Origin of the sequence: Achromobacter denitrificans NBRC 15125, assembly GCF_001571365.1 — a bacterium.
Classification (GTDB): domain Bacteria; phylum Pseudomonadota; class Gammaproteobacteria; order Burkholderiales; family Burkholderiaceae_B; genus Achromobacter; species Achromobacter denitrificans.
The window spans coordinates 1-89,188 of the sequence record NZ_BCTQ01000028.1 but is presented as its reverse complement, the minus strand read 5'-3'; the positions used below and the strand labels follow the sequence as shown (position 1 = coordinate 89,188).

At 69.0% G+C, this 89,188-nt stretch carries 89 protein-coding genes and 1 pseudogene; 54 read left to right on the top strand and 36 right to left on the bottom strand.

Features of this window, described 5'->3' with window-relative positions; genetic code table 11:
- Window positions 1-275: 275 nt before the first annotated feature.
- A complete protein-coding gene (gene clpS / locus ADE01S_RS21750) occupies window positions 276-590 on the bottom strand; it encodes an ATP-dependent Clp protease adapter ClpS (protein WP_006383989.1) in 315 nt (104 codons plus the stop codon).
- A gap of 226 nt (window positions 591-816) precedes the next feature.
- Here clpS and ADE01S_RS21745 point away from each other — a divergent pair, with 226 nt between their 5' ends.
- On the top strand, window positions 817-1,062 hold the full coding sequence (locus tag ADE01S_RS21745; RefSeq protein ID WP_006220277.1) for a cold-shock protein: 246 nt from the start codon (window positions 817-819) through the stop codon (window positions 1,060-1,062).
- An 89-nt stretch (window positions 1,063-1,151) separates the two neighbouring features.
- Window positions 1,152-1,664: a DUF192 domain-containing protein gene (locus ADE01S_RS21740; RefSeq protein WP_082775870.1), complete on the top strand. Its 513-nt coding sequence runs from the start codon at window positions 1,152-1,154 to the stop codon at window positions 1,662-1,664.
- Between the two features lie 111 nt (window positions 1,665-1,775).
- On the opposite strand, the gene pcaF is transcribed toward ADE01S_RS21740, so the two are convergent.
- From pcaF to xseA, 5 genes are all read right to left on the bottom strand, one after another.
- Entirely contained in the window at window positions 1,776-2,981 is a 1,206-nt protein-coding gene (gene pcaF / locus ADE01S_RS21735) for a 3-oxoadipyl-CoA thiolase (protein ID WP_062683831.1), read from the bottom strand.
- Window positions 2,982-3,140: 159 nt separating this feature from the next.
- A complete protein-coding gene (locus ADE01S_RS21730) occupies window positions 3,141-4,535 on the bottom strand; it encodes a chloride channel protein (RefSeq protein ID WP_082775869.1) in 1,395 nt (464 codons plus the stop codon).
- 72 nt (window positions 4,536-4,607) lie between these two features.
- A complete protein-coding gene (locus ADE01S_RS21725; RefSeq protein ID WP_062683830.1) occupies window positions 4,608-6,272 on the bottom strand; it encodes a methyl-accepting chemotaxis protein in 1,665 nt (554 codons plus the stop codon).
- Between the two features lie 258 nt (window positions 6,273-6,530).
- Window positions 6,531-7,109: a superoxide dismutase [Fe] gene (gene sodB, locus ADE01S_RS21720; RefSeq protein ID WP_062683829.1), complete on the bottom strand. Its 579-nt coding sequence runs from the start codon at window positions 7,107-7,109 to the stop codon at window positions 6,531-6,533.
- 127 nt (window positions 7,110-7,236) lie between these two features.
- Window positions 7,237-8,604 carry an exodeoxyribonuclease VII large subunit gene (xseA, locus tag ADE01S_RS21715; protein WP_062683828.1) on the bottom strand — a complete coding sequence of 456 codons (1,368 nt, stop codon included), beginning with the start codon at window positions 8,602-8,604 and terminating at the stop codon, window positions 7,237-7,239.
- A 352-nt stretch (window positions 8,605-8,956) separates the two neighbouring features.
- Here xseA and ADE01S_RS21710 point away from each other — a divergent pair, with 352 nt between their 5' ends.
- From ADE01S_RS21710 to lpxK, 3 genes are read left to right on the top strand one after another with little or no spacing between them, the layout of a single operon-like run.
- Window positions 8,957-9,580, top strand: coding sequence for a MotA/TolQ/ExbB proton channel family protein (locus ADE01S_RS21710; RefSeq protein WP_062683827.1), 624 nt, complete (start codon window positions 8,957-8,959; stop codon window positions 9,578-9,580).
- Window positions 9,577-9,990 carry an ExbD/TolR family protein gene (locus tag ADE01S_RS21705; protein ID WP_062683826.1) on the top strand — a complete coding sequence of 138 codons (414 nt, stop codon included), beginning with the start codon at window positions 9,577-9,579 and terminating at the stop codon, window positions 9,988-9,990. The genes ADE01S_RS21710 and ADE01S_RS21705 overlap by 4 nt, the downstream gene beginning before the upstream one ends.
- Window positions 9,987-11,030, top strand: a complete 1,044-nt coding sequence (gene lpxK / locus ADE01S_RS21700) for a tetraacyldisaccharide 4'-kinase (protein WP_062683825.1) — start codon at window positions 9,987-9,989, stop codon at window positions 11,028-11,030. Before ADE01S_RS21705 ends, lpxK begins: the two co-directional genes overlap by 4 nt.
- On the opposite strand, the gene ADE01S_RS21695 is transcribed toward lpxK, so the two are convergent.
- The gene (locus ADE01S_RS21695; protein ID WP_062683824.1) at window positions 11,027-13,246 is read right to left on the bottom strand and encodes an IgaA/UmoB family intracellular growth attenuator; all 2,220 of its coding nucleotides are present in this window, start codon (window positions 13,244-13,246) and stop codon (window positions 11,027-11,029) included. The genes lpxK and ADE01S_RS21695 overlap by 4 nt on opposite strands.
- Window positions 13,247-13,418: 172 nt before the next feature.
- On the opposite strand from ADE01S_RS21695, the gene ADE01S_RS21690 reads away from it, so the two are divergent.
- The 7 genes from ADE01S_RS21690 (at window position 13,419) to rpsT (ending at window position 19,617) form a co-directional block, all read left to right on the top strand.
- Window positions 13,419-13,604 (top strand): Trm112 family protein, encoded by a 186-nt coding sequence (locus ADE01S_RS21690; protein WP_062683823.1) that lies wholly within the window; start codon window positions 13,419-13,421, stop codon window positions 13,602-13,604.
- Window positions 13,601-14,365: a 3-deoxy-manno-octulosonate cytidylyltransferase gene (kdsB, locus tag ADE01S_RS21685; protein ID WP_062683822.1), complete on the top strand. Its 765-nt coding sequence runs from the start codon at window positions 13,601-13,603 to the stop codon at window positions 14,363-14,365. The genes ADE01S_RS21690 and kdsB overlap by 4 nt, the downstream gene beginning before the upstream one ends.
- A 91-nt stretch (window positions 14,366-14,456) precedes the next feature.
- Window positions 14,457-15,113 carry an adenylate kinase gene (gene adk, locus ADE01S_RS21680; RefSeq protein WP_062683821.1) on the top strand — a complete coding sequence of 219 codons (657 nt, stop codon included), beginning with the start codon at window positions 14,457-14,459 and terminating at the stop codon, window positions 15,111-15,113.
- 133 nt (window positions 15,114-15,246) lie between these two features.
- On the top strand, window positions 15,247-16,005 hold the full coding sequence (locus tag ADE01S_RS21675) for a 3-hydroxyacyl-CoA dehydrogenase (RefSeq protein WP_062683820.1): 759 nt from the start codon (window positions 15,247-15,249) through the stop codon (window positions 16,003-16,005).
- A 351-nt stretch (window positions 16,006-16,356) separates the two neighbouring features.
- Entirely contained in the window at window positions 16,357-17,916 is a 1,560-nt protein-coding gene (gene murJ, locus ADE01S_RS21670) for a murein biosynthesis integral membrane protein MurJ (RefSeq protein ID WP_062683819.1), read from the top strand.
- 191 nt (window positions 17,917-18,107) lie between these two features.
- A complete protein-coding gene (locus ADE01S_RS21665; RefSeq protein ID WP_062683818.1) occupies window positions 18,108-19,076 on the top strand; it encodes a FecR domain-containing protein in 969 nt (322 codons plus the stop codon).
- 277 nt (window positions 19,077-19,353) lie between these two features.
- Window positions 19,354-19,617, top strand: a complete 264-nt coding sequence (gene rpsT / locus ADE01S_RS21660) for a 30S ribosomal protein S20 (RefSeq protein ID WP_006396042.1) — start codon at window positions 19,354-19,356, stop codon at window positions 19,615-19,617.
- A 192-nt stretch (window positions 19,618-19,809) separates the two neighbouring features.
- Here the strand turns inward: rpsT and ADE01S_RS21655 are convergent, their stop codons facing one another.
- Window positions 19,810-20,724, bottom strand: coding sequence for a LysR family transcriptional regulator (locus ADE01S_RS21655; RefSeq protein WP_062683817.1), 915 nt, complete (start codon window positions 20,722-20,724; stop codon window positions 19,810-19,812).
- Between the two features lie 115 nt (window positions 20,725-20,839).
- Between ADE01S_RS21655 and lysA the strand changes: the two genes are divergently transcribed.
- On the top strand, window positions 20,840-22,072 hold the full coding sequence (lysA, locus tag ADE01S_RS21650) for a diaminopimelate decarboxylase (RefSeq protein WP_062683816.1): 1,233 nt from the start codon (window positions 20,840-20,842) through the stop codon (window positions 22,070-22,072).
- Between the two features lie 77 nt (window positions 22,073-22,149).
- Here the strand turns inward: lysA and garL are convergent, their stop codons facing one another.
- From garL to ADE01S_RS21620, 6 genes are all read right to left on the bottom strand, one after another.
- Complete coding sequence (gene garL, locus ADE01S_RS21645; protein WP_062683815.1) at window positions 22,150-22,917, bottom strand: 2-dehydro-3-deoxyglucarate aldolase; 768 nt, start codon at window positions 22,915-22,917, stop codon at window positions 22,150-22,152.
- 94 nt (window positions 22,918-23,011) lie between these two features.
- Entirely contained in the window at window positions 23,012-24,010 is a 999-nt protein-coding gene (locus tag ADE01S_RS21640) for a Bug family tripartite tricarboxylate transporter substrate binding protein (RefSeq protein WP_062683814.1), read from the bottom strand.
- Window positions 24,011-24,113: 103 nt separating this feature from the next.
- Window positions 24,114-25,859: an L-arabinonate dehydratase gene (araD, locus tag ADE01S_RS21635; protein WP_062683813.1), complete on the bottom strand. Its 1,746-nt coding sequence runs from the start codon at window positions 25,857-25,859 to the stop codon at window positions 24,114-24,116.
- Between the two features lie 54 nt (window positions 25,860-25,913).
- Window positions 25,914-27,026 (bottom strand): Ldh family oxidoreductase, encoded by a 1,113-nt coding sequence (locus tag ADE01S_RS21630; protein WP_062683812.1) that lies wholly within the window; start codon window positions 27,024-27,026, stop codon window positions 25,914-25,916.
- 34 nt (window positions 27,027-27,060) lie between these two features.
- The gene (locus ADE01S_RS21625; RefSeq protein ID WP_087881386.1) at window positions 27,061-27,834 is read right to left on the bottom strand and encodes a FadR/GntR family transcriptional regulator; all 774 of its coding nucleotides are present in this window, start codon (window positions 27,832-27,834) and stop codon (window positions 27,061-27,063) included.
- 106 nt (window positions 27,835-27,940) lie between these two features.
- Window positions 27,941-28,870 carry a dihydrodipicolinate synthase family protein gene (locus tag ADE01S_RS21620; RefSeq protein ID WP_062683811.1) on the bottom strand — a complete coding sequence of 310 codons (930 nt, stop codon included), beginning with the start codon at window positions 28,868-28,870 and terminating at the stop codon, window positions 27,941-27,943.
- A 219-nt stretch (window positions 28,871-29,089) separates the two neighbouring features.
- Between ADE01S_RS21620 and ADE01S_RS21615 the strand changes: the two genes are divergently transcribed.
- The 3 genes from ADE01S_RS21615 to ADE01S_RS21605 all read left to right on the top strand — a co-directional run bounded on the left by ADE01S_RS21615 (window position 29,090) and on the right by ADE01S_RS21605 (window position 32,222).
- A complete protein-coding gene (locus ADE01S_RS21615) occupies window positions 29,090-30,097 on the top strand; it encodes a Bug family tripartite tricarboxylate transporter substrate binding protein (RefSeq protein ID WP_062683837.1) in 1,008 nt (335 codons plus the stop codon).
- A 76-nt stretch (window positions 30,098-30,173) separates the two neighbouring features.
- Entirely contained in the window at window positions 30,174-31,157 is a 984-nt protein-coding gene (locus ADE01S_RS21610) for a Bug family tripartite tricarboxylate transporter substrate binding protein (RefSeq protein ID WP_062683810.1), read from the top strand.
- Between the two features lie 102 nt (window positions 31,158-31,259).
- Entirely contained in the window at window positions 31,260-32,222 is a 963-nt protein-coding gene (locus tag ADE01S_RS21605) for a 2-hydroxyacid dehydrogenase (RefSeq protein ID WP_062683809.1), read from the top strand.
- A 132-nt stretch (window positions 32,223-32,354) separates the two neighbouring features.
- On the opposite strand, the gene ADE01S_RS21600 is transcribed toward ADE01S_RS21605, so the two are convergent.
- From ADE01S_RS21600 to radA, 3 genes are all read right to left on the bottom strand, one after another.
- Window positions 32,355-32,588, bottom strand: a complete 234-nt coding sequence (locus ADE01S_RS21600) for a hypothetical protein (protein ID WP_062683808.1) — start codon at window positions 32,586-32,588, stop codon at window positions 32,355-32,357.
- A gap of 170 nt (window positions 32,589-32,758) precedes the next feature.
- Window positions 32,759-33,538 carry a sulfite exporter TauE/SafE family protein gene (locus ADE01S_RS21595; protein ID WP_062683807.1) on the bottom strand — a complete coding sequence of 260 codons (780 nt, stop codon included), beginning with the start codon at window positions 33,536-33,538 and terminating at the stop codon, window positions 32,759-32,761.
- 88 nt (window positions 33,539-33,626) lie between these two features.
- Window positions 33,627-34,988, bottom strand: a complete 1,362-nt coding sequence (radA, locus tag ADE01S_RS21590) for a DNA repair protein RadA (RefSeq protein ID WP_062683806.1) — start codon at window positions 34,986-34,988, stop codon at window positions 33,627-33,629.
- Window positions 34,989-35,416: 428 nt separating this feature from the next.
- Between radA and ADE01S_RS21585 the strand changes: the two genes are divergently transcribed.
- Both ADE01S_RS21585 and hpaR read left to right on the top strand, forming a co-directional pair.
- Window positions 35,417-36,052, top strand: coding sequence for a hypothetical protein (locus ADE01S_RS21585; protein ID WP_062683805.1), 636 nt, complete (start codon window positions 35,417-35,419; stop codon window positions 36,050-36,052).
- Between the two features lie 106 nt (window positions 36,053-36,158).
- Window positions 36,159-36,623: a homoprotocatechuate degradation operon regulator HpaR gene (gene hpaR / locus ADE01S_RS21580; protein WP_062683804.1), complete on the top strand. Its 465-nt coding sequence runs from the start codon at window positions 36,159-36,161 to the stop codon at window positions 36,621-36,623.
- On the opposite strand, the gene hpaD is transcribed toward hpaR, so the two are convergent.
- Window positions 36,624-37,475, bottom strand: coding sequence for a 3,4-dihydroxyphenylacetate 2,3-dioxygenase (gene hpaD / locus ADE01S_RS21575; protein ID WP_062683803.1), 852 nt, complete (start codon window positions 37,473-37,475; stop codon window positions 36,624-36,626).
- Between the two features lie 36 nt (window positions 37,476-37,511).
- Window positions 37,512-38,978 (bottom strand): 5-carboxymethyl-2-hydroxymuconate semialdehyde dehydrogenase, encoded by a 1,467-nt coding sequence (gene hpaE, locus ADE01S_RS21570; protein WP_062683802.1) that lies wholly within the window; start codon window positions 38,976-38,978, stop codon window positions 37,512-37,514.
- Between the two features lie 179 nt (window positions 38,979-39,157).
- Between hpaE and ADE01S_RS21565 the strand changes: the two genes are divergently transcribed.
- The 4 genes from ADE01S_RS21565 to hpaI are packed head-to-tail and all read left to right on the top strand — an operon-like array spanning window position 39,158 to window position 42,608.
- Window positions 39,158-40,201, top strand: coding sequence for a fumarylacetoacetate hydrolase family protein (locus ADE01S_RS21565; protein WP_075873296.1), 1,044 nt, complete (start codon window positions 39,158-39,160; stop codon window positions 40,199-40,201).
- A gap of 16 nt (window positions 40,202-40,217) precedes the next feature.
- Window positions 40,218-40,967: a fumarylacetoacetate hydrolase family protein gene (locus ADE01S_RS21560; RefSeq protein WP_062683801.1), complete on the top strand. Its 750-nt coding sequence runs from the start codon at window positions 40,218-40,220 to the stop codon at window positions 40,965-40,967.
- Window positions 40,968-40,989: 22 nt separating this feature from the next.
- A complete protein-coding gene (gene hpaH, locus ADE01S_RS21555) occupies window positions 40,990-41,793 on the top strand; it encodes a 2-oxo-hept-4-ene-1,7-dioate hydratase (protein ID WP_062683800.1) in 804 nt (267 codons plus the stop codon).
- Between the two features lie 14 nt (window positions 41,794-41,807).
- Window positions 41,808-42,608 carry a 4-hydroxy-2-oxoheptanedioate aldolase gene (gene hpaI / locus ADE01S_RS21550; protein WP_062683799.1) on the top strand — a complete coding sequence of 267 codons (801 nt, stop codon included), beginning with the start codon at window positions 41,808-41,810 and terminating at the stop codon, window positions 42,606-42,608.
- Window positions 42,609-42,649: 41 nt separating this feature from the next.
- On the opposite strand, the gene ADE01S_RS21545 is transcribed toward hpaI, so the two are convergent.
- On the bottom strand, window positions 42,650-43,030 hold the full coding sequence (locus ADE01S_RS21545) for a tautomerase family protein (RefSeq protein ID WP_062683798.1): 381 nt from the start codon (window positions 43,028-43,030) through the stop codon (window positions 42,650-42,652).
- 80 nt (window positions 43,031-43,110) lie between these two features.
- On the opposite strand from ADE01S_RS21545, the gene ADE01S_RS21540 reads away from it, so the two are divergent.
- Window positions 43,111-43,968 (top strand): LysR family transcriptional regulator, encoded by an 858-nt coding sequence (locus ADE01S_RS21540; protein ID WP_062683797.1) that lies wholly within the window; start codon window positions 43,111-43,113, stop codon window positions 43,966-43,968.
- 9 nt (window positions 43,969-43,977) lie between these two features.
- Here the strand turns inward: ADE01S_RS21540 and ADE01S_RS21535 are convergent, their stop codons facing one another.
- On the bottom strand, window positions 43,978-44,697 hold the full coding sequence (locus tag ADE01S_RS21535; RefSeq protein ID WP_062683796.1) for an SDR family oxidoreductase: 720 nt from the start codon (window positions 44,695-44,697) through the stop codon (window positions 43,978-43,980).
- 131 nt (window positions 44,698-44,828) lie between these two features.
- Window positions 44,829-45,956 (bottom strand): alanine racemase, encoded by a 1,128-nt coding sequence (gene alr / locus ADE01S_RS21530; protein WP_062683795.1) that lies wholly within the window; start codon window positions 45,954-45,956, stop codon window positions 44,829-44,831.
- 138 nt (window positions 45,957-46,094) lie between these two features.
- On the opposite strand from alr, the gene hpnC reads away from it, so the two are divergent.
- The 3 genes from hpnC to hpnE are packed head-to-tail and all read left to right on the top strand — an operon-like array spanning window position 46,095 to window position 49,109.
- Window positions 46,095-46,925 carry a squalene synthase HpnC gene (gene hpnC, locus ADE01S_RS21525; protein ID WP_062683794.1) on the top strand — a complete coding sequence of 277 codons (831 nt, stop codon included), beginning with the start codon at window positions 46,095-46,097 and terminating at the stop codon, window positions 46,923-46,925.
- A 1-nt stretch (window position 46,926) separates the two neighbouring features.
- Window positions 46,927-47,790, top strand: coding sequence for a presqualene diphosphate synthase HpnD (hpnD, locus tag ADE01S_RS21520; protein ID WP_062683793.1), 864 nt, complete (start codon window positions 46,927-46,929; stop codon window positions 47,788-47,790).
- Complete coding sequence (gene hpnE / locus ADE01S_RS21515) at window positions 47,787-49,109, top strand: hydroxysqualene dehydroxylase HpnE (RefSeq protein ID WP_062683792.1); 1,323 nt, start codon at window positions 47,787-47,789, stop codon at window positions 49,107-49,109. The genes hpnD and hpnE overlap by 4 nt, the downstream gene beginning before the upstream one ends.
- 10 nt (window positions 49,110-49,119) lie before the next feature.
- Here the strand turns inward: hpnE and ADE01S_RS21510 are convergent, their stop codons facing one another.
- Window positions 49,120-49,512, bottom strand: coding sequence for a fluoride efflux transporter CrcB (locus ADE01S_RS21510; protein WP_062683791.1), 393 nt, complete (start codon window positions 49,510-49,512; stop codon window positions 49,120-49,122).
- Window positions 49,513-49,518: 6 nt separating this feature from the next.
- Window positions 49,519-50,073: an HdeD family acid-resistance protein gene (locus tag ADE01S_RS21505; protein ID WP_062683790.1), complete on the bottom strand. Its 555-nt coding sequence runs from the start codon at window positions 50,071-50,073 to the stop codon at window positions 49,519-49,521.
- Window positions 50,074-50,262: 189 nt separating this feature from the next.
- On the opposite strand from ADE01S_RS21505, the gene ADE01S_RS21500 reads away from it, so the two are divergent.
- From ADE01S_RS21500 to ADE01S_RS21480, 5 genes are read left to right on the top strand one after another with little or no spacing between them, the layout of a single operon-like run.
- Entirely contained in the window at window positions 50,263-50,889 is a 627-nt protein-coding gene (locus ADE01S_RS21500; RefSeq protein ID WP_062683789.1) for a PepSY-associated TM helix domain-containing protein, read from the top strand.
- 27 nt (window positions 50,890-50,916) lie between these two features.
- Window positions 50,917-51,432, top strand: coding sequence for a DUF2271 domain-containing protein (locus ADE01S_RS21495; protein ID WP_062683788.1), 516 nt, complete (start codon window positions 50,917-50,919; stop codon window positions 51,430-51,432).
- A 17-nt stretch (window positions 51,433-51,449) separates the two neighbouring features.
- On the top strand, window positions 51,450-52,250 hold the full coding sequence (locus ADE01S_RS21490) for a DUF4198 domain-containing protein (protein WP_062683787.1): 801 nt from the start codon (window positions 51,450-51,452) through the stop codon (window positions 52,248-52,250).
- A 15-nt stretch (window positions 52,251-52,265) separates the two neighbouring features.
- Complete coding sequence (locus tag ADE01S_RS21485; protein WP_062683786.1) at window positions 52,266-53,282, top strand: FAD:protein FMN transferase; 1,017 nt, start codon at window positions 52,266-52,268, stop codon at window positions 53,280-53,282.
- A 4-nt stretch (window positions 53,283-53,286) separates the two neighbouring features.
- Window positions 53,287-54,666 (top strand): sulfite reductase subunit alpha, encoded by a 1,380-nt coding sequence (locus tag ADE01S_RS21480; RefSeq protein WP_062683785.1) that lies wholly within the window; start codon window positions 53,287-53,289, stop codon window positions 54,664-54,666.
- A 22-nt stretch (window positions 54,667-54,688) separates the two neighbouring features.
- Here ADE01S_RS21480 and ADE01S_RS21475 read toward each other — a convergent pair whose 3' ends face one another.
- Both ADE01S_RS21475 and ADE01S_RS21470 read right to left on the bottom strand, forming a co-directional pair.
- Window positions 54,689-55,645, bottom strand: a complete 957-nt coding sequence (locus tag ADE01S_RS21475) for a tripartite tricarboxylate transporter substrate binding protein BugE (protein ID WP_062683784.1) — start codon at window positions 55,643-55,645, stop codon at window positions 54,689-54,691.
- A gap of 36 nt (window positions 55,646-55,681) precedes the next feature.
- Window positions 55,682-57,151: an N-acyl-D-amino-acid deacylase family protein gene (locus ADE01S_RS21470; RefSeq protein ID WP_062683783.1), complete on the bottom strand. Its 1,470-nt coding sequence runs from the start codon at window positions 57,149-57,151 to the stop codon at window positions 55,682-55,684.
- A gap of 130 nt (window positions 57,152-57,281) precedes the next feature.
- On the opposite strand from ADE01S_RS21470, the gene ADE01S_RS21465 reads away from it, so the two are divergent.
- Window positions 57,282-58,244 (top strand): LysR family transcriptional regulator, encoded by a 963-nt coding sequence (locus ADE01S_RS21465; RefSeq protein WP_062683782.1) that lies wholly within the window; start codon window positions 57,282-57,284, stop codon window positions 58,242-58,244.
- Window positions 58,245-58,482: 238 nt separating this feature from the next.
- On the opposite strand, the gene ADE01S_RS21460 is transcribed toward ADE01S_RS21465, so the two are convergent.
- Genes ADE01S_RS21460 through ADE01S_RS21450 form a run of 3 tightly spaced genes read right to left on the bottom strand, consistent with a single transcriptional unit; the run spans window position 58,483 to window position 61,055 of the window.
- On the bottom strand, window positions 58,483-58,941 hold the full coding sequence (locus ADE01S_RS21460; RefSeq protein ID WP_062683781.1) for an SRPBCC family protein: 459 nt from the start codon (window positions 58,939-58,941) through the stop codon (window positions 58,483-58,485).
- Window positions 58,942-59,001: 60 nt separating this feature from the next.
- A complete protein-coding gene (locus ADE01S_RS21455; RefSeq protein WP_062683780.1) occupies window positions 59,002-59,832 on the bottom strand; it encodes a phosphoenolpyruvate hydrolase family protein in 831 nt (276 codons plus the stop codon).
- An 11-nt stretch (window positions 59,833-59,843) separates the two neighbouring features.
- Complete coding sequence (locus tag ADE01S_RS21450; RefSeq protein WP_062683779.1) at window positions 59,844-61,055, bottom strand: Tm-1-like ATP-binding domain-containing protein; 1,212 nt, start codon at window positions 61,053-61,055, stop codon at window positions 59,844-59,846.
- A gap of 219 nt (window positions 61,056-61,274) precedes the next feature.
- Between ADE01S_RS21450 and ADE01S_RS21445 the strand changes: the two genes are divergently transcribed.
- Window positions 61,275-61,856, top strand: coding sequence for a TetR/AcrR family transcriptional regulator (locus tag ADE01S_RS21445; RefSeq protein WP_232481969.1), 582 nt, complete (start codon window positions 61,275-61,277; stop codon window positions 61,854-61,856).
- 30 nt (window positions 61,857-61,886) lie between these two features.
- Here ADE01S_RS21445 and ADE01S_RS31345 read toward each other — a convergent pair whose 3' ends face one another.
- Window positions 61,887-62,705, bottom strand: coding sequence for an IclR family transcriptional regulator domain-containing protein (locus ADE01S_RS31345; RefSeq protein ID WP_075873482.1), 819 nt, complete (start codon window positions 62,703-62,705; stop codon window positions 61,887-61,889).
- 141 nt (window positions 62,706-62,846) lie between these two features.
- Here ADE01S_RS31345 and ADE01S_RS21435 point away from each other — a divergent pair, with 141 nt between their 5' ends.
- The 7 genes from ADE01S_RS21435 (at window position 62,847) to ADE01S_RS21405 (ending at window position 69,773) form a co-directional block, all read left to right on the top strand.
- A complete protein-coding gene (locus ADE01S_RS21435; protein ID WP_062683778.1) occupies window positions 62,847-64,424 on the top strand; it encodes an alkaline phosphatase family protein in 1,578 nt (525 codons plus the stop codon).
- A 45-nt stretch (window positions 64,425-64,469) separates the two neighbouring features.
- A complete protein-coding gene (locus ADE01S_RS21430) occupies window positions 64,470-65,438 on the top strand; it encodes a tripartite tricarboxylate transporter substrate binding protein (protein WP_062683777.1) in 969 nt (322 codons plus the stop codon).
- A 67-nt stretch (window positions 65,439-65,505) separates the two neighbouring features.
- Window positions 65,506-66,000 (top strand): cupin domain-containing protein, encoded by a 495-nt coding sequence (locus tag ADE01S_RS21425; RefSeq protein ID WP_062683776.1) that lies wholly within the window; start codon window positions 65,506-65,508, stop codon window positions 65,998-66,000.
- 41 nt (window positions 66,001-66,041) lie between these two features.
- Complete coding sequence (locus tag ADE01S_RS21420; RefSeq protein ID WP_062683775.1) at window positions 66,042-67,061, top strand: hypothetical protein; 1,020 nt, start codon at window positions 66,042-66,044, stop codon at window positions 67,059-67,061.
- 35 nt (window positions 67,062-67,096) lie between these two features.
- Entirely contained in the window at window positions 67,097-68,557 is a 1,461-nt protein-coding gene (locus tag ADE01S_RS21415) for an aldehyde dehydrogenase family protein (protein WP_062683774.1), read from the top strand.
- Window positions 68,558-68,566: 9 nt separating this feature from the next.
- Window positions 68,567-69,439 (top strand): intradiol ring-cleavage dioxygenase, encoded by an 873-nt coding sequence (locus ADE01S_RS21410; RefSeq protein WP_062683773.1) that lies wholly within the window; start codon window positions 68,567-68,569, stop codon window positions 69,437-69,439.
- Window positions 69,414-69,773 (top strand): Rieske (2Fe-2S) protein, encoded by a 360-nt coding sequence (locus ADE01S_RS21405; protein ID WP_062683772.1) that lies wholly within the window; start codon window positions 69,414-69,416, stop codon window positions 69,771-69,773. Before ADE01S_RS21410 ends, ADE01S_RS21405 begins: the two co-directional genes overlap by 26 nt.
- 46 nt (window positions 69,774-69,819) lie before the next feature.
- Here the strand turns inward: ADE01S_RS21405 and ADE01S_RS21400 are convergent, their stop codons facing one another.
- Window positions 69,820-70,545, bottom strand: a complete 726-nt coding sequence (locus ADE01S_RS21400; protein ID WP_082775868.1) for a GntR family transcriptional regulator — start codon at window positions 70,543-70,545, stop codon at window positions 69,820-69,822.
- Window positions 70,546-70,719: 174 nt separating this feature from the next.
- On the opposite strand from ADE01S_RS21400, the gene ADE01S_RS21395 reads away from it, so the two are divergent.
- Genes ADE01S_RS21395 through ADE01S_RS21370 form a run of 6 tightly spaced genes read left to right on the top strand, consistent with a single transcriptional unit; the run spans window position 70,720 to window position 77,576 of the window.
- Window positions 70,720-71,511 (top strand): class II aldolase/adducin family protein, encoded by a 792-nt coding sequence (locus ADE01S_RS21395; RefSeq protein ID WP_062683770.1) that lies wholly within the window; start codon window positions 70,720-70,722, stop codon window positions 71,509-71,511.
- A 37-nt stretch (window positions 71,512-71,548) separates the two neighbouring features.
- The gene (locus ADE01S_RS21390; RefSeq protein ID WP_062683769.1) at window positions 71,549-73,114 is read left to right on the top strand and encodes an ABC transporter substrate-binding protein; all 1,566 of its coding nucleotides are present in this window, start codon (window positions 71,549-71,551) and stop codon (window positions 73,112-73,114) included.
- 28 nt (window positions 73,115-73,142) lie between these two features.
- Window positions 73,143-74,117, top strand: coding sequence for an ABC transporter permease (locus ADE01S_RS21385; protein WP_062683768.1), 975 nt, complete (start codon window positions 73,143-73,145; stop codon window positions 74,115-74,117).
- Window positions 74,114-74,959 carry an ABC transporter permease gene (locus ADE01S_RS21380; protein WP_062683767.1) on the top strand — a complete coding sequence of 282 codons (846 nt, stop codon included), beginning with the start codon at window positions 74,114-74,116 and terminating at the stop codon, window positions 74,957-74,959. The genes ADE01S_RS21385 and ADE01S_RS21380 overlap by 4 nt, the downstream gene beginning before the upstream one ends.
- Entirely contained in the window at window positions 74,956-76,602 is a 1,647-nt protein-coding gene (locus ADE01S_RS21375) for an ABC transporter ATP-binding protein (protein WP_062683766.1), read from the top strand. Before ADE01S_RS21380 ends, ADE01S_RS21375 begins: the two co-directional genes overlap by 4 nt.
- On the top strand, window positions 76,599-77,576 hold the full coding sequence (locus ADE01S_RS21370; protein WP_062683765.1) for a 2-hydroxyacid dehydrogenase: 978 nt from the start codon (window positions 76,599-76,601) through the stop codon (window positions 77,574-77,576). The genes ADE01S_RS21375 and ADE01S_RS21370 overlap by 4 nt, the downstream gene beginning before the upstream one ends.
- 100 nt (window positions 77,577-77,676) lie before the next feature.
- Here the strand turns inward: ADE01S_RS21370 and clpB are convergent, their stop codons facing one another.
- The gene (gene clpB / locus ADE01S_RS21365; protein WP_062683834.1) at window positions 77,677-80,283 is read right to left on the bottom strand and encodes an ATP-dependent chaperone ClpB; all 2,607 of its coding nucleotides are present in this window, start codon (window positions 80,281-80,283) and stop codon (window positions 77,677-77,679) included.
- 138 nt (window positions 80,284-80,421) lie between these two features.
- On the opposite strand from clpB, the gene ADE01S_RS21360 reads away from it, so the two are divergent.
- The 8 genes from ADE01S_RS21360 to ADE01S_RS21325 all read left to right on the top strand — a co-directional run bounded on the left by ADE01S_RS21360 (window position 80,422) and on the right by ADE01S_RS21325 (window position 86,447).
- On the top strand, window positions 80,422-80,880 hold the full coding sequence (locus ADE01S_RS21360) for a gamma-glutamylcyclotransferase family protein (protein ID WP_062683764.1): 459 nt from the start codon (window positions 80,422-80,424) through the stop codon (window positions 80,878-80,880).
- 99 nt (window positions 80,881-80,979) lie between these two features.
- A complete protein-coding gene (locus tag ADE01S_RS21355) occupies window positions 80,980-81,708 on the top strand; it encodes a helix-turn-helix domain-containing protein (protein ID WP_062683763.1) in 729 nt (242 codons plus the stop codon).
- Window positions 81,709-81,746: 38 nt separating this feature from the next.
- The gene (locus ADE01S_RS21350; protein ID WP_062683762.1) at window positions 81,747-82,922 is read left to right on the top strand and encodes a hypothetical protein; all 1,176 of its coding nucleotides are present in this window, start codon (window positions 81,747-81,749) and stop codon (window positions 82,920-82,922) included.
- A 205-nt stretch (window positions 82,923-83,127) separates the two neighbouring features.
- The gene (locus ADE01S_RS21345) at window positions 83,128-84,432 is read left to right on the top strand and encodes an MFS transporter (RefSeq protein WP_062683761.1); all 1,305 of its coding nucleotides are present in this window, start codon (window positions 83,128-83,130) and stop codon (window positions 84,430-84,432) included.
- A 62-nt stretch (window positions 84,433-84,494) separates the two neighbouring features.
- Window positions 84,495-84,947, top strand: a complete 453-nt coding sequence (locus ADE01S_RS21340; RefSeq protein WP_062683760.1) for an ArsR/SmtB family transcription factor — start codon at window positions 84,495-84,497, stop codon at window positions 84,945-84,947.
- Window positions 84,833-85,297 carry an SRPBCC family protein gene (locus ADE01S_RS21335; RefSeq protein WP_075873481.1) on the top strand — a complete coding sequence of 155 codons (465 nt, stop codon included), beginning with the start codon at window positions 84,833-84,835 and terminating at the stop codon, window positions 85,295-85,297. Before ADE01S_RS21340 ends, ADE01S_RS21335 begins: the two co-directional genes overlap by 115 nt.
- 51 nt (window positions 85,298-85,348) lie before the next feature.
- The gene (locus ADE01S_RS21330) at window positions 85,349-86,047 is read left to right on the top strand and encodes a DUF899 domain-containing protein (protein ID WP_062683758.1); all 699 of its coding nucleotides are present in this window, start codon (window positions 85,349-85,351) and stop codon (window positions 86,045-86,047) included.
- Window positions 86,001-86,447: a hypothetical protein gene (locus ADE01S_RS21325; RefSeq protein WP_244983324.1), complete on the top strand. Its 447-nt coding sequence runs from the start codon at window positions 86,001-86,003 to the stop codon at window positions 86,445-86,447. The genes ADE01S_RS21330 and ADE01S_RS21325 overlap by 47 nt, the downstream gene beginning before the upstream one ends.
- A gap of 30 nt (window positions 86,448-86,477) precedes the next feature.
- Here ADE01S_RS21325 and ADE01S_RS21320 read toward each other — a convergent pair whose 3' ends face one another.
- From ADE01S_RS21320 to ADE01S_RS31840, 4 genes and pseudogenes are all read right to left on the bottom strand, one after another.
- Window positions 86,478-86,819 carry a 2Fe-2S iron-sulfur cluster-binding protein gene (locus ADE01S_RS21320; protein ID WP_062683757.1) on the bottom strand — a complete coding sequence of 114 codons (342 nt, stop codon included), beginning with the start codon at window positions 86,817-86,819 and terminating at the stop codon, window positions 86,478-86,480.
- 20 nt (window positions 86,820-86,839) lie between these two features.
- Window positions 86,840-87,427, bottom strand: a complete 588-nt coding sequence (locus tag ADE01S_RS21315; protein ID WP_062683756.1) for an NUDIX domain-containing protein — start codon at window positions 87,425-87,427, stop codon at window positions 86,840-86,842.
- An 83-nt stretch (window positions 87,428-87,510) separates the two neighbouring features.
- Entirely contained in the window at window positions 87,511-88,764 is a 1,254-nt protein-coding gene (locus tag ADE01S_RS21310; RefSeq protein WP_062683755.1) for an Hsp70 family protein, read from the bottom strand.
- Between the two features lie 72 nt (window positions 88,765-88,836).
- A pseudogene (locus ADE01S_RS31840) lies at window positions 88,837-89,188 on the bottom strand (MFS transporter); the annotation flags it as partial.

Sequence of the window (89,188 nt, the reverse complement as noted above, 5' to 3'; positions counted from 1 at the left end):
GGCGGGCGGGGCCGCGGGCGCCGCCTGGCGCTCCTTGCCCATCCACCAGCCCAGGCCGATGGCGCCCGCCAATACGACGACGCCGGCCGTCGCCAGCCAGGTCTTGCTGATCTTTCCACTCACGGCACTTCTCCCGCTTACTCTCAATATTGCGCGGCCCCTTTACGGCGGAGCTGCCGGCCCTCCCGCGCGCTTCTCGGATACGCGGGCACTGTGCCCAGATTAACTGGACAGCACAACGCCGCCATGACAGGCGGCGTATTCGATTCCTGGATTCAGACCGGTTCCATTACGCATTGCAGAGGATGCTGCCGCGCCCGCGCATACTGCGCCACCTGCGCGATGCGGGTCGCGGCCAGGTCGCGGGGATAGACCCCGCATACGCCGCGCCCTTCATGATGCACTTGCAGCATGATCCGGGTCGCTTCTTCGTGATTCTTATTGAAGAACTTCTGCAAGACTTTCACGACGAACTCCATCGGGGTGTAGTCGTCATTGAGCAACAAAACCTGGTACATCGGAGGCGGCGCGGCGCGAGCCGGTGCCTTCTCGACGGCCAAATCATGCTGGGTATCCAAGGTAGAACTCATAGGGCCGCTATTCTATTTAAACTGGGGACGGCTAGCATGTAACTTACGGAAAATTACACGTAGAAATGCGTAGTTTCCATACTTGACGCCGCAAAGAAAAGCGGCGCATTATCCACGCATTCTGGGGTTTTCAACTCATCGAAAATCTGCCAGGAAGCCGGAGGGGGGACAGGGGTCTAGGCCGCGATGCCCTTCTGTCAACATACGATTCAATGAGGCAGTCCGCATGTCTGATACGACCGCAACCGCCGTCCAAGGGGACAATCCCAAATCGACGGGCACCGTCAAATGGTTCAACGATGCAAAGGGGTTTGGCTTCATTACGCCCGACGACGGCGGTGAAGATCTGTTCGCCCATTTTTCGTCCATCCAAATGAATGGTTTTAAAACCCTGAAAGAAGGCCAGAAAGTGGCCTTCGAGATTATTCAGGGGCCCAAAGGCAAACAGGCGCTGAATATCACTGCTGCCTGAGTTACCCTTAAAGCGCAACAGCAAGGTTGCGCCATTATCAGGCGGGGCTTTCGGGCCCCGCCTTGTTATTTTCTTCCGCTGTCAGGGCCATGTCCAAGAACGCCGCTTTGTTTTTCATCAGTCGCACATTGTTTAAATCATCGTTCTTCAAGGCAGTCCGGCCAAAGGCGGCTACTCTGTTCCTGGCTGCCGCCGCGGCGCTGGCCCTGCCCGCCGCCGCCCAGCAAACCGGCCCGCAGCCGCCCCTGCCCACCGTCCAGCTTTCCGCCGGCATCCATATTATCCGCGCGGAAGTCGCCGATTCGGACGACAGCCGCCGCAACGGCCTCATGTTCCGCCGCGAGCTGCCGGGCAACGACGGCATGCTGTTCGTCTTCGAGCAGCCGGACGTGCAGTGCTTCTGGATGCGCAACACCCTTCTGCCGCTCTCGATTGCCTTTATCGCCGACGACGGCACGATCGTCAACATCGAGAACATGGCGCCCCAGACCGAAGACCCCCACTGCGCCAAGAAGCCGGTGCGCTACGCCCTGGAGATGGCCCAGGGCTGGTTCGAGCAGCACGGCATCAAGGCCGGCAAGAAGCTGGACGGCCTGCCCTGAAGCGCCGCCGGGCGCCGGGCGCCGACATCCCGGCAATGAAAAGGGAGCCCCGGGGGCTCCCTTTTTCGTTCCCGCGCCGGGCAAACCGGCGGCGGGAGCGGCGAACGGCGCTTACACGCGTTCGATGATCATCGCGATGCCCTGGCCCACGCCGATGCACATGGTGCACAGCGCGTAGCGGCCGCCGGTGCGGTGCAGCTGGTTGATCGCGGTGGTGGCCAGGCGGGCGCCGCTGGCGCCCAGCGGATGGCCCAGGGCGATCGCGCCGCCGTTGGGGTTCACGCGCGGATCGTTGTCGGCGATGCCCAGCTGGCGCAGCACGGCCAGGCCCTGGGCGGCGAAGGCTTCGTTCAGTTCGATCACGTCGATCTGGTCCAGCGTCAGGCCGGTCTGGGCCAGCACCTTCAGCGTGGCGGGCGCCGGACCGATGCCCATGATGCGCGGGGCCACGCCGGCTGTGGCCATGCCGACCACGCGGGCGCGCGGGGTCAGGCCGTGGCGGGCGGCGGCCTTTTCGTCGGCCAAGAGCAGCGCGGCCGCGCCGTCGTTCACGCCCGAGGCGTTGCCGGCGGTGACGGTGCCGCCTTCGCGGACCACGCCCTTCAACTTGGCCAGCGATTCCAGGCTGGTTTCACGCGGATGCTCGTCCTTGGAGACGACGACGGGATCGCCCTTCTTCTGGGCGATCGACACCGGCACGATCTCGGCGTCGAAGAAGCCTTCCTTCTGGGCGCGCGCGGTCTTCTGCTGGCTGGCCAGCGCGAACAGATCCTGGTCTTCGCGGCTGATCTTGAAGTCGTCGGCGACGTTCTCGGCCGTTTCCGGCATCGAATCCACGCCGTACTGCGCCTTCATCAGCTTGTTGATGAAGCGCCAGCCGATCGTGGTGTCGTAGATGGCGGCGCTGCGCGAGAACGCGCTGTCGGCCTTGCCCATGACGAACGGGGCGCGGCTCATGCTCTCCACGCCGCCGGCCAGCATCAGGCCGGCTTCGCCGGCGCGGATGGCGCGGGCGGCGGTGCCGATGGCGTCCAGGCCCGAGCCGCACAGGCGGTTGACCGTGGCGCCGGGAACTTCGATCGGCAGCCCGGCCAGCAGCGTGGCCATGCGGGCCACGTTGCGGTTGTCTTCGCCGGCCTGGTTGGCGCAACCCATGATCGCGTCGTCCAGCTCCTCCCAGCGCACGCCGGGGTTGCGCGCCACCAGCGCCTTGATGGCTACGGCCGCGAGGTCGTCGGGGCGAACGGGAGCCAGCGCGCCGCCGTAACGGCCGAAGGGGGTGCGAATCGCATCACAGATATAAGCATGCACGGTCATGGGAAGCTCGAAGTAAGTGAAGGAAAACCGGGATCGGACGATCTTAACGCAGGGCCCACGCACCAACCTGGCCCACCGGCGGGATGTCCGCAGCACGGACAGTGTCCAATGGATGTTCACCCGAATGGCGCGGCGCGGACGCACCGCCCCGGGGCGCGCTCACGACGCCGGCGGACGCGATGCGCGCCCGGCCTCCACGATGGCCTGCCGGCGGAAACGGCCGGCGGCCAGGTGATAGAAGGGCTGCGGGCAGAACTGGCGCGACACTACCGAGGCCAGCAGGGACGCGACCAGCAGCCAGAACAGCATGGGCTGGCTGCCCGTCATTTCCATCACCACCACGCTGGCCGTGAGAGGCGCCTGGGTGGCGGCGGCCAGGAAGGCGGCCATCGAGATCAGCACCAGCACGCGGTGGTCCACGCCCTCCCCGGCCAGTTGCCAGATGTGGTGGCCGATGCCCGCGCCGGTGGTCAGGGCCGGCGTGAAAATGCCGCCCGGGATGCCCGCCCAGTAGGAAACGACCGTGGCGCCGAGCTTGGCCAGCCCGAAACTCGCGGGCGCCGTGTCCTGGCCGGACAGCAGGTCGGCCGCGACGCCATAGCCGGTTCCGTAGACGGTGCCGGCCGTGGCCAGCCCGAGCACGGCCAGGAGCAGGCCCATGATGAAGGCCGTCCAGATCGGATGCGCGCGGATCCAGCCGCGCCAGGCGTGGGGCGCGCTGCCCGCCGCGCCCTTGCCGAGCAGGCGCGCGAAGATGCCGCCCAGCGCGCCGTTGAGCGCCGCGCAGATGATCACCCAGGTCACCATGCCGTGGGCCAGCGGCGCGCCGCCGAAAACGCCGAAATACGGGTTGTTTCCCACCACCGCGACGACCAGGAAGCCCGAGGCCAGCACGCCGATCAGCACCAGCCGCTGCCAGCGCAGCACGGTGCCGCGGCCGAGTTCCTCGATGGCGAAGATGACGCCGGCCAACGGCGCGTTGAAGGCGGCGGCCAGGCCGCCCGCGGCACCGGCGGCGATCAACTCGTTGGCGTGAAAGCCGCGCAATTGCACGCCGCGCCGCTTCCAGAAATCGCCCCAGGCCAGCATGAGGGCCGCGCCGACCTGCACCGAGGGCCCTTCGCGGCCGATCGAGGCGCCGGCGAGCATGCCGAAGAACGCCAGGGGAATCTTCCAAAGGGTCTGCCCCAGCGACACCAGGCTGTTCTGGCTGGGGCCGGGCGGCAGCGACAGCGCGCCGATGACTTGGGGAATGCCGCTGCCCGAGGCGTTGGGCGCGTAGCGCAGCGTCAGCCAGCGCAGGAGAGCCAGGGCCGGGGGCAGCACCAGCAAGGCCAGCCAGCCGCTGTGGGAGACCCAGGCGCGGTTCCATTCCAGCGCCTTGTCGGCCAGATAGGCGAAGCCCAGCGACATCAGGGCCACCAGCCCCGCGCCGCCCAGCAGCAGCCCCATCTGCACGCTCTTGCGCGACAGGCGGTTGATCTGGCGCACCTTGCGGTGCGCCCACCGGCGCGGGCCGGCCAGGAGCCGGCGTATGGGATCGGGCAGGTTCATGGGCAAGAGCCGGCGCGGTTGAAAGTGGCTAACCTTACCACTCCCGCCTGACCGGCAGCCCAAAGCGCGCGGTCAGAACGTCGACCAGTCGTCGTCGGAAGCCTGCGCCAGCGCGGGACGCGCCGCGGGCACGGCCTGCCCCAATCGGACCTGAGCCTCGCGGGCCGACCCCCTGCCCGCCTCCACCTTGAAGCGGCGCACTTCCTGGGCCAGCCGGGCAGCCTGTTCCTGCATGCTGGCAGCCGCTGCGGCCGCCTCTTCCACCAGCGCGGCGTTCTGCTGGGTCACGGTGTCCATCTGCGCCACGGCCTGGTTGACCTGGCCGATGCCGGCGGACTGCTCTTCCGAGGCGCTGGCGATTTCGCGCACCAGCGTCGCGACCTGGCGCACGCCGTCGACCACCTCGCGCATGGTGCGGCCGGCCTCGTCGACCTGGCGCGTGCCGCCTTCGACGCGCGCCGCGGACTCATCGATCAAGGCCTTGATTTCCTTGGCCGCCACGGCCGAACGCTGCGCCAGCGTGCGCACTTCGCCCGCCACCACGGCGAAGCCGCGCCCCTGCTCGCCCGCGCGGGCCGCCTCGACGGCGGCGTTGAGCGCGAGGATGTTGGTCTGGAAGGCGATGCCGTCGATCACGCCGGTGATGTCGGCGATTCGGCGCGAGCTGTCGGAGATGGCGCTCATGGTCTGGACCACGCCGTCGACCACTTCGCCGCCCCGGATCGCCACGCTGGACGCCAGGTTGACCAGGCGGTCGGCCTCGCCGGCGTTGTTGGCGTTCTGCTGCACGGTGCTGGTGAGCTCTTCCATCGACGCGGCGGTTTCTTCCAGCGAGGACGCCTGTTCCTCGGTGCGCTGCGACAGGTCGGCGTTGCCCTGGGCGATCTGCGACGAGGCGGAGGCGATGCTCTCGCAACCGTCGCGCACGTCCTTGACGATGCGCGCCAGGCTTTCGTTCATGGCCTTGAGCGCGCTCATCAGCTCGCCGGTCTCGTCGCGCGTGGCGACCTGGATCTCGGTGGTGAGGTCGCCGGCCGCCACCTGGCGCGCCGCCTTCACGGCCTGGTCCAGCGGACGCACGATGCCGCGCGTGACCAGCCAGCCCAGCAGCAGGCCGATGGCCACGCCCATGATGGCCAGGCCGATCATGACGGCGCGGACCGTGCCGTAGAGATCCGTGCCTTCCCGCACGGTTTGCGACGCCACGCTTTCCTTGCCCTGCGCCAACGAGGTCATCAGGTCGTCCAGCTTCTGCGACGCCGCGATCACGCGCGCCTCGATCTCCGCCACGCGAGGATCGGCCTGGGTCAGCGGCTGCGACTGGGCCGCGGCGAAGAACGCCGCCGATTCGCGCTTCCAGACCTGCTCGGTTTCCGCGAACTGCGCCAGCAGGCGCTTGCCTTCGTCGGCATGGAAGTTGGCGGCGGCCTTCTCGCGCAGCGCGTCCATGTTCTTGATGGCGTCATCGAACTGCTTGCGTAGCGCCTGGCGCTCCTGCTCGGTGGTCGCCGCCAGGTATCCGTTGCGGGCCCGGCCCGCGTAGATCAGGTTGATATTGGCTTCCTTGATATCCGAGATGCCGCGCAGCTCGGTGTCGTAAAGCCGGTCGTTCATTGCGTTGATGCGCGCCAGGCCCCAGACCCCGAAGGCCCCGATCGCGCCGCCTATTACCGCCACCAGCAAAAACGCGCCCGACAGGCGCGCGCCGATGCGCATTCCCGATAAAAACCGCAACATGCTTCCCTTCCCTGTATTTACCCCGGTTTATGGCGGGCGTGCCGCGGTCGTGGGCCCCGTGGTTCAGTCGCAGACCGGGGGGAACGATAGCGGTTGGGTTTTCTAGGGATAACCCTAAAGAAAAGCCTGTTTACTCGTCATTTCGCGGCAATGAACTCGACAATCGACAGGCAGATCGGCCAATAAAAAACCCCTCGCCACGGCGAGGGGTTTTTCGGGGCGCGGCGCGAGGCCGGCCCGTCAGCCTGGCCTGGCGGCTCAGGCGAAGTTCTTGGCCGCGAATTCCCAGTTCACCAGGGCCCAGAAGTTTTCCAGGTACTTGGGACGGGCGTTGCGGTAGTCGATGTAGTAGGCGTGTTCCCAGACATCACAGGTGAGCAGCGGCTTGTCGGCCGTGGTCAGCGGGGTGGCGGCGTTGCTGGTGTTGACGATGTCGACCGAACCGTCGGCCTTCTTGACCAGCCAGGTCCAGCCCGAACCGAAGTTGCCGGCGGCGGACTTGTTGAACGCTTCCTTGAAAGCGTCGAAGCTGCCCCACTTGGCGTTGATGGCGTCGGCCAGCTTGCCGGTGGGCGCGCCGCCGGCCTTGGGAGCCAGGCTGTTCCAGTAGAACGTGTGGTTCCAGACTTGGGCCGCGTTGTTGAAAATGCCGCCCGAGGACTTCTTCACGATGTCTTCCAGCGACAGCGATTCGAATTCCGTGCCCGGGATCAGGTTGTTCAGGTTCGTGATGTAGGTCTGATGATGCTTGCCGTAGTGGAACTCCAACGTTTCCTTGGAGATGTGCGGCGCCAGCGCGTCCAGTTCGTAAGGCAGGGGGGGAAGAGTATGTGCCATGTGAAAGTTCCTTCTGTTGAGTGCACGATCAAGCCGGTCAATTGTATCGGCAACTCATGAGGATACCGCGTTAACCCCGCGCCGGCGCGGGGTTAACGGACGCCGGCGCGCCGCGCGCGGCGCAAACTCAGGAAGCGTCGCGGGTATCGCGGGTCTGCCGCACTTCGACGCGGGCGCCGCCTTGCGCGAAGCTGAGGTCCAGCCCCTGCCCCGCCGCCAGCGCCGCCGCGTCGCGCACGATGCGGCCCTGGTCGTCGCGGGCGATGGCGTAGCCGCGCGCCAGCGTGTTGCCCGGATCCAGCGCGCGCAGCTGCGCCGTCGCGGCCGCCAGCCGGTCGCGGCGCTGCGCCAGCAGCCGCGCCTGCGCCTGGCCCAGCTGGCGCAGGGCGCCGTTGAGGCGGTCGGCGGCGCGGCCGGTGTCGGGCACGCGGTGCGCCAGCCGCTGGGCCAGCAGATTGACCCGGCCCTGGCGCCGGCCCTGCGGCCCCGCAAAGGCCGAAGCCAGGCGGAATCGCAGGCTGTTGAGCCGTTCGCGCTGGTGTTCCAGGCGCTGGGCCGGGGACACGAGCTGCGCGGCCGCGCGGTCCAGCCGCTGGGCCGCGCGCTCCAGGCGGCGCTGCTGCCCGCGCGCCATCGCCCGGGCCGCATGCATGACGCTGCCCAGCAAATCGGAGCGCGGCACGCAGGCCAGTTCGGCCGCCGCCGTCGGCGTGGGCGCGCGCACGTCGGCCACGAAATCCGCGATCGTGAAGTCGGTTTCATGCCCCACGCCGCAAATCACGGGAATCTCGCTGGCCGCCACCAGGCGGGCGAGGCCCTCGTCGTTGAAGCTCCAGAGATCCTCGATGCTGCCGCCGCCGCGCACCAGCAGCAAGGTGTCGACTTCGGCGCGCTCGTTCGCCAGCCGCAGCTGCGCGGCCAGCCGGCCGGCCGCGTCCGCGCCCTGGACGGGCGCCGGATAGATGATCACGGGCACTTGCGGGGCGCGCCGGGCCAGGGCCGACAGCACGTCGCGCAGCGCCGCGGCATGCAGGGAGGTGATCACGCCGATCGCCCGGGGCAGCCTCGCGGGCTCGCGTTTGCGCGCCGGATCGAACAGGCCCTCGGAGGCCAGTTGCTCCTTCAGCCGCAGGAACGCTTCGTACAGGTTGCCGACCCCGGCGCGGCGCATCGCGTCGGCCTGCAGCTGGTAGTCGCCGCGGGGCTCGTACAGGGAGACCCGGGCCCGGATCTCGACCTGGTCGCCCGCCCGGGGGACGAACCCCACCGCGCTGGCGCGGCTGCGGAACATGACGGCGCGCACCGCGGCCCGGCTGTCCTTGAGCGTGAAGTACCAATGCCCGGAAGCCGCGGCCGTGAAGTTGGAAATCTCTCCGCGCACCCATAGCGCCGGGATGCTGCGCTCCAACAACTGCCCCACGGCTTGGTTCAGCTGGGCAACCGTCAGGATATCCCGCGCAAATGCGTTGTTTGTGACTGAGAATTCAATTGTCATGAGGCTTTCCGATGCATACCTGTCCACAGGGCACGCGTAGCGGGCCGCCATCATACCTCGTCCCCGCTTGTTTGCCCCAATCGGCCCGATAGCCAGCAAATTCAAAGCAAGTCATTGATTTATATGTGATTTTTACTTAAAACAAGCTGCTCGCATTTGAAGCAAACAAGTGCAAGCCCTGTGCCCATAAGCGTTCCGGCGAAGTTTTACACAGAATTATCCACAAGATCTGTGGATAGATTCGGGGTCGTTCCGACTTGCCACGCCCGGGCCGCCCCGTTACAGTTTCGGCTTGATCAGTTGCCGACACGCGCCGTTCCGCGCGCCTGGCGCTCCCCGGGAGTTGAACGCTTTGCTTTCCATCTTGCGCGAGGCCGGCTGGCCCATCTGGCCCCTGCTGGCGACATCCGTCCTGGGCTTGGCGCTGATCTTCGAGCGCTTCCTCTCCCTGCGCCGCGGGCTGGTGATGCCGCGCGGCCTGAACGAACAGGTTGCGGAAATGCTGCGCAACCGCCAGGACACCCCTGAATCCATCAACCGGCTCGAACGCAATTCGCCGCTGGGCCGCGTGCTGGCCGAGGTGATGCGTCATCGCCACCTGCCGCGCGAGGAGCTGCGCAACGTGGTCGAGGACGCCGGACGCGCCGTCGCCCACGACCTCAGCCGCTACATTTCCGCCATCGGCACCATCGCCGTGATCGCCCCCCTGATGGGCCTGTTCGGCACCGTGGTCGGCATGATCGAGATCTTCGGCTCCTACACCCCCGGCGGCGGCGACCCGGCCCAGCTGGCGCGCGGCATCTCGATCGCGCTGTACAACACCGGCTTCGGCATCCTCATCGCCATCCCCGCCATGATCGCGCACCGCTACCTGCGCGGCCGCGTGGACGGGTATCTCAGCGCCATGGAGCAGTCCGCGTCGCGCCTGGTCCGCGCCGTGTCGCACCAGGCAGCCCCCCGCGAGGGCCGTTCATGAATTTTCGCGGATCCCGGGGCGAACGCGATGAGCTGGATATCAACCTGATCCCGCTCATCGACGTCCTGCTGGTCATCCTGATCTTCCTGGCCGCGACCACCTCGTTCGCGCGCTTCACCCAGCTGAAGGTGACGCTGCCCCAGGCCTCGATGGAACAGGACACGCCGCCGGCCCTGGAAGTGGCCGTCAGCCAGGACGGGCGCTACGCGCTCAACGGCACGCTCATCGACGTCTCCACGCCGCCCGAAATCGCCGACGCCCTGCGCCAGGCCGCGGCCGGCAAGACGGAGCCGCTGGTCGTCATCAATGCCGACGCCCAGGCTACCCACCAGTCCGTGATCAACGTCATGGAAGCCGCCCGCCTGGCCGGCATCGGCCGCGTCAACTTCGCCGCGCAGACCGCCCGGTGAGCGCAAAACCCGGCTCGACCCTGCTGGCTCGCCAATGGCAGCGCGGCGGCTGGCTCTCCACCCTGTTGCGCCCGCTGTCCGGGCTGACCGCCTGGGCGGTGGCGCGCAAGCGCAAAGCCTACCTGGACGGCGCCCGCCCCGCCTACCGCGCCCCCGTTCCTGTCGTGGTGATCGGCAACGTCTACGTCGGCGGGACCGGCAAGACGCCCATGGTCATCGCCACCGTCGAAGGCCTGCGGGCCCGGGGCTACACCCCCGGGGTGGTCAGCCGCGGCTACGGGGTCAAGGTCGGTCCGCGGGCCCGCGTCGGCACCGGGGCGCTGGAAGCCGCCCGCTATGGCGATGAACCGGCGCTGATCGCGCGCGCCACCGGCGCCCCGGTATCGGTGCATCCCAAGCGCGCCCTGGCCGCCCAGGCGCTGCTGCAAGCCCATCCCGACGTGGACGTGATCGTGTCGGACGACGGGCTGCAGCACCTGGCGCTGGCCCGCGACGTCGAAATCGTGGTGCAGGACGAACGCGGCGTGGGCAACGGCCGCCTGCTGCCGGCCGGCCCCCTGCGCGAGCCCGCCGCCCGCCTGCTTGAGGTGGACGCGGTGGTAACGAACGTCGGCACGCCCGGCGGGCAGGCGCAGCCCGCCTGCGCGGGCGGCCGTCCGCGCCAGGTGCGCATGTGGCTGGAACCGGGCCAGGCGCGCCAGATCGAAGGCGGCGCCACGCGTCCGCTGGCGGATTTCGCGGCCCAGCCCCGCGTCGCGGCCGCGGCCGGCATCGGCAACCCCGAACGCTTCTTCGCCACCCTGCGCGCCGCCGGCATCGCGCCGCACCCCGCCCTGGCGCTGCCGGACCATCACGACTACGCCGAATCGCCGTTCAAGGCCCTGGCGGCCGACGCCATCCTCGTCACCTCCAAGGACGCGATCAAATGCGCCGCCCTGGGCGACGCGCGCCTGTGGGAAGTGCCGGTGCGGGCAGGCTTCTCCGATCCGGAGCTGTTCGACTGGCTGGCGCAGGCCCTGCGCCAGCGCGCCAAGCCCTAGAAGAACCCCGGCCGGGCCGCGTGGCGGCGCTCGGCGTACTCGCGCAGCCCGCGCTCGCGGGCCGAGGCTTGCCGGTTGCGGACGACGGCCAGCGGCAAATGCGCCAGCACCAGCCAGGTCGCCAGCAGCAGCCAGGCCATGCGCGCCAGCGACGGCCAGGGGTCGTCCAGGCTGCGCGCCGCGTCCACCACGATTTCCGGCGCCCCCGAGGCATCGCTACCCGCGCCCGCCGCCAGCCCGTCGATCTTGAATGGCATCGCGCCCTCGGACGACAGCGTCCTCACCTGCTGGTTCCAGGCCATCAGGAGCCCCTCCTGCCGGGTATCGCGCAGGCCCGGCAGCGTCGCGTGCGGCCCCGGCAGCACGCGCAGCACGACCCCGCCCCGCTGCGTCCGCATGGCGTCGCGGGAGGCGCGGTCCAGGGCCGACTCGATCAGCGCGTGCATCGCCACGCGCGCCAGGCGGCGCATCCGCTCGACGTAGCGCGAGAACATGGCGCCGTCGTCGCCGCGCCCCTTGCCCTCGAACGCGCCCTCTTCCACCAGCCGGTACAGTTCGAGCCAGCTGCCGGCGCCTTCCTTCGCCAGCAGGATGTTGGCGGCGAACTCGCGCTTCAGTTCGTCGCAGGCGGCGATCGACTCGCCGGTGGCCAGGTCGCAGGCCTGCTCGATGCCGCGCACCGTGCCGCTCAGGCCCGTCACGCTCACGGCCGAGAGGTTGCGCGCGTTGTAGCCGGCCATGGGGTTGTCGCGCATCCGGCCGTAGACCTGGCTGGCCACCAGGACGTCCAGCATCGGATTGGGCCGGGTGCGGATGAAATCGCCGGAATACAACTGCATGACCGCGGCGTTCACTTCCAGGCGGCCGGCCTGGGGCGCCGCGCCGTCCCAGCGCAACCAGCCGCAATCGAATCCCACCTTGCCGGAATCGGCGTCCTCGCGCAGTTCGCAGCGGGCGTTGCCGCGCATCGAGACCGGCACGCCGAAGCCCGGCGGGTCCTGGGCCAGCTCGGCGGCCGAGGCATAGACGCGCGGCGGCTCGCCGCGCAGCCAGGCGCCGGCCAGCGCAGCATCGCGCTCCAGGCCGTCGGCCGACGCGTACAGCGCCGCGCCGGCCAGGATCCCCGTCAGCGCCAGCGTCACGTGGCGGCCCCAGAACACGCGCGGGAACAGGCGCTGTTCCTCGTCCAGCGCATGGCTGCCGCCCACGCGCACCACGGAGTAGTCGTCCACGCGCACGTCCAGGTCGACGCGGCCGTCCTCGGGCAGTTGCAGCGTGGCGCGCCAATGTTCGGGCAGCTTGACCGGCAGCTTGTCGCCCAGGAACAGCTGGGTGGACACGGCCTGCGCGTTGTCCGGATTGGTCAGCACGATGGCATGGAGTTCACCCCTGGCGCGGTTCACCTTCCCGGGCGCGCCCGGGGCGCGCCTGCGCCACGTCAGCCACAGCGCCAGGACCGCCAGCGCCGCGGCCGCGCCAGCCCAGGCCGGGCCGCCGCCGGCCGCGGTCACGGCGAAGCCGACAAAGGCCAGCGCCCACAGCATCGAGATCCAGAACGCGATGCCCGGCAGGCGGCGCTCGGCGATCTCGGCGGGCGTCTCGTCGCGCTGGCCCAGGATTTCGACGCGCATGGCCTCGGCCAGGCCGGGGTCGTCCTCGTCCGAATTCACGCTGGCGGACGCATCCGCCACCGGGTCGATCACGTTCTGCATGTCCCCCATCTTGCCGACGGACCATTGCCGGTCCTGGCGATTGCGGCGCTGGCCGCGCTCGCGGCCGCCGGCCAGGTCGAACTCGCCGTTCAGGCCGACCACGATGGCGTACTTGCCGGTCAGCGCGACTTCGGCCGCGTTGTCCGCGCGCAGGTAGTCCCGCGCGTCGTAGGGAAACACCACGTCCACCCCTCCCAGGGTGTCGTGCACGGTCGATCCGCCCCGGCTGGACGAAATGCCGTGGCGCACGAAGGCGCCGCGCAGCGGATAGATGGCGTCGCTCTCCAGGCGGGCCGCCTTCTTCGGACCCGCCGGATGGACCAGGAAGGGCTGCAGCATCTCGCGTTCCGCGGCCGTCATGGACCGCAGCGGCCGCCCGTCGCGCTTCAGTTCGCGCAGCGCGCCCTTGTTGCCGCTGCGCCGGACCGCGTAGGCGATGCCGCTCGCCACCGTCCAGACGAGGATGATGATCATCAGGCCGAGCCTGATCGTGTTGGAATCCATCGCGTTCCCTGTCCTGTGCTGAAACCGCGGCGGATGATAGCGACGATCCGACCCTGGATTTCGCGGGACTCTATTCAAAATATGACATTAATTAACAAATCAAGGAAAACCGCCCGCCGAGGCGGCCCGGCCCGCGGTCCGGCAGGGGGCAAACTGCTTTAGAATTCCGGTCATGGAATCCCGCCTTCTCGACATCCTCGTCTGCCCGCTCTGCAAGGGCCGCCTCGAACACGACCGGCAGCAGGCCGAACTGATCTGCCGCGCCGACCGCCTGGCCTTCCCCGTGCGCGACGGCATCCCCGTCATGCTGGAATCGGAAGCCCGCGCGCTCGACGACGCCCCCCCCGCCGCCGCATGAGCTTCATCGCCCTGATTCCGGCGCGCACCGCCTCGACCCGGCTGCCCGACAAGCCGCTTGCCGACATCGCCGGCAAGCCGATGGTGGTCCGCACGGCCGAGCGCGCCGCGCAATCGGGCGCCTCGCGCGTCTACATCGCCACCGACGACGCGCGCGTCCAGCAGGCGGCCCAGGCCCACGGCCTGCAGGCCCTGATGACCCGCGGCGACCACCCCACCGGCACCGACCGCCTGGCCGAAGCCGTGGCCCAGCTCGGCCTGCCCGCCGACGCCATCGTGGTGAACGTGCAGGGCGACGAGCCCCTGATCGAGCCCGAGCTCATCGACGCCGTGGCCGCCAAGCTCCAGGCCAGCCCGGAGGCGGACATCGCCACCTGCGCCTGTCCGCTGGCCGACGCCGAGGCGCTGTTCAATCCCAATGTGGTGAAGCTGGTGTGCGCCGCGGACGACCGCGCCCTGTACTTCTCGCGCGCCCCCATCCCCTGGGCCCGCGACGCGCTGGCCGGCGGCGAACGCGTGCTGGCCGAGGGCCTGCCCGCCTGGCACCATATCGGCCTGTATGCCTACCGCGTGTCCTTCCTGCGCCGCTTTCCCTCGCTGCCGCAGGGCGCGCTGGAGCGTTTCGAATCGCTGGAGCAGTTGCGCGCCATGGAACACGGGCACGTCATCGTCGTCCATCGGGCCTCCCACCCTCCCGCGGCGGGCGTAGATACCCCGGCGGATCTCGAACGCGTCCGACTGATCTACGCCAAGCAGACATAAGGGTTATTTCCTATGGCGCGGCCCCGCATCGGCTGCTGCATTGCGGCATAATTCCCCGGATCACAAAAAATAAACCCTTTCAGGAGCACTCATGCGTCTCATCTTGCTCGGACCCCCCGGCGCCGGCAAAGGCACCCAGGCCGCGTTTCTCACCCAGCACTTCGGCATTCCCCAGATCTCCACCGGCGACATGCTTCGCGCGGCGGTGAAGGCGGGCACGCCGCTGGGTATTGAAGCCAAGAAGGTCATGGACGCCGGCGGCCTGGTCTCCGACGAGATCATCATCGGCCTCGTGCAGGACCGCCTGAAGCAGTCCGACTGCGCCAACGGCTACCTGTTCGACGGTTTCCCCCGCACCATCCCGCAAGCCGACGCGCTCAAGAGCGCCGGCGTCAAGCTGGACTACGTGGTCGAAATCGAAGTCCCCGAAGAAGACATCATCGAACGCATGAGCGGGCGCCGCGTGCACCAGCCCAGCGGCCGCAGCTACCACGTGCGCTTCAATCCGCCCAAGGTGGAAGGCCGCGACGACGTCACCGGCGAAGAGCTGATCCAGCGCGACGACGACCGCGAGGAAACCGTCCGCAACCGCCTGTCCGTGTACCGCGAGCAGACCCGTCCCCTGGTCGACTACTACTCGACCTGGGCGCAACAGGACCCCGCCGGCGCGCCGAAATACCGCAAGATTTCGGGCGTGGGCGCGGTCGACGAAATCAAGTCGCGCCTGTTCGGAGCCGTGCAAGGCTGACCGGCGCTTCGATGGCTTGAAGGCCTTCGGCGCCGGCCGGACGCAACGCGTCCCGGTCCCGGCCCGAAGGCCTTGTCATATCCGGCGCCCGCCGCGCCGCTTTCATCCCTTGAATTGATCTGGTGGTAGAGACATGGAAATCGCGAACAAGGTATTCATCGTTACGGGTGGCGCTTCCGGGCTGGGCGCGGGCACCGTGCGCATGCTGGTGCAGAACGGCGCCAAGGTCGTCATCGCCGACGTCCAGGACGAGCCGGGCGAAGCCCTGGCCAAGGAACTGGGCCAGCGCTACGTCCATTGCGACGTGACGCAGGAAGCCGACGGCAAGAACGCCGTCGCCGCGGCCAAGGAGCTGGGCACCCTCTTCGGCCTGGTGAACTGCGCCGGCGTGGCGCCCGCCGCCAAGATCGTGGGCAAGAACGGCGCGCATCCGCTGGACCTGTTCCAGAAGGTCGTGTCGATCAACCTGATCGGCAGCTTCAACATGATGCGCCTGGCCGCCGAGGCCATGAGCGCCAACACGCCCGAGCCCACCGGCGAGCGCGGCGTCATGATCAACACGGCTTCCGTCGCCGCCTTCGACGGCCAGATCGGCCAGGCGGCCTACGCCGCGTCCAAGGCTGGCGTGGCCGGCATGACCCTGCCGATCGCGCGCGACCTGGCCAAGACCGGCATCCGCTGCATGACCATCGCCCCGGGCATCTTCGGCACGCCCATGATCTTCGGCATGCCGCAGGAAGTGCAGGACTCCCTGGCCGCCAGCATCCCCTTCCCCGCCCGCCTGGGCCGCCCGGAAGACTATGCCAAGCTGGTCCACAGCATCGTCACCAACGATATGCTGAACGGAGAAACGATCCGCCTGGACGGCGCCATCCGCATGCCGCCGAAGTGAGGCCCCCACGCCGCGCACACTGCGTGTGCTTGCTGCCCCCCGAGGGGGCTGCGCCGCCTTGGGGCGGCCCGGCGGCGGCGCGGCTATTTTTGCGAGGAGCCGTGAAAAAGGTGCCCCCACGCCGCGCACACTGCGTGTGCTTGCTGCCCCCCGAGGGGGCTGCGCCGCCTTGGGGCGGCCCGGCGGCGGCGCGGCTATTTTTGCGAGGAGCCGCGGGATCGTCTCCTTCTCGACGCGATCTCTGGCGCGGCCCCTGGCGGGCATCGGACATTCTTGCGGGCGCGATGCCTTTCGGGCGAATATCCTGTCTTGCGGGGCCAGTCGGCCCCTTTTTCTTTACATAGCCTTCCCATGAGTCTGTTCCGTTCGGCGGCCACGGTCAGCAGTTTTACGCTGCTGTCCCGCATTTCCGGCCTGGTCCGCGACATCCTGGTGGCCCGCGCCTTCGGCGCCGGCCCTATCACCGACGCGTTCTGGGTTGCCTTCCGCATCCCCAACCTGCTGCGCCGGCTGTTCGCCGAGGGCGCGTTCGCCCAGGCGTTCGTGCCGATCCTGGGCGCGGCGCGCAATAATCGGTCGCCCGAAGAAGTGCGCACGCTGCTGGACCGCGTGGCCTTGCTGCTGACCGCGGCGCTGATGCTGATCACGCTGATCGGCATCGTGGCGGCGCCCTGGGTGGTGTCCGCGATGGCCAGCGGCCTGCGCGGCGCCGACCGCGACACCGAATTCGGCGCGGCCGTCTGGATGACGCGGATTATGTTCCCCTACATCTTCTGCATGTCCCTGGTGGCCTTCGCCTCCGGCGTGCTCAATACCTGGCGCAAGTTCGCCGTGCCGGCTTTCACGCCCGTGCTGCTCAACCTCGCGATGATCGCCGCCTGCCTCTGGCTGGCGCCGCGCATGGACGTGCCCATCTACGCGCTGGCCATCGGGGTGATGGTGGGCGGCGTGGCGCAACTGGCGGTGCAATGGGCCGCCCTGGCCCGGCTGGGACTGACGCCGAGGCTGTCGCTGCGGTTCCGCGAAGCCCGGGCCGACCCGACGGTACAGCGCATCCTCAGGCAGATGGCCCCCGCCACGCTGGGCGTCTCCGTGGCCCAGCTTTCCCTGCTGATCAATACCAACATCGCCACCTGGCTGACGCCGGGCAGCGTGACCTGGCTGTCCTTCGCCGACCGCCTGATGGAATTCCCCACCGCCCTGCTGGGCGTGGCGCTGGGCACGGTGCTGCTGCCCAGCCTGTCTGCGGCGCACGCGCGCGACGACCACGGCGGCTACAGCGCCCTGCTGGACTGGGGCCTGCGCCTGGTGCTGCTGCTGGGCCTGCCGGCCGCGGTGGGCATGGCGCTGCTGTCGGACGGGCTGGTCGCCACCCTCTTCCACTATGGCGCCTTCGGCGCCCAGGACGTCGCCCAGACGCGCCTGGCGGTCATTTCCTACTCGGCGGGGCTGATCGGGCTGCTGGCGGTGAAGATCCTGGCCCCCGGCTTCTATGCCAAGCAGGACATCCGCACGCCGGTGAAGATCGCGATCGGGGTGCTGATCGTGACGCAGCTGCTGAACCTGGTATTGGTGCCGCTCATGGCGCATGCCGGGCTGGCGCTGGCCATCGGCCTGGGCGCCTGCCTGAACGCGCTGGCCCTGCTGGTGGGGCTGCTGCGCCGCGGCGTCTACCAGCCCGGCCCCGGCTGGTCGGTTTTCGCCTTGCGGCTGCTGCCCGCGCTGGCGGCGCTGGCGGCGCTGCTCTGGCTCGCCGACGGGCGGATCGACTGGATCGCCTTGCAGGCCCACTCCGGCCTGCGCGTGCTGTGGCTGGCCGGGGTGCTGGCCGCCAGCGGCGCGGTCTACTTCGGAATGTTGTTACTGTTTGGCTTTCGTCCTCGTGACTTCGGACGACGCCCAGCGCGTTAATTTCGGCAATTTTGCCTAGATTTCCCCCAAAAGCCGGCCTAGTGCCGGCTTTTTTTGCACTAGGTTCGTCAAGAATTGACAATCTCCCGGTAATCTTTGGTAAAAACCTTTATTATTTACAAGTCGCCATCGAAAGGACCCCCCGGGAACACATGCGGGGACATGAAGTGAAGTACGCCCAAGGACAACCCATGGCGGACCAAGTCATCAATTGGCTGCTGCTATTGCGCTCAGGCAAGGCAACGGCGCAGGACTACAACGATTTCCTGGCTTGGCGCGCGGCAGACCCTGCCCATGAAAACGCCTGGCAACAGCTGACAGGATCGTTGGAAGGGTCGACTTTCGGCCGGCTCGGCGACGCCTACCCCGCCGGCTACGCCACCAGCGCCGGCCCAGCCTCCCAGACGTTGATCGTACCGCCGCAGGCCGTCGTGCCTCCGCGCCGCCGCTTTCTGGCCGGCGCGCTGGCGCTCGCCGGTACGGGCGCCTGCGCGGCCTACGTCGGCAATGCCTTCTATCCGCTGAGCAATGTCGCGGCGGACGCCGCCACGGCCACCGGCGAACGCCGCCGCTACGTGCTGTCCGACGGCAGCCAGCTGCTGCTCGACGCCCGCAGCCGCGTCAATCTGGATTTCACGCCTGCCTACCGGCAGGTGCGCCTGCTCGACGGCGCCGTCACCGTCTCGGTGGCGCCCGACGCGCGCCGCCCGTTTCTCGTCCAGACGGCCGAGGGCACGGTGCGCGCCCTGGGCACGCGCTACATGGTGCGGCAGCAGGCCCAGCGCACGGTCGTGGTGGTGCACGAGCACGAAGTCGAGGTCGAAACCATGTCCGGCGCCCACGGCACCGTCCGCGCCGGCACCGGCGCCCGTTTCGATGCTTCCCGCATGGACACGCCGCGCGCCGAACTCATGGCGGAAGCCGCCTGGGAAGCCGGCTGGGTCGAGGCCCGGGGCCGCCCCCTGGCCGAAGTGATCGCCGCGCTGCGCCCCTACCGCAGCGGCACGCTGCGCGTCTCCATGGCGGCCGGCGGCCTGCCCGTCTCGGGCCACTTCCCGCTGGACGACACCGACGCCGCGCTGGACACGCTCAAGGACATGATGCCGATCCACGTGCGCCGCTTCACGCCCTGGTTCGTGTCGATCAACGTCGCCACCTGACAACGCCCACGCCCGCACCGTGTCGCGGCGCCCGCTTCGTTGTATACTCATCACGGTGTTTTTATCCAGTAGGCGCCACGGGTTTTCCTCAAGGCAGGAGTTTCCTCCAGGCTTTTCGGGGATCATCCGCAAGGGTTCTCCAGCCCCGGGACTTTTCTCCCAGCGCCCCCCGCCCGGTTGACGGGCGCTCCATCGGTAGGCCTGACATTAAAAGCTTGCAATCCCGTAGGGACTTGCTACAATGTTCGACTTTGCCGAATTCAACTTATATAGCAACATGGCCAATACCGCCCAAGCCCGCAAGCGCGCTCGCCAATCCGTTGAGCGCAACAAGCACAATTCCAGCCTGCGCTCGATGCTGCGCACCGCCATCAAGCGCGTTCGCCAATCCATCGCCGCTGGCGACAAGGCTGCGGCTGGCGAAGTGTTCCAGAAGGCCTCCAGCGTGATCGATCGCGTGGCCGACAAGAACATCATCCACAAGAACAAGGCCGCTCGCCACAAGAGCCGCCTGGCTGCCGCCATCAAGGCGCTGGCCTAAGCCATTCTGCCGCCCTGGTTTCCGGGGCGTCATGAATACGGCAAATAGAAAAGGATGCCCACGGGCATCCTTTTTTGTTGCCGCGCCGCCGCCGGGCCGCCCCCAGGCGGCGCAGCCCCCACGGGGGGCTGCAAGCACGCGTAAGCGCGCGCAGCGTGGGGGCCCTCCCTCTTGCGCGCCCTCTTGCGCGCCCTAGTGCCGCCGCGACGCCAGGCGCTCCTCCACGGCGTCGGCCGCTACCCGCAGCGAGGCCATGAACGCGCCCACCAACGGATTGGCGGGACGATGCTCGGGGAACACCACGCTGACCCGGAACGGAAAGGATCGGACCAGGGGACGGATATGCAGCCCCCGGCCGGCGAAATCCAGCGCCGTCAGCGGGTTCACGATGGCCAGGCCCAGCCCCTGGCGCACGAAGGTGCAGACGGATACCGCGGTGGGCGTCTCCACGATGGACCGCCGCAACACCCCGGCCTGCTCGAAGGCCTCGTCGATCTGGATCCGATAAGGATCGCTGGAAGACAGGCTGACGAAGGCCTGCCCCTCGAAGTCCGCCAGCTCGATCCGCTGGCGCGCCAGCAAGGCGTGGCCGTCGGGCAGCGCGCAGACCTCGTCCACTTCCAGCAGGCGCTCCACCCGCGTGCCGGCCGGCGCCGCGTCGTGTTCGGTCAGGCCCAGGTCGTAGCGCTGGGCAGTCAGCCATTCCTCCAGGAAGGGCGACTCCTGCGTCTCCACGGCCAGGCTCACGCCGGCGTGCCGCTCATGGAAGCGGCGAAACGCATCGGGCAGGATCGAATGGGAGAACGCCGGCAAGGCGATCACCGACAGCTGCCCCCCCTTGAAGGCCCGCAGGCGCGCCGCCGTGGACGCCACGCGTTCCAGGCCGGCATAGGACTGCCGGACCTCGTCGAACAGCGCCAGGCCCGGCATGGTGGGCCGCAGGCGCCCTCCCACGCGCTCGAACAGCGCGAAACCGATGCCCTGCTCCATGCGCGCCAGCTCGCGGCTCACGGTCGGCTGGGACGAGCCCAGCAGCTCGGCCGCCTTGGTCACGCTGCCGGCGATCATCACCGCCCGGAAGACTTCGATGTGCCGATGCGTGAGCATCCCCCACCCCATATCCAAAATGAATCGATCCAGGAAACTTAAGCATTTTACTGGATGACCGAAGCCGGGCATCATGCCGCCTGATTTCACTTCCCCTTTTGAGGTTACGCCAGCCATGGCATTCGATCCGCGCCAACTCACCCAACTCGCCGCCGAACACGGCACGCCGCTATGGGTTTACGACGCCGCCGTCATCCGCGAGCGCATCGCGCAGCTGCGCCGCTTCGACACGATCCGCTACGCGCAGAAGGCCTGCTCGAACCTGCACATCCTGCGCCTGATGCGCGAGGAAGGCGCCGTGGTGGACGCGGTGTCGCTGGGCGAGATCGAACGCAGCCTGGCCGCCGGATTCCAGCCGCAAGGCGAACCGGAGGGCATCGTCTTCACGGCGGACCTGATCGACCACGCCACGCTGGCCACCGTGCTCAAGCACGGCATCACCGTGAACGCGGGATCGCTGGACATGCTGGCGCGCGTGGGCCAGGCCTCGCCCGGCCATCGCGTCTGGCTGCGCATCAACCCCGGTTTCGGCCACGGCCACAGCAACAAGACCAACACCGGCGGCCCGCAAAGCAAGCACGGCATCTGGATCGGCGACCTCGCCGAGGCGATGTCCATCGTGCGCCGCCACGGCCTGAAGCTCGTGGGCATCCACATGCACATCGGCTCGGGCGTGGACTACGCCCACCTGTCCAGCGTCTGCAACGCCATGGTCGACGTGGTGGCGTCGATCGACCACGACATCGAGGCCATTTCCGCCGGCGGCGGCCTGTCGATCCCGTATCGCGAGGGCGATCCCCGCATCGACTGCGACCATTATTTCGAGCAATGGGACGCGGCGCGCAAGCGCATCGCGCAGCGCCTGGGCCACGATATCCGCCTGGAGATCGAGCCGGGCCGCTTCCTGGTCGCCGAGGCCGGCGCCCTGGTGGCCGAGGTGCATTCGATCAACCGCCGCCCCGAGCGCGACTTCGCGCTGGTCGACGCGGGCTTCAACGACCTGATGCGTCCGGCGATGTACGGCAGCTATCACCGCATTTCGGTGCACGCGCCGGACGGCGGCCAGCCGCAGGACGCGCCCGAGACCCGCATCGCGGTGGCCGGCCCCCTGTGCGAATCGGGCGACGTGTTCACCCAGGACGCCGGCGGCGTCATGTCCGACCAGCTGCTGCCCCGTCCGCGGATCGGCGACTTCCTGGTGTTCCACAGCGCGGGCGCCTACGGATCGTCGATGTCCTCGAACTACAACAGCCGGCCGCTGGCGCCGGAAGTGCTGCTGGACAAGGGCGAGGCCCGCCTGATCCGCCGCCGCCAAACCGTGGCGGAACTGCTGGCGCTTGAGGCCTGAGGCCAGGGGCGCGAGCCCCGGACCGCCGGACGCGTCCGGCGCGGGCCGGCGATGCCGCCGGCCCGGCCACGCCGCACTCAGGTGGGGAACGCTTCCCGCAGCGCGAAGGTGGCCTGCTTGAACACGCCCAGGTCGGTTCCCACCGCCACGAAGTGCATGCCCATGTCCAGGTAGCGCCGCGCATCCGCGTGCACCGGCGCCAGGATGCCCACGGCCTTGCCCTGGGCGGTGACGCGCTGGTACAGATGGCGGATGGCCTCCTGCACTTCCGGATGGCCGGGGTTGCCGAGGTGGCCCAGCGCGGCCGCCAGGTCGGACGGGCCGATGAACACGCCGTCCACGCCTTCCACCGAGGCAATCTCGTCCACCGCCTCGATGCCCGGGCGGCTTTCGATCTGCAGCAGCACGCAGATGTTGTCGTTGATGGTCTGCAGATAATTCGGCACGGTGCCGTAGCGGTTGCTGCGCTGCGCGCCCGCCACGCCGCGCATGCCTTGCGGCGGATAGCGCGTGGCGGCCACCGCCCGGCGCGCGTCCTCCTCGGACTCGATGAACGGAATCAGCAGGTTGTAGAAGCCGATATCGAGCAGGCGCTTGATCTCCACCGGATCGTTCCACGACGGCCGCCCCACGGCGGCGCTGGCGCTGCCCTGCAGGGCCTGCAGCTGCTGCAGGAACATCGGCACTTCGTTGGGCGAATGCTCGCCGTCCAGGAGCAGCCAGTCGAAGTCGGCCAGGCCGACGAGTTCGGCGGTGATATGGCTGGACATGCACATCCAGAAGCCGATGAGGCGCTCGCGGGCCAGGATGCGTTGCCGGAAGCGGTTGGGTAAGGGTGAATTCATTGCTGCCTTCGTATCAGGAAAAATCGGAAATCGTGCAAATCGTCGCGGGCACCCGCAAGGGCCGGACGGGGCCAGGCGGGCGCCTCGCGCAGGATCAATCCAGCTTGGCGCCCGACGCCTTCGCCGCCTTGCCCCACTTGGCGATCTCGGCGTCGACGAAGGCCGAGAACGACTTCGGATCGTCCGCCACCACCACGAAGCCCACGCTCTCCAGTTTCTGCCGGATCTCGGGCGAGGACAATGCCTTCACCGTCGCCTGGTTCAGTTTCTGGATCACGGCGGGCGGCGTCTTGGCGGGCGCGGACAGGCCGAACCATGATTCGGCCGAGAAGCCCGGGAAGCCCGATTCGGCCACGGTGGGCGTATCGGGATAGGCGGGGTTGCGCTTGGCGCTCGCCACGGCCAGCGCGCGCAGCTTGCCGGAAGTGACTTGCGGCAGCAGCGTGTCCTGGTTCAGGAACATCACGGAAACGCGGCCGCCGATCATGTCGGTGATGGCCGCCGCGCCGCCCTTGTAGGGCACGTGCACCAGGTCGATGTTGGCGTCCTGCTTCAGCATCTCCATGGCGAGGTGGCCGGATGAGCCGCTGCCGGAACTGGCGTGCGTGTACTTGCCGGGATTCTCGCGGGTGAGCTTGATGAATTCCGCGAAGGTCTTGCCCGGAAAATCATTGTTGGCCACGAGCACGTTGGGCCCGGTGGCCAGGAGCGAGATGTGCGCGAAATCGCTGTTGCGGTACGGCATGTTCTGGTAGACCGCGTAGCTGATCGCGTTGGATCCTACGCCGGACAACAGCAGCGTATAGCCGTCGGGCTCCGCCTTGGCCACCATGTCGGAGCCGATGTTGCCGTTGGCGCCGCCCTTGTTCTCGACGACCACGCTCTGCCCCAATTGCTTGGACAGCTCGGCCGCGAGCAAGCGGCCCACCGAGTCGGTGCTGCCGCCCGCCGGAAAGGGCACGACCAGCTTCAACTGCCTGGCCGGCCATGCGTCGCCCTGCGCCGTGGCGGCGCCCGGCAGGATGGCCAGCGCGCCCGCCGCGGCGGCCAGCGCGATGAGGCGTCTGCGCGCCTTGTGCTTGCTTAGTCCCATGCTTGTCTCCTCTGCTTCTTCGGTGATGGCCGGTGCCGGGCGCCCGGGAAGATCTTGTTGAAACCGGCTGTCTCGCAGGGCGCCCGCCACGCGGGGAAAGGGATCAGTGGATTTCAGGCTCGCCCGCGGCCGCAGCGCGCGTTTCGGTCTGGAGAAAATCGAAATCGCAGCCCGTATCCGCCTGGCCGATGTGCTTCAGGTAGAGCACGCCGTAGCCGCGCTCGAAGCGCGGCGGCGGCGCCTGCCATGCGGCGCGGCGTTCGGCCAGCTCGGCTTCCGGGATCAGCAGTTCCAGCCGCCGCCCGGGCACGTCCAGCGCGATGCGGTCTCCGTCCCGCACCAGCGCCAGCGGGCCGCCGACGTAGGCTTCGGGCGCCACGTGCAGCACACAGGCGCCGTAGCTGGTGCCGCTCATGCGGGCATCCGAGATCCGCACCATGTCGCGCACGCCCTGCTTGAGCAGCTTCTGCGGAATCGGCAGCTGGCCCCATTCGGGCATGCCGGGCGCGCCCTGCGGGCCGGCGTTCTGCAGCACGATGACGCTGTCGGCATCCACGTCCAGGTCCGGATCGTCGATGCGCGCCGCCATGTCGTTGTAGTCCTTGAACACCACGGCGCGGCCGGTGTGCACCTGCAGGCGCTCTTCCATGGCCGGCGGCTTGATCACCGCGCCATCGGGCGCCAGGTTGCCCCGCAGCACCGCCAGCCCGTCGCGTTCGATCAGCGCCTGCGCGCGCGGCCGGATCACGTCCTCGTTGAAGATGCGGGCGCCGGCGATGTTCTCGCCCAGCGTGCGGCCGTCGACCGTGCGCTGCGTGGTGTCGAGCAGATCGCCCAACTGCACCAGCATCGCGCGCAAGCCGCCCGCGTAGTAGAAATCTTCCATCAGGTACTTGCCCGCCGGCCGCAGGTTGGCCAGCACCGGCGTCGTGCGCGCGAGGTGGTCGAAGCGGTCCAGGTCCAGGTTGAAGCCGCTGCGGCGCGCCATGGCGATCAGGTGCACCACGGAATTGGTCGACCCGGACAGCGCCAGCACGGTGCGCACCGCGTTGTCGTAGGAGGCGGCGGTCAGCAGGTCGGAGGGCTTCAGGTCTTCCCAGACCATTTCCACGATGCGCTTGCCCGTCAGGCTGGCCATCTGCGCGTGCCGCGAATCCGGCGCGGGGATGGACGAGGCGCCCGACAGGCACAGGCCCAGCGCCTCGACCGCGCCGGTCATGGTGGAGGCGGTGCCCATGGTCATGCAATGGCCGGGCGAGCGCGCGATGCCGTCTTCCACGCCCTGCCAGTCTTCCTCGGTGATGTTGCCGGCGCGCAGCTCCGCCCAGTACTTCCAGGTGTCGGAGCCCGAGCCCAGCGTATTGCCGTTCCAGTTGCCGCGCAGCATGGGGCCGGCCGGCACGAAGATCGTGGGCAGGTCCATGGAGACCGCGCCCATGATGAGCGCGGGCGTGGTCTTGTCGCAGCCGCCCATCAGCACGCAGCCGTCGGCCGGATACGAGCGCAGCAGCTCTTCCGTTTCCATCGCCAGCAGATTGCGGTAGAGCATGGTGGTGGGCTTCTGGAAGGGCTCGGACAGGCTCATCGCCGGCATTTCCACGGGAAAGCCGCCGGCCTGCCAGATACCGCGCTTGACCTCTTCCACGCGCTGCTTGAAGTGGCTGTGGCAGGGGTTGATGTCGCTCCAGGTATTGATGATGGCGATGACGGGCTTGCCGGCGTAGTCCGAGCGGTGATAGCCCATCTGGGCGGTGCGCGAGCGGTGGCCGAAGGATCGCAGGTCCTTCACGCCGTACCAGCGGTGGCTGCGCAGCTCCTCGGGTTTCTTGCGCTTGTCTGAATGGCTCATGTCTCGATTCCTCTGCTCTTGGGCGAGGGGTTATGGGAAAAAGGGATGGGGGCCCTAGGCGCCGTCCAGCAGATAGGGCGCGCCCGCGCGTTCGCAGATGCCGCGCAGGCGCTCCGCCAGCGCGGCCGGGATGGGAATGCCCTGGCGCAGCCGGCGCGCGCGCTCGGCGGCTTCCGGCTCGCCCGCCACCAGCACGGGCTCGTCGGGATCCGCGGGCGGCGTGTCGTGCATGGCGTCGATCATGTCGTCCATGTCGGACTCGAACGACCCCGCCGCGCGGAAGGCGTCGGGATTGAGCGCCAGGAAGAAATGTCCCACGTCGTCCGGCTCGCCCGGCCGGCGCGTCGGCGCGCGCCGGGCCGCGAACGCGCTGCCGCCGAGCGTGCCGCCCAGGATCTGCGCCATCATGGCCAGGCCATAGCCTTTGTGGCTGCTCATGCCGGCCGTGCCGCCCAACGGCGTCAGCCCGCCTTCGGGGTGCGTGAAGATGAACCGCATGGCGGCGGCCGCGTCGGTCACGGGGCCGCCCTGCCCGTCGACCGCCCAACCCGGCGGCAGCGGCTGGTCCAGGAAGTCGTACACCTTGACCTTGTTGGCCGCGACGGTGGTGGTCGCCATGTCCAGCAGGAAAGGCTCGTTGTACGCGGCCGGCGCGCCGAAAGCGATGGGATTGGTGCCCAGCATGGGCATGGCGCCGCGCGTGGGCACCATGATCACGCCGTTCGCGCTGCTGGTCACCAGCCCGACCACGCCGCGCTCGACCGCAATGCGCGCATAAATGCCGGCCGCGCCGAAGTGATGGGAATTGCAGACCGAGACCGCGCCCACGCCATGCTCCAGCGCCTTGTCCACGGCCAGGTTCATGGCCTGCGCCGCGACCGGGTAGCCCAGGCCGCCCATGCCGTCGATCAACGCGCTGGCGCCGCCGTCTCGCACGATGCGCGCCCGCGCATCCAGCCGCAAGGTGCCGGCGCGCCATTTCTCTTCATACGCCGGCAGCATCGAAATGCCGTGCGAATCGATGCCCAGCAGATCGGTGCCGGCCATCAGGTCCGCGGTGGTGCGGGCCAAGTCCTGCGCCATGCCCCAGGCCCGCAGCACCTGCAGGATCTGTTCGCGGACCTGCTCCACCGGCACGTCCGTCACGATCGCTCCATTACCTCGCACTCTGGTCTCCTGTCGTCATGGGCGGGCGGTGGAATCAGTCGCGGTCCCGGTCCACCAGCCGGTGGCGGGCCTGGCCCAGGTGGAATTGCATGGCGACGCGGGCCCGCTCGCTGTCCTGCTCGCGGATCGCGTCGAGGATGGCGGCGTGCTCGTCCACCACCCGCTGCGCGCGCTGGCGCGAGCCGGTGCGGGTCAGGTTGAGCGTGAGCCGCATGAAGCCGCTGATGGATTCGTGGATGCTCTCCAGCACGCCCAGGTAGAAGTCGTTGCCGCTGGCTTCGGCGATGCTGGCGTGGAACGCCAGGTCCGCCTCGGCGGAGACCTGGCCGCGCGCCAGGCTGTCGGCGAAGGCCGCGTGGGACTCCTCGATCTTCTTGAGCTGCTCGTCGGTGCGGCGCAGCGCCGCCAGGCGCGCGGCGTCGCCTTCCAGCGCGACGCGGACCTCCTGGGCCCGCAGATAGGCGCTGACGTTCTGCACGTCGTTGAAGGTCTTGAGGCGCGGCGCGGGCTGGTGGCTGACGAAGGTGCCGAGCCCCTGGTGCGCGGTGATGAGGCCGTCGGCGCGCAGGCGCAGGAGCGCTTCGCGCACGACCGGGCGCGACACGCCGAAGCGTTCGGATATTTCGTTTTCGGAAGGCAGCTTGTCGCCGACGTTCAGCCCGCCGGACACGATCTGCTCGAAGATCTGTCCGTAGAGCTGATCCGCCAGCCGCACCCGGTGCCCGCGTTCGAGCACCAGCGCGCCGTGGGCGTCCGGCTCGGCCGGCGCGTGCGCCGCGGGCGGGGATGATGGTTTGGATCGGGCCACGGAACCTCCTCGATACTAGGGCCTGTTCACGGGGGCGGAACAGCGCTCATCGTACCGTCATTGCGGGAATCCGTGCCCGCGTCCGGGTCAGCCGCGAGGCGCATGGTCAGGCCGCCGCGGCTTCCCTGTCCCAGGCGGCCAGCGCGCGCGCGGCCGGGGCCACGCGTTCGCGGTCGGCGCCGGACAAGCCCGTCAGCAGCGGCAGCATCGGCCCCATGTCGGCAACGCCGGAGAGCGTCACGGCGTCGTGCAGCACGCGGATCGGGCTGATGCCGTCGCGGCAATCTTCCAGCGCCAGGTATTGTTGGCGCACCGCTTCGGCTTCCTCGTAGCGGCCGTCGCGCAGCAGATGCAGCAGGCGCATCGACCCTCGCGGCGCGATGCAGACCGATCCAGAGGTGAAGCTCTTCAGGCCGAAGTCGCGATAGTGGACGATGGCGGGGCGCTCGCCGATGCCGCTGACGATCCAGCGCGCATCCACCGCCTGCAGCAGCGACGACAGGTAGGCGTCGCGCGAGGGATCGTCGCGCACCACGGCGTACTTGAACACGACGACGCGGCCTTCCTCGATCAGGCGCGCGGCGGTGGCCGGCGCCAGGTAGTCGGCCGACTTCAGATAGATCACCGCCGGCTTGCCCAGCGCGTCCGTGAAGCGGCGCACGCCCTCGGCCAGGCCCGCGTCGGTGTAGGGAAAGGACATGGGCAGCAGCATGGCCGTGGGAAACGCGCGCGAACGCAGGATCGCCGCCTGGTCCATCATCTTGCCGTAATCGGGCCCCACCGAGGGCAGGATCCAGGTGTCCGCGCCCGCCAGCTCGGCCAGCATGTCCACGATGCGCGCGTACTCGCTCACGGCCACGTTGTAGAAGTTGGCATTCCCGCCGTACATCACGTTGCGCACGCCGCCGGCTTCCAGGTGGCCGAGCAGGGCCTGGTTGGCCTCCACGTTCAAGGACAGGTCGTCATGGCGCGCCAGCGGCGGCACGGCGATGACCGAACGCTGCAGGTCCTGCGGGGTGACCGGGGAAATTTTCATGAGCGGGCTCCTGGCTGCGGGGGGCGGATGGCTGGGGTGAAAAAAGTATACTTGGTTGACAAGCATAACCTCAATACATATATTTGTTTTACAAGTAGAAGGCAGCATCAACGCAGGGCGCCGCGGGCGTCCCGCGGCTTGAAAGCCTCGGGCGATGCCAGGGGCGGAATACCCCCATCAACGATGCGCGGCCACGCGCACACCGAGGAGACGAATTCCATGCATGCAGCCCCTGTGCGAGGCCGGTCCGCCGCGGCCGCCCTGTTTGCCGCGGCCCTGGCCGCCATCGCCCTGCCGGCCGCGCCGGCCCTGGCGAACTACCCCGAACGCGAAGTCAGGATCATCGTGCCCTTCCCCGCCGGCGGCACGACCGACATCGCGGCGCGCGTCGTCGCCGCGGAGCTGGGCAAGACCTGGAACAAGCCCGTGGTCGTCGACAACAAGGCGGGAGCCGGCGGCAACGTGGGCACGGCCGAGGCGGCGCGCGCCACGGCCGACGGCTACACCCTGCTGATGGGCACGGTCAGCACGCATGCGATCAACCAGTCCGTCTATGCCAAGCTGCCCTACGATCCGGTCAAGGATTTCGTGCCGGTCACGCTGGTCATCCCGGTGCCCAACATCCTCGAACTCAATCCCGCGTTCGCCGACCGGCACGGCATCCGCAACGTCGCGGACCTGATCAAGTACCTGAAGGCCAACCCCGGCAGCGTCAACATGGCGTCCACCGGCAACGGCACGTCCACGCACCTGTCCGGCGAGCTGTTCCAGAACATGACGGGCACGCGCATGACGCACGTTCCCTACAAGGGCAGCAGCCCCGCGCTGACCGACGTGATGGCCGGCTCGGCCGACCTGATCTTCGACAACCTGCCCTCGTCCATGGCGTTCCTCAAGAGCGGCAAGCTGCGCCCGCTGGCCGTCACCGGCTCCCAGCGCTCGCCCGCCCTGCCCGACGTGCCCACGATGGCCGAGGCCGGCGTGGCCGGCTACGACGCGTCCAGCTGGTTCGGCCTGCTGGCGCCCGCCGGCACGCCGCCGGCCGTGGTCGACAAGATCCAGCGCGACGTGGCGGCCGCGCTGCAACTGCCGGCGGTGCGCGCGCAGCTGCAGGCCCAGGGCGCCACGCCCTCGGGCAATACGCCGGACCAGTTCAAGCAGTTCATGGCGCAGGAGACCGCCAAATGGGCTGAGGTCGTGAAGAAATCCGGCGCCAAGGTCGACTGACCCGGCGCCGATCCGGGCCCGTCCGCAACGCGTGGGCGGCGGGCTCCTCACATCATCGCGCGAACCTGGAGACACCATGAACAGACTACTGAGCGCCGTTGCCGTGACGGCCGCCGCGGCGGGCGCCGCCCTGCCTGTCGGGCCGGCCGCGCACGCGGCCGGCTATCCCGACAAGCCCGTCACGATGATCGTTCCCTTCGTGCCGGGCGGCTCCTCCGACATCACCGCGCGCTCGGTCACGCCCGCGCTCACCAAGCTCCTCGGGCAGACCTTCGTGGTCGAGAACAAGCCCGGCGCGAACAGCGCCATCGGCGCGCAGGCGCTGGCGCGCGCGACGCCGGACGGCTACACCATGATGGTGGGCTCGATCGGCACCTTCGCCATCAACGAAGCCCTGTACAAGACCCTGTCGTACAACCCCAGCAAGGATTTCGAATACCTGACGCAGGCGGTACGCAATCCCAACGTGCTGGTCGCCTCGCCCAACTTCCCCGCCGCCACCGTCGCCGAACTGGTGGACTACGCGAAGAAGAACCCGGGCAAGGTGTCGTACGCATCCTCGGGCACGGGCTCCTCCGACCACCTGTCGGCGGTGCTGTTTCGCCAGCGCACGCAAAGCACCGGGGTGGACGTGCCCTACCGCGGCGGCGGCGCCGCGATCGCCGACCTGATCGGCGGACAGGTCAACGTGTCGTTCCAGAACCTGGGCGCGGTCCAGACCCACATCAAGGCGGGCAAGCTCAAGGCGCTGGCGATCACCGGCGACGCGCGCGCCGCCGACCTGCCGGACGTGCCGACCCTGACGGAGGCCGGCATCAAGGACATGGTGGTGTATTCCTGGCAAGGCTTCGCCGTGCCCAAGGGCACCCCCGCGCCCATCGTCCAGCAGTTGTCCAAGGCGCTGCAGACGGCCCTGCGCGAGCCCCAGACCGAGAAGACGCTGCAAGGGCTGGGCTTCGAGGTCGTGGCGAACACGCCCCAGCAATTCACCGCGTTCCAGCAGGCCGAGGTGAAGCGCTGGAAGGACGTGATCAAGCAGGCCAACATCCAGCTGGAATAGCGCCGCGATCCGCGGGCCGGGATGCCTCGCGAGGGCATTCCCGGCCTGATCCGGAGCCGGATCAAGTAGCATCGGTATTTTGCCACCCACCTGTACGACAACATGACCACCAAGCATCGCATCATCCAGGTCGGCTCGCTGGCCGGTTCCCCCACCGCCAACCGTAGCCTCGCGGAGCGCTACGACATCGTCGAGCTGTGGAAGTACCCGGACCGCAAGGCCGCGCTGGCCGAACACGGCAAGGGCATCACCGCGGTCGTCACCTCGGCCAACCACGGCGCCGACGCCGAACTCATCAACGCCCTGCCCGACCTGAAGGCCATCTGCAGCTGGGGCGTCGGCTATGAAACCATCGACATCCAGGCCGCCAAGCAGCGCGGCGTGCAAGTGAGCAACACGCCCGACGTGCTGACCGACTGCGTGGCGGACCTCGCCTGGGGCCTGCTGATCGCCGGCGCCCGCCGCATGGGCCAGGGCGAACGCTTCGTGCGCGCGGGCCACTGGGGCTCGGGCCAGGTCCACGGCAGCATCCCGCTGGGCCTGCGCGTCAGCGGCAAGAAGCTAGGCATCGTGGGCCTGGGCCGCATCGGCGAAGCCATCGCGCGGCGCGGCGCGGGCTTCGACATGGACATCCGCTACCACAACCGCCGCCAGCGCGACGACGTGCAGTACGGCTACGAAGCCTCGCTCACCGACCTGGCCCGCTGGGCCGACTTCCTCATCGTGGCGACGGTCGGCGGCGCCGGCACGCGCCATCTGGTGAACCGTGAGGTGCTGGAAGCGCTCGGCCCCGCCGGCATCATCGTCAACATCGCGCGCGGTCCGGTGATCGATGAAACCGCGCTGGTCGAAACGCTGCAGGCCGGCAAGCTGGGCTGCGCCGCGCTGGACGTGTTCGAGCACGAGCCCAAGGTGCCCGAAGCCCTCGCCACCAGCGACAACGCCGTGGTGCTGCCGCACATCGGCAGCGCGACGCTGGAAACGCGCCTGAGCATGGAGAACCTGGTGCTCGACAATCTGCAGGCGTTCTTCGAAACCGGCCGCGTGATCACGCCGGCGGAGTAAGCGGGCGGGCCCGGCCCGCCCAAAAGAAAAAAGCCTCCCGGCGCCCATACCGAGAGGCTTTCGACTTTCCGGCCCCCGCGGGAACCGGATGTCGTTTGCGCAAAGGAACCCGGGCCTCGCGGCCCGATGCGATTACTTGGCCGGCGTCGCGCTGCCGGACTTATCCATCTTCGCGGCCCCGCCCGACTTACCCGCCTCGTGCTTGGCGGAGGATTTGTCGGACTTGTGATGCTTGTGCTGCGCCTGGGTCTTGGTTTCACCCGACTTGGCCGAGGCATCGGCCGCATACGCGCCAGGCGCGGCGGCCAGGCCGAGGCACAGGGCCGAGGTGGATAGGAACGCAGCGATACGGGAGTGAGTCGTCATTTCATGAACTCCTGAATGTATAAGGCCTGAGCCTTTTTCCGACACGGGGCGGCAACATCGCCGCTTGACCCGTACCGGTTGGAGGCCGCCCCCTCAGGAAGGTTCAGCGTGGAACCATAAATTTTCGGCCGCTAACGGTTCGAAATGGGTTCGACATCTGGATGCAAGGATCAGCTCTCGAACGCGAGCAGCGCCACGGTGGCGAACAGCATGAGCGCGAAGCAGGCTCTCAGCTTTCGTTCAGGAAGCCGGTAGGCCAGCTTGACGCCCACCGGCACGAACAGCAGGCTGCCGATCGCCAGCGGCGCGCCCACCAGCCAATCGGCCTGCCCCGCCCAGGTGTAGGTGATCAGCGCGATGGTGGAGCCGGGAATCACCATGCTCAGGGCCAGCGCCTGCGCGGTGGTCTGCGGCAGGCGGAACACCGTGGTGATGATGGGCACGGCCAGCACCGCGCCGCCCACGCCGAAGAAGCCGCCGAGCGTGCCGCACAGGATGCCCAGCACGCTGGCGCGACGCGGCGTGAACACCGGCGCCTCGCCCTTGGCCGCAGGCTTGCGCGCGGCGGCCGGGCGCGAGGCGCGCCAGGTCTGCCACACGTAGAAGAGCGCGATGAAGAACAGGAACACCGCGAAGCTGCGGCGCAGGATGCCGGAATCGATGCCCAGCGCCAGCCGCGCGCCGACCCAGGTGAATACCACGGCGCCCGCCGCGCCCGCCAGCGCCACGCGCTTGTCGATGCGCACCTGCTGGTTGTACTTGCGCACCGCCATCATGATGGTGGGCAGGACCATGATGAGCGCCGTGCCCTGCGCCAGCTGCTGCGACATGCCCATCAGCAGCACCAGCGCGGGAATCGCGATCAGGCCGCCGCCGATGCCCAGCACGCCCCCCATGAAACCGATCAGGCCGCCGGCGGCCAGGCAGGCGGCGATAACTAACAGACTCAAGTCTTGCTCCAGCAGGCCCGGCCAATCGGAGGCGGGCGATCAGAATACGGATTCGGGAAACGCCGCCGGGCCGCGCCGGCCCGCGGCGTCAACGCAGTTTGTCCAGCGCGGCGTCCAGCCGGTCCACGGCCCAGATCTCCAGCCCCTCGATCGGCTGGCGCGGCGCGTTGGCCTTGGGGATCAGGGCGATCGAAAAGCCCAGCTTGGCCGCTTCGCGCAAGCGCTCCTGGCCGCGCGGCGCGGGCCGGATCTCGCCGGCCAGGCCCACTTCGCCGAACGCGATCAGCCCGCGCGGCAGCGGCTTGTCGCGCAACGAGGACATGATGGCCAGGAGCACCGGCAGGTCGGCCGCGGGCTCGGTGATGCGCACGCCGCCCACCGCGTTGACGAAGACGTCCTGGTCGAAGGTGGACACGCCCGCATGCCGGTGCAGCACGGCCAGCAGCATCGCCAGCCGGTTGCCTTCCAGCCCCACCGTCAGCCGGCGCGGGTTGGGCGCGTGCGAGGTATCGACCAGCGCCTGGATTTCCACCAGCAGCGGACGGGTGCCTTCCTGCGTGGCCATGACGCAGGATCCTGCCACCTGCTGCTCGTGCTGCGACAGGAACAGCGCGGACGGATTGGCCACGCCGCGCAGCCCCCGGTCCGTCATCGCGAACACGCCCAGTTCGTTGACCGCGCCGAAGCGGTTCTTGAAGGCGCGCACCAGGCGGAACGAGGAATGCGTGTCCCCTTCGAAATACAGCACGGTATCGACGATGTGTTCGAGCACGCGCGGCCCGGCCAGCGCGCCGTCCTTGGTGACGTGGCCGATCATGACGATGGCGATGCCGGTCTGCTTGGCCAGGCGCGTGAGTTGCGCCGCGCATTCGCGCACCTGCGACACCGAGCCCGGCGCCGCGGTCAGCTCGCCGCTGTAGAGCGTCTGGATCGAGTCGATGACGGCCACGGTGGGCTTCTGCTCGGACACCGCGGCCTGGATGGCCTCCAGCCGGATTTCGGCCAGCAGGTTGACGTTGCCGGTCTGCAGGCCCAGGCGCCGCGCGCGCAGCGCCACCTGCTCGGCGGATTCCTCGCCCGTGACGTACAGCACGTTGGTGGTGGTCGACAGGGACGCCAGCGCCTGCAACAGCAGCGTGGATTTGCCGATGCCGGGATCCCCGCCGATCAGCACGACGGCGCCGGCCACCAGGCCGCCGCCCAGCACGCGATCGAACTCGTCCAGCCCGGTGGGCTGGCGCGGCGTTTCGCGGGCCTCGATCTCCGACAGGCTGCGCACCGGGCTGCTCGACGCCAGCGGCGCGTAGCGGTGCGAGGCCGCGGCCGGGGACGAGGACTCCAGGGTTTCTTCCAGCGTGTTCCAGGCGTTGCAGTGAGGGCATTTGCCCTGCCACTTCGGGGTAGTGCCGCCGCAATCGGCGCAGACGTATACGGTTCGGGATTTGGCCATGCGCGAAAGTTTACCGGCATCCACCCTCGCCCGCCCGGGAGAACGCGACCGATCGCGCGCGCCGTTCCCCCCGCGCGCACCGGTTTGGCGCGCCAAGCTGTCGATCTGCTTTCAGAAAGCGGGCCACATCGAGGTTACATGATGCAAACTCAAGAAATTTCCTGCCGGATTTCTCTCAAATCGCGCATAATCGGCAAGTGCAGCGCATTGTCGAACCGCCCGGTCCAGGGCGGCATACCCGAAGCCGCATGCCCGCCAGGGCGCGGCAACGGGAATCGCGGCGCATTCACCCGCGGCTTTCCAGGAAGCCGCCTCAACCGGAACAGGACCCGAGCTGCGACGAGACCGCCGGATGAACCGGCGCGGCGCACGCGGAGGTCAAACGCGGATGCGCCCTGCCACCAGGCGTATGCGCGAGGAGTACGCGCATGAGCATTACCTACCGCCCCCCCTTCGATGAAGACGATGAACGGGACCTGCGCGCGCTGTATCGCCGGCCCGGCCCCACCGCCAATCCCGAGCTGGACGCGGCGGTGCGACGCAGATGGCATCCCGGGCACAGCTGGCATCCCGGCTGGGGCGCCGCCGCCTGCGCCGCCATGGTCATCGGCCTGTTCGCCTGGACCGACATGCGTGAAGCGCAACAGGATTTCGCCGAGCAGGCGACGCAACTGATCGCCCCCGAATCGGGCGCGAGCCAGGAACGCGCCGAGGCCCCGCCGTCCGTCCGGCCCGAAGCGCCCGCCGCGCAGCCCGTCCCCGTCATGCAGCGTGAAGCCGCGCCCGCGGCCGAAGCGCCCGCGCCCCAGGCCGCGCCGGCCCAGGAAGCGACGCCCGCCGCCGGCCAGCAGCCGGCCGAGGCGCAGCAAGGCGAAGCCGCCGCGGAAACCGTGCCGCCCTTCGGCGACGCGGACATCGAGGCCCGCGTGGCCCACATCCGCTCGCTGATGCAGGCCGACCAGCAAGACGACGCCGTGCAAGCGCTGCGCGAATTGCAGCAGGGCGCGCCCGACCTGACCCTGCCCGACGACCTGCAGGAACTGGCCGACCAGAATCCGGCCTGAGCGCCTCATCCGGCCCCGACTTCCGGCCCGCCCGGCTCGCGGGCCGGATGGCCGCGTGCCGGCCGCGCCAGCGGGAATTTGCCGGGCTTCTTGCTAACATACCCGCATGAGTCCGAGCTTCCACCACCGCAATCTTCCCCACCTGCTGCTTTACGCGCGTGAAACGCTGATGGCGCATTTCCGTCCCATCCTGCACGCGGCCGGCGTCACCGAACAACAATGGCGAGTGTTGCGCACGCTGAGCGAAGTGGGCGCGATGGAGCCCAACCAGATCGCGCGCAGCTGCCAGATCCTCAGCCCCAGCCTGACCCGCATGCTCGCGGGCATGCAGGAACAGGGCCTGATCAAGCGCGCGCGTTCCAGCGCCGACCAGCGCCGCCAGGAAATCTCGCTCACGCCCAAGAGCAGCAAGCTGATCGACCGCATGCGCCCTCAAGTGGACGCGAAGTACCAGGAGATCGAAGCCCGGATCGGCAAGGAGTTGCTGGACCGCCTGTACCGGGACGTGGACACCATGGTCGACCTCATCAAGCGCGACGCCGACGCGCCGCGCGCCCCCGAGGAAGGCTGATCAATCCGGCACCGGGAAGATCGCGTTGATCTGCCCCGTGCCGGAACTGGTGAAGTAATCGGTGACGATCTCCACCGGCCTGTCGTATCCATCCCAGCCCAGCAGGCCCAGCAGCATGGCGGTATCGTGCATGCCGCCCTCGCCCACGCACAGCTCGGCGTACTCGGGCAGCATGGCGCAGAAGGTCTTCCAATCCCCCTGCCGCCACAGATCCACCACCCGCAAGTCCACCTGCCGGAAGAACTCGCGGCTGATCTGGTGCATGGCGGCCTCGGGGCTGCCGTTATCGTTGAAGCGGTGCGATAGCGAACCGCTGGCCAGCACCGCCACGCGGCTGTCGCCGGCCTCGATGGCCTGGCGCAGCGCGGCGCCGAAGCGCCGGCTTTCGTCCAGCGCGTGCCAGGCGCACCATGCCGCGGCCGACACCACCTTGAAGCGGCCGTCGCCGTTCATGTAGCGCATCGGCACCAGCGTGCCGTACTCCAGCTCCAGGCTGTCGATTTCGTGCGCGCGCGCGCCCACGCCGGCGGCGGTGGCGCATTCGGCGATGCGGCGCCCCAGCTGCGGATCGCCGCGATAGGCGTAATCCATGTCCTTGATGAAATGCGGCAGTTCATTGCTGGTGTAGCGGCCCTTGAAGCCCGCATTGCAATTGACGTGATAGCCCGCGTTGACCAGCCAATGCACGTCCAGCACGACGATGGTGTCCACGTCCAGGTCGCGGCACCGCTGGCCGATGATGCGGTGCCCCTGGATCGCGGCCTCCCGGCAGCCCTGATGCTTGCCGGGCAGTTCCGACAGGTACATGGACGGCACATGCGTTACCTTGGCCGCCAGCGCGAGCTTGCCCATGATGTAGTCTCCTCGTTCTTGTGAATGGGGCTGGGCTCAGACGCCCCATTTCGGGATGTGGTGGCTGCCCATCGACACGCACACGTTCTTGATTTCGGCGAAGACCTCGTAGCTGTATTCGCCGCCTTCGCGCCCCGTGCCCGATTCCTTGGTGCCGCCGAAGGGCTGGCGCAGGTCGCGCACGTTCTGGCTGTTGATGAACACCATGCCGGCTTCGATGCCGCGGGCCAGGCGATGCGCGCGGCCGATGTCGCGGGTCCAGATATAGGAAGCCAGGCCGTACTTTACGTCGTTGGCCAACGCCAGGCCCTCGGCCTCGTCCTCGAACGGCAGCAGGCAGGCCACCGGGCCGAAGATCTCTTCCTGCGCGCAGCGCATGCGGTTGTCGACGTCGGCCAGCACCGTGGGGCTGACGAAGTTGCCGCCGGCCAGGCTGGCCGGCAGCCCTTCGGGCCGCCCGGCGCCGCCCGCGAGCACGCGCGCGCCTTCCTGCTCCGCGAGGCGGATGTAGCCCGTGACCTTCTCCCAGTGCGCGCGCGAAATCATCGCGCCCACGTGGGTCCGTTCGCCGGTGGGATCGCCCACGACCAGGCGGCGGGCGCGTTCGGCGAAGCGCCGCACGAAGTCGTCGTACAGGGTCCGCTGCACGAAAATCCGCGAGCCGGCGGTGCAGCGTTCGCCGTTGAGCGAAAAAATGGTGAACAAGGCGGCGTCCAGCGCCCGCTCGACGTCGGCGTCGTCGAAGATCAGCACGGGCGATTTGCCGCCCAGCTCCATCGAGTACTTCTTCACGCCGCCGGCGCTGGCCAGGATCTTCTTGCCCGTCGCGGTGCCGCCGGTGAAGGAAATCGCGCGCACGCCGGGATGGCGCACCAGCGCGTCGCCAGCGGTGGCGCCATAGCCCTGCACCACGTTCAGCACGCCGGCGGGAATGCCCGCCTCCAGCGCCAGCCTGCCCAGCTGGTCGGCCGTCAGCGGCGAGAGTTCGGACATCTTCAGCACGGCGGTATTGCCCAGCGCCAGGCACGGCGCGGTCTTCCAGGTGGCCGTCATGAACGGCACGTTCCAGGGCGACACCAGCGCGCACACGCCCACCGGCTGGTAGAGCGTGTAGTTGAGCATCTGGTCGTCCACCGGATAGGTGTGACCGTTCATGCGCGTGCACACTTCGGCGAAGAAGTTGAAATTTTCGGAGGCCCGCGGAATCAGCTGCTTGCGGGTCTGGGAAATGGGCAGGCCGGTATCCCGCGTTTCCAGTTCGGCCAGCATCGGCACGTTCTCGTCGATCAGCTCGCCCAGCCTGCGCATGAGGCGGGCGCGCTCCTTGGCGGGGGTGCCGGCCCACTTGGGGAAGGCCGCGGCCGCCGCCGCGACGGCGGCGTCGATTTCCGCCTGGCCGCCCGCGGCCACTTCGTCGATGGCCTCTCCCGTGGCCGGGTTGGTGGTAACGAAGCGGTCGGCGCTGTCGACCTGCCTGCCGTTGATCCAATGCTTGATGCTCACGCGCGGCTCCTTGGCCTGGGGCTGCGCCGGGCGGGCCCGCGCAGCAATTAATTAACACGTTAACATTATGCTTACGGCGCAGTGCTGTCAACGCCGGGAAACCCCCAGCCGGCCGTTGCCGCCGCGGGGTTTTTTCATTAATATTATTAACATGCTAACTATCTTGATCGGAGCAGGCCATGCCCCATATCTGGATCGAATACTCGGGCAATCTGGCCCTGGATACGCGAACGCTGATGCGGACCGTGCAGGACGCCGCCATCGGCGACGGCAGCCTGTTCCCGCTGGCGGGCGCGCGCACCCGCGCCCTGCGCGTGGACGACTACCTGATCGTCGACGGACATCCGGACAATGCCTTCGTGCACGTGACGCTGCGCATCGGCCACGGCCGCAGCGATGAACAGAAGGCCGCGCTGGGCGCGCGCGTATTCGAGGCCCTGACCGCGGCGCTGGCGCCGCAGATGGCCTCGCGTCCGCTGGGCCTCTCGATGCAGATCGAGGAAGCCCATCCGGTGCTGAACTACAAGCTCAACAATTACCGCGAGCATCTCGCCGCGCGCGCGGCCGCGGCGCCCTCCCCGCGCACCGTGGTGGGCGTGGCGCTGAACACGCCCGAGGCGCTGGCCGCGCTGGGCGACGCCATCGAGGCCGCGCCCTACAAGAGCGCGCCCAAGGCGCCCGTGCTCTACATCAAGCCCGCCAACACCTATGCGCGCGACGGCGCGCCCATCGCCCTGCCGCCCGACGTGGCGGAAGTCGAGGTGGGCGCCTGCCTGGCCGTGGAGTTCGCCCGCCGCGCCACCCGCGTCGACGCCGCCGACGCCCTGGACTACGTGGCGGGCTACCGGGTGGTGGCCGATCTCTCGGCGCCGCACGCCAGCTACTTCCGCCCCGCGCTCAAGCAGAAAAGCCGCGACGGCTTCTGCCCCATCGGCAGCGCGCTCGCGCCCGCCGCGTCGATCGCCGACCCCGACGCGCTGGACATCGAAGTCCGCATCGACGGCGCGGTGGCCCAGCGCGCCAGCACCGCCGGCCTGATCCGGCCGGTGGCTCAACTGATCGCCGACGTCACGCAGTTCATGAGCCTGGAGCCGGGCGACCTGCTGCTCGTCGGCGTGCCGCCGGGCGCGCCGCGCGCGCGCGCCGGCCAGCGCTACGACATCCGCATCGCGCAGGTGGGCACGCTGAGCAATCCGCTGGTGGCCGCCCAGGCCGGCCTGTGATCCAAGGAATCCCGCCATGAAACATGCCCGCATTGCCCTGGACGGCGTCATCCACGCCGCGACCGAAGCCGGCCCCGGCCGCCTCCGCCTGGCCGACGGCCGCGAACTGCCCGAGGAGGCGGTGACGTGGCTGCCGCCCATCGAGCCGCGCACGACGTTCACCCTGGCCATCAACTATGCCGACCACGCCAAGGAACTGGCGTTCAAGGCGCCGGAGGAGCCGCTGGGCTTCCTCAAGGCCGCCAACACCTTCATCGGCCACCGCGGGCAGACGCTGCGCCCCGCCGACGTGGAATTCATGCACTACGAGTGCGAGCTGGCGGTGGTGATAGGCAAGACCGCGAGCAAGGTGAGCCGCGCCCGGGCCTACGACCACGTGGCCGGCTACACGGTGGCCAACGACTACGCGCTGCGCGACTACCTCGAAAACTGGTATCGCCCCAACCTGCGCGTGAAGAGCCGCGACACCTGCACGCCGCTCGGCCCCTGGCTGGTGGACCGCGACGACGTGCCCGATCCCATGAACCTGAACCTGCGCACCACCGTCAACGGCGTCGAGACGCAGCGCGGCAATACCCGCGACATGGTGTTCGACGTGCCCGCGCTGATCGAGTACTTCAGCAGTTTCATGACGCTGTCGCCCGGCGACCTGATCCTGACGGGCACGCCCGACGGCATCGTCAACGTGCTGCCCGGCGACGAGGTCGTGACCGAAATCGAAGGCATCGGCCGGCTGGTCAATACGCTGGCCCCCTACCCGACTTGAATCCCTCTCCACAGGAATCCCCATGCTAGACACTTCTACCGTGCGCGCGCTGGCCGCGCGCCTGCACGATGCCGAACGCGCGCGCACGCAGATCCGCCAGATCTCGCTGGACTACCCCGACATCGATATCGCCGACGCCTATGCCATCCAGCGCGCCTGGATGGAGATCAAGCTCGGCGAAGGACGCGTCAAGCGCGGCCACAAGATCGGGCTGACCTCGCGCGCCATGCAGCAGGCCTCGCAGATCCAGGAGCCCGACTTCGGCATGCTGCTGGACGATATGTTCTTCGACGACGGCGCCGACATCCCCGCCGACCGCTTCATCCTGCCGCGCCTGGAAGTCGAGCTGGCCTTCGTGCTGGGCAAGCGCCTGCAAGGCCCGGACGTCACGCTGTTCAAGGTGTACGACGCGGTCGACTACGTGATCCCCGCGCTGGAGATCATCGATGCGCGCTCGCACGGCATCGACCCCGACAGCAAGCGCCCCCGCAAGGTGTTCGACACCATCGCCGACAACGCGGCCAACGCGGGCGTGGTCATGGGCGGACGCCCCGTGAAGATCGGCGAGCTGGACCTGCGCTGGATCGGCGCGATCCTGTCGCGCAATGCCGTCATCGAGGAAACCGGCGTGGCCGCCGGCGTCTTGAACCATCCCGCGAATGGCGTAGTATGGCTGGCAAACAAGCTGGCCGCCCACGACATGGCGCTGGAGGCGGGCGAGATCATCCTGTCGGGTTCCTTCACCCGGCCGGTGGCGGCCCGCCCCGGCGATACCTTCAACGTCGACTACGGCGCGCTGGGTTCCGTCAACTGCCACTTCATTTGAGCAATCCGTCGTCCATGGACATCCTGAGCAACACCTTCAAGCGCGCGCTGCAAGACCGCAAACCCCAGATCGGCCTGTGGGCCGGCCTGTGCAACGCCTATTCCAGCGAGATCGTCGCGGGCGCCGGCTTCGACTGGCTGCTGATCGACGGCGAGCACGCGCCCAATACCCTGCAGACCACGCTGGCGCAGCTGCAATCGGTGGCCGCCTATCCCGTGGCCCCGGTTGTGCGCCCGGCCTGGAACGACGCCGTGCAGATCAAGCAGATCCTGGACGCGGGCGCGCAGACGATACTGGTGCCCATGGTGCAATCCGCCGCCGAGGCCGCGGCCGCCGTCGCCGCGGTGCGCTATCCGCCGCAAGGCATCCGCGGCGTGGGCAGCGCGCTGGCCCGCTCCTCGCGCTGGAACCGCATTCCCGACTACCTGCGGCGCGCCAACGATCAGATGTGCGTGCTGGTGCAGATCGAGACGCCGCTCGGCGTCGAGGCGCTGGAAGACATCCTGGCCGTGGAAGGCGTGGACGGCGCGTTCATCGGGCCGGCCGACCTGTCGGCCAACATGGGCTACCTGGGCCAGCCGGACCATCCAGCCGTGGTCGAGGCGATCGACGATGCCATCACGCGCATCGTGCGCTCGGGCAAGGCGGCCGGCATCCTGCACAGCAGCGTCGACCGGGCCAGGCACTACCTGTCGTTGGGCGCCACCTTCGTGGCCGTGGGCGTGGACGCCCTGCTGCTGGCGCGCGCGGCGGAACAGCTGGCGGGCCAGTTCAAGGACGTCGCCGCCCCCGCGGCCTCCAAAGGCCCCTACTGATTCCGCAGGCGACGCGGCCCGCAATGGGCCGCGCCGCGGCCTCATGCGTATTGCGCGAGGCCGCGGCCGAGCGACCAGTTCTCCTTCGCCACCTCCACCAGGCTCACGAACACGTCCTCCTCCCGCATGCCCGGGCGGGCGCCCAGCCGCTGCGCGATCCGCCGGAACAGCGCCTTCTTCTGCTCCATGCCGCGGGTGTTGCTTGCCGTGATCTGGATGAACACGACGTCGTCGCTTCGAGCGACATCCAGGTAGGTCGCGCCGTAGCGGAAATTGGCGGCGTCATGCTCGGTCATGACCATGAACTGGTCGTCGTCGGGCACGTTGAATGTGTCGCGCAACGCCTGGTAGACGCCGTCGAAAATTGCCTGGCGATAGGCTTCCGGCTTTCCGGCGCGCAACGAGATATGAACTAGCGGCATCGTGGTTCTCCATAGAGTGCCGCTTCATGTTATCTATTCTGATACGCTATCCATACATATATCAGCCATAAAGATTTGAAATGACTGAGCGCGCACTCGACCTCGACGCCGTCAAGGCCTTCGTCCGGATAGCCGAACTCGGCAGCTTCACGCAGGCCGCCGAAGCCATGGGAACCACCCAGGCCGCGGTCAGCCTGAAGCTGAAGCGGCTCGAAGACCGGCTCGGTTTCCGCCTGGTCGAGCGGACTCCCCGCTATGTGGAGCTCTCGGCGCGAGGCGCCGGCTTCCTCATGCACGCGCGCGAACTCCTGGCCGCGCACGACCGCGCCTTGTCCGCAGTGGCCGAAGCCAGGCAGCGCCTCGCCATCGGCATCAGCGACCACGTGGCAGGGCCCGAGCTCCCGGCGCTGATCGCGCGCATGAACGCGCAGGACCCGCAGCTGTTGATCGAAATACGGATCGCCTCGTCGGACGATCTGCTGCAGCGCTTCGACCGGCGCGAACTCGACACGGTGCTCGTCCGCCTGCATGCCGGCCGCAGCGACGGGAAGGTCATCACGCAGGAGAAATTCGGCTGGTTCGCGGCGCCCGGCTGGCAGCATCGGGCGGGAGAGCCGCTGCCGCTGGCCACGATGGCGCAGCCTTGCGGCGTGCGCGCGCTGGCCGGCGAGCTGCTCGATACGGCCGGCATACCGTGGACCGAAGTCTTCGTCGGCGGCGGCGTGATGGCGGTCACCGCCGCCGTGATGGCGGGGCTCGGCGTCGCGGCGCTGTCGCCGCGCATGCTGCCGTTCGGCGCGGTGGACGCGGGGCCCAGGCTGGGGTTGCCCGCCATACCGCCATTGCCGGTCGTGCTTCACACCCGGGTCCGGGACGGCCGGGCGCGCGATGCGCTCGCGGCCCTTTCAGCGGCCTTCCGCAGCGCGGTGCGCGGCTGACGCCGCGGGTCAGGAACGGCCGGCCAGGCTGCCGCCGCCGTCCACGCCCAATACCTGGCCGGTGATGAAGCCCGCGTCGTCCGACAGCAGGAAGGCGATGGCGGCCGCCACCTCGGCGGGGGTGCCCAGGCGCTTCATGGGCACGGATGCCAGGGCACGCTTTTCGCCCTCGCTGCCGGCCGGACGCGTGGCGCGGAACATTTCCGTTTCGATCGGGCCGGGCGCGACCGCGTTGGCGGTGACGCCGTACTCGGCGAGTTCCAGCGCCCAGCTGCGGGTGCAGCCCACCAGCGCGCTCTTGGCGGCCGAATAGGCGGTGCGATCCTGGCCGCCGTAGATGGCGCGGCTGACCACGTTGACGATGCGGCCTGCGCGGCGCACCTTCATGGATTCGATGAAAGCCTGCGTCACCTGCACGGCCACGCGCACATTCAGGTCGAGCACGTTGTAGAGCGTGGCCAGGTCGATTTCGCCCAGGGGCTGCGGCGACACGATGCCGACGTTGTTGACCACGGCGTCGACCGGGAATTTCTCGCGGATTTCACGCAGCACTTCCTCGGTGCGGCCGGCGTCGGCCAGGTCACAGGCGTAGAGATAGCCGGGGAAATCCACGTCCGTGGTGTTGCGCGCGATGCCGACCACGTGACAGCCCATGTCGGACAGCCGCTGAGTAAGGGCCCAGCCTATGCCTTTGGTGGCGCCCGTAATGAGCACGCATTTGTCCTTCATGGATCGAAACCTCGCAGATTGTTTTCTTGGTCAAAAACGGGCGCTAGAGCGCCCGGTCTTCCAAGTAGACACCATCCGGCGCCACCTGTCTTGTAAATTGCGTAGCAATTCTTGCCCGCCGGACTGCCGCGTCAGACGTCTCGCGCGACCGGAACGCGCGGCGCCAGGGCGCACAAAAGCTCGTAGCCGATGGTGCCGGCGGCCTCGGCCACCTCGTCCACGGACGGGCCGTCCTCGCCCCAGAGCGAGACGGGCGTGCCCACGCCGGCGGCCGGAATGGGCCCCAGGTCGACGATCAGCATGTCCATGGACACGCGGCCCACCAACTGGGTACGGATGCCGGCCACCACCACCGGCGTGCCGGTCGCGGCGTGGCGCGGGTAGCCGTCGGCGTAGCCGCAGGCCACGATGCCGATGCGCATGGAACGCTCGGCGCGGAAAATGGCGCCGTAGCCCACCGAATCGCCCGCCTTGAGTTCCTGCACGGCGATGATTTCAGACCGCAGCGACATCGCCGGCTTGAGGCCGAAGGAAGCGGCCTCGGCGTCCGCGAACGGGGAGGCGCCGTAGAGGCAGATGCCCGGCCGCACCCAGTGCGCCTGCGCTTCCGACGCGACGGCGATTTCGGCGAAGCGCAGGGTGGCGGCCGAGTTGCAGACGCTGATCGCGCCCGGCAGCTTATGCGTCACCGAATTGAAGACGCCCAGTTGCTCGTTCACCCCCTGGGGGCCGTCGGCGCAGGCGAAATGGGTCATCTTGCCCACGGAGCCCACGGTGCCCTGCTGTTGCAGCAGCATGGCGCGCTCGTGCGCCGCGGCATAGGCCGCCGGGCTGAAGCCCAGGCGGTTCATGCCGCTGTTTAGCTTGAGCATGATGTCCACGCGGCGCGACAGGCGAGCGCGCGCCAGCATGTCGAGCTGCTCGCGGTTGTGCACCGTGGTGCTGAGGTGGTAGCGGTCGACGATGTCGAGGTCGGACGGGTTGAAAAACCCTTCCAGCAGCAGGATGGGCCCGCCCCAGCCGGCCTCGCGGCAGCGCACGGCTTCGTCCAGGTCCAGCATCGCCAGGCCCTGGGCCTTCGAGAAGCCGGCCACCGCCTGCTCGATGCCGTGCCCGTAGGCGTTGGCCTTGATGACCGCCCAGATCGAGGGCGGCAACCCGGACGCGGCGGCCGCGGTCTGGTCGAGGTGGCGGCGCACGGCGGCAAGATTGTGCGCAAGGGCGGAAACGGAGACGGAGGCGGATATCGGGCGCGGCATGGTGTGCAATCCTGTGGCGCTTAAGTCTAACTGATCCTTGCCCCCGCGGCATTGCGCCGTCCGGGGAAAACAGCGCAAGCCCGTTCACCTTAAAATGAGGCGGTCAGGGCCCCCGGGCCGCCATCGAATACCCGCCTTATGTCCATCGATCACTACGAGAACTTCCCCGTCGCCTCGCTGCTGCTGCCGCGCCGGCTGCGCGGCGCCGTGACCGATATCTACCGGTTCGCCCGCGCCGCGGACGACATCGCCGACGAGGGCAGCGCCGCGGACGAGGAACGGCTGAGCCAGCTGGGCGCGTTTCGCGCCGAACTGCACCGCATCGGCGCCGAGCCCGGCACGACGCCGCAACCCGGCTCGCCCGAGCTGGCCGGCATCTTCAAGCCGCTGGCCGCCACCATTGCGCGCCACCAGCTGCCGATCACCCCCTTCTACGACCTGCTGTCCGCCTTCGAGCAGGACATCGCCGTCAAGCGCTACGAAACCTACGACGCCCTGGCCGATTACTGCACCCGCTCCGCCAATCCGGTCGGGCGGCTGATGCTGCACCTGTTCGAGGCCACCAATCCGCAAAACGTGAGCGAGGCCGACGCGATCTGCACCGGCCTGCAACTGGTGAACTTCTGGCAGGACGTGCGGGTGGACTGGCGCAAGCAGCGCGTCTACCTGCCCCAGGAAGACCTGCGCCGCCATGGCGTGACCGACGAGGACCTGGCCGCCTGCCGGCTGACCCCCGCGTGGCGCGACCTGATGGCTTTCGAAGTGGAACGCGCCCGCGCGCTGCTACACTTCGGCGCTCCGCTGGCGCGCCGCCTGCCGGGCCGCATGGGCCTGGAGCTGCGCCTGGTGGTGCAAGGCGGGCTGCGCGTGCTGGAGCGTATCGAGGCGAGCGGCTACGATGTATTCATGAATCGCCCCGAATTGGGCGCCAAAGACTGGGCCATCATGTTGTGGCGCGCAATTACCTGATATGACCCCTGACGAATATTGCCAGGAAAAGGCCGCCAAAAGCGGTTCCAGCTTCTACTACGCATTCCTGTTCCTGCCGCCCGAGCGTCGGCGCGCCATCACGGCCCTGTACGCCTTCTGCCGCGAAGTCGACGACGTGGTAGACGAATGCACCGACCCGTCCCTGGCCCGCGTCAAGCTGGCCTGGTGGCGCACCCAGATCGACCAGATGTACGCCGGCAAGCCGGAGCATCCCGTGACGCGCGCGCTGCAACCCCATCTCGACAGCTGTTCGATCACGCGCGAGCGCCTGCTGGCCGTGGTCGACGGCATGGAAATGGACCTGGACCAGACCCGCTACCTGGATTGGCCCGGCCTGCGCAAGTATTGCTGGCATGCCGCCGGCGTGGTGGGCGAGCTGTCGGCCGGCATCTTCGGCTACTCCGACCCCAAGACCCTGGTCTACGCGGAAAAGCTGGGCCTGGCGTTCCAGATGACCAACATCATCCGGGACGTGGGCGACGACGCCCGCCGCGGCCGCATCTATCTGCCGGTCAACGACATGCAGCAGTTCGAGGTCAAGGCCTCCGACATCCTGAACGGCGAATACTCGGAACGCTTCAGCGCGCTGATGAAGTTCCAGGCCGACCGCGCCCGCGGCCTGTACCGCGAGGCGATGGCCAACCTGCCCGAGACCGACCGCCGCTCGCAGCGGCCCGGCCTGATGATGGCCGCGATCTATCACGCGCTGCTCGACGAGATCGAGCGCGACAACTGGCAGGTGCTGCACCAGCGCATCTCGCTCACGCCGCTGCGCAAGCTGTGGCTGGCCTGGAAAACCTGGGTGGGCGGCGGACGCGGACTCGTCCGCCGGTTGGCACGGTGAAGGCCGCGGTCATCGGCGCGGGGTGGGCCGGCCTGGCGGCCAGCGTCGCCTTGCGCGAAGCCGGCGCCAAGGTCACGGTATTCGAGGCCGGCCATACGCCCGGCGGACGCGCCCGCCGCGTCTTCCACACCGATTTCGAGGCGCCGCTGGACAACGGCCAGCACCTGCTGTCTGGCGCCTACAAGCACACGCTGGCGCTGATGCGCCGGGTGGGCCGCAACCCGGACGCCCTGCTGATGCGCCGCCCGCTGCGGCTGGCCAGCCTGGACGGCCGCTTCCACCTGTCGGCCCCGCGCCTGCCGGCGCCGCTGCACATGGCCGCCGCCATCCTGCGCGCGCGCGGCCTGTCCTGGTCCGACCGCCTGGCCATGCTGCGCCTGATGCGCGAGCTGAAGGCCATGTCCTGGACGCCGCCGCGCGACTGGACCGTGCTGCACCTGCTGCACTACCAGGGGCAGTCCGACACGCTGATCCGCCAGCTCTGGGAACCGCTCTGCCTCGCGGCGCTGAACACGCCGCTGGCCACAGCCAGCGCCGCCCTGTTCGCGCGCGTGTTGCGCGACAGCCTGGCCGGCAGCCGCGAGGACAGCGACATGCTGCTGCCCTGCACCGACCTGTCGGCGCTGTGGCCGGATGCCGCCGCCCGCCAGGTGACCATGCGCTACGGCAGCACGGTGCGGCAGATCCGGCCGTCCGCCGAGGGTATCGACATCAACCAGGAACGCTTCGACGCCGCCGTGCTGGCCGTGCCTCCCGCGTTCGCGGCCCGGCTGCTCGACGCCCCGCTGCGCGAAGCCGGCGCCATCGGACTGCTGGAAGCGCTCAAGGCCTTCGACTATCTGCCCATCGCCACCCTGAACCTGCGGCTGGCGGAACCCTGGCGCCTGCCCGAACCCATGATGATGCTGCGCGAGGAGGCCGCCCGCGGCCACGTCGGCCAATGGCTGTTCGACCGGGCGCAACTGGCCGGCAATGCGAAGGCGGGCGAACTGGCCGTGGTGGCCAGCGTCGCCACCGGCCTGGCGGACCGCAACCGCCAGCAGGTCATCGAAGCGCTGATCGACCAGGTGGCCGAACAGGCCGCCCGCCATCCGGCGCGCCTGCCCGCCATGCCGGAAGTGGCCGCGGCGGAATTGTTCATCGAAAAACGCGCGACCTTCGCCGCGGTGCCGGGCCTGACCCGTCCGTTGAATTCCACCCCCTGGCCCACGCTGGCGCTTGCCGGCGACTGGACCGACACCGGCTACCCCGGCGTGCTGGAAGGCGCCGTGCGCAGCGGCCTGCAGGCCGCCCGGGTGCTGGCCCCGCGAGCGGACTGAAGCCCCGCCGCTAGCGCAGCAGGCTGGCCGTGGCCAGCCCGGCCGCCGTCAGCAGCAGCGAGCCCGCCAGGCTGAAGCCCGCATAGCCCAGCGCGGTGCCGTAGGCGCCGCGCTCCAGCATGGCCACCGTTTCCGCCGAGAACGTCGAGAACGTGGTCAAGCCGCCCATGAAGCCCGTGATCGCCCCGAGCCGCACCCAGGCCGGCCATTCGGGGTGCCCGGCCACCAGGGCCAGCACCAGCCCCACCAGGTAGCCCCCCGCGAGATTGACCGCGAAGGTTCCCCACGGCCAGGATTCGACGTTCAGCCACAGGCCGACCAGCCAGCGCGCCCAGGCGCCGAACATGGCGCCCACGCCCACTGCCAGGAAGTTGAGGGGAATCAGGGTCTGGTATGCGGACATCGGGGATCAGGGCGCCTTGTGCTGTCGGAGGCGGAAGGAAAAGACCAGCAGGAGTATGCCGAAAAACACGGCATAGATGCCGATCACCCACACCAGCGCCAGCGCGCCCGCCCCCGGCTGCATGATCAGCATGCCGCCGAACAGCACCGATACCACGCCCGACAGCCCGAGCAGCCATTCGTTGCGGATCTCTTTGCGGAAGCGGACCGCGGCGATGATCTGGAACACGCCCGCCACCAGCGCCCAGATCGCGATGATGTAGAGCAGGACCAGCGCCGTCAGGCCGGGCCAGAGAAACGTGACGATGCCGGCCGCGATGCCGAGCAGGCCCACCACGATGAGCGCCCACAAGGGCTTGCCGTTGTCGCGGATGCGCACGCCGGCCATCAGGGCCAGCACGCCGTCCACCAGCGCGAAAGCGCCCCACACCAGCACCAGCGCGGAAAGCGTGATGGCTGGCATGAACATGGCCATGAGGCCAAACAGGATGGCGACGACGCCGCGCAATGCCACCCACCCCCAATGACGACCGATCTGATCCGCGACTTGCCGTTCGAGCATGACGACCTCCGGTGTTTGTAACGGGTGGCCTATCTTATCGCCGCCAGCCCCCGGACGCTACGCGGCGCGCCGGCTCCGGCCCGGAGGGCGTCCGAAATCGATTGAAATTTCCTTCGGGGCTCAATCGCGGCATTTATAAGAGTCATTCTCATTAAATGTTAGAATCCGCGGGCTTTCAACCGATACCCCATGGACAGTCAACCCACCCCTCGCCGCCGGGCCTACTGGCTCAAGACGCTGCATCAATGGCACTGGATCAGCTCGGCGCTGTGCCTGCTGGGAATGTTGCTGTTCGCGGTCACGGGCCTGACCTTGAACAACGCCTCGCACATCGAGGCCAAGGCCGTGGTGACCAGCCGCGAGGCGCGCCTGCCCGCCGCCGTGCTGGCGCAACTGGCCCCGCCGCCGGCGCAGAAAAAGGCGCCGCTGCCCGCCCCCGTGGCGCAATGGCTGGACGACACCCTGGATGCCGCCACCGCCGGCCGGCCCGCGGAATGGTCCGCCGACGAGATCTACGTGTCGCTGCCGCGCGCCGGCGGCGACGCCTGGCTGTCCATCGACCTGGGCAGCGGCGACGTCGAATACGAGCGCACCGACCGCGGCTGGATCTCGTACCTGAACGATCTGCACAAGGGCCGCAATACCGGCCTGGCCTGGAGCTGGTTCCTCGATATCTTCGCCGTCGCCTGTCTGGTCTTTTCGCTGACCGGGCTGGTGCTGCTGAAAATGCACGCCGGCAACCGCAGCGCGACCTGGCCGATGGTCGGGCTCGGCGTCGTGATCCCGGTCGTGCTGGCCCTGCTATTCATCCACTGATTCCATCGATCCGCCCTGGAGACCTCCATGCGCAAGCTGTTGTTGTCGGCCCTGCTGGCCGGCCTGATCGCCCGAACGGCCCACGCGGCCGACGTCGGCCTGTCCATCGAGGTGCCGCGCCTCGACGTCGCGGAGTACCACCGGCCCTACGTGGCGATCTGGATCGAGAACCCCGACCAGAGCGTCGCCACCGACCTCGCGGTCTGGTACGACGTGGCCAAGAAGAACAACGAAGGCACCGAGTGGCTCAAGGACATGCGGCAATGGTGGCGCCGCAGCGGCCGCAACCAGCAATTCCCGGTGGACGGCGTCAGCGGCGCCACCAAGCCGGTGGGCAAGCACGCGCTGAGTTTCGACGCCGCCAGCAAACCCCTGTCGCAGCTCAAGCCCGGCCAGTACGCCGTGGTGGTGGAGGCGGCGCGCGAAGTCGGCGGCCGCGAGCTGGTGCGCATTCCCTTCCAATGGCCGCCGCAGAAGGCTGAGCAGTTGACGGCCCGCGGCGAACACGAACTGGGCGCCATCGCGCTCGACCTGAAACCCTGAGATCCCGGAGAGCAACGATGAAATCCGCCGCCAAACTGGCCGCCGCCCTGGCGCTGAGCCTGCCCTTTGCCGCCCACGCGCATGATGTCTGGATCGTGCCGTCCTCGACGGTGCTGTCGGGCACCGACAGCTGGGTCACCGTGGATGCCGCCGTCGGCAACGACAAGTTCTACTTCAACCACGCGCCGCTGCGCCTGGACGGCCTGGCCGTGACGGCGCCGGACGGCACCGCCGCCGAAGCCGAGAACCTCAACCGCGGCAAGCTGCGCAGCACCTTCGACCTGCAACTCAAGCAGGGCGGCACGTATCGCGTGGCCGTGGTCAACGACGGCGTGTTCGCGCGCTGGAAGGAAGACGGCAAGAACAAGCGCTACTTCGGCAAGGCCGAAGGCCTGGCGCAGGCCGTGCCCGCCAAGGCCGACGAACTGGAAATCTCGCAGAGCCTGGGCCGCGTCGAAACCTTCGTGACCGCGGGCAAGCCGTCGGCGCTCAAGCCGGTCGGCCGGGGCCTCGAATTGGCTCCCGTGACGCACCCGAACGACCTGTTCACCGACGAGCCCGCCACCTTCCAGATGCTGCTGGACGGCAAGCCCGCGGCCGGACTGGACGTCAACGTGGTGCCCGGCGGCAGCCGCTATCGCGACAAGGTCGGCGAGATCCAGCTCAAGACCGACAAGGACGGCAAGTTCTCGGTGAAGTGGCCGCAGCCCGGCCTGTACTGGATCGAAGCCGGCATGGAAGACGCCAAGGTCAGCGTGCCGCAGGCCAAGAAGCGCCGCCTGTCGTACGCCGGCACGGTCGAAGTGCTGCAACCCTAAGCCTGCTTCGGCCGCATGGCGAATCCCCCTTCCTACGCCCCGCGCGGCGCCGCGGCGCCCGCGCCGCGCGTGGCCTATGGCGCGATGCCGGCGCGGCCGGCGGCGCTGGCCGGCGCCACCATGGGCACCACCTGGTCGGCGCGCATGGCGCTGCCGCCCGGGCGCGCGGAAGCGGCCGCGCGCCAGGCCATCCAGGCCGCGCTGGACGAGGTGGTGGCCCAGATGAGCACCTGGGAGGCGGATTCGGACATCACGCGCTACAACCGGGCCGCCCCCGGCTGGCAGGCCCTGCCCGCCGCGTTCTTCCACGTGCTGAGCCATGCCCTGGCGCTGGCCGAGGAAACCGGCGGCGCCTACGACCCCACGGTCGGGCCGCTGGTGAACGCCTGGGGCTTCGGCCCTCATCAGCGCGCCTTCGAACCACCCTCGGCCGCCGCCATCGAGACGGCGCGCAGCCGTTGCGGCTGGCGCCGCGTGCGTCTCGACCTGGACGCGCAAGCCGCGTGGCAGGAAGGCGGCACCTATCTGGACCTGTCCTCCATCGCCAAGGGCTACGGCGTGGACCGCGCCGCCCTGGCGCTCGATGCCCTGGGCATCACGCAATACCTGGTGGAAGTGGGCGGCGAATTGCGCGCGCGCGGCAAGCGGCCGGACGGCCAGCCCTGGCGCGTGGCCGTCGAAGTGCCCGATGCCAGCGGCGGCCATGCCCTGGCGCTGCCGCTGGACGAGTGCAGCATCGCCACCTCGGGCGACTACCGGCGCCACGCCGGCAGCGGCGACGGCCGCTACGCCCACACCATCGATCCGCGCACCGGCCACCCCGTGCGCAACGATCTCGCCTCGGTCACCGTGCTGCATCCGGGCTGCATGCAGGCCGACGCGCTGGCGACGGCCCTGACCGTGCTGGGCGTGGAAGACGGCCTGGCCCATGCCCGCCGCCACGACCTGGCCGCGCTCTTCATCCTGCGCGAGCGCGAAGCCTACCGCGTCGCCGCCACGCCCGCATTCCAGGCCCTGGCCCTCGCCCGCTGAATCCATGACTCCAACCCGGTTGATCGCGGCGGCATGCGTGGTGGGGCTATGGCTGCTCCTTTGCGGGTGGGCGCGACGCCGCGCCCGACGCCTGGAAGCGCAGCAGGCGCTGGCGCTGCAAGCCCTGAACGCCCCCGCGCCCGACGACTCTTTGCTGGTCGCCTACGCGACGCAGACGGGCTATGCCGAATCGCTGGCCGCGCAGACCGCCGAGTCCCTGCGCGCGGGCGGGCTGACGGTGCGCGTCGCCTCGCTCGACCAGCTGGACCTGGCGCGCCTGGCCGGCTATCGCCGCATGCTGTTCGTGGCCAGCACCTACGGCGAGGGCGACCCGCCCGATGCGGGCGCGGCCTTCGCCGACCAGATGCAGCCCGCCGGGCCGGCCGCGCCCGCTCTGGCCGGGGCGCAATACGCCGTGCTGGCGCTGGGCGACAGCGAATACGCGCACTTCTGCGGCTTCGGCCACCGCCTCGACGAATGGCTGCACGCGCAGGGCGCGACGCCGCTCTTCGACCTGGTGGAAGTCGACAACGGCGACCCGGCCGCGCTGCGGCACTGGCAGCACCACCTGGGGCTGCTGGCCGGGCGCAGCGACCTGCCCGACTGGCAGGCGCCCGCCTACCAGTCCTGGCGGCTGGCCGCCCGCGAGCACCTCAATCCCCACAGCGAGGGCGGCCCCTGCTACCTGCTGACCCTGACTCCGCCTTCGGATGCCGAGGCCGCGTGGGAGGCCGGCGACATCGCCGAAATCGGCCCGCGGCGCGAAGCCGGGGGCCCGCTGCAGGCTCACCGCGAATACTCCATCGCCTCGCTGCCCGAAGACGGCGCCCTCCAGCTGCTCGTGCGCCAGATGCGCGCCGCGGACGGCTCGCTGGGATTGGGCAGCGGCTGGCTGACCCACATCGCCCAACCCGGCGACGCGATCGACCTGCGCGTGCGCGTCAACCGCAATTTCCATGCGCCCGCCGACGGCCGCCCGTTGCTGCTGGTGGGCAACGGCACCGGCCTGGCCGGCCTGCGCGCGCTGATCAAGGCGCGCCGGGCCGCCGGCCACCGGCGCAACTGGCTGGTGTTCGGCGAGCGCAGCGCGGCTCGCGATTGGTTCTGCGAAGAAGAAATCGCCGGCTGGCGAGCCGACGGCACGCTGGAACGCGTGGATGCGGTGTTCTCGCGCGACCAGGCGGAACGCCGCTACGTGCAGCATCTGTTGCGCGAACAGGCCGAGGCCGTGCGCGCCTGGGCCGACGCCGGCGCCGCGATCTACGTCTGCGGCAGCCTGCAAGGCATGGCGGGCGGCGTGGACGCCGCCCTGCAGGACATCCTGGGCGACGCGCGCCTGCAGGCCATGCAACGCGATGGCCGCTACCGGCGCGACGTGTACTGAACGGGCGCAGCCGCCCGCCGCCTTACTGCAGCTTGACCTGCGCCTTCTCGATCACCGACTTCCAGCGTTCGCTTTCCGTGCGGATCTGCTGGCCGAATTCGGCCGGCGTGTTGCCCAGCGGGAACGCGCCGGTCTCTTCCATCTTGGCCGCGGTCGCCGGATCGCGCACGGCCTGGGCGAAGGCCTGGGCCAGCTTGTCGCGCACGTCGGCCGGCAGGTCCGCCGGGCCCACCACGCCGTACCAGGCGGTCACGTCGTAGTCCTTGTAGCCTTGCTCGGCGAAGGTCGGCACGTCCGGCAGGCGCGGATTGCGCTGGGTGCCCGTGATGGCCAGCGCGCGCAGGTGATTGCTCTTCAGGTACGGCAGCGAGGACGGGAAGTTGTCGAAGATCACCGGCACCACGCCGCCCACCGTATCGGTCAGCGCGGGCGCCGAGCCGCGGTACGAAATGCTGTTCATCTTGCCGCCGATCAGCTGCAGGAACCAGATCATGCCCAGGTCGTTCACGCCGCCCGCGCCCGCGTTGGCATAGCCGTCCTTGTTCGGATTGGCGCGCACGTGCGCCACGAAGTCGGCCAGCGTCTTGGCGGGGAACTGGGGGTACACGCTCAGGATGTTGGGGCTGGTGACCAGGTTGCTGATGGGCGTGAAGTCCTTGACCGGATCGTAGGCCAGGTTGGGAAAGAGATGCGGGGCGGTGCCGTGCGTGCTCACCGTGGCCAAGCCGACGGTATAGCCGTCGGGCTTGGCGCGGGCGGTGGCCGTCATGCCTATGGTGCCGGAAGCGCCCGTGCGGTTCTCGACCACGATCTGCTGGCCGAGGATCTCGCCGGCCTTGGCCGCGGCCAGCCGGCCGACGATGTCCGTCGGGCCGCCCGCGGGGAACGGCACGATCAGGGTGATGGGACGATCGGGAAAAGCCGCGTGGGCGGCGGGCAACATGGCGGCCAGCGCCAGTGCGATGCAGGTTTTGCGCATGATGATGCTTGTCTCCTCTACGGATGGTTGATGTCGTTATCGGGCCGGGCCGGGCTCGGCCGGCGCCATCGCCTCGCGCCGCAGGATCCTGCCGGGGCGCGCCGCGCCGGGCGCGGCCGGATGCACCTGGCAGCCGTTGACCAGCACGTGCTCCACCCCGGCGGAGGCCAGCGTGGGCGCTTCCCAGGTGGCGCGGTCCTCGACGGTATCGGCGTCGAACACCACGATGTCCGCCCAGGCCCCTTCGACCAGCTGCCCGCGTCCGGCCAGGCCGAACACGCTCGCCGGCAGCGCGGTCATCTTGGCGACCGCCTCCTCCAGCGTCAGCAGCCGGGCTTCGCGCACATAGCGGCCCAGCACCCGGGTGAAGCTGCCCCACAGGCGCGGATGCGGATGCGCGTCGTTGGGCAGCCCGTCGGAGCCGACCATGCAGCGCTCGTGCCGGAAAATCCGCTGGACCTCGCCCTCGTCCATGGCGAAGTAGATGGCGCCCGCGGGGCACAGGCGGCGCGCCGCCGTGGTCTTGTCGCAGCCCCAGCGGGCGGCGATGTCGCTCAGGTATTCGCCGCCGCACTCGGGGTGCGGGGTGGACCAGGTGATGCGAATGTCGTCGATGATCTCGGCGCGCTCGGGGATGAGAATGGTGGAGCTGCCCGGATAGGGATAGATGTCCAGCGCCACGTCCACGCCCTCGCCGCGCGCGCGGTCGATGTTGGCCAGCGTGGCCCGGCTCTTGCCCCAGTTGCGCGGCAGCATGCATTTGTGGTGCGACAGCACGGTGGCGCAGCCCGTATTGCGGCCGACCGACAGCACCTCGTCGACCGCGGCTTCGACGTCGTCGCCTTCGTTGCGGATATGGCTGGTGTGCATGGCGCCGCGCGCCGCCGCCACCCGCGCCAGGCCTTCCAGCTCCGGCGGCTGGGCGGCGCCGCCCGGCTGATAAGCCAGGCCGGTGCTGAAACCCACCGCGCCGGCGGCCAGGGCGTCGTCCAGCATGCGCTCCATGGCGTCCTGCTCGGCCGGCGTCGGCTGCGCGGCGGGGTCGCGCATGGCGGCCAGCCTGAGGTTCGCATGGCCCACCAGCGCGGCCACGTTGATCATGGGCTGCTGCGCCCGCAACTCGCCGAAATAGGCTTCCATGTCGGTGAACAAGGGCGTTTCGCCCAGCAGCGCCAGCGCCGCCGCGGTATTGCCGGGCAAGGGCGCGGGCGCGCCGCTGACGCCGCAATTGCCCACCACCACGGACGTGATCCCCTGGCTGGTCTTCCATTCCAGCCCGGGCCGCTCCACGAACATCAGGTCGTCGTGGCCGTGCACGTCGATGAAGCCCGGCGCCACGATCTTGCCGCGGGCGTCCACCCGGCGCCCCGCCGCGACGTCCGCCAGGTCGCCGATGGCGGCGATGCGCTCGCCCGCCACGCCCACGTCGGCCCGGCGCCGGGGGCCGCCCAGGCCGTCGATGACCCAGCCGCCTTCGATGATGAGATCCAGAGTTTGCCGCTGCATGCCGCTTCCGCTTTGATCGAGACCCCGGAAGATTGCGCGCCGGAGCCGGTGAATGCCGAAAGGGCGTAGTATCGTCGGCCGGATCGATCTGGGAAAATTGTTTTTATTGATCCATCTATCGTGATTTGAAATGAATCGCCTGCCCAAGCACGTCACCCTGAAGCACCTGAACGCCTTCGTCGCGGTGGCGCAGGAATCCAGCTTCACGCATGCCGCCAAGCGCCTGTTCCAGACCCAGTCCTCGGTCACCAGCCTGATCCGGCAGCTGGAGGAAGCGCTGGCCACGCAGCTGTTCGCGCGCACCAGCCGGCGCGTGCTGCTGACCGCCGCCGGCGAAGCGTTCCTGCCCCGCGTGATGCGGCTGCTGGCGGATTTCGACGGCGTGATCGAAGACGTGGTGCGCTTCGGCGCGATGGAGCGCGGGCGCGTGGGCGTGGCGGCCGCGCCGTCGGCCATCACGCAGATCATCGCGCCCGCGGCCGCGGCCTTCTCCGCCCAGTATCCGGGCGTGCGCCTGTACCTCAGCGACGACAACTCCGGCCGCATCCAGCGCAAGGTCTCGGCGCGCGAGGTGGATTTCGGGTTGACCAGCCGCTGGGCGGACGCGCCGGACCTGCGGTTCGATGCGCTGCTGGAAGACCGGTTCGGCGTGCTGTACCGGGAGGACGATCCGGACCTGCGCCCGGGCCGCGACGGCGCGATGCGCTGGTCGGACCTGGCGCAACGCAAGCTGGTGGGGGTGGTGGACGAGACCGGCATCATGGCGCTGCTGCGCGCCCGCGCCGACCTGCCGGTCGAGGCCGCCGCGCCCTTCTACGAGGCCTCCAGCACGACGTCGCAGGCGGCGCTGGTGAAGGCCGGCCTCGGCGTGGCGCTGCTGCCGGCGCTGGCCGCGCAGCGGGTGCTGGAGCCGGGCCTGGCCTATGCGCTGCTGGCTCGGCCCACCGTCGTGCGGACGGTGTGCATCATCCGGCACAAGGAATATCCGCTCAGCCCCGCCGCCCAGGCGCTCATCGGCGCCATCCACGGCTACCTGCGCGCCGCCAAGCTGCCGGCCGGCTGCAAGCGCCTTCCGGCCAAAGCCGAGGCGTAGGATGGGTGGAGCGCGAGATCCTCTGCCCAAAAACGCAATTGCCGAACGCGCGTAACCCATGCGGCCGTGGGCAGACAGTGCCCTGCATCGGCCGAAAAACAATCTGCTTACGGCGGCGTGGGTCGAAAAACAATCTGCCCACGGCCGCATGGGTTGCGCGCGTTCGACGGCAGCGTTCTAGCTTAAGAACTCTCGCGCTCCACCCATCCTACCGATCGACTCGGCGTCGGTATTTCTGTCACGCAGCACCCGCACTCCTATCACGCAGCTTCTCGTCTAGCGCGGCGAGGCCGGCGGCGAACACGCCCTGCCCCACGGCCTTCGCCACGTCGGCCAGTTCCGCGCCTTCGACGCGGAAATCCGCCCACCACTGCACCAGCGTCTGGCCGCCTTCGGTGACCGGGTGCAGCGACACGCCCGCGATGTAATCGCGCATGGGCAGGTCGGTTTCGATGATGGAATAGCGCAGCGCCGTGCCGGGGTCGTCCAGCATCAGCAGCCGCTCGCGGACGAAGCCGGAAGGCTTGAGCGTCAGATACCGCACCGAGCCCACGGCGTCATGGCGGCCGCCTTCCTCCAGGCGGCTCTGCGCGATGCCGGGATGCCAGTCCGCCAGCCCGTTGAAATCCCGGAACCGGGCCCAGACTTCCTGAAGCGGCGCATGGATGAGCGCGCTGACGTTTACGGTGTGCGGCATACGGACTCCTGCGGGCGGCTGACCCGTTCAAGCGTTCAAGGGAAACGGCGGTTGGGAAACTCAGAAAGTCAGGCTCTTGAATTCGCGGGTGGCGGCGGTGAGCGCCTGCTCGGTCGGCAGGCGCTCCATCGAGCTGGCGCCGTAGAAGCCGTGGCAGTGCTTGCAGGCGCGCAACACGTGCGCGGCATCCTCGGGGGTGGCGATGGGGCCGCCGTGGCACAGCACGATGACGTCCGGGCGCACGGCCAACGCCGCTTCGGCGATGCGGTCGATGGCGGCCACGCAGTCGTCCAGCGTCAGCGCCGTCTCCGCGCCGATGGAGCCGCCGGTGGTCAGGCCCATGTGGGCCACGATGATGTCCGCGCCGGCGCGGGCCATGGCCGCCGCGTCGTCCTCATTGAATACGTACGGCGTGGTCAGCATGCCCTTTTCGTGCGCCAGGCGGATCATGTCCACCTCCAGCGCGTAGCCCATGCCGGTCTCTTCCAGGTTGGCGCGGAAAGTGCCGTCGATCAGGCCCACGGTGGGGAAGTTCTGCACGCCGGCGAAGCCCTGGCGCTTCAGGTCGTCGAGGAACACGTCGAAATCGCAGAAGGGATCGGTGCCGTTCACGCCGGCCAGCACCGGCGTCTTCTTCACCACCGGCAGCACTTCCCGGCCCATGTCGACCACGATCTCGTTGGCGTTGCCGTAGGCCAGCAGGCCGGCCAGCGAGCCGCGGCCCGCCATGCGGTAGCGGCCGGAGTTGTAGATCACGATCAGGTCGATGCCGCCCGCTTCCTCGCACTTGGCCGACAGGCCCGTGCCCGCGCCGCCGCCCACGATGGGCTTGCGGGCGCGCACCATGGCGCGGAACTTCTCCAGTAGCTCGTTGCGGTCAAAACGCGGCATGTCGGCAATCCTCAGTGTGTAGCGATTTCAAGATAGTGTTCGACCGCCGTGCTGGCGAACAGCGGATCGTTGATGTGGCAAGGCACCCGCACCAGGCGGCGGTCGGCCGTCTGCACCAGGTTGGCCTCCAGCGCTTTGAACAGGGCGGCATCGGCCTCCGGATCCCAGAACGCCTGTCCGGGCGCGTCCAGCGCGGACACGCCGCCTTCCGGGATCAGGAAACGCACCGGGCCCATGCAGCGGTTCAGCCTGGCGGCGATCCACTCGCCCTGCCGCGCGTTCTCTTCCGCGGTGGTGCGCATCAGCGTCACCTGCGGGTTGTGGGGGTAGAACTTGCGGCCCCGGTAGCGTTCCGGGACGGTGTCCATGGCGCCGAAATTCACCATGTCCAGGGCGCCGCAGGAGCCCACGTAGGGCGCGCCCGTGCGGGCCACGGCGCCGAAGCGGTCTTCGGTGCAGGCCAGCACGCCGCCGAACAGCAGGTCGCAGACTTCGGTGGTGGTCAGGTCCAGCACGCCGGCCAGCAAATGGCTGTCCAGCAGTTTCTCCATCGACTGCCCGCCCGTGCCCGTGGCGTGGAACACCAGGCAGTCGTAGCGCGACTCCAGCAGCGGCGTGACCTGCTGCACGCAGGCCGTGGTGACGCCGAACATGGTGATCCCCACGGCGGGCATGCCGTCGTCCGCCACGGCGCCGGCCGCCTGCCGGAAAGCCCCGCCGATCATGCCGGCGGCGTTGGCCAGCACCCGGCGCGAAATGCGGTTCAGGCCGGCCACGTCGGTCACGGAATACATCATGGCGATATCGGACGGCCCGACATAGGGCGCGACGTTGCCCGAGGCCATGGTCGAGACCATCAGCTTGGGCGTGCCGATGGGCAGCGCGCGCATGGCGGGGGTGATCAGGGCGGTGCCGCCCGAGCCGCCCAGGCCCAGCAGGGCGCCGATGCCGGCATTGCCCGCGGCGTAGCGTTCGAAGGCCAGCGCCATCGCGGCGATGGCCGTGCCGCGGTCGCCGGTGAAAACGGCCGCGGCGCCTTCGGGATGGCAGGCCGCGACATCGCGCGCCTGCACCTGGGCCGCGCTGGCGGCGCCGGACGTGGAGACGTCCACCGACACCGCGTCCAGCCCTTCCCGCCTGAGCAGGCCCGCCACGTACTCGGCCTCCTGGCCTTTCGTGTCGTAAGTGGCGGCCACGTAGACCCGCCTGTTCGAATGCGTCATGACTCCTCCGCGGGCGGCTACACTCGGTGCGCGCCTCGATATGTGAGGCCGCGAGGCCTGTAGAATCAAGAAATGAGACGAAAGAATCATACTGAGACACCTGTCTCAGGTCAAACCCGATCCCCCGCCAAAAGCGCGGCCGCCGGCGCGCGGCTCATCGCGCCCGCCAGCCCCCAGGCCGCCGCCAGCGGCGAGCCGCCGCACGGGCCCAGGGCGCGCATGCGCAAGACTCTGCTGGAGGCGGCGCAACGGCTGATGGCGCAAGGCATCACGCCGTCGGTTGCCGAACTGGCCGAACACGCCCAGGTCTCGCGCGCCACCGCCTACCGCTATTTCCCCAGCCAGAGCGCGCTGATCGCCGCGGTGGTGGACGAAAGCCTGGGCCCGATACTGGCCTGGGACTCGGCCGCGCCGGACGCGGCCGCGCGCGTCGACGAACTGCTGCGCTTCGCCTATCCCCGGCTGGAAGCGCACGAAGCCCCGCTGCGCGCGGCCATCATGGTGTCGTTGCAGCAGCACGCCGAAGCCAGCGCCGGCCGCGCCGGCGCCGAGCCGCGGCTGGTGCGCGGCCACCGCGTCGACATCCTGCAGCGCGCCATCGCGCCGCTGGCGGCCGAGCTCACGCCCGCGCAGCAGGCGCGCGTGGCCCAGGCGCTGTCCCTGGTGTACGGCACCGAGGTGTTCCTGGTGTTGAAGGACATCTGGAAGCTGGAGCTGCCCGAGCTCACCGACGTGGTGCGCTGGACGGCCAACGCCATCATCGCGCAGGCGCTGGCCGAAGCGAAGGCAGGCCGAGGCTAGCGGCGGCGCGCGGCTCGCCGGCGCCCGCCCTCAGCCGCGCCGGATCATGCTGGCGGCGATCGCGCCCGCGGCGCGCTTCAACGGTTCCAGGTATTGCTCCACCATCTGGTCGGCCGAACGCACTCCCTGGATCCACACGATGTTGACGCAACCGTAGAGCCGCCCGGGCGCGGCCGTGATGGGAACGGCAATCGCCTCCAGCCTGTCGTTCTGATCCTTGCGCGTCTTGTCGTAGTCGCCTCCGAAGCGCTGCTCGCGCAGGCCGTAGCCCTGGCGCCGGGTCTGCTCCAGCAGCTTGGCCACGGCGGCGCAGTCGTTCGCCAGCGCGTCGCCCTCGCGGCGGCTGCGGCGCAGGGCCAGCAGGATCGAATCGCGCTCCTTCTCGGCGCAGAACGCCAGATAGGCCCTCCCCACCGCGGACCGCAGCATATTGATCTGAAAGCCGATGTTGTCCCTGCGGATGGTGAAATAGGACTGGCTTCGGTTGGTTTCCCGCACGATCATCGCGCTCCCGCGCCGCACGGTAAGGTCGGAGGGCCACAGCACCTCCGCCTGCAGCCGGTCCAGTTCGGGCGCCGCGCACTGGCCCAGCAGGTCCAGCACCCGCGCCCGCCGGCTGGGCTCGTTGAGCGTGCTGGCCGGACAGAAGTAATCGTCCGCGATCCGCCGCCAGATCAAGCCGCGCAATTGCAGCGTGGCCAGGATGCGCAGCAGCGTGGCCTTGGCGTAGCCCGTGCGCGCGTGCAATTCCTGCAGGCTCGCGCCCTGCGTGGCGCGCACCTCGTCCAGCACGATCAGGCCGCGCTCCAGCGCGTCGATCGTCTTCACCTTCGGATTCCACCGGCTCATTGCGCGCCCCTTTCCGTCCGCGTCCGCATGTTTCACTGAGTGAAACTCTAGCAAATCCTGCTTGAGCCGCCCAGTCCCCCCGAAATATCGTGGCACCTATCGCAAGCCGCGGTGGCTGGCGGAACGGGACGAGAGGCGGGGATGAGCGGACAGGCTGCGCGCAATGTGCTCTGGATCATGTGCGACCAACTGCGTTGGGACTATCTGTCGTGCTATGGGCATCCGCGCCTGCGCACGCCCAACATCGATCGCCTGGCCGCCGAAGGCATGCGCTTCGACAACGCCTTCGTGCAGGGCCCGGTCTGCGGCCCGTCGCGCATGTCGTACTACACCGGGCGCTACGTCACCAGCCACGGCGCCGTCTGGAACTTCGTGCCCATGCCCATCAGCGAGATGACGCTGGGCGATCACCTGCGCCCGCTGGGCGTGCGCGTGGCGGTGGCGGGCAAGACGCATGTGGAAGCGGACCTGGCCGGGATGCGGCGCCTGGGGATAGACCCGGCGAGCGCGGCCGGCGTGCTGGCGACGGAAGGCGGGTTCGAGCCCTACGATCGCGACGACGGGATCTGGCCTCCGGGCTTCAGCGACGCCTCGCACCACTACACGCGGTATCTGCGCGAGCGGGGCTACGACGGCGCCAACCCCTGGCACGACCACGCCAACTCGGCGCTGGGCGCGCGCGGCGAGATCCTCTCGGGCTGGAACATGCGCCACGCGAGCCTGCCCGCCCGCGTCGACGAAGCGGATTCCGAAACGCCCTACATGACCCGGCGCGCCATCGAGTTCATCGAGCAAAGCGGCGACCAGCCCTGGGTGCTGCACCTGTCCTACATCAAGCCGCACTGGCCCTATGTCGCTCCCGCGCCCTATCACGCGATGTACACGGTCGACGACGTGCCGGCGGCCACGCGGGCGCCGCGCGAACTGGAGAACGCGCACCCCGTGCTGCAAGGCTTCCGGCAGGCGGAGGTCAGCCGGAATTTCTCGCTCGACCACGTGCGCGAGACGGTCATCCCCACCTACATGGGGCTGATCAAGCAGGTGGACGACCAATTGGGCGTGCTGTTCGACTATCTGCGGCGCAGCGGCCGCGACCAGGACACCATGATCATCTTCTGCAGCGATCACGGCGACTATCTGGGCGACCACTACCTGGGCGAGAAAGAGCTGTTCCACGACTGCGTGGCCAAGGTGCCGCTGATCATCCGCCTGCCCGGCGGCGGCGCGCGGCGCGGCGCCGTGGAATCGCGGCTGGTGGAAGCCATAGACCTGGTCCCCACCATCCTGGACGCCCTGGGCGCGGACATTCCCGACCACATCCTGGAGGGACGCTCCCTGCTGCCGCTGCTGCGGGGCGCGGAACCGGCTGACTGGCGCCGCGCCGTGTTCTCGGAAAACAACTACGCGTTCCGCGACTTCGTGCGCGAACCGCTGGGCCGCCCCGCCGACGGCTGCCACACCATCATGGTGCGCGACCACGAATGGAAGTACGTCCACTTCGAAGGCCTGCGTCCCCAGCTTTTCAACTTGCGCGCCGACCCGGACGAGCTCGACGACCTGGGCGCGGACCCTGCCTTCGCGTCCATCCGGGAGCGCTACCAGGCGATGCTGTTCGACTGGCTGCGCAACCGCAAGATCCACCCCACCGTCAGCCATGCCGCCATGACGGGTTGGACACGCAAGGAGGAATCGGCCGGCATCCATATCGGCAGGTGGTAACGCAGCGCCCGGATCAGGGCGCCTGAAAAATAATCAGGAGACAGCATGAAACCGCATTTACTTGCGCTGGCAGCCTGCGTGGCCGCCAGCACGGCAGCGCACGCCCAGCCGAAAGAGGAATGGCCCGCGCGCGCCATCCGCATCGTGGTCGCGTTCCCCGCGGGGTCGCCGGGCGACACGGCCGCGCGCATCGTGGCCGACGCGGTGGGGCAGGCGCTCAAGCAGCCGCTCATCGTCGAGAACCGCCCCGGCGCGGGCGGCAACATCGGCGCGGAAGCGGTGGCGCGGGCGCCGGCCGACGGCTATACCTTCCTGGAAGCGCCGGACACCATCGTCACCATCAATCCGGCGATCTACCGCAAGCTGAGTTTCAAGGCGGACGACCTGACCCCGGTGGTCGCGCTGGCGAACTTCAACCAGATGCTGGTGTGCTCTTCCGCCTCGGGATTGCGCACGCTGGCGCAACTGCGCGACCAGGCCAGGAAGACGCCCGGCGCGCTCAGCTATGCCTCCGGCGGCCAGGGCGTGCCCGGCCACCTGGCGATGGAACTGTACCTGTCCGGCGCCGGCCTCGACATCCTGCACGTTCCCTACAAGGGGCCTTCGCCGGCCACGCAGGACGTGCTGGCCGGCCAGGTTCCCTGTGGCTATCTGGCGTCGCCGGTGGTCGCGCCCTACGTGGCGGCCGGCAAGCTCTATGGGCTGGCGGTGTCCGGCACCGCCCGCTCGGTCCAGGCCCCGGACGTGCCCACCATGCAGCAGGCCGGCGTGGCCGGCTACGACGCCACGTTCCGCGAAATGCTGTTCGCGCCGAAGGGCACGCCCGACGCCATCGTGGCGCGCATGAACCAGGAAGTGGCGCGCGCCCTGGCGCTGCCCGAGGTGAGGCAGAAGCTGCGGGCCAATGACCTGGACCCCTTGCCCGAACCGCCCGACGCCACCGCCCGCCGCCTGCGCGAAGACGCCGCCAAATGGAACGACGTCGTCACCAAGATCAACCTGCGGGTGGACTGATCCGCCCCGCCAGTCCGCATCCTTCCGCCGCGCCCCGCGCGCGGCACTACCCGACCCAGGAGGTTCCATGAACACCGCAGCAACCCCTACCGTCTTCGGCTCGCTGAAGGACTACCGCAAGGGATCGATCGAGATCACGCGGGGCTCGCCCCGCCACTACGTTTTTTCCAACGTCTTCGAGGTGGCCGCCAACGCCGCGCCCTACGAGAAAGTCGTGGTGGGCAAGAACCTGGAGTACGTCATCGAAACCCTGCGGGCCGAGGGCGCCTCCCCCTGGTATGCATGCAGCCACGACGAGTTCGCGATCCTGATGGACGGCCAGGCCGAGGTCGAGTTCCTGCGCCTGGACCAGCCGCCCGCGGCCGCGGACGGCACCGTGGCCGCGGGGCCGGCCCCCGCCGGCAAGCCCATGGGCCGCGTGCTGCTGGGCCGCGGGCACCAATGCCTGCTGCCCGCCGGCTGCGCGTACCGCTTCACCGCCCCCATTCCGGGCGTGCTGCTGATCCAGACCCGGGCGGGCGCGCTGTCCGTCGAGAAATGGGCCGACATCTGCCTGCAGTAGCCCGCGAGCCCCCGCCCCCCTTTTCCATCAGGAGTAACGATATGGCCATGCTGGGCACCCCCGCACCCGCATCTTCCTTCGCCGCCGGCAAGGTCGCCGCCGGCCCCGCCGACGCCGCTACCGGCTACAAGCGCTTCGATCTCGGCGCGTTCACCTTCATCCGCGACGAGTACTTCGTCAAGGTGCACTGGCCCTCCAACGGCCAGACGCGCACCCACGCCATCCCCGCCGACGCCTTCCTGCGCGCCCTGATGCGCGACGTGGCCTGGGGCTTTTTCTACGGCTGGGTCAACTTCGACCACGTCTTCGGCACGCGCAACCACTACGGCAAGGTGGACGTCTACGCCGGTTCGTTCAACGGCGTGATGAAGGAAGCGGGCGTGGATTACACGGAGACCTTCGACACCCCGCTCATCATGGCCACCTTCAAGGCCATGCTGCACGACTGGACCAACGCGGGCTTCGATCCCTTCGCCGCCCCCGAGGAAACCGGCACCGCCTTCGGCCGCAAGCATGGCGACAACATCGCCGCCATCGAGCGTTCGCGCATCGCCACGCGGCGCATGCCGGGCCTGCCCGAGGACTCTCCGCTGCGCGACGACCTGCCCGTCAACCGGGCGTTCGCCGACGTGACCCAGGAAGAGCCGCAGGTCCATGCGGAGCCCGGCTTCGAAGGCTCGCTCCATGCCTTCAACCTGTTCAAGTACCTGTCGCGCTCGGACGTCACCTGGAACCCTTCCGTCACGTCCGTCTGCGGCGCCAGCCTGTTCTGCCCCACCACCGAAGAGTTCATCCTGCCGGTCTTCCACGGCAACGACCGCGTGGAGTGGTTCCTGCAGCTGTCCGACGAGATCGTCTGGGACATCGGCGACAAGGACACCGGCGCGCCGCGCGCCCGCATCACGATGCGCGCGGGCGACATCTGCGCCATGCCCGCCGACATCCGCCACCAGGGCTATTCCACCAAGCGCTCGATGCTGCTGGTCTGGGAGAACGCGACGCCCGACCTGCCGCAGCGCTACGAAAGCGGCGAACTCGCGCCCTACCCGGTCGAGTTCTGAATCCGCCCCGCCCTTTCCACCACGAGTCCTCAGCCATGCAGAACCAACTCTACATCGACGGCCGCTTTGTCGACGCCGCCGCCCGCGGCACGATAGACGTGCTGAATCCGCACGACGGATCCCTCATCACCGCCATCGCCGCCGCCGAGGCGCAAGACGTGGACCGCGCGGTGCAAGCCGCCCGACGCGCCTTTCCCGCCTGGTCGCGGATGGCGGCCGCCGACCGCGGCCGCCTGCTGCTCAAGCTGGCCGACCTCATCGAAGCGCACGCCGAGGAACTCGCGCAGCTGGAAACGCTGGACACCGGGCACCCGATCCGCGACACCCGCGGCCTGGACGTGCCGCGCACCGCCGGCTGCTTCCGCTACTTCGGCGGCATGGCAGACAAGCTGCAGGGCAGCGTCATTCCCGTCGAGGCCGGCTTCCTGAACTACGTGCAGCGCGCGCCCATCGGCGTGGTCGGCCAGATCGTGCCCTGGAACTTTCCCCTGATGTTCACCAGCTGGAAACTGGGCCCCGCCCTGGCCGCCGGCAATACGGTGGTGCTCAAGCCGTCGGAACTCACGCCGCTGTCCACCCTGCGCATCGCCGAGCTGATGGCCGAGGCCGGCTTTCCCGACGGCGTGGTGAACGTGGTGCCCGGCTACGGGCACACCGCGGGCCAGCGGCTCGCCGAGCATCCGGACGTGGGCAAGATCGCCTTCACCGGCTCGACCGCCACCGGCCGCCGCATCGTCGAAGCCTCCCAAGGCAATCTCAAGCGCGTGCAGCTGGAACTGGGCGGCAAGGGCGCCAACATCGTGTTCGACGACGCCAATCTCGACGCCGCCGTCAACGGCGCCGCCTGGGCCATCTTCCACAACCAGGGGCAGGCCTGCATCGCGGGCTCCCGGCTGATGCTGCACGAGAAGATCGCCGACGCCTTCCTCGAACGCTTCCTGGCGCTCGCCAATTCCATCCGCCTGGGCGATCCCCGTTCCCCCGAGACGGAGATGGGCCCGCTGACCTCGGCCCAGCACCGCGACAAAGTGCTGTCCTACGTGGGTATCGCCGCCGAACAGGGCGCGCGGGTGCTGGCCGGCGGCACGGCGCCCGGCGGCGACCTGTCCGCGGGCTACTACGTCCGCCCCACCGTCGTGGAAGCCAGCCCCCGCGACCGCGTGGCGCAGGAAGAAGTATTCGGCCCCTTCGTCACCGTGCTGCGCTTCGGCAGCGATGAGGAAGCGCTGGCGATCGCCAACGCCACCGACTACGGGCTGGGCAGCGGCTTGTGGACGCGCGACCTGGCGCGCGCCCACAAGCTGGCGGGTTCCATCCATGCGGGCATGTGCTGGATCAACTGCTACAAACGGGTCAATCCCGGCAGCCCCTTCGGCGGCGTGGGCCAATCGGGCTACGGACGCGAAATGGGCTTCGAAGCCATGCATGACTACACTGAGGCGAGGTCCGTGTGGGTCAACGTGGACGCCGCCGTGCCGCCCCATTTCAAGCGCTGAGGAGCCGCCGTGAATACCGCCATCCAGAACGCCGAAACCGCCCTGACCGATACGGTCGTCGCCGCCTTCGCCCGGACCCCGGATCCGCGGCTGAGGCAGCTCATGCAATCGCTGGTGCGACACCTGCACGCCTTCGTCGCCGACGTCGAGCCCAGCGAGGCCGAATGGATGGCGGCGATCCGTTACCTGACCGAGACCGGCCAGATGTGCGACGGCGCCGTGCGCCAGGAGTTCATCCTGCTGTCCGATACGCTGGGCGTGTCGATGCTGGTGGACGCGATCAATCATCGCAAGCCGGACCAGGCCACCGAGAGCACGGTGTTCGGCCCCTTCTACATCGCCGGCATGCCGGAACGCGCGGCGGGCGAGAACATGGCGCTCACGCCGGGCGAGCCGGCGCTGGTGCACGGGCACGTCCGCGACACCGAGGGCCGGCCGCTGGCGGGCGCCCTGCTCGACGTCTGGCAGACGGCCGCCAACGGCATGTACTCGGGCCAGGACCCGGCCCAGCCCCACGGCAATCTGCGCGGCCGCTACCGCAGCGGCGAGGACGGCTCGTTCGCGATCCGCACCATCCTGCCCGTGTCCTACCCGATCCCGGGCGACGGCCCCGTGGGCCGCATGATGGCGGCCACCGGCCGGCACATCTACCGGCCCGCGCACCTGCATTTCATGATCGACGCCCCGGGCCACCAACAGTTGGTCACCCACCTGTTCAACGCCGGGGATCCCTATCTGGCGTCGGACGCGGTATTCGGCGTGAAGCCCGCGCTGGTGCTGGAGTACAGCCGGCAAAGCGCGGACTCCCCTCTCGCCAGGCAGCATGGCTTCGATACGGACTTCCACGAGGGCCGCTATGACTTCGTGCTGTCCCGGGCGTGAGGCCGAGGCGGCGCTCTGCCGGGTCGAGGACATCCCCGACGGCGGCTCCCTGACGGCCGCCGTCGCGGCGCGCCCGGTGATCCTGCTGCGGCGCGGCAATGCGGTCTGGGGCTACCTGAACCGCTGCCCGCACTTCTCCGTCACGCTGAACGCCGCGCGCGGCACGGTGCTGACCTACGAGGGCCAGGTGCTGATGTGCGCCCACCACTCGGCGCTGTTCCGCTTCGAGGACGGCCTGTGCATCGAAGGCCCATGCCAGGGCGCGGCGCTGGACGCGCTGCCCCTGCGCGTGGAGGAAGGCTGCGTCTATGCGGGGAATCCGCAGGCGCGCTGAAGCACTGCGGCTCGCGGAGCGCGCGCCTGCCGGTTGCAGGCGTCCTTCACGGCTTGGCCGCGCTGCCGGGCTTGCCGCCCTCGGCGCCATGCTGCGAGACGAACAGGTTGCGGACGTGCTGCCAGGCATCGTCCAGATGGACCTTCATGCAGGCCTGCGCGGCCTCGACATCGCGCCGCGCCAGCGCGTCCAGGATGGGCTGGTGCGTGGCCGCCACCATTTCCGGGTCCTGGTACACGTTGTCGATCAACGAAATGATCATCCGCATCTCCGTTTGAGTGCTGGAGAACAGGCGCAACAGATAGGCGTTGCCCGAGAGTTCGCAGATCAGCGTGTGGAAACTCAGGTCCAGCTCGATGCGGCGGTGCTGCGGCGCGTCGGCGGCCTCGTCGATCATCAGGGCCAGCAGGTCTTTCAGCCGCGCCAGGCCGGCCGCATCCGCCTGCTGGCAGGCCGCCGCCACCGCGGTCAGTTCGAGGCTCAGGCGGACCTGGAACAGATCGTCGATCTCGCGCACCGACATCTCGCGCACGAAGAAACCGCGACGCGGCTTGGACACCAGGATGCCCTGGCGTTCCAGGCGGCGCGAGGCCTCGCGCACCGGGGCGCGGCTGATCGCCATCTGCCGCGCGATCTCGGCTTCCACCACGCGGCTGCCGGGGGGCAGGCGCCCCTGCACGATGGCCTGGGTGAGTCGGTCCTCGACCACGCCGACCAGGTCGGGAACGTTGACGGATTCGAAGGGGCGGTAGGCGTCGGAAGTCACGGGCATGGCGGATGTCGTCTCGGTCTGAGATGAGGAATTGCAGCAAGGCGTCAGCTATATAGCATCCCAGTTTTTGAAATCATATCCGTGTTACTGCTAACTGTCGACAGTTGACTATCGACGCATAATCCTTCGCATCCGGCCCGCCCCCCGAGGCCGAGCTCAACCAAGGACGCATGAATGGTCACACCCCTCGACACCGCGCCACAGTCCATGAGCGAGGCGGAGTGGCGGACCCGCCAGGATCTCGCCGCGTGCTACCGGCTGACCGCCCATTTCGGCATGGACGACAGCATCTACACCCACATCTCCGCGCGCGTGCCGGGCGGGGAAGACGCATTCCTGATCAACCCCTACGGCCTCCTGTTCCGCGACATCACGCCGGAATCGCTGGTCAAGGTCGGCATGGACGGCCATGCGGTCGCGCCGAGCTCCTACGACGTGAACCCGGCGGGCTTCACCATCCACAGCGCCGTGCACATGGGCCGTCCCGAAGCGGGCTGCGTGTTGCACACCCACACCGTCGCCGGCGTGGCCGTGTCCTCCCTGGCCTGCGGCCTGCAGCCGGTGAACCAATGGGCGCTGCAGTTCTACAACCGTGTCGCCTACCACGACTACGAAGGCATCGCGCTGGACCTGGAAGAACGCGAGCGCCTGGTCGCGGACCTGGGGCAGCACAAGGCCATGATCCTGCGCAACCACGGCCTGCTCACCGTCGGCGCGACCGTCGCCGAGGCCTTCATCCTCATGCTCAACCTGGACCGCGCCTGCCGGGTCCAGCTGGCGATCCAGTCGACCGGCCAGGCGACCTACCCGGTCAGCCCGCAGGTCAGCGAGAAGACCGCGCGGCAATACGCCAGCGGCGACACCAATCGCCTGCCCGGCTCCACCGATCCCAGCGAACGCGAATGGCGCGCGCTGCTCAAGCTGGTGAATCCCCCGTCCAGCGCTCCCGCCGCGCCGCGCGCCTGAAGCGCCCGCACCGGCCCCCCGCCTCCAGGAGAACCTCATGAATCGTCGCGACTTTCTGATCGCCAGCGCCGCCACGGCCGGATGGTGGAGCGGCAGCGCCGCCCTGCCCGCATGGGCCGCGGCCGCCCGCAACGGCGTGCTGAACATCGCCGTGCAGCCGGAACCGTCCGGCCTCATGCTGGGCATCATCCAGAACGGCCCCACCCAGATGATCGGGGGCCAAATCTACGAAGGCCTGCTGCGCTACGACGAGAAGCTGGAGCCCATGCCGGGCCTGGCGGCCTCCTGGACGGTGAACGACACGGCCACGGTGTACACCTTCAAACTCAAGCAAGGCGTGCTGTGGCATGACGGCAAGCCCTTCGACGCGCACGACGTGGTGTTCAGCGTCGATCAGTTCCTGCGCAAGACCCACGCGCGCCTGCGCGCCGGCCTGGCCTTCGTGGACAGCATCAAGGCGCTGGACGACCACACGGTGGAATTCCGCCTGCCGCGCCCCTTCGCGCCCTTCCTCGGGCTGTTCGAGGTCGGCACCATGCCGATGGTGCCGCGCCATCTCTACGAAGGCACCGACTTCCAGACCAACCCGGCCAACAACACCCCCATCGGCACGGGCCCCTACAAGTTCAAGGAATGGCGCCGCGGCTCGTACATCCAGCTGGTGCGCAACGCGCAATACCACGAGCCCGCCGTGCCCAATGTGGAGACGCTGTACTTCCACGTGATCCCCGACGCGGCCTCGCGCTCGGCCGCCTTCGAATCCGGCAAGCTGGACGTGCTGCCCGGCGGCACCGTCGAGTACTTCGACATCGCGCGCCTGAAGGGCCTGCCCAATGTGGAGATCACCACCAAGGGCTGGGAGTTCTTCGGCCCCCATTCCTTCATGTGGCTGAACAATCGCAACCCGGTGCTGGCCGACCTGCGGGTGCGCCGCGCCATCATGTACGCGCTGGACCGCGAGGCCATGCGCAACGTGGCCTGGTACGGCTTCGGCAAGGTCGCCACCGGCCCGTTCAACAGCACCGTGCGCTACCACACCGACGAAGTGACCAAGTACCCGCGCGACCTGGCGCGCGCCAGGCAACTGCTGAAAGAGGCCGGCTACAAGGGCCAGACCCTGCGCCTGCTGCCGCTGCCCTATGGCGAAACCTGGCAGCGCTTCGCCGAAATCGCGCGCCAGAACCTGGCCGAAGCCGGCATCAAGCTGGAAATGACCGCCACCGACGTGGCCGGCTGGAGCGAAAAGACCGCCAACTGGGACTACGACATCGCCTTCTGCTACCTCTATCAGTACGGCGACGCCGCGCTGGGCGTCGCCCGCAACTATCTCTCGTCGACGATCGCCAAGGGCTCGCCCTGGAACAACGTCGAGGGCTACAGCAATCCCAAGGTGGACGATCTGTTCGAGCGCGGCTCGCGCGAGGCGGATCCGGAAACGCGCCGGCGCCTGTACGAGGAAGTGCAGCGCGTGCTGGTGGACGACGTGCCCGTTGCCTGGTTGCTGGAATTGCAGTTCCCCACCCTGTATCGCAACAACATCAAGAACCTGATCAATTCAGGCATAGGCTTGAACGACAGCCTGGCTCGCGCCACGCTGGCCTGAACACGGCCGTCCGTCCAGGGGGAACGCCATGAAGAAACTCGCCTACCTGATGCGTCGCGTGGCGCAGGGCCTGCTCGTGCTGGCCCTGATCGCGGTCATCAATTTCCTGCTCATCCGCGCCGCGCCCGGCGATCCCGCCACCGTCATGGCGGGCGAAGCCGGCGCAACGGACGAGGTCTTCATGGCGCAGCTGCGCGAGCGCTTCGGCCTCGACCAGCCCCTGCACCGGCAACTGGCGAATTATCTCGGGCATGCGGCGCGGCTGGACCTGGGCGACTCCTACCGCCAGCAACGGCCGGTGATGAGCCTGATCGCAGAGCGCCTGCCCGCCACGCTGCTGCTGACCATGACGGCCTTCGTCATCGCGTTGACCGCGGGCGTGGCGCTGGGCGCATGGACCAGCGCGCGCGCCGGGAGCTGGCTGGACAGCCTGGTGAGCACGCTGTCCATGCTGTTCTACGCCACGCCGCTGTTCTGGCTGGCGTTGATGGCGGTGCTGCTGTTCTCCGTCAAGCTGGAATGGTTGCCGGGGTTCGGCTTCGAGACCGTCGGCGCGGGCTACTCGGGCCTGGCGCGCGCGGCCGACATCGCGCGCCACCTGGCGCTGCCCGCGGCCACGCTGGCGCTTTTCTACATGGCGGTCTATGCGCGCATGACACGCACGTCCATGCTGGAAGTGGCGCAGATGGACTTCGTCAAGACCGCGCGCGCAAAGGGCCTGTCTCCCCGCCGCATCCAACGGCACCACATCCTGCGCAACGCGCTGCTGCCCGTCATCACCCTGGCCGGCATCCAGGCCGGCTCCATGGTGGGCGGCACGGTGCTGATCGAAACCGTCTTCGCCTGGCCCGGCATCGGCCGCCTGATGTTCGACGCGCTGGTACAGCGCGACTACAACCTGCTGCTGGGCACCTTCCTGATCACTGCCGCACTCGCCGTGGCGTTCAACATCGTCACCGACCTGCTCTATACGTTGGCCGACCCGAGGATAGAACTGCAATGAACAACGGATTCTGGCGGCGTTTCCGCCGCAACAAGGGCGCCCTCGCCGGCCTGGCCGTGATGACCGCGGTGCTGCTGCTGGCGCTGGCCGCGCCGCTGATCGCCGCGCACGATCCCTGGGCCATGGTGCAACGCCCGTTCCTGCGGCCGCTGGACATGGCCGGCCTGCCCTTCGGCACCGACACCATGGGCCGCGACATCGGGTCCGGCCTGGCCTACGGCGCGCGCGTCTCGCTGCTGATCGGCCTGATCTCGACGCTGGCCGGCCTGCTGATCGGCGTGTCGGTGGGCGCCCTGGCCGGCTATTACGGCGGCTGGATAGACAGCGGCCTGATGCGCTTCACCGAGTTGTTCCAGGCCATCCCCAGCTTTGCGCTGGCCATCGTGCTGGTGGCGATCTTCCAGCCCTCGGTCGACTCCATCGTCACCGCCATCGCGCTGGTCTCCTGGCCGCCCGTGGCGCGCCTGGTCCGCGGGGAATTCCTGACGCTGCGCCACCGCGACTTCGTCCACGCCGCCCACCTCGCGGGCGAATCCAACCTGCGCATCATCGTCACCCAGATCCTGCCCAACGCCGCCGCGCCCATCGTGGTCATGGGCTCGCTGATGGTGGCCACCGCGATCCTGCTGGAGTCCAGCCTGAGCTTCATGGGCCTGGGCGATCCCAACGTCATGAGCTGGGGCTACATGATCGGCGCGGCCCGCACCGCCTTGCGCCAGGCCTGGTGGATCAGCCTGTTCCCCGGCGTGGCCATCCTGCTGACCGTGCTGGCGCTGAACCTGGTGGGCGAAGGCTTGAGCGACGGCCTGAACACCCGCCTGGACGCAAGGAGCCGCACATGACGCCGACGCCACCGCTGCTCGACATCCGCGGCCTGAGCATCCGGCTGCCCGCCGGCGCCGACCGCGCCCTCGCCGTCAAGGAAGCCAGCCTGTCCGTCGCCGCCGGCGAAACGCTGTGCATCGTGGGAGAAAGCGGTTCGGGAAAATCGATGATCGCCAACGCGGTCATGGGCCTGCTGCCGCAGCCCCTGGTGGCGCCCGTCGCCGGCGCCATCGCCTTCCAGGGCCAGGACCTGCTGGCGCTGCGGGAACCGCAATGGCGCGCCCTGCGCGGCAACCGCATCGGCATGATCTTCCAGGACCCCATGTCGGCGCTCAATCCCGTCATGCGCATCGGCGAACAGCTGGAGGAAGCGCTGGACGCGCACCTGGATCTCACGCCCGGCGACAAGCGCGCCCGCATCCTCGCGGCCCTGCGCGACGTGCGCCTGCCCGATCCCGAAGGCATCGCCGCCAGCTATCCCGGGCGGCTGTCCGGCGGACAGCGCCAGCGCGTCATGATCGCGTGCGCGCTGATGCTGGAACCGGCCCTGCTGATCGCCGACGAGCCGACCACCGCGCTGGACGTCACCACCCAGGCGCAGATCCTGGAGCTGATCCGCGACCTCCAGGCCAGGCAAGGCACGGCGGTGCTGTTCATCACGCACGATTTCGGCGTGGTGTCCCAGATCGCCGACCGCGTCGCCGTCATGCAGCTGGGCGAGATCGTCGAGGCCGGCGACGCCGCCGCAGTCCTCGGCAACCCGCAACACGACTACACCCGCAAGCTCATCTCCGCGATTCCGCACGGCATGCCGGCGGCTGGCTCGGCCGCCAACGCGCAGCCGCTGCTGCTGGACGTGCGCGACCTGCGCAAGACCTACTCGTCCGGCGGCGGACTGTTCCGGCGCGGACGCGAAACCGCGGCCATGCGCGGCATCAGCTTCACCCTTCAGCGCGGCGAAGTGCTGGGCCTGGTGGGCGAATCCGGCTCCGGAAAATCCACGCTGGGCCGCTGCATCGCGGGCCTGCTGGCGCCGGACGGCGGCCAGATTCTCTTCAACGGCCGGGAGCACGGCGCGCGACCGGCGCCGGGCCGCGTGCAGATGGTCTTCCAGGACCCGCAGGCTTCGCTCAACCCGCGCCATACCGTGGGCCGCTCGATCATGGCCGGCCCGCTGGCGCAAGGCATGGCGTCAGAACGCGCCCGCGAGCGCGCGGCGGAACTGCTGCATTTGGTGGGCCTGAACCCGGACGCCGCCGGCCGCTACCCGCACGAATTCTCCGGCGGTCAGCGCCAGCGCATCGGCATCGCGCGCGCGCTGGCCTCGGAACCCGAACTGATCGTGGCGGACGAGCCCGTCTCCGCGCTGGACGTGTCGGTGCAGGCCCAGGTGCTGGAACTGTTCGCCAGCGTGCGCAGGCAGTTCCACCTGAGCATGCTGTTCGTGACCCACGATCTGCGCGTGGCGGCGCAGATGTGCGACCGCATCGCCGTCATGCAGCAGGGCCGCATCATCGAATGCGGCTCCGCCGCGCAAGTCATCCGCGCCCCCAGCCAGGACTACACGCGAGCGCTGGTGCAAGCGGTGCCCGACTTCGCCAGCATCGTTTCCGGACGAGCGCGGCTCACGGGCCTCGCGCGACTGGAGGCCGCGGCATGAGCGCGCGCCTTCAACCCGCTCCGGCCGCGGACGCGCCGCCCTGCATCGCCCTGCTGAGCGGGGTGCTGGACATGCGCTATCTGGTGCCGGCCTTCCGGGCCCTGCGGCCCGACATCGAATGGCGCACCGCGGACGACCTGGGCGACCCGGCGGAAATCGACGCCGCGGTGTGCTGGCAGCCGCCGGCCGGCGTGCTGGGCAGGCTGCCCAACCTGCGCCTGATCCAATCGATAGGCGCCGGCGTGGATCACATCTACGCCGATCCCGCGGTCCCGCGCCACGTGCCGGTGTGCCGCGTGTCCGAGGCCGGCATGACCGCGGGCATGAGCACCTACGTCGCCTGGGCGGTGATCAATCATCACCGGCACTTTCCCGATTACGTGCGCAATTGCGCCGCGGGCATTTGGCGCGAAAGCCCCATCGTGGCGCCTTCGGAGCATCGCGTCGCCATCGCCGGGCTGGGCCGGCTGGGCCTGGCGGCGGCGCGCGCGCTATCCGCGCTGGGCTACCGCGTATCGGGCTGGAGCCGCACGCCCAAGCCCGATCTGCCCGCGGACATTACCGGGCATCACGGCGCCGACGGTCTGCCGGCCCTGCTGGCCGAGGCCGACACCCTGGTCTGTCTGCTGCCGCTGACGGACGAAACCCGCGGCTTTCTCGGCGCCGCCACCTTCGCGCAGCTCGCGCGCGGCGCCCACGTGGTCAATGCGGGCCGCGGCGAGCATCTGGATCCGGAGGCCCTGCTGGCCGCGCTGGACAGCGGCCAGCTGTCCTACGCCACACTGGACGCCACGCCACAGGAGCCGTTGCCGCCTGGACACGCGCTATGGCGTCACCCCAATGTGCTGGTCACGCCGCATATCGCCACGCGCACGCCAGCCGCGGCCATCGCCCGCCAAACGCTGGAGAACCTGAAAACGGTACTGGAGGGGCGGCGGCCCGATACTTGCACCGACGCGACCTTGGGATACTGACCGGCCGACAGGCGGCGCATGTAAAAAACCCCCGGAAGCTGGATGTCAGTCCAGCTTCCGGGGGTTGTTTGACGGCTCGGCTCTCGCCGCGGCGGACGCGTTACTGCAAGGTTCGCGTGAAGACGAACTGGCCGTCCTGCCAATCCACCGGCACCACGTCGCGCGGGCCGAAGCGGCCTTCCAGGATCAGCCGCGCGACCGGGTTTTCGATCTGCTGCTGGATCGCGCGCTTCAAGGGGCGCGCGCCGAACACCGGATCGAAGCCGGAGCGGGCCAGTTCCGCCAGGGCGGGCTCGCTCACTTCGAGGCGCATCTCCTGCCGTTCCAGGCGCTCGCCCAGGCGGCGCAGCTGGATGCGGGCGATCGACTCGATGTGCTGCGCTTCCAGCCCGTGGAATACGACCACCTCGTCGATGCGGTTGAGGAACTCGGGCCGCAGCGTCTGCTTGAGCTCGTCCCAGACCACTTCCTTGATCACTTCGTACGGCTTGCCGGCCAGGCTCTGGATATGGTGCGAGCCCAGGTTGGAAGTCATCACGATGACCGTGTTGCGGAAGTCCACGGTGCGGCCCTGGCCGTCGGTCAGGCGGCCGTCGTCCAGCACCTGCAGCAGCACGTTGAAAACGTCCGGATGCGCTTTTTCGACTTCATCGAGCAGCACCACGCTGTACGGCTTGCGGCGCACGGCCTCGGTCAGGTAGCCGCCCTCTTCGTAGCCCACGTATCCCGGCGGCGCGCCGATCAGCCGCGCCACCGAATGCTTCTCCATGAATTCGCTCATGTCGATGCGGATCATGTGCTCTTCGGAGTCGAACAGGAACTCCGCCAACGCGCGCGTCAGCTCGGTCTTGCCCACGCCGGTGGGGCCCAGGAACAGGAAGGAACCGTAGGGACGCGACGGGTCCGCCAGCCCGGCGCGCGAACGCCGGATCGCATCGGAGACGAGACGCACGGCCTCGTCCTGGCCCACCACGCGGCGGTGCAGGAACTCTTCCATGTGCAGCAGCTTCTCGCGTTCGCCCTGCATCATCTTGGACACCGGAATGCCGGTGGCGCGCGACACGACTTCGGCGATTTCCTCGGCGCCGACACGGGTGCGCAAGAGGCGCGGACGCCCTTCGCCGCCCTCGGCTTCCTCGGCCGCTTCCGCGGCGCCCACTTCGGCCGCCTTCAGGCGCGCTTCCAGGTCGGGCAGCTTGCCGTACTGCAACTCGGCCAGCTTGTCGAACTGGCCCTTGCGCTGCAGGTCCGCCATTTCGGCGCGCACGCTGTCGATCTCTTCCTTGATGGCCTGGGTGCCCTGCACGGCGGCTTTTTCCGCCTTCCAGATTTCCTCGAAGTCGTTGTATTCGCGCTGGAGCTTTTCCAGTTCGTCCTCGATCACGCCCAGGCGGCGCTTGGAAGCGTCGTCGGTTTCCTTCTTGACGGCCTCGCGCTCGATTTTCAGCTGGATGATGCGGCGGTCCAGCTTGTCCATCACTTCCGGCTTGGAGTCGATCTCCATGCGGATGCGGGCGCCGGCCTCGTCGATCAGGTCGATGGCCTTGTCGGGCAGGAAGCGGTCGGTAATGTAGCGGTGCGACAACTCGGCCGCGGCCACGATGGCCGGGTCGGTGATCTCCACGCCGTGGTGGATTTCATAGCGTTCCTGCAGGCCGCGCAGAATGGCGATGGTGGACTCCACGTCGGGTTCGTCGACCAGCACTTTCTGGAAGCGGCGCTCCAGCGCGGCATCCTTCTCGATGTACTTGCGGTATTCGTCCAGCGTGGTGGCGCCGATGCAGTGCAGCTCGCCGCGCGCCAGCGCCGGCTTGAGCATGTTGCCCGCGTCCATCGCGCCTTCGGCCTTGCCCGCGCCCACCATGGTGTGCAGTTCGTCGATGAAGACGATGTTGCTGCCGTCGTCCTGGGCCAGCTCTTTGAGCACGGACTTCAGGCGTTCCTCGAATTCGCCGCGGAACTTGGCGCCGGCCAGCAGCGCGGCCAGGTCCAGCGACAGCACGCGCTTGCCGCGCAGGGTCTCGGGCACTTCGTCGTTGACGATGCGCTGCGCCAGGCCTTCGACGATGGCGGTCTTGCCCACGCCGGGTTCGCCGATCAGGACCGGGTTGTTCTTGGTGCGGCGCTGCAGGATCTGGATGGTGCGGCGGATTTCGTCGTCGCGGCCGATGACCGGGTCGAGCTTGCCCTGGCGGGCGCGCTCGGTCAGGTCCATGGTGTACTTGGCCAGGGCTTCGCGGTTGGATTCGCCTTCGGCGGCCGAGACGTTCTCGCCGCCGCGCACGGCGTCGATGGCGGCCTCAAGGGCCTTTTTCTGCAGGCCGGCCTCTTGCAGGATGCGGCCGGCCGGGCCCTTGTCGTCGGCCAGCGCCAAGAGGAACAGTTCGCTGGCGATATAGGTATCGCCGCGGCGCGCCGCTTCCTTGTCGGTGCGCGTGAGCACGCCCTGCAGGTCGCGGCTGACCTGGACGTTGTCTTCGCCCTGCACCTGCGGCAGGGACTTCATGGCGCTCTCGATGGCCGACGGCAACCGGTTGACCGCTACGCCGGCGCGCGCGAGCAGGCTGCCCGCGCCGCTGTCGGAATCCGAGAGCAGGGCGGAGAGCACATGGACGGGCTCGATGTAGGGGTGATCGTTGCGGGCGGCCAGACTCTGAGCGTCGGCCAGGGCTTGCTGGAACTTGGTTGTCAGTTTGTCGAATCGCATAATGGTCATTTGGCTTGTTGGGGAGCCTGACCGATACGTGCCGGCGGGCTCGATAAGCTGAATATGCGGACGGATGGGAGAATTTCAACACCCTGCCCGCGCCATGGTTTTTTTCGACGTGCAGCAACAATCTGACTTATGAGCATATACGTTTTTGTCTACGGGACGCTACGCGCGGGCGAAATCAATGACCTGGCGCAAGCCGCCGCCCGGCGCCGGCTCCTCCCGGCCCGCTACGTCGGCCCGGCCAGCGTGCCCGGCCGCCTGGTGGATTTCGGCGACTGGCCGGGCCTGATCCCGGTCGCGGACGGCCGGCGCGTGCGGGGCGACGTTTTCGAGGTGGAGCCGGCGCTGATCGCCCTGATGGACGAAATCGAGGAATACGAGCCCGGAAAGCCGTGCTGCTTCGTGCGGCGCGAGGTCGCCGCGCGGCTGGAATTCCCCGGGGAAGGCCCGCCGGAGGGGCCGGAATCGGGCGGTTCGCTCACTTGCCAGTACTATCCCATTGATCCGGCGCTGCGCGGCGAGGCGGTGGACGTCGCCGGCGACGACTGGATCTGTTACCGGCGCGCGCGGCGGCTCCCGGGGTGCCCGTAAGACGCCCGTAGTAACAACGGACTACAATATCAGTTGTCTTCATGCTTTACACCCATTGCCGGCCCCGATCCGGGCAATGGGCACTATAAAGGTCATCGTATGCAAAAACGGGTTCCCGTTGCCCCTGATGCCGCCCACTGTTCCACATGCATGCTGGGCCATGTGTGCGTGCCCGTCGGCATGGCGGCCGCTGAAGTGGAAAAGCTGGACGAACTGGTCAAGGAGCGCGTGCGCCTTGAAAAAGGCAAACCGCTCTATTCGCTGAACCATCCGCTCGACGCGGTCTACAGCGTGCGTTTCGGCAGCCTCAAGACGCAGCTGGAAGACGCCACCGGCCAAATCCAGGTCACCGGCTTCCACCTGCCCGGCGAAATCGTCGGCATGGACGGCATGCTCGATGGCAAGCACGTTTCGACCGCCGTCGCCCTGGAAGATTCCGAAGTCTGCGTGATCCGCCTGGCCGACATCGACCGCGTGGCGACGCATCTGCCTGCCCTGCAGCAGCAGTTCCGCCGCCTGATGAGCCGCGAGATCAACCGCTCGCACCAGATGCTGGCCTCGCTGGGTTCCATGCGCTCCGAACAGCGCCTGGCCGCGTTCCTGCTCAACCTGTCGCAGCGCTACGCCTCGCTGGGCTATTCGTCGACCGAATTCGTGCTGCGCATGAGCCGCGAAGAAATCGGCAACTATCTCGGCCTGACCCTCGAAACGGTCAGCCGGCTGTTCTCGCGCTTCGCGCGCGACGGCCTGATCAAGATCAACCAGCGCGAAGTGCGCATCCTGGACCTGCCCGCGCTCAAGCAGCTGCTGGGCCAAGAAGGCTGCTGATCGTCCGCCGCGCCATGCGCCGCGCGCCCGTTCTCCCCATGCGCCAGGCGCGGCGCGGCCTGGCCGTCGGCGCGGCGCGCGGCCTGTCCGCCATGCTCGTCCTGGCTGCCGGGCTGGCTCCCTTGGCGGCGCAAGCCCAGACTCCCCTGCCCGACCCCTACGATTACGACGAAACCGTGCCCGCGCCCAAGCGCGCGGTGCCGCTGCGCTGGCAGACCGTGGAGCTGGGCAAGCCCGGCCATCGCTACAAGATGCCGGTCTACGCCAACCGCAAGCTGGGCAGCGACGATCTGCGCGACATCAAGCACGTCATCGTCGTCATCCACGGCGTCAAGCGCGACGCCGACCGCTATTACGAAACCATCGACGAACTGCTGGCGCGCAACCCCCAGCGGGCGCGCGACACGCTGATCCTGGCGCCGCGCTATTCGGGCTCCATCGACTCGGGCTTCGGCGGCATGGCGGCCTGGCGCAAGGCCAGCTGGGAAGATGGCGAAGACAGCGTGCAGGCCGCCGGGCGGCCGGCGCCGGTCAGCGCCTTCCAGGTGCTCGACGACCTCCTGCGCAGCCTCGACGACCGCAAGCGCCTGCCGGCCCTGGCGGGCATCGTGCTGGCCGGGCATTCGGCCGGCGCGCAGCTGGTGCAGCGCTACGCGGTGCTGAACAACGTCGACGGCCCGCTGCGGCGCGACGGGCTGACGCTGCGTTACGTCGTCGCCAATCCCTCGTCCTACCTGTACCTGACGAACGAGCGGCCGCGCGCCGACGGCAAGGGCTACGCGCCCTACGAGCGCGGCATCTGCCCGACCTACAACCAGTACAAGTACGGCACGGACAAGCTGCCGTCCTATGCGCGCGAGACCGACGAATCCCGGCTCTTCGTGCGCTATGCGGCGCGCGACGTCACCTACCTGCTGGGCGGCGCCGACAACAACCCCGAACACCGCCTGCTGGACAAGACCTGCGGGGCGGAAGCGCAGGGAGCGACGCGGCTGGCCCGCGGCACGGGCTACGCGCAATACGAATACGTGCTGGCCAGCCGCGGCGCCAAGCCCGTGCCGCTGCACCGGCACGCCTACGAGGTGTCGGGCGTCGGGCACGACAACAAAGGCATGTTCGGCTCGGTCTGCGGCACGCGCGCGCTGCTGGGCGAGGACGCCCGGGCCGCCGACGGCGCGGCGCCTTGCGAGGCCATCAAGCCGCGCGGCAAGTAAGCCCTGGCGCCCGCCTCCGGACGCCGTCCGCTGACAAAAAGCTGAAGCCGGAACCTCCGTCCGGCGCGTGCATTTCCGCGCCGGCAGGCGCACCATATTGCTTAGCGTGATCCATCCGCGGCGGCCTGTCTCGCCCTGGCGGCGCAGCCTTCCCTGGCCGCGGTCGCGTGTCCGGCGCCCCGACAGACGCAGCTGGAGGACAGACATGACGCAAGCGTATCTCGACATGCCCGACGCAAAACGCCGCATCAAGGCGATCTTCGTCGGATCCATGGGCAACCTGGTGGAGTGGTATGACTTCTACGCCTATACCGCCTTCGCGCTCTACTTCGCCCCCGCCTTCTTCCCTTCCCACGATCCCGTCGTGCAGCAGCTGAACGCCGCCACGCTGTTCGCGGCCGGGTTCATCGTGCGCCCGCTGGGCGGCTGGCTGTTCGGCCACCTCGCGGACCGGCACGGGCGGCGCCTGTCGCTGATGGTGTCGGTGGGGATGATGTGCGTGGGGTCGCTGATCATCGCCGTCACGCCGACCTACGCCACCATCGGCCTGGCCGCGCCGGCCCTGCTGGCGCTGGCGCGCGTGGTCGAAGGACTGAGCCTGGGCGGGGAATACGGCGCCAGCGCCACCTACCTGACCGAGATCGCGGATCCCGACCATCGCGGCTTCTATTCCAGCTTCCAGTACGTCACCCTGATCGGCGGCCAGCTCTGCGCGATCCTGGTGCTGCTGCTGTTGCAGAACGTATTCCTCACGCACGAGCAGCTCCTGCAATGGGGCTGGCGCATTCCCTTCGTGATCGGCGCCATGCTCGCCATCATCACCGCGGTGATGCGCCGGGACATGCCCGAGACCGACTCCTACAAGGAAGCCAGCAAGATGGCCAAGCCGCAGACCAGCTCGCTGCGCGGCCTGCTGAAGTACCCGCGCGAGGTGGCGATCGTGGTGGGCCTGACCGCCGGCGGCACCGCGGCCTTCTACACCTTCACGACCTACATGCAGACCTTCGTGCGGCAGACCTCGGGCTTCACCGACATCGTCACCACCTACATCATCGCGGGCTCGCTGATCTTCGCGCTGATCCTGCAACCGGTGTACGGCGCGCTGTCCGACCGCATCGGGCGCAAGCCCCTGCTGATCTTCTTCGGCGTGGCCGGCGCGGCGCTCACCGTGCCCATCCTGATGACGCTGTCGCACACCCGCTCGCCCTTCATGGCCTTCCTGCTGATCTGCGGCGCGTGGGTCTTCACGGCGGGCTATACGTCCATCAACGCGGTGGTGAAGGCCGAGCTGTTCCCCACCAACGTGCGCGCCACCGGCGTCGCCGTGCCCTACGCCGTGACGGTATCGATCTTCGGCGGCACGGCGCCGGCCATCGCCCTGTTCTTCAAGCAGCAGGGGCACGAGGAGTGGTTCTACTACTACCTCGCGGGCATCATCTTCCTGTCGCTGCTGGTGTATGCCAGCATGCGCGACACCAAGCACGCGTCCGCCATGCACCGTCACGCCTGACTTCTTATCGCGCCAACTTTGTTGCTTGACAAGCCCGCCGCTTCGGCATAATACTTAACCTCATGGTTAAGTTTAAAGACGACATGCTCGACGCTATCTTCTCGGCCCTGGCCGACGGCACGCGGCGCCGGGTGCTGGCCGATCTGGAACAAGGCGCGGCCTCGGTCAGCGAGCTGGCCCGGCCGCACGCCATGTCCCTGCCCGCGTTCATGAAGCATCTGCGCGTGCTGGAAGACGCCGGCCTGATCGCCCGCGCCAAGGACGGCAGGGTCGTGAACTGCACGCTATCGCCCGAACCCATGCGCGCGGCCTCCGATTGGCTGGCCCGCTACGAGAAGTTCTGGAACGGGCAACTGGATTCGCTGGCGCGGTACCTGTACCACGAGGAAGAGGTCCACCCATGGAAAACCGAATCACCCGACACGAAGCCCCCCCCATCGAGCTCCGGCTCCGGCGACGCTTCGACGCCCCCGTCGAACGCGTCTGGCGCGCCTGGACGGACCCGCAAGCGCTGATGCGCTGGTTCGGCCCCGCCGAGACCCGGCGGGTGCTGGTGGCCGAGACCGACGTGCGCGTGGGCGGCGCCTACCAGGTGGGCTTCTCCACCGACGACGGCCGGGAGCATCACGCCAGCGGCCATTACCGCGAGGTGGAGCCGCAGCGCCGGCTGGTCTTCACCTGGGCCTGGCGCGATACCCCCGCCGAGGTCTCCCTGATTACCCTGGAATTCAGCCCTGCGGGCGGCGGCACCGAGCTCGCCTTCCTGCAGACCCCGTTCGTCGACCAGGCCATCCGCGACAGCCACGAGCATGGCTGGTCCGGCGCGCTGGACCGGCTGGCGGGCCACTTGGCGGAGGCGGCCTGAAGGCCCTCTCCGCCCCTACCGGGCCGCCCGGCCCGCCCCGAGGAGCCGCAGATGCAAATCGATCATCCCGTCGTATCCCAAGCGCAATGGGACGCCGCGCGCGCCGCGTTCCTGCAACGCGAAAAAGACCTGACCCGGGCCCAGGACGCGCTGGCGCGCGACCGCCAGGCCCTGCCCTGGGTCAGAATCGACAAGCCCTACCGGTTCGAGGGCCCGCGCGGCCCCGCGGACCTGGCCGCGCTGTTCCAGGGACGGCGCCAGCTCATCGTCTACCACTTCATGTTCGGCCCCGACTGGGAGGAAGGCTGCGTGGGGTGCTCGTTCCTGGCCGACCACATGGAAGGCGCCCTCATGCACCTGCGCCAGCACGACGTGACGGTAGCCGCCGTCTCGCGCGCGCCCTACGCCAGGCTGGACGCGTTCAAGCGGCGCATGGGCTGGCGCTTCGACTGGTATTCGTCGGAGGGCTGCGATTTCAACTTCGACCTGCAGGCCTCGGTGCCCAAGGCGGACGGCGACGTCGAGGAGCGCTCCGGCGCCAGCGCCTTCTTCCACGATCCGGACGGCGAGATCTTCCACACCTATTCCGCCTTCGAGCGCGGCGTGGAGCGCCTGGCGGGCGCCTACAACTACCTGGACCTGGCGCCGCTGGGCCGCAACGAAAACGGCCCGCACTTCAACCTGGGCGATTGGGTCCGCCACCATGACCGCTACGACGACGCCAAGCCGGCCTGCCACGCCTGCGGTTGAAGCCGGCGCGCTATCCCATGCCGGCCCCGCCGGCCTGTGGCTGGCGTGCATGGCCGCGATGGCGGCGGGCTTGTGGATAGACACGCTGCGCACCCCGGCCGCCCTGCTGGCCAGCGAATGCGCGGCGCCGGGCAGCTTGGCGGAGATGGCGTGGCGGCATGCGCGGCTGATGCCGGCCAGCAGCATCGCCATGCTGGCCGCGGCGCTGGCCCCGTGGCCGGGCGCGCCCGCGCTCGGCGCGCGGCTGGCCTGCCTGGTGGCGATGGGCATCGGGATGGTGGCGGGCGCCCAGCTGGGCATGGCCCTGGCCTTGCCGCTGGGCGTGGCGCCCTTTGCCGGGCTGGCGGCGGGGATGGCGGCCGGCATGGCCGTCGCCCTGGCGGCCGTGGGCGCGCCCTGAGGGCCGCCGGCGCCGCCTGGCGCGCCCGCGTTAGCGCCGCGCCCCGGTCAACGGCCGTGGCGGGGGCGCCGGCGCGGCGGCCTCGATCGGCGCGGCCAGCGGCGCCTGGATTTCCAGCGCGGACACGGGCTGCGCCACGCAGGGCAGGATCCAGCCCTCTTCCTTCTCGTCGCGCGACAGGCCGGGCCATTCGATGCCGTAGACGACCTCTCCTTCCAGCATCAGGCACATGCAGGCGCGGCAGGTGCCGTTGCGGCAAGAGCTGGGCAGCTTGATGCCCGCCGCCTGCGCCGCCAGCAGCACGGACGTGCCCGCCGGCGCGTCGAAGCGCAGGCCGGCAGGCTGCACGAGAACCGGATACGACGCGGACATGGCAGGCAGGTTCGCGCGCCTCAGCCGGCGTTGTCCTGCCAGTCCAGCTGCCAGGCGCCGGACAGCACGTTCTGCATCCACAGCACGCAGGTCAGGGTCTTGGCGTCGGTGACTTCGCCCTTGCGGCAGGCCTCGACCAGCTCTTCGGGCCGGGCGCTGGCCACGTCCAGGAACTCGTCCTGGTCCAGCTGGCGGGGGCCGGCGCGCAGGCCGCGCGCGAAGAAGATATGGATGATTTCCGTGGAGTAGGCGATGGCCAGGTGCAGCGCGCCGGCGTGCGCCCATTGGGCGGCCGTGTAGCCGGTTTCTTCCAGCAGTTCGCGCTTGCCGCAGACCAGGGGATCTTCGCCCGGATCGAGCTTGCCCGCCGGAAACTCCGTCATGACGCGGCCGATGGGATAGCGGTACTGGCGTTCGAGCAGGACACGCCCGTCGTCGAGCAGCGGAATCACGACCACCGCGCCGGGATGCAGGACGTATTCGCGTATCGCGGTATTGCCGTTGGGCAGGCTCACCGTGTCGCGGCGGATCTTCAGGAAGCTGCCCTCGTAGGGCGCCTCGCTGGCGACCAGTTTTTCGACGAGATGGGAATCGGAATTGGCGGTCATGAGGGTTTCCAGGGCCGGACGGAGCGCGCGGGCGGCGGGGGCCCGCCAGAAGCCATGCAGCTTACCATCGCCGCCATGACACTTCAGCCGAACTTGCGCAGGGCGTCCAGCGCCAGCCCGGCGCCGATGCTGCCGAACAGATCGCCTTCCACGCTGCGCGCCGTCGGCACCAGCGCCGATACCGACTCGCGCAGGCGCGGCACCCGGCTGGAGCCGCCGGTGAAGAACACGGTGTCCACGTCCGCCGTCGCCACGCCGGCGTCGCGCAGCAGCGCGCCCACGGTGGTCTCGACCTTCTCGATCAGGCGGCCCACGCAGGCGTCGAACGACGGCCGCGTGACCTCCACGCCCAGCTCCGGCGCGATGCGGGACAGGTCGATCCGCGCCGCGGGCGTCTCCGACAGGGCGATCTTCGCCTCTTCCACCTGCACCGCCACCCAATGGCCCGCGCGCTGCTTGACCAGATTGAGCAGCAGGTCGATCTTTTCGCGGTCGCCGGCCTCGGCGCGGATGAACGCAAAGTGCTCGGCCGCCTTGCGGGTATAGGCCTGGTTGATGGTGTGCCAGCAGGCCAGGTTGCCGTATTGCGTGGAGGGCACGTCCTTGCCGCTGCGCAACTGGCTGCCCAGCCCGAGCAGCGGCATCACGTGCCCCAGGCTGAGCTGCTTGTCGAAATCCACGCCGCCGATGTGGACCCCGCCGTAGGCCAGGATGTCGTCGCGCCGGTCGGCCTTGCCGGCCCGCCCGGGCCCCAGGCGGATCAGCGAAAAGTCCGAGGTGCCGCCGCCGATGTCGATGACCAGCACCAGTTCTTCGCGGTCGATCTGCGATTCATAGTCGAAGGCCGCGGCCAGCGGCTCGAACTGGAATTCGATGTCGGTGAAGCCGACGCTGCGGGCGATCTCGCCCAGCGTGTCCTGCGCCAACTGGTCGGCGGCGGGATTGTCGTCCACGAAGAACACCGGCCGGCCCAGCACCGCGCGCGTGAAGCCGCGGCCCGCCGCCGCTTCGGCGCGCTGTTTCAGCTCGGCGATGAAGCGCGTCAGCAGGACCCGGAACGGAATCGAGCGTCCCTGGACTTCGGTCGAGCCCTCGATGAGCGAACTGCCCAGCAGGCTCTTCATCGACCGCATCAGGCGGCCGTCATAGCCCGCCAGGTAGTCGGAGATGGCGGCGCGGCCGTAGCTGACCTCGGCGTCCTCGTCGTGGAAGAAAATGGCCGAAGGCAAGGTGGGCTTGCCGTCCTCCAGGGCGAGGAGCGCGGGCTGGCCGGCGCGGCTCCAGCCGACGGTGGAGTTGGACGTGCCGAAGTCGACGCCGCATGCGGTGGAAATCATGGAAAACTCTGGGACTGAAAGCAAAACGGCGCACAAGTGTACTCGCTGCGCCTGTCATGGTCCCAGGAAGCCTTACCCGCCCGCCCGCGCCGCCGGGCGCGCGAGCCCCCGCGCGGTGAACGCCAAGGTCAGCGCGGCCACCGCCAGCCCGGCCGCGAAGCCCCCGGCGTAGCCCGCGTAGGCCGCCAGGCCCGTCATCATCGACGAGGTCAGGATCTCGCCGAGATCGCGCGCGCTCTGGACCGCGGTCATGTCGGTTCCGGCCTGGGCGCCCTGGCGCGCGAAGCGCATGGCCAGCGTCATCAACGCGACCGACGCCGCCCCCGCCCCGAACGAGCCCAGCGCCTGCGCGCCGTAGGCCATGTCCGCCCGCGGCGGCGCCCAGCCCGCGGCCTGCGCCAGCCAGCCCAGCGCCGCCGCGCCC

Bases quoted from the DNA above. Each gene is read 5' to 3' on its own strand.
- clpS (WP_006383989.1), bottom strand. From the start codon at position 590: ATGAGTTCTACCTTGGATACCCAGCATGATTTGGCCGTCGAGAAGGCA.
- ADE01S_RS21745 (WP_006220277.1), top strand. From the start codon at position 817: ATGTCTGATACGACCGCAACCGCCGTCCAAGGGGACAATCCCAAATCG.
- ADE01S_RS21740 (WP_082775870.1), top strand. From the start codon at position 1,152: ATGTCCAAGAACGCCGCTTTGTTTTTCATCAGTCGCACATTGTTTAAA.
- pcaF (WP_062683831.1), bottom strand. From the start codon at position 2,981: ATGACCGTGCATGCTTATATCTGTGATGCGATTCGCACCCCCTTCGGC.
- ADE01S_RS21730 (WP_082775869.1), bottom strand. From the start codon at position 4,535: ATGAACCTGCCCGATCCCATACGCCGGCTCCTGGCCGGCCCGCGCCGG.
- ADE01S_RS21725 (WP_062683830.1), bottom strand. From the start codon at position 6,272: ATGTTGCGGTTTTTATCGGGAATGCGCATCGGCGCGCGCCTGTCGGGC.
- sodB (WP_062683829.1), bottom strand. From the start codon at position 7,109: ATGGCACATACTCTTCCCCCCCTGCCTTACGAACTGGACGCGCTGGCG.
- xseA (WP_062683828.1), bottom strand. From the start codon at position 8,604: ATGACAATTGAATTCTCAGTCACAAACAACGCATTTGCGCGGGATATC.
- ADE01S_RS21705 (WP_062683826.1), top strand. From the start codon at position 9,577: ATGAATTTTCGCGGATCCCGGGGCGAACGCGATGAGCTGGATATCAAC.
- ADE01S_RS21695 (WP_062683824.1), bottom strand. From the start codon at position 13,246: ATGGATTCCAACACGATCAGGCTCGGCCTGATGATCATCATCCTCGTC.
- ADE01S_RS21690 (WP_062683823.1), top strand. From the start codon at position 13,419: ATGGAATCCCGCCTTCTCGACATCCTCGTCTGCCCGCTCTGCAAGGGC.
- kdsB (WP_062683822.1), top strand. From the start codon at position 13,601: ATGAGCTTCATCGCCCTGATTCCGGCGCGCACCGCCTCGACCCGGCTG.
- adk (WP_062683821.1), top strand. From the start codon at position 14,457: ATGCGTCTCATCTTGCTCGGACCCCCCGGCGCCGGCAAAGGCACCCAG.
- ADE01S_RS21675 (WP_062683820.1), top strand. From the start codon at position 15,247: ATGGAAATCGCGAACAAGGTATTCATCGTTACGGGTGGCGCTTCCGGG.
- murJ (WP_062683819.1), top strand. From the start codon at position 16,357: ATGAGTCTGTTCCGTTCGGCGGCCACGGTCAGCAGTTTTACGCTGCTG.
- ADE01S_RS21665 (WP_062683818.1), top strand. From the start codon at position 18,108: ATGGCGGACCAAGTCATCAATTGGCTGCTGCTATTGCGCTCAGGCAAG.
- rpsT (WP_006396042.1), top strand. From the start codon at position 19,354: ATGGCCAATACCGCCCAAGCCCGCAAGCGCGCTCGCCAATCCGTTGAG.
- ADE01S_RS21655 (WP_062683817.1), bottom strand. From the start codon at position 20,724: ATGCTCACGCATCGGCACATCGAAGTCTTCCGGGCGGTGATGATCGCC.
- lysA (WP_062683816.1), top strand. From the start codon at position 20,840: ATGGCATTCGATCCGCGCCAACTCACCCAACTCGCCGCCGAACACGGC.
- garL (WP_062683815.1), bottom strand. From the start codon at position 22,917: ATGAATTCACCCTTACCCAACCGCTTCCGGCAACGCATCCTGGCCCGC.
- ADE01S_RS21640 (WP_062683814.1), bottom strand. From the start codon at position 24,010: ATGGGACTAAGCAAGCACAAGGCGCGCAGACGCCTCATCGCGCTGGCC.
- araD (WP_062683813.1), bottom strand. From the start codon at position 25,859: ATGAGCCATTCAGACAAGCGCAAGAAACCCGAGGAGCTGCGCAGCCAC.
- ADE01S_RS21620 (WP_062683811.1), bottom strand. From the start codon at position 28,870: ATGAAAATTTCCCCGGTCACCCCGCAGGACCTGCAGCGTTCGGTCATC.
- ADE01S_RS21615 (WP_062683837.1), top strand. From the start codon at position 29,090: ATGCATGCAGCCCCTGTGCGAGGCCGGTCCGCCGCGGCCGCCCTGTTT.
- ADE01S_RS21610 (WP_062683810.1), top strand. From the start codon at position 30,174: ATGAACAGACTACTGAGCGCCGTTGCCGTGACGGCCGCCGCGGCGGGC.
- ADE01S_RS21605 (WP_062683809.1), top strand. From the start codon at position 31,260: ATGACCACCAAGCATCGCATCATCCAGGTCGGCTCGCTGGCCGGTTCC.
- ADE01S_RS21600 (WP_062683808.1), bottom strand. From the start codon at position 32,588: ATGACGACTCACTCCCGTATCGCTGCGTTCCTATCCACCTCGGCCCTG.
- radA (WP_062683806.1), bottom strand. From the start codon at position 34,988: ATGGCCAAATCCCGAACCGTATACGTCTGCGCCGATTGCGGCGGCACT.
- ADE01S_RS21585 (WP_062683805.1), top strand. From the start codon at position 35,417: ATGAGCATTACCTACCGCCCCCCCTTCGATGAAGACGATGAACGGGAC.
- hpaR (WP_062683804.1), top strand. From the start codon at position 36,159: ATGAGTCCGAGCTTCCACCACCGCAATCTTCCCCACCTGCTGCTTTAC.
- hpaD (WP_062683803.1), bottom strand. From the start codon at position 37,475: ATGGGCAAGCTCGCGCTGGCGGCCAAGGTAACGCATGTGCCGTCCATG.
- ADE01S_RS21565 (WP_075873296.1), top strand. From the start codon at position 39,158: ATGCCCCATATCTGGATCGAATACTCGGGCAATCTGGCCCTGGATACG.
- ADE01S_RS21560 (WP_062683801.1), top strand. From the start codon at position 40,218: ATGAAACATGCCCGCATTGCCCTGGACGGCGTCATCCACGCCGCGACC.
- hpaH (WP_062683800.1), top strand. From the start codon at position 40,990: ATGCTAGACACTTCTACCGTGCGCGCGCTGGCCGCGCGCCTGCACGAT.
- hpaI (WP_062683799.1), top strand. From the start codon at position 41,808: ATGGACATCCTGAGCAACACCTTCAAGCGCGCGCTGCAAGACCGCAAA.
- ADE01S_RS21545 (WP_062683798.1), bottom strand. From the start codon at position 43,030: ATGCCGCTAGTTCATATCTCGTTGCGCGCCGGAAAGCCGGAAGCCTAT.
- ADE01S_RS21540 (WP_062683797.1), top strand. From the start codon at position 43,111: ATGACTGAGCGCGCACTCGACCTCGACGCCGTCAAGGCCTTCGTCCGG.
- ADE01S_RS21535 (WP_062683796.1), bottom strand. From the start codon at position 44,697: ATGAAGGACAAATGCGTGCTCATTACGGGCGCCACCAAAGGCATAGGC.
- alr (WP_062683795.1), bottom strand. From the start codon at position 45,956: ATGCCGCGCCCGATATCCGCCTCCGTCTCCGTTTCCGCCCTTGCGCAC.
- hpnC (WP_062683794.1), top strand. From the start codon at position 46,095: ATGTCCATCGATCACTACGAGAACTTCCCCGTCGCCTCGCTGCTGCTG.
- hpnD (WP_062683793.1), top strand. From the start codon at position 46,927: ATGACCCCTGACGAATATTGCCAGGAAAAGGCCGCCAAAAGCGGTTCC.
- ADE01S_RS21510 (WP_062683791.1), bottom strand. From the start codon at position 49,512: ATGTCCGCATACCAGACCCTGATTCCCCTCAACTTCCTGGCAGTGGGC.
- ADE01S_RS21505 (WP_062683790.1), bottom strand. From the start codon at position 50,073: ATGCTCGAACGGCAAGTCGCGGATCAGATCGGTCGTCATTGGGGGTGG.
- ADE01S_RS21500 (WP_062683789.1), top strand. From the start codon at position 50,263: ATGGACAGTCAACCCACCCCTCGCCGCCGGGCCTACTGGCTCAAGACG.
- ADE01S_RS21495 (WP_062683788.1), top strand. From the start codon at position 50,917: ATGCGCAAGCTGTTGTTGTCGGCCCTGCTGGCCGGCCTGATCGCCCGA.
- ADE01S_RS21490 (WP_062683787.1), top strand. From the start codon at position 51,450: ATGAAATCCGCCGCCAAACTGGCCGCCGCCCTGGCGCTGAGCCTGCCC.
- ADE01S_RS21485 (WP_062683786.1), top strand. From the start codon at position 52,266: ATGGCGAATCCCCCTTCCTACGCCCCGCGCGGCGCCGCGGCGCCCGCG.
- ADE01S_RS21480 (WP_062683785.1), top strand. From the start codon at position 53,287: ATGACTCCAACCCGGTTGATCGCGGCGGCATGCGTGGTGGGGCTATGG.
- ADE01S_RS21475 (WP_062683784.1), bottom strand. From the start codon at position 55,645: ATGCGCAAAACCTGCATCGCACTGGCGCTGGCCGCCATGTTGCCCGCC.
- ADE01S_RS21470 (WP_062683783.1), bottom strand. From the start codon at position 57,151: ATGCAGCGGCAAACTCTGGATCTCATCATCGAAGGCGGCTGGGTCATC.
- ADE01S_RS21465 (WP_062683782.1), top strand. From the start codon at position 57,282: ATGAATCGCCTGCCCAAGCACGTCACCCTGAAGCACCTGAACGCCTTC.
- ADE01S_RS21460 (WP_062683781.1), bottom strand. From the start codon at position 58,941: ATGCCGCACACCGTAAACGTCAGCGCGCTCATCCATGCGCCGCTTCAG.
- ADE01S_RS21455 (WP_062683780.1), bottom strand. From the start codon at position 59,832: ATGCCGCGTTTTGACCGCAACGAGCTACTGGAGAAGTTCCGCGCCATG.
- ADE01S_RS21450 (WP_062683779.1), bottom strand. From the start codon at position 61,055: ATGACGCATTCGAACAGGCGGGTCTACGTGGCCGCCACTTACGACACG.
- ADE01S_RS21445 (WP_232481969.1), top strand. From the start codon at position 61,275: ATGCGCAAGACTCTGCTGGAGGCGGCGCAACGGCTGATGGCGCAAGGC.
- ADE01S_RS31345 (WP_075873482.1), bottom strand. From the start codon at position 62,705: ATGAGCCGGTGGAATCCGAAGGTGAAGACGATCGACGCGCTGGAGCGC.
- ADE01S_RS21435 (WP_062683778.1), top strand. From the start codon at position 62,847: ATGAGCGGACAGGCTGCGCGCAATGTGCTCTGGATCATGTGCGACCAA.
- ADE01S_RS21430 (WP_062683777.1), top strand. From the start codon at position 64,470: ATGAAACCGCATTTACTTGCGCTGGCAGCCTGCGTGGCCGCCAGCACG.
- ADE01S_RS21425 (WP_062683776.1), top strand. From the start codon at position 65,506: ATGAACACCGCAGCAACCCCTACCGTCTTCGGCTCGCTGAAGGACTAC.
- ADE01S_RS21420 (WP_062683775.1), top strand. From the start codon at position 66,042: ATGGCCATGCTGGGCACCCCCGCACCCGCATCTTCCTTCGCCGCCGGC.
- ADE01S_RS21415 (WP_062683774.1), top strand. From the start codon at position 67,097: ATGCAGAACCAACTCTACATCGACGGCCGCTTTGTCGACGCCGCCGCC.
- ADE01S_RS21405 (WP_062683772.1), top strand. From the start codon at position 69,414: ATGACTTCGTGCTGTCCCGGGCGTGAGGCCGAGGCGGCGCTCTGCCGG.
- ADE01S_RS21400 (WP_082775868.1), bottom strand. From the start codon at position 70,545: ATGCCCGTGACTTCCGACGCCTACCGCCCCTTCGAATCCGTCAACGTT.
- ADE01S_RS21395 (WP_062683770.1), top strand. From the start codon at position 70,720: ATGGTCACACCCCTCGACACCGCGCCACAGTCCATGAGCGAGGCGGAG.
- ADE01S_RS21390 (WP_062683769.1), top strand. From the start codon at position 71,549: ATGAATCGTCGCGACTTTCTGATCGCCAGCGCCGCCACGGCCGGATGG.
- ADE01S_RS21385 (WP_062683768.1), top strand. From the start codon at position 73,143: ATGAAGAAACTCGCCTACCTGATGCGTCGCGTGGCGCAGGGCCTGCTC.
- ADE01S_RS21380 (WP_062683767.1), top strand. From the start codon at position 74,114: ATGAACAACGGATTCTGGCGGCGTTTCCGCCGCAACAAGGGCGCCCTC.
- ADE01S_RS21375 (WP_062683766.1), top strand. From the start codon at position 74,956: ATGACGCCGACGCCACCGCTGCTCGACATCCGCGGCCTGAGCATCCGG.
- ADE01S_RS21370 (WP_062683765.1), top strand. From the start codon at position 76,599: ATGAGCGCGCGCCTTCAACCCGCTCCGGCCGCGGACGCGCCGCCCTGC.
- clpB (WP_062683834.1), bottom strand. From the start codon at position 80,283: ATGCGATTCGACAAACTGACAACCAAGTTCCAGCAAGCCCTGGCCGAC.
- ADE01S_RS21360 (WP_062683764.1), top strand. From the start codon at position 80,422: ATGAGCATATACGTTTTTGTCTACGGGACGCTACGCGCGGGCGAAATC.
- ADE01S_RS21355 (WP_062683763.1), top strand. From the start codon at position 80,980: ATGCAAAAACGGGTTCCCGTTGCCCCTGATGCCGCCCACTGTTCCACA.
- ADE01S_RS21350 (WP_062683762.1), top strand. From the start codon at position 81,747: ATGCGCCAGGCGCGGCGCGGCCTGGCCGTCGGCGCGGCGCGCGGCCTG.
- ADE01S_RS21345 (WP_062683761.1), top strand. From the start codon at position 83,128: ATGACGCAAGCGTATCTCGACATGCCCGACGCAAAACGCCGCATCAAG.
- ADE01S_RS21340 (WP_062683760.1), top strand. From the start codon at position 84,495: ATGGTTAAGTTTAAAGACGACATGCTCGACGCTATCTTCTCGGCCCTG.
- ADE01S_RS21335 (WP_075873481.1), top strand. From the start codon at position 84,833: ATGGAAAACCGAATCACCCGACACGAAGCCCCCCCCATCGAGCTCCGG.
- ADE01S_RS21330 (WP_062683758.1), top strand. From the start codon at position 85,349: ATGCAAATCGATCATCCCGTCGTATCCCAAGCGCAATGGGACGCCGCG.
- ADE01S_RS21325 (WP_244983324.1), top strand. From the start codon at position 86,001: ATGACCGCTACGACGACGCCAAGCCGGCCTGCCACGCCTGCGGTTGAA.
- ADE01S_RS21320 (WP_062683757.1), bottom strand. From the start codon at position 86,819: ATGTCCGCGTCGTATCCGGTTCTCGTGCAGCCTGCCGGCCTGCGCTTC.
- ADE01S_RS21315 (WP_062683756.1), bottom strand. From the start codon at position 87,427: ATGACCGCCAATTCCGATTCCCATCTCGTCGAAAAACTGGTCGCCAGC.
- ADE01S_RS21310 (WP_062683755.1), bottom strand. From the start codon at position 88,764: ATGATTTCCACCGCATGCGGCGTCGACTTCGGCACGTCCAACTCCACC.